107 protein-coding genes, 2 tRNA genes and 7 pseudogenes (1 of these 116 cut by a window edge) are annotated in these 111,795 nt (G+C 59.0%); 56 read left to right on the top strand and 60 right to left on the bottom strand.

The window, feature by feature from the left end; genetic code table 11:
* Together NKL04_RS11105 and NKL04_RS11100 are read left to right on the top strand one after the other, a co-directional pair.
* Nucleotides 1-339 carry the 3' portion of a phage holin family protein gene (locus NKL04_RS11105; protein ID WP_023702904.1) on the top strand. It extends 54 nt beyond the left edge of the window, so only the last 339 of its 393 coding nucleotides appear in the window; the start codon falls outside the window, past its left edge; its stop codon occupies nt 337-339.
* The gene (locus tag NKL04_RS11100; RefSeq protein ID WP_352723713.1) at nt 336-1,178 is read left to right on the top strand and encodes a hypothetical protein; all 843 of its coding nucleotides are present in this window, start codon (nt 336-338) and stop codon (nt 1,176-1,178) included. Before NKL04_RS11105 ends, NKL04_RS11100 begins: the two co-directional genes overlap by 4 nt.
* A gap of 147 nt (nt 1,179-1,325) precedes the next feature.
* Here NKL04_RS11100 and NKL04_RS11095 read toward each other — a convergent pair whose 3' ends face one another.
* From NKL04_RS11095 to NKL04_RS11070, 6 genes are all read right to left on the bottom strand, one after another.
* On the bottom strand, nt 1,326-2,957 hold the full coding sequence (locus NKL04_RS11095; RefSeq protein ID WP_023686074.1) for an ABC transporter ATP-binding protein: 1,632 nt from the start codon (nt 2,955-2,957) through the stop codon (nt 1,326-1,328).
* Nucleotides 2,947-3,831, bottom strand: coding sequence for an ABC transporter permease (locus NKL04_RS11090; RefSeq protein ID WP_023673827.1), 885 nt, complete (start codon nt 3,829-3,831; stop codon nt 2,947-2,949). Before NKL04_RS11090 ends, NKL04_RS11095 begins: the two co-directional genes overlap by 11 nt.
* The gene (locus tag NKL04_RS11085; protein ID WP_023673826.1) at nt 3,828-4,874 is read right to left on the bottom strand and encodes an ABC transporter permease; all 1,047 of its coding nucleotides are present in this window, start codon (nt 4,872-4,874) and stop codon (nt 3,828-3,830) included. Before NKL04_RS11085 ends, NKL04_RS11090 begins: the two co-directional genes overlap by 4 nt.
* Before the next feature lie 87 nt (nt 4,875-4,961).
* Complete coding sequence (locus NKL04_RS11080) at nt 4,962-6,569, bottom strand: ABC transporter substrate-binding protein (protein ID WP_023673825.1); 1,608 nt, start codon at nt 6,567-6,569, stop codon at nt 4,962-4,964.
* 121 nt (nt 6,570-6,690) lie between these two features.
* Nucleotides 6,691-7,044 (bottom strand): Rieske (2Fe-2S) protein, encoded by a 354-nt coding sequence (locus NKL04_RS11075; RefSeq protein ID WP_023673824.1) that lies wholly within the window; start codon nt 7,042-7,044, stop codon nt 6,691-6,693.
* A gap of 11 nt (nt 7,045-7,055) precedes the next feature.
* A complete protein-coding gene (locus NKL04_RS11070) occupies nt 7,056-8,138 on the bottom strand; it encodes an amidohydrolase family protein (RefSeq protein ID WP_031194312.1) in 1,083 nt (360 codons plus the stop codon).
* A gap of 129 nt (nt 8,139-8,267) precedes the next feature.
* Here NKL04_RS11070 and NKL04_RS11065 point away from each other — a divergent pair, with 129 nt between their 5' ends.
* The 3 genes from NKL04_RS11065 to NKL04_RS11055 all read left to right on the top strand — a co-directional run bounded on the left by NKL04_RS11065 (nt 8,268) and on the right by NKL04_RS11055 (nt 12,127).
* Nucleotides 8,268-9,125, top strand: coding sequence for a LysR family transcriptional regulator (locus tag NKL04_RS11065; RefSeq protein ID WP_023673822.1), 858 nt, complete (start codon nt 8,268-8,270; stop codon nt 9,123-9,125).
* A 210-nt stretch (nt 9,126-9,335) separates the two neighbouring features.
* On the top strand, nt 9,336-10,292 hold the full coding sequence (locus tag NKL04_RS11060) for an FAD-binding oxidoreductase (RefSeq protein WP_196813903.1): 957 nt from the start codon (nt 9,336-9,338) through the stop codon (nt 10,290-10,292).
* 1,121 nt (nt 10,293-11,413) lie between these two features.
* Nucleotides 11,414-12,127, top strand: coding sequence for a hypothetical protein (locus NKL04_RS11055; protein ID WP_023748225.1), 714 nt, complete (start codon nt 11,414-11,416; stop codon nt 12,125-12,127).
* 698 nt (nt 12,128-12,825) lie between these two features.
* Here NKL04_RS11055 and NKL04_RS11050 read toward each other — a convergent pair.
* Nucleotides 12,826-13,125, bottom strand: coding sequence for a hypothetical protein (locus tag NKL04_RS11050; protein ID WP_156932429.1), 300 nt, complete (start codon nt 13,123-13,125; stop codon nt 12,826-12,828).
* A 627-nt stretch (nt 13,126-13,752) separates the two neighbouring features.
* Between NKL04_RS11050 and NKL04_RS11045 the strand changes: the two genes are divergently transcribed.
* Nucleotides 13,753-13,890 (top strand): SOS response-associated peptidase family protein, encoded by a 138-nt coding sequence (locus NKL04_RS11045; protein WP_023702897.1) that lies wholly within the window; start codon nt 13,753-13,755, stop codon nt 13,888-13,890.
* A 58-nt stretch (nt 13,891-13,948) separates the two neighbouring features.
* Here the strand turns inward: NKL04_RS11045 and NKL04_RS11040 are convergent, their stop codons facing one another.
* The 3 genes from NKL04_RS11040 to NKL04_RS11030 all read right to left on the bottom strand — a co-directional run bounded on the left by NKL04_RS11040 (nt 13,949) and on the right by NKL04_RS11030 (nt 15,835).
* On the bottom strand, nt 13,949-14,251 hold the full coding sequence (locus NKL04_RS11040; protein WP_023670645.1) for a DUF1330 domain-containing protein: 303 nt from the start codon (nt 14,249-14,251) through the stop codon (nt 13,949-13,951).
* A gap of 195 nt (nt 14,252-14,446) precedes the next feature.
* The gene (locus NKL04_RS11035; RefSeq protein ID WP_023702895.1) at nt 14,447-14,713 is read right to left on the bottom strand and encodes an exopolysaccharide production repressor protein; all 267 of its coding nucleotides are present in this window, start codon (nt 14,711-14,713) and stop codon (nt 14,447-14,449) included.
* A 585-nt stretch (nt 14,714-15,298) separates the two neighbouring features.
* Nucleotides 15,299-15,835: a VOC family protein gene (locus NKL04_RS11030; RefSeq protein ID WP_050588805.1), complete on the bottom strand. Its 537-nt coding sequence runs from the start codon at nt 15,833-15,835 to the stop codon at nt 15,299-15,301.
* A 101-nt stretch (nt 15,836-15,936) separates the two neighbouring features.
* Between NKL04_RS11030 and NKL04_RS11025 the strand changes: the two genes are divergently transcribed.
* Nucleotides 15,937-16,323, top strand: a complete 387-nt coding sequence (locus NKL04_RS11025; protein WP_084568543.1) for a LysR substrate-binding domain-containing protein — start codon at nt 15,937-15,939, stop codon at nt 16,321-16,323.
* Nucleotides 16,287-16,436, top strand: coding sequence for a hypothetical protein (locus tag NKL04_RS11020; protein WP_352723709.1), 150 nt, complete (start codon nt 16,287-16,289; stop codon nt 16,434-16,436). Before NKL04_RS11025 ends, NKL04_RS11020 begins: the two co-directional genes overlap by 37 nt.
* Nucleotides 16,437-16,873: 437 nt before the next feature.
* Here NKL04_RS11020 and NKL04_RS11015 read toward each other — a convergent pair whose 3' ends face one another.
* The 3 genes from NKL04_RS11015 to NKL04_RS11005 form a co-directional block, all read right to left on the bottom strand.
* On the bottom strand, nt 16,874-17,062 hold the full coding sequence (locus NKL04_RS11015; RefSeq protein WP_031243249.1) for a hypothetical protein: 189 nt from the start codon (nt 17,060-17,062) through the stop codon (nt 16,874-16,876).
* Nucleotides 17,052-17,276 carry a hypothetical protein gene (locus tag NKL04_RS11010; RefSeq protein ID WP_023670653.1) on the bottom strand — a complete coding sequence of 75 codons (225 nt, stop codon included), beginning with the start codon at nt 17,274-17,276 and terminating at the stop codon, nt 17,052-17,054. The genes NKL04_RS11015 and NKL04_RS11010 overlap by 11 nt, the downstream gene beginning before the upstream one ends.
* Before the next feature lie 516 nt (nt 17,277-17,792).
* Entirely contained in the window at nt 17,793-18,239 is a 447-nt protein-coding gene (locus NKL04_RS11005; RefSeq protein ID WP_023701260.1) for a class I SAM-dependent methyltransferase, read from the bottom strand.
* A gap of 960 nt (nt 18,240-19,199) precedes the next feature.
* Here NKL04_RS11005 and NKL04_RS11000 point away from each other — a divergent pair.
* The 8 genes from NKL04_RS11000 (at nt 19,200) to NKL04_RS10965 (ending at nt 24,718) form a co-directional block, all read left to right on the top strand.
* Nucleotides 19,200-19,391, top strand: a complete 192-nt coding sequence (locus tag NKL04_RS11000; RefSeq protein WP_023740327.1) for a hypothetical protein — start codon at nt 19,200-19,202, stop codon at nt 19,389-19,391.
* A 513-nt stretch (nt 19,392-19,904) separates the two neighbouring features.
* Nucleotides 19,905-20,567 carry a pilus assembly protein TadG-related protein gene (locus NKL04_RS10995; protein WP_245271414.1) on the top strand — a complete coding sequence of 221 codons (663 nt, stop codon included), beginning with the start codon at nt 19,905-19,907 and terminating at the stop codon, nt 20,565-20,567.
* Between the two features lie 97 nt (nt 20,568-20,664).
* Nucleotides 20,665-21,111: a hypothetical protein gene (locus tag NKL04_RS10990; RefSeq protein ID WP_352723706.1), complete on the top strand. Its 447-nt coding sequence runs from the start codon at nt 20,665-20,667 to the stop codon at nt 21,109-21,111.
* Between the two features lie 4 nt (nt 21,112-21,115).
* Nucleotides 21,116-21,568 (top strand): TadE/TadG family type IV pilus assembly protein, encoded by a 453-nt coding sequence (locus NKL04_RS10985; RefSeq protein ID WP_031209425.1) that lies wholly within the window; start codon nt 21,116-21,118, stop codon nt 21,566-21,568.
* Nucleotides 21,558-21,968, top strand: coding sequence for a TadE/TadG family type IV pilus assembly protein (locus tag NKL04_RS10980; protein ID WP_023716265.1), 411 nt, complete (start codon nt 21,558-21,560; stop codon nt 21,966-21,968). The genes NKL04_RS10985 and NKL04_RS10980 overlap by 11 nt, the downstream gene beginning before the upstream one ends.
* Before the next feature lie 381 nt (nt 21,969-22,349).
* Nucleotides 22,350-22,730 carry a hypothetical protein gene (locus NKL04_RS10975; protein ID WP_023701264.1) on the top strand — a complete coding sequence of 127 codons (381 nt, stop codon included), beginning with the start codon at nt 22,350-22,352 and terminating at the stop codon, nt 22,728-22,730.
* Nucleotides 22,731-23,396: 666 nt separating this feature from the next.
* Nucleotides 23,397-23,639 carry a hypothetical protein gene (locus NKL04_RS10970; RefSeq protein ID WP_156940639.1) on the top strand — a complete coding sequence of 81 codons (243 nt, stop codon included), beginning with the start codon at nt 23,397-23,399 and terminating at the stop codon, nt 23,637-23,639.
* A gap of 704 nt (nt 23,640-24,343) precedes the next feature.
* Entirely contained in the window at nt 24,344-24,718 is a 375-nt protein-coding gene (locus NKL04_RS10965) for a VanZ family protein (RefSeq protein ID WP_245271416.1), read from the top strand.
* A 660-nt stretch (nt 24,719-25,378) separates the two neighbouring features.
* On the opposite strand, the gene NKL04_RS10960 is transcribed toward NKL04_RS10965, so the two are convergent.
* Nucleotides 25,379-25,651, bottom strand: a complete 273-nt coding sequence (locus NKL04_RS10960; RefSeq protein WP_156951481.1) for a hypothetical protein — start codon at nt 25,649-25,651, stop codon at nt 25,379-25,381.
* A 56-nt stretch (nt 25,652-25,707) separates the two neighbouring features.
* Here NKL04_RS10960 and NKL04_RS10955 point away from each other — a divergent pair, with 56 nt between their 5' ends.
* Nucleotides 25,708-25,917, top strand: coding sequence for a hypothetical protein (locus tag NKL04_RS10955; protein WP_245271417.1), 210 nt, complete (start codon nt 25,708-25,710; stop codon nt 25,915-25,917).
* Entirely contained in the window at nt 25,842-26,162 is a 321-nt protein-coding gene (locus tag NKL04_RS10950) for a universal stress protein (RefSeq protein ID WP_352724068.1), read from the top strand. Before NKL04_RS10955 ends, NKL04_RS10950 begins: the two co-directional genes overlap by 76 nt.
* Before the next feature lie 323 nt (nt 26,163-26,485).
* Here NKL04_RS10950 and NKL04_RS10945 read toward each other — a convergent pair whose 3' ends face one another.
* The 6 genes from NKL04_RS10945 to NKL04_RS10920 form a co-directional block, all read right to left on the bottom strand.
* Entirely contained in the window at nt 26,486-26,935 is a 450-nt protein-coding gene (locus NKL04_RS10945; protein ID WP_352724065.1) for a DoxX family protein, read from the bottom strand.
* Between the two features lie 107 nt (nt 26,936-27,042).
* On the bottom strand, nt 27,043-27,522 hold the full coding sequence (locus NKL04_RS10940; RefSeq protein ID WP_352724062.1) for a tetratricopeptide repeat protein: 480 nt from the start codon (nt 27,520-27,522) through the stop codon (nt 27,043-27,045).
* 31 nt (nt 27,523-27,553) lie between these two features.
* On the bottom strand, nt 27,554-28,525 hold the full coding sequence (locus tag NKL04_RS10935; protein ID WP_352723703.1) for an MBL fold metallo-hydrolase: 972 nt from the start codon (nt 28,523-28,525) through the stop codon (nt 27,554-27,556).
* A gap of 95 nt (nt 28,526-28,620) precedes the next feature.
* Complete coding sequence (locus NKL04_RS10930; protein WP_023701273.1) at nt 28,621-28,866, bottom strand: DUF680 domain-containing protein; 246 nt, start codon at nt 28,864-28,866, stop codon at nt 28,621-28,623.
* 277 nt (nt 28,867-29,143) lie between these two features.
* Nucleotides 29,144-29,983: an anti-sigma factor family protein gene (locus tag NKL04_RS10925; protein ID WP_352723701.1), complete on the bottom strand. Its 840-nt coding sequence runs from the start codon at nt 29,981-29,983 to the stop codon at nt 29,144-29,146.
* A complete protein-coding gene (locus tag NKL04_RS10920) occupies nt 29,980-30,522 on the bottom strand; it encodes a sigma-70 family RNA polymerase sigma factor (protein WP_352537393.1) in 543 nt (180 codons plus the stop codon). Before NKL04_RS10920 ends, NKL04_RS10925 begins: the two co-directional genes overlap by 4 nt.
* A 1,082-nt stretch (nt 30,523-31,604) precedes the next feature.
* Between NKL04_RS10920 and NKL04_RS10915 the strand changes: the two genes are divergently transcribed.
* Nucleotides 31,605-31,817, top strand: coding sequence for a hypothetical protein (locus tag NKL04_RS10915; protein WP_352723699.1), 213 nt, complete (start codon nt 31,605-31,607; stop codon nt 31,815-31,817).
* Between the two features lie 317 nt (nt 31,818-32,134).
* Nucleotides 32,135-32,386 (top strand): GlsB/YeaQ/YmgE family stress response membrane protein, encoded by a 252-nt coding sequence (locus NKL04_RS10910; protein ID WP_023699916.1) that lies wholly within the window; start codon nt 32,135-32,137, stop codon nt 32,384-32,386.
* A 242-nt stretch (nt 32,387-32,628) separates the two neighbouring features.
* Here NKL04_RS10910 and NKL04_RS10905 read toward each other — a convergent pair.
* Nucleotides 32,629-33,462 (bottom strand): annotated as a pseudogene (locus tag NKL04_RS10905) (SDR family NAD(P)-dependent oxidoreductase); the annotation flags it as partial.
* Between the two features lie 80 nt (nt 33,463-33,542).
* Nucleotides 33,543-33,860, bottom strand: coding sequence for a DUF2231 domain-containing protein (locus tag NKL04_RS10900; protein WP_156951420.1), 318 nt, complete (start codon nt 33,858-33,860; stop codon nt 33,543-33,545).
* A gap of 239 nt (nt 33,861-34,099) precedes the next feature.
* Here NKL04_RS10900 and NKL04_RS10895 point away from each other — a divergent pair, with 239 nt between their 5' ends.
* From NKL04_RS10895 to NKL04_RS10885, 3 genes are all read left to right on the top strand, one after another.
* On the top strand, nt 34,100-34,642 hold the full coding sequence (locus tag NKL04_RS10895; protein ID WP_198029283.1) for an outer membrane protein: 543 nt from the start codon (nt 34,100-34,102) through the stop codon (nt 34,640-34,642).
* Complete coding sequence (locus NKL04_RS10890; RefSeq protein ID WP_023699920.1) at nt 34,600-34,890, top strand: outer membrane protein; 291 nt, start codon at nt 34,600-34,602, stop codon at nt 34,888-34,890. The genes NKL04_RS10895 and NKL04_RS10890 overlap by 43 nt, the downstream gene beginning before the upstream one ends.
* Before the next feature lie 478 nt (nt 34,891-35,368).
* Nucleotides 35,369-35,641, top strand: coding sequence for a hypothetical protein (locus NKL04_RS10885; protein WP_156951421.1), 273 nt, complete (start codon nt 35,369-35,371; stop codon nt 35,639-35,641).
* Between the two features lie 301 nt (nt 35,642-35,942).
* Here the strand turns inward: NKL04_RS10885 and NKL04_RS10880 are convergent, their stop codons facing one another.
* From NKL04_RS10880 to NKL04_RS10870, 3 genes are all read right to left on the bottom strand, one after another.
* Nucleotides 35,943-36,212, bottom strand: a complete 270-nt coding sequence (locus NKL04_RS10880) for a DUF982 domain-containing protein (RefSeq protein ID WP_352723696.1) — start codon at nt 36,210-36,212, stop codon at nt 35,943-35,945.
* 860 nt (nt 36,213-37,072) lie between these two features.
* Complete coding sequence (locus tag NKL04_RS10875; protein WP_023699923.1) at nt 37,073-37,264, bottom strand: hypothetical protein; 192 nt, start codon at nt 37,262-37,264, stop codon at nt 37,073-37,075.
* 450 nt (nt 37,265-37,714) lie between these two features.
* Nucleotides 37,715-38,455, bottom strand: coding sequence for an SDR family NAD(P)-dependent oxidoreductase (locus tag NKL04_RS10870; protein ID WP_023699925.1), 741 nt, complete (start codon nt 38,453-38,455; stop codon nt 37,715-37,717).
* 369 nt (nt 38,456-38,824) lie between these two features.
* Here NKL04_RS10870 and NKL04_RS10865 point away from each other — a divergent pair, with 369 nt between their 5' ends.
* The 5 genes and pseudogenes from NKL04_RS10865 to NKL04_RS10845 form a co-directional block, all read left to right on the top strand.
* Nucleotides 38,825-39,424 (top strand): autotransporter outer membrane beta-barrel domain-containing protein, encoded by a 600-nt coding sequence (locus tag NKL04_RS10865; RefSeq protein WP_352724059.1) that lies wholly within the window; start codon nt 38,825-38,827, stop codon nt 39,422-39,424.
* Nucleotides 39,425-39,902: 478 nt separating this feature from the next.
* A complete protein-coding gene (locus NKL04_RS10860) occupies nt 39,903-40,070 on the top strand; it encodes a hypothetical protein (protein WP_023699928.1) in 168 nt (55 codons plus the stop codon).
* Between the two features lie 133 nt (nt 40,071-40,203).
* Nucleotides 40,204-40,623, top strand: a complete 420-nt coding sequence (locus NKL04_RS10855) for a hypothetical protein (RefSeq protein ID WP_023699929.1) — start codon at nt 40,204-40,206, stop codon at nt 40,621-40,623.
* A 615-nt stretch (nt 40,624-41,238) separates the two neighbouring features.
* Nucleotides 41,239-41,583 (top strand): DUF736 domain-containing protein, encoded by a 345-nt coding sequence (locus NKL04_RS10850; protein WP_023699930.1) that lies wholly within the window; start codon nt 41,239-41,241, stop codon nt 41,581-41,583.
* A 7-nt stretch (nt 41,584-41,590) separates the two neighbouring features.
* Nucleotides 41,591-41,854 (top strand): annotated as a pseudogene (locus NKL04_RS10845) (M20/M25/M40 family metallo-hydrolase); the annotation flags it as partial.
* A gap of 425 nt (nt 41,855-42,279) precedes the next feature.
* Here the strand turns inward: NKL04_RS10845 and NKL04_RS10840 are convergent.
* Nucleotides 42,280-43,056: an OmpA family protein gene (locus NKL04_RS10840; protein WP_084567736.1), complete on the bottom strand. Its 777-nt coding sequence runs from the start codon at nt 43,054-43,056 to the stop codon at nt 42,280-42,282.
* 84 nt (nt 43,057-43,140) lie between these two features.
* Nucleotides 43,141-46,443: a DUF6212 domain-containing protein gene (locus NKL04_RS10835; protein ID WP_023699932.1), complete on the bottom strand. Its 3,303-nt coding sequence runs from the start codon at nt 46,441-46,443 to the stop codon at nt 43,141-43,143.
* Nucleotides 46,444-46,571: 128 nt separating this feature from the next.
* Between NKL04_RS10835 and NKL04_RS10830 the strand changes: the two genes are divergently transcribed.
* Nucleotides 46,572-47,585 (top strand): glycosyltransferase family 2 protein, encoded by a 1,014-nt coding sequence (locus NKL04_RS10830; RefSeq protein WP_084568487.1) that lies wholly within the window; start codon nt 46,572-46,574, stop codon nt 47,583-47,585.
* Nucleotides 47,586-47,621: 36 nt separating this feature from the next.
* Here NKL04_RS10830 and NKL04_RS10825 read toward each other — a convergent pair whose 3' ends face one another.
* Both NKL04_RS10825 and NKL04_RS10820 read right to left on the bottom strand, forming a co-directional pair.
* The gene (locus NKL04_RS10825; protein ID WP_023707299.1) at nt 47,622-47,909 is read right to left on the bottom strand and encodes a hypothetical protein; all 288 of its coding nucleotides are present in this window, start codon (nt 47,907-47,909) and stop codon (nt 47,622-47,624) included.
* Nucleotides 47,910-48,062: 153 nt separating this feature from the next.
* Nucleotides 48,063-50,729, bottom strand: a complete 2,667-nt coding sequence (locus NKL04_RS10820; RefSeq protein WP_023670632.1) for a DUF6212 domain-containing protein — start codon at nt 50,727-50,729, stop codon at nt 48,063-48,065.
* A 234-nt stretch (nt 50,730-50,963) separates the two neighbouring features.
* Between NKL04_RS10820 and NKL04_RS10815 the strand changes: the two genes are divergently transcribed.
* The 3 genes from NKL04_RS10815 to NKL04_RS10805 all read left to right on the top strand — a co-directional run bounded on the left by NKL04_RS10815 (nt 50,964) and on the right by NKL04_RS10805 (nt 55,043).
* Nucleotides 50,964-51,482, top strand: a complete 519-nt coding sequence (locus tag NKL04_RS10815) for a hypothetical protein (RefSeq protein WP_023746383.1) — start codon at nt 50,964-50,966, stop codon at nt 51,480-51,482.
* Between the two features lie 746 nt (nt 51,483-52,228).
* Nucleotides 52,229-54,244, top strand: coding sequence for a sulfatase-like hydrolase/transferase (locus tag NKL04_RS10810; RefSeq protein WP_196814112.1), 2,016 nt, complete (start codon nt 52,229-52,231; stop codon nt 54,242-54,244).
* 229 nt (nt 54,245-54,473) lie between these two features.
* Entirely contained in the window at nt 54,474-55,043 is a 570-nt protein-coding gene (locus NKL04_RS10805) for a DUF995 domain-containing protein (protein WP_245271349.1), read from the top strand.
* A gap of 64 nt (nt 55,044-55,107) precedes the next feature.
* Here NKL04_RS10805 and galE read toward each other — a convergent pair whose 3' ends face one another.
* Both galE and NKL04_RS10795 read right to left on the bottom strand, forming a co-directional pair.
* Complete coding sequence (gene galE / locus NKL04_RS10800) at nt 55,108-56,187, bottom strand: UDP-glucose 4-epimerase GalE (RefSeq protein WP_023670637.1); 1,080 nt, start codon at nt 56,185-56,187, stop codon at nt 55,108-55,110.
* The gene (locus NKL04_RS10795) at nt 56,187-57,224 is read right to left on the bottom strand and encodes a UDP-glucuronic acid decarboxylase family protein (RefSeq protein WP_023670638.1); all 1,038 of its coding nucleotides are present in this window, start codon (nt 57,222-57,224) and stop codon (nt 56,187-56,189) included. Before NKL04_RS10795 ends, galE begins: the two co-directional genes overlap by 1 nt.
* A gap of 1,516 nt (nt 57,225-58,740) precedes the next feature.
* Between NKL04_RS10795 and NKL04_RS10790 the strand changes: the two genes are divergently transcribed.
* A complete protein-coding gene (locus NKL04_RS10790) occupies nt 58,741-59,022 on the top strand; it encodes a DNA ligase-like domain-containing protein (protein ID WP_352723691.1) in 282 nt (93 codons plus the stop codon).
* Between the two features lie 103 nt (nt 59,023-59,125).
* Here NKL04_RS10790 and NKL04_RS10785 read toward each other — a convergent pair whose 3' ends face one another.
* Complete coding sequence (locus NKL04_RS10785) at nt 59,126-59,563, bottom strand: hypothetical protein (RefSeq protein ID WP_023822760.1); 438 nt, start codon at nt 59,561-59,563, stop codon at nt 59,126-59,128.
* A gap of 542 nt (nt 59,564-60,105) precedes the next feature.
* Here NKL04_RS10785 and NKL04_RS10780 point away from each other — a divergent pair.
* The 3 genes from NKL04_RS10780 (at nt 60,106) to NKL04_RS10770 (ending at nt 63,569) form a co-directional block, all read left to right on the top strand.
* On the top strand, nt 60,106-60,801 hold the full coding sequence (locus NKL04_RS10780; RefSeq protein ID WP_352723689.1) for a hypothetical protein: 696 nt from the start codon (nt 60,106-60,108) through the stop codon (nt 60,799-60,801).
* 1,381 nt (nt 60,802-62,182) lie between these two features.
* Nucleotides 62,183-62,392, top strand: coding sequence for a hypothetical protein (locus NKL04_RS10775; RefSeq protein WP_023669236.1), 210 nt, complete (start codon nt 62,183-62,185; stop codon nt 62,390-62,392).
* A 277-nt stretch (nt 62,393-62,669) separates the two neighbouring features.
* Entirely contained in the window at nt 62,670-63,569 is a 900-nt protein-coding gene (locus NKL04_RS10770) for a YihY/virulence factor BrkB family protein (protein ID WP_502903338.1), read from the top strand.
* A gap of 898 nt (nt 63,570-64,467) precedes the next feature.
* Here NKL04_RS10770 and NKL04_RS10760 read toward each other — a convergent pair.
* Both NKL04_RS10760 and NKL04_RS10755 read right to left on the bottom strand, forming a co-directional pair.
* Nucleotides 64,468-64,785 carry a YMGG-like glycine zipper-containing protein gene (locus NKL04_RS10760; protein ID WP_023690487.1) on the bottom strand — a complete coding sequence of 106 codons (318 nt, stop codon included), beginning with the start codon at nt 64,783-64,785 and terminating at the stop codon, nt 64,468-64,470.
* 184 nt (nt 64,786-64,969) lie between these two features.
* A pseudogene (locus NKL04_RS10755) lies at nt 64,970-65,295 on the bottom strand (type II toxin-antitoxin system HicB family antitoxin); the annotation flags it as partial.
* A gap of 225 nt (nt 65,296-65,520) precedes the next feature.
* Here NKL04_RS10755 and NKL04_RS10750 point away from each other — a divergent pair.
* The 3 genes from NKL04_RS10750 to NKL04_RS10740 are packed head-to-tail and all read left to right on the top strand — an operon-like array spanning nt 65,521 to nt 67,849.
* Nucleotides 65,521-66,237 carry a recombinase family protein gene (locus tag NKL04_RS10750; RefSeq protein WP_245271350.1) on the top strand — a complete coding sequence of 239 codons (717 nt, stop codon included), beginning with the start codon at nt 65,521-65,523 and terminating at the stop codon, nt 66,235-66,237.
* Nucleotides 66,156-67,013: a recombinase family protein gene (locus tag NKL04_RS10745; RefSeq protein ID WP_245271351.1), complete on the top strand. Its 858-nt coding sequence runs from the start codon at nt 66,156-66,158 to the stop codon at nt 67,011-67,013. Before NKL04_RS10750 ends, NKL04_RS10745 begins: the two co-directional genes overlap by 82 nt.
* On the top strand, nt 67,007-67,849 hold the full coding sequence (locus NKL04_RS10740; protein WP_245271352.1) for a plasmid partitioning protein RepB C-terminal domain-containing protein: 843 nt from the start codon (nt 67,007-67,009) through the stop codon (nt 67,847-67,849). The genes NKL04_RS10745 and NKL04_RS10740 overlap by 7 nt, the downstream gene beginning before the upstream one ends.
* Nucleotides 67,850-68,051: 202 nt before the next feature.
* On the opposite strand, the pseudogene NKL04_RS10735 reads toward NKL04_RS10740, so the two are convergent.
* From NKL04_RS10735 to NKL04_RS10715, 5 genes and pseudogenes are all read right to left on the bottom strand, one after another.
* Nucleotides 68,052-68,744 (bottom strand): annotated as a pseudogene (locus NKL04_RS10735) (SOS response-associated peptidase).
* 234 nt (nt 68,745-68,978) lie between these two features.
* The gene (locus tag NKL04_RS10730; RefSeq protein WP_352723686.1) at nt 68,979-69,140 is read right to left on the bottom strand and encodes an excalibur calcium-binding domain-containing protein; all 162 of its coding nucleotides are present in this window, start codon (nt 69,138-69,140) and stop codon (nt 68,979-68,981) included.
* Entirely contained in the window at nt 69,064-69,813 is a 750-nt protein-coding gene (locus NKL04_RS10725; protein WP_280938705.1) for a thermonuclease family protein, read from the bottom strand. The genes NKL04_RS10730 and NKL04_RS10725 overlap by 77 nt, the downstream gene beginning before the upstream one ends.
* Nucleotides 69,814-70,000: 187 nt before the next feature.
* Nucleotides 70,001-71,503, bottom strand: a complete 1,503-nt coding sequence (locus tag NKL04_RS10720; protein ID WP_023699943.1) for a winged helix-turn-helix domain-containing tetratricopeptide repeat protein — start codon at nt 71,501-71,503, stop codon at nt 70,001-70,003.
* Nucleotides 71,504-72,501: 998 nt separating this feature from the next.
* Nucleotides 72,502-72,738: a helix-turn-helix domain-containing protein gene (locus NKL04_RS10715; RefSeq protein WP_023694075.1), complete on the bottom strand. Its 237-nt coding sequence runs from the start codon at nt 72,736-72,738 to the stop codon at nt 72,502-72,504.
* Nucleotides 72,739-72,883: 145 nt separating this feature from the next.
* On the opposite strand from NKL04_RS10715, the gene NKL04_RS10710 reads away from it, so the two are divergent.
* Nucleotides 72,884-73,393 (top strand): helix-turn-helix domain-containing protein, encoded by a 510-nt coding sequence (locus NKL04_RS10710; RefSeq protein WP_198024412.1) that lies wholly within the window; start codon nt 72,884-72,886, stop codon nt 73,391-73,393.
* A gap of 16 nt (nt 73,394-73,409) precedes the next feature.
* Here NKL04_RS10710 and NKL04_RS10705 read toward each other — a convergent pair whose 3' ends face one another.
* The 4 genes and pseudogenes from NKL04_RS10705 to NKL04_RS10690 all read right to left on the bottom strand — a co-directional run bounded on the left by NKL04_RS10705 (nt 73,410) and on the right by NKL04_RS10690 (nt 77,059).
* Complete coding sequence (locus NKL04_RS10705) at nt 73,410-74,663, bottom strand: CapA family protein (RefSeq protein ID WP_023699947.1); 1,254 nt, start codon at nt 74,661-74,663, stop codon at nt 73,410-73,412.
* A gap of 79 nt (nt 74,664-74,742) precedes the next feature.
* Nucleotides 74,743-75,587, bottom strand: a pseudogene (locus NKL04_RS10700) (transporter substrate-binding domain-containing protein).
* 50 nt (nt 75,588-75,637) lie between these two features.
* Nucleotides 75,638-76,387 (bottom strand): ABC transporter permease, encoded by a 750-nt coding sequence (locus NKL04_RS10695; RefSeq protein WP_023694078.1) that lies wholly within the window; start codon nt 76,385-76,387, stop codon nt 75,638-75,640.
* Nucleotides 76,388-76,399: 12 nt separating this feature from the next.
* On the bottom strand, nt 76,400-77,059 hold the full coding sequence (locus NKL04_RS10690) for an ABC transporter permease (RefSeq protein WP_023683618.1): 660 nt from the start codon (nt 77,057-77,059) through the stop codon (nt 76,400-76,402).
* 269 nt (nt 77,060-77,328) lie between these two features.
* On the opposite strand from NKL04_RS10690, the gene NKL04_RS10685 reads away from it, so the two are divergent.
* The 6 genes from NKL04_RS10685 to NKL04_RS10660 all read left to right on the top strand — a co-directional run bounded on the left by NKL04_RS10685 (nt 77,329) and on the right by NKL04_RS10660 (nt 81,939).
* Complete coding sequence (locus NKL04_RS10685) at nt 77,329-78,267, top strand: LysR family transcriptional regulator (RefSeq protein WP_023699950.1); 939 nt, start codon at nt 77,329-77,331, stop codon at nt 78,265-78,267.
* Nucleotides 78,268-79,231: 964 nt separating this feature from the next.
* Nucleotides 79,232-79,492 (top strand): metal-sensing transcriptional repressor, encoded by a 261-nt coding sequence (locus NKL04_RS10680; protein ID WP_023684828.1) that lies wholly within the window; start codon nt 79,232-79,234, stop codon nt 79,490-79,492.
* Entirely contained in the window at nt 79,489-80,520 is a 1,032-nt protein-coding gene (locus tag NKL04_RS10675) for a cation diffusion facilitator family transporter (protein ID WP_023694080.1), read from the top strand. The genes NKL04_RS10680 and NKL04_RS10675 overlap by 4 nt, the downstream gene beginning before the upstream one ends.
* Before the next feature lie 39 nt (nt 80,521-80,559).
* A complete protein-coding gene (locus NKL04_RS10670) occupies nt 80,560-81,273 on the top strand; it encodes a HoxN/HupN/NixA family nickel/cobalt transporter (protein ID WP_023684830.1) in 714 nt (237 codons plus the stop codon).
* A 134-nt stretch (nt 81,274-81,407) separates the two neighbouring features.
* The gene (locus NKL04_RS10665) at nt 81,408-81,596 is read left to right on the top strand and encodes a hypothetical protein (RefSeq protein ID WP_023699951.1); all 189 of its coding nucleotides are present in this window, start codon (nt 81,408-81,410) and stop codon (nt 81,594-81,596) included.
* A gap of 97 nt (nt 81,597-81,693) precedes the next feature.
* Nucleotides 81,694-81,939, top strand: coding sequence for a hypothetical protein (locus tag NKL04_RS10660; RefSeq protein ID WP_023723634.1), 246 nt, complete (start codon nt 81,694-81,696; stop codon nt 81,937-81,939).
* A 1,231-nt stretch (nt 81,940-83,170) separates the two neighbouring features.
* Here NKL04_RS10660 and NKL04_RS10655 read toward each other — a convergent pair.
* The 4 genes from NKL04_RS10655 to NKL04_RS10640 form a co-directional block, all read right to left on the bottom strand.
* Entirely contained in the window at nt 83,171-83,464 is a 294-nt protein-coding gene (locus NKL04_RS10655; protein ID WP_081725558.1) for a helix-turn-helix domain-containing protein, read from the bottom strand.
* 323 nt (nt 83,465-83,787) lie between these two features.
* Nucleotides 83,788-84,087, bottom strand: a complete 300-nt coding sequence (locus tag NKL04_RS10650; protein ID WP_023701097.1) for a DUF1236 domain-containing protein — start codon at nt 84,085-84,087, stop codon at nt 83,788-83,790.
* A 383-nt stretch (nt 84,088-84,470) separates the two neighbouring features.
* Nucleotides 84,471-84,737 (bottom strand): hypothetical protein, encoded by a 267-nt coding sequence (locus tag NKL04_RS10645; RefSeq protein ID WP_156933455.1) that lies wholly within the window; start codon nt 84,735-84,737, stop codon nt 84,471-84,473.
* Between the two features lie 604 nt (nt 84,738-85,341).
* Nucleotides 85,342-85,626, bottom strand: a complete 285-nt coding sequence (locus tag NKL04_RS10640) for a hypothetical protein (protein ID WP_023701095.1) — start codon at nt 85,624-85,626, stop codon at nt 85,342-85,344.
* Nucleotides 85,627-86,093: 467 nt separating this feature from the next.
* On the opposite strand from NKL04_RS10640, the pseudogene NKL04_RS10635 reads away from it, so the two are divergent.
* The 3 genes and pseudogenes from NKL04_RS10635 to NKL04_RS10625 form a co-directional block, all read left to right on the top strand.
* A pseudogene (locus NKL04_RS10635) lies at nt 86,094-86,287 on the top strand (adenylate/guanylate cyclase domain-containing protein); the annotation flags it as partial.
* A 262-nt stretch (nt 86,288-86,549) separates the two neighbouring features.
* Entirely contained in the window at nt 86,550-86,840 is a 291-nt protein-coding gene (locus tag NKL04_RS10630) for a hypothetical protein (RefSeq protein WP_023690232.1), read from the top strand.
* Nucleotides 86,833-88,020: a site-specific integrase gene (locus tag NKL04_RS10625; protein ID WP_050593561.1), complete on the top strand. Its 1,188-nt coding sequence runs from the start codon at nt 86,833-86,835 to the stop codon at nt 88,018-88,020. Before NKL04_RS10630 ends, NKL04_RS10625 begins: the two co-directional genes overlap by 8 nt.
* Before the next feature lie 45 nt (nt 88,021-88,065).
* Here the strand turns inward: NKL04_RS10625 and NKL04_RS10620 are convergent.
* Nucleotides 88,066-88,142, bottom strand: a tRNA-Asp gene (locus NKL04_RS10620).
* 218 nt (nt 88,143-88,360) lie between these two features.
* On the opposite strand from NKL04_RS10620, the gene NKL04_RS10615 reads away from it, so the two are divergent.
* Nucleotides 88,361-88,436 (top strand) — tRNA-Val (locus NKL04_RS10615).
* 146 nt (nt 88,437-88,582) lie between these two features.
* Here the strand turns inward: NKL04_RS10615 and NKL04_RS10610 are convergent.
* A pseudogene (locus tag NKL04_RS10610) lies at nt 88,583-88,815 on the bottom strand (DUF2130 domain-containing protein); the annotation flags it as partial.
* On the opposite strand from NKL04_RS10610, the gene NKL04_RS10605 reads away from it, so the two are divergent.
* The 4 genes from NKL04_RS10605 (at nt 88,802) to NKL04_RS10590 (ending at nt 91,501) form a co-directional block, all read left to right on the top strand.
* Nucleotides 88,802-89,032 (top strand): helix-turn-helix domain-containing protein, encoded by a 231-nt coding sequence (locus NKL04_RS10605; RefSeq protein ID WP_023701091.1) that lies wholly within the window; start codon nt 88,802-88,804, stop codon nt 89,030-89,032. The pseudogene NKL04_RS10610 and the gene NKL04_RS10605 sit on opposite strands and share 14 nt — an antisense overlap.
* 103 nt (nt 89,033-89,135) lie before the next feature.
* A complete protein-coding gene (locus tag NKL04_RS10600; protein WP_031209387.1) occupies nt 89,136-89,711 on the top strand; it encodes a tyrosine-type recombinase/integrase in 576 nt (191 codons plus the stop codon).
* Nucleotides 89,712-90,415: 704 nt separating this feature from the next.
* A complete protein-coding gene (locus NKL04_RS10595) occupies nt 90,416-91,009 on the top strand; it encodes a hypothetical protein (protein WP_023701088.1) in 594 nt (197 codons plus the stop codon).
* Between the two features lie 105 nt (nt 91,010-91,114).
* On the top strand, nt 91,115-91,501 hold the full coding sequence (locus NKL04_RS10590; protein ID WP_245271398.1) for a DUF3768 domain-containing protein: 387 nt from the start codon (nt 91,115-91,117) through the stop codon (nt 91,499-91,501).
* 214 nt (nt 91,502-91,715) lie between these two features.
* Here the strand turns inward: NKL04_RS10590 and NKL04_RS10585 are convergent, their stop codons facing one another.
* The 5 genes from NKL04_RS10585 to NKL04_RS10565 form a co-directional block, all read right to left on the bottom strand.
* On the bottom strand, nt 91,716-92,258 hold the full coding sequence (locus tag NKL04_RS10585; protein ID WP_352723680.1) for a hypothetical protein: 543 nt from the start codon (nt 92,256-92,258) through the stop codon (nt 91,716-91,718).
* Between the two features lie 464 nt (nt 92,259-92,722).
* Nucleotides 92,723-94,012, bottom strand: a complete 1,290-nt coding sequence (locus NKL04_RS10580) for a hypothetical protein (protein WP_023701084.1) — start codon at nt 94,010-94,012, stop codon at nt 92,723-92,725.
* 464 nt (nt 94,013-94,476) lie between these two features.
* Entirely contained in the window at nt 94,477-95,511 is a 1,035-nt protein-coding gene (locus NKL04_RS10575; RefSeq protein ID WP_023701083.1) for a hypothetical protein, read from the bottom strand.
* Between the two features lie 298 nt (nt 95,512-95,809).
* The gene (locus tag NKL04_RS10570; RefSeq protein WP_352723679.1) at nt 95,810-97,099 is read right to left on the bottom strand and encodes an McrC family protein; all 1,290 of its coding nucleotides are present in this window, start codon (nt 97,097-97,099) and stop codon (nt 95,810-95,812) included.
* Entirely contained in the window at nt 97,096-99,348 is a 2,253-nt protein-coding gene (locus NKL04_RS10565; protein WP_031209382.1) for an AAA family ATPase, read from the bottom strand. The genes NKL04_RS10570 and NKL04_RS10565 overlap by 4 nt, the downstream gene beginning before the upstream one ends.
* 938 nt (nt 99,349-100,286) lie before the next feature.
* Here NKL04_RS10565 and NKL04_RS10560 point away from each other — a divergent pair.
* Complete coding sequence (locus NKL04_RS10560) at nt 100,287-103,982, top strand: SNF2-related protein (protein ID WP_352723678.1); 3,696 nt, start codon at nt 100,287-100,289, stop codon at nt 103,980-103,982.
* A gap of 29 nt (nt 103,983-104,011) precedes the next feature.
* On the opposite strand, the gene NKL04_RS10555 is transcribed toward NKL04_RS10560, so the two are convergent.
* The 6 genes from NKL04_RS10555 to NKL04_RS10530 form a co-directional block, all read right to left on the bottom strand.
* Nucleotides 104,012-104,821, bottom strand: coding sequence for a DEAD/DEAH box helicase (locus NKL04_RS10555; protein WP_245271395.1), 810 nt, complete (start codon nt 104,819-104,821; stop codon nt 104,012-104,014).
* On the bottom strand, nt 104,808-106,676 hold the full coding sequence (locus NKL04_RS10550; RefSeq protein WP_245271405.1) for a TM0106 family RecB-like putative nuclease: 1,869 nt from the start codon (nt 106,674-106,676) through the stop codon (nt 104,808-104,810). Before NKL04_RS10550 ends, NKL04_RS10555 begins: the two co-directional genes overlap by 14 nt.
* 131 nt (nt 106,677-106,807) lie before the next feature.
* On the bottom strand, nt 106,808-108,379 hold the full coding sequence (gene tnpC, locus NKL04_RS10545) for an IS66 family transposase (RefSeq protein WP_023700918.1): 1,572 nt from the start codon (nt 108,377-108,379) through the stop codon (nt 106,808-106,810).
* 54 nt (nt 108,380-108,433) lie between these two features.
* The gene (tnpB, locus tag NKL04_RS10540) at nt 108,434-108,787 is read right to left on the bottom strand and encodes an IS66 family insertion sequence element accessory protein TnpB (protein WP_023700917.1); all 354 of its coding nucleotides are present in this window, start codon (nt 108,785-108,787) and stop codon (nt 108,434-108,436) included.
* Nucleotides 108,768-109,241, bottom strand: a complete 474-nt coding sequence (gene tnpA, locus NKL04_RS10535) for an IS66-like element accessory protein TnpA (protein ID WP_023700916.1) — start codon at nt 109,239-109,241, stop codon at nt 108,768-108,770. Before tnpA ends, tnpB begins: the two co-directional genes overlap by 20 nt.
* A gap of 48 nt (nt 109,242-109,289) precedes the next feature.
* Nucleotides 109,290-110,006 carry a PD-(D/E)XK nuclease family protein gene (locus NKL04_RS10530; protein WP_023700915.1) on the bottom strand — a complete coding sequence of 239 codons (717 nt, stop codon included), beginning with the start codon at nt 110,004-110,006 and terminating at the stop codon, nt 109,290-109,292.
* A gap of 575 nt (nt 110,007-110,581) precedes the next feature.
* Here NKL04_RS10530 and NKL04_RS10525 point away from each other — a divergent pair.
* On the top strand, nt 110,582-111,607 hold the full coding sequence (locus tag NKL04_RS10525; RefSeq protein ID WP_023700914.1) for a J domain-containing protein: 1,026 nt from the start codon (nt 110,582-110,584) through the stop codon (nt 111,605-111,607).
* Nucleotides 111,608-111,795: the final 188 nt, after the last annotated feature.

Below are 111,795 nucleotides of genomic sequence, written 5' to 3'. Positions count from 1 at the left end.
AATGTCACCACTCTGGTGCAAACCGAGGCGAGGCTGTTTCGGGCCGAGCTCTCTGAAAAGCTTACCAAAGCCGGAGCAGGTGCCGCGGAAGTGCTGGGCGGCGCGATTTGCCTGCTCGCCGCGCTCTTGGTGTTGCTGCAGGCGCTCATTATCGCACTGACGCGGGCAGGGCTTGGCGCGGGGTGGTCTTCCCTGCTGGTCGGTGTCGTCGTGGCGGTCCTCGGCGTCATCCTGCTGCGGACGGGGACGGCCAGCATGGCGCCTTCGGAACTTACCCCCGACCGGACCCAGGGACAGCTCAAGCGCGACGCGAGCGCGATTAAGGAGCAGGTGAGATGAACGAGAAATCCGCAGCCGAACTTGAACGCGAGGCCGAGGCGGCTCGCGCTCGGGTGATGGAGACCGCCGAATCCATTCGAGGCAAGATGACGCCCGGACAATTGCTGGATGAGTTCACCGGGCTGTTCTCGGGAGGGGAGAGCGCGGCCATGCTCAGCAATCTCAGAACGCAGGTCCGAGACAATCCTTTGCCGGTCACCATGGTGGGCGCAGGTCTGGCCTGGCTGATGTTCGGCAGCGGTACCTCAAACGCCGCCCACCGTTCGGCTGGCTATCCATTGCCTTCAGCGCCGGGACGACATGATGCAGTAGGGGAGCGCGGCGGCTTGGGCGGCACGCTCTCCGATGCCGCGGAATCGATCTCCTCGAGCGCTACCAGCGTCGGCGACACCATATCGAGCACCGCAAGAGCCGCTGCGGCGGGTCTGACGGGAAGCGCTGCCAATGCAAGCTCGACGACTGGGGACATGGCGGCGAAAGCCAGCCGCTCCGCGCAAGATCTGTTGGAGGATCAACCCTTGGCCGTTGCGGCCGTCGGTCTCGCCATCGGCGCCGCTATAGGTGCAATTCTGCCCCATACCGCAACGGAGGACGAGCAACTAGGCGCCTATGGCGACAAGCTTCGCGATTCCGCCGAAACTTTGCTCGACAGGGGCCTCGATGAGGCCAAGCAGGTCGCCGCCGACGCCTATGAGACCATCAAGCAGGAAGCTGGCCGGCAAGATATGGAAGCAGACACGATAGCCGATCAGCTCGGCGAGATCGTGAAGTCCACAGCAGACAAGACCGAGCATGCCGTGCGCGAACGTATTTCCGATACGCCTCAGCGTCAAACCTAGCCTGATGGTCCTGGATCAGCGATAGACGGTTCCAGAAGGCGTGCATAATAGTCGCGCTGATCGCTGCGCGTGGAGCTCGATCATGCCCTTCAAAGCACGTGGAAGATGGGCGGACGGGGACTTAATTCCTGACCACCTTGCAACCTGTCAGATTTTCCGACTGGCCAGCAATCTTGTCAGCCAGTCAGGATCCATTTCGGGAACAGAGGACAAAAGCCGTTCGGTGTAAGCGGCATGCGGAGGTGTGAGAACCACGCTCTTCAATCCCTGCTCGACGACTTTGCCGCCGTGCATGACGACAATCTCGTCTGCTATCGCGCGCACCGTGGCAATGTCATGGGTAATGAAGATGTAGCTCATCCCGAGTTCACGCTGTAGGCGCATCAGAAGCTTGAGGATCTCCTCCTGCACAATTTGGTCGAGCGCGGATGTGATCTCGTCGCAGATGATAAGCTCCGGTTCGGCAGCCAATGCCCGCGCAATGCAGACGCGTTGTTTTTGGCCACCTGATAGCTCGCCAGGTAGACGTTCCAGAAAATCCTCGCTCATCTCGACCATGTGCATAAGTTCGCTTATCCGGCGATCTCTCTGCGCGCCTTTGAGGCCGAGGTAGAATTCGAGTGGCCGCTCTAAGACTTCTTCGACCGTTTGGCGCGGATTAAGGGCGTTGTCGGGCATTTGATAAATCATCTGGACGCGACGCAGGACCTCCTTGGGCCGCGCCTTCAGGCTCTTGGAAAGGAGCTGGCCTGCGAAAGAAATCGAACCCGAACTTGGCGGCAAGAGTCCGGTAACGACTCGAGCGAGCGTCGATTTCCCAGAACCGGATTCGCCGACCACAGCGACTGTTCTTCCGCGCGGAACCTTGATGGAGACATCCTGGAGCACCTTGACCCCTCCGGCATAAGCCGCGGTGACGTTGTCTATCGTCAAGAGATAGTCATCGGCTGGAACTTCGGGCTTGGCGAGCTTGCGGACTGCCCAGAGCGTCCTCGTATATTCCTGGCTGGGGGAGGCCAGCATCTGGCGTGTGTCAGCCACCTCCACGGTAACTCCGTGTCGCAGAACCATGATGCGATCCGCCATTTGCGCCACCACCGCCAGGTCATGCGTTACGTAGATTGCAGCAGTACTGAATTCCTCAACGATGTTGCGAATGGAGGCAAGGACTTCAACCTGCGTGGTCACATCGAGCGCCGTTGTTGGCTCGTCGAATATTATGAGGTCCGGTCGACAAGCCATTGCCATCGCTGTCATGGCCCGTTGCAACTGCCCGCCTGAGACCTGATGAGGATAGCGAAAGCCTATGCTCTCGGGTTCTGGGAGCTGAAGACGCCGATAAAGATCCACGGCGCTCCGGTTCGCCTCTTCCCGGCTGACGATTCCATGCGCCACCGCGGTTTCGATGGTTTGTTCCAAAAGTCGATGTGCCGGATTGAAGGAGGCCGCCGCGCTTTGCGCGACATAGGCAATGCGGGAGCCCCGGAGACGACGGCGCCCCTTTTCATTGACTGCCAGGAGATCAATCCCGTCGAACAGGACCGAGCCCTGTGTGATCCGGCAGCCCGGTTTGGCATAGCCCATTGCGGCAAGGCCAATGGTGGACTTGCCGGCGCCTGACTCGCCGATTAGGCCAAGAACCTCCCCCCGCTTCAGCGTAAGATCGATCCCGCGGACGATGGGATGCCACTGTTCGTCCGAGGATCCCTCCACATGCAGATTGCGGATTTGCAGTAGATCCTTTCCTTTTTCGCGTGAGCCTGGATCGCTACTTTTCATCCCGCAACCCGCTTGTTGCGTGCAGGTACCAGTCCACAACGAAATTTACGGATACGGTAAGAAGAGCTATCGCGCCGGCCGGAAGCAGCGGCGTGACATCGCCGTAAGTGATCAGGGTTGCGTTCTCGCGCACCATTGATCCCCAATCGGCCGTCGGCGGCTGAATACCGACTCCGAGGAACGACAGCGCCGCGACTGTCAGGAACACGAAGCAGAATCGCAAGCCGAACTCGGCGACCAGTGGAGGCATGACATTGGGAAGGATTTCATTGGCGATGATCCATCTCGGTCCCTCGCCGCGCAATCGCGCCACCTCGACATATTCCATCACGGCCACGTTAAGCCCAACGGCGCGAGAAAGCCGAAAGACACGGGTGGAATCGAGAAGCGCAATGATAACAATCAGGCTGGTGATCGACGAGCCGAAGATCGACAGAAGCACCAGCGCGAAGATCAGACTCGGGATCGACATCAGCACGTCCACCGCACGCGACAAGATCTGGTCGAGCCACCCCCTATACAATGCGGCAAGGAGGCCGAGCGACACGCCTACCGCGAAGGAGAGCAATGTAGTCGCGACCGCGATAGCGATGGTGTTGCGCGCACCGTAGATCAAGCGGGTGAGCATGTCGCGGCCGAGCTGGTCGGTTCCCAATTTGAATTCCTGATTCCACGGCGCGAAGGCTTCGCTGAAGACCTGCGTCTCGCCATATGGGGCTATCCAGTGCGCGAAGACCGCAACAAGGACGTAGCCAACGATCACCACGATGCCGAACCATGCACTAAGCGGTGCCTTCTTCAGCGCTGTTGTCGCCCGGCTGGCACGCGAGCGCCTCAGCCTCTGAACCGCCGCGATAGATTGGGATCTGGTCATCGTGGGTGCAAGAGCCTGGGGTTGGTGGCGATGGAAATAATGTCGGCCAGCAGGTTGAGAAGGATGTAGGTCGCGGCGAAAATCAGGGCACAGGCCTGGACAACCGGAACATCCCTGGATTTTACCGCATCAACCATCAGTTGGCCGATCCCGGGATAGACGAAAACGACCTCGACCACGACCACTCCGACGATGAGATATGCCATATTGAACGCCACGACAGTGACGATGGGAGCCCAGGCATTGGGCAGGGCATGCCTCAGCACGATCACCATCGGGGACATTCCCTTGAGGCGCGCCATATCGATGTAGGGGCTTGCGAGCATGTTGATGATGGCCGCTCGGGTCATGCGCATCATGTGGGCCACGATCACGAGTGTAAGGGTGATTGCCGGCAGCGCCACTTTCCAGAGGTGCTCCCAAAATGGGGTCTGATCGTTCACATTCGACAATGTCGGAAATTTGGGAACCGCATTGAGTGCCCAGGTCAGTGAGATACTGAGCCAATGGGGCAGGGATTGAGCGAAATCGGATGCAATGAACGTGTCGCGCGAGATCACCAGGTAGGCGAGCATATAGGCGACGAAAAACTCCGGGAACGAAATAGTTGTCAGTGTCACGGCATTCACCAGCCGGTCGAACCAGCCGTTGCGGTACAGCGCGGCGAGAATGCCAAGCCCAAGCGCCAGCGGAACCGCTATCAGCGCGGTCACCGCTGCAAGAAACATCGTATTGTAGAGGCGTGGCGCGATGATCTCGGCCACGGTACGCCGATATCCGGTGCGGCTCGCGAACGAAGAGCCGAAGTCGCCGTGAAGCATTTGCGCGACCCAGACGAAATAGCGCTCGACAGGCGGACGATCGATGCCGATTTCCCGCTGAAAGGCGGCGACCGTTTCGGGCGTCGCCGACTGCCCGAGCGTGGCCTTGGCGAAGTCGCCCGGAAGCATCGCGATGGCAGAGAAGATGATGATGGACACGATGAACAAAGTGACCAGGCCGAGGCCAAGGCGCTGCAGAACCGTTCTTGCGACGGGGTTCATGTGAGTGCCGTCTCCCTTTGGGCGGCAGTCCTGCACTCGGAGCAAGCCGACCGGAGCCTCACAACCATCGTGGCCCCGGCCGCCTTTTCATGCCGTGGCGATCCACCAGCGTTCGGCCATTTTCAGTCCATCGTTCTCCCAGTTGGGCGCCACTTCGCCATGTGCGAGCTTTTTGGATTGGGCGCTGACGAAATTGTTGAAGACCAGCACGATGCTGCCGCCATCGTCGTGGGTTAGTTGCTGCATCTCGGCATACATCGCCGCTCGCTTGGCCTCGTCCGTCTCGGCCCGCGCCTTAACAAGCAATTCGTTGAAATGGGGATTTTTCCAGAACGACTCATTCCAGCTGGAGTCCGCGGCGAAGGCTTGCGTGAACATCCAGTCGGCCGTCGCTCGACCGCTCCAATAGGATGCGCACCAGGGTTTCTTGAGCCAGATATTGTCCCAATAAGCGTCCTCGGCCTCCCGCACGACATTGACGTCGATGCCGCATTGGGCTGCCGTCTCGCGAATGAGCGAAGCCGCATCCACCGCGCCTGCAAAAGCGGCATCGGCGACCGAGAGATCCACCTTCAGGTTCTCCATTCCGGCCTTTTTCAGGTAGTGCTTGGCTTTTTCCGGATCGAAGTTGTGTTGCGGTTGCGGATCCTTGGCGAATTTGATCGCTGGCGCGATCGGGTTGTCGTTAGCCACGGTGGCGTGGCCGAGAAAGATCTTGTCGACGATTTCTTGGCGATTGATCGCCCATTTCAATGCCGTTCGCACGTCTGGATTATCAAACGGCGCCATCGCGGCATTCATCGGCAAGGTATAATGTCCGTAGCCGGTGACCTCGACGATTTCCACCTTCGGATTGCGTTTCAACATGCCGAGGGTCTTGAGGTCGGCGCGGCCGATATAGTCCACCTCGCCCGTCGACAAGGCCGCCATGCGAGCGGCAAGATCAGTGATGGCGATGAATTCCACCTCGTCGAGATAGGGCTTGCCGTTTTTGAAGTAGTTTGGATTGCGCTTGAGTTTCGCCGAAACGCCGGGCTGGAAATTCTCAAGGAGGAAAGCGCCGGTGCGAACCCCTGAAGCCCAGTCCGCCTTGCCGTCCTTGGCTGGCATGATGACCAGATGGTAGTCACTCATGATGTAAGGGAAATCGGCGTTGCCGCTCTTGAGCGTGAAGACCACCGTTTCCGGGCCGTCGGCCTTGATCCCGGCGACGGACTCCAACAGCGACTTCGCCGCCGATTTTGTGTCCTTGCCCATGTGATATTGCAATGACGTCACGACGTCATCCGCCGTCACAGTCTTGCCGTTGTGGAAGGTTGCGCCTTTGCGCAGCTTGAAGGCCCAGGTCTTGGCCCCATCCGAAGATTCGAAGCTCTCGGCGAGGTCCGGTTGGACATTGCCTTTGGCGTCGACCTCAGTGAGGCTGTTGGATAGCGAGCCCGAAAACGCGGTTTGTGTGAACGTATCGGGGTAGCCGGCCGGATCGATTGAATCCGTCGTCGCGCCATGAGCCATGCCGAGCTTGGCGAAGCCGCCGTGCATCGGTTCGGCACGCGCCCTGGCGACGAAGAGCGTGTCGGCGGCGGCGACCGTCAGGCCTGCGGCTATCCCAAGATGAATGAAGTCGCGGCGGGAAACTTTGCCGCCACCGACCAGGCTTTGCGCGAGACCAAGCTTGTATTCAGATTCTGACATTTGACTCTCCCATTGCGGAGTTCTCCGCGTTATTTCTTTCAAGCACCTGCGAACAAATCTGCTAGTTGGCTTCGGCCATCTTTCTTCGAATTTTTCCAATCCCAATCGGCTTTTGGGCCAATCAGGCCGTCACATAGATGCTGCCGGCTTCGACGGTGACTGGAAATGTGCGAGCGCGAATGGACGGATCGACCAAGGCTTCACCTGACTTGATGTCGAATTCCCAGCCATGCCAGGCGCATCGAACGATCTCGTTTTCGCGATGATAGATGAATTGCGCTTGTTCAACGGGCGCGGTTGTCCCGCATTGCGGTCCCTCGCAAAGTGGAGCGCCGCGGTGCGGACAGACATTCAGCAGCGCGTGGAATGAATCTCCGATGCGGAAAATCCCGACCGAAAGGCTGCGGATCTTGGCGATAAACGGAGATCCTGTTTCGATCTCGTCGACGCGGCAGATATATGTCTTCTCGGGCATCGTATGCTTCCTCAGGCAGCATTCGCGGCTTGCGCACGGGGGATGCGTTTGTAGACTTCCAACGCATTCAGTCCCATGATCTTGCTCTTCCAGGCAGGAGGGATTTGCAGCGTGTTGGCATCGTCGTAATCCCAGTGCGGATAGTCCGACGCAAACATCAGCGTGTTTTCCCCGTCCATCGCTTCGAGCGTGGACCAGAGATGTTGGATGTTTGCAGGTTGCTCCAGCGGCTGCGTGGAAAAGCGGATGTTGCGCCGGCAATATTCCGATGGCAGCATCTTCAGCCATGGCGTCTCTTTACGCAGCGCTTTGTAGTCGGCATCCAGGCGCCACAGGACCGACGGAACCCAGGCGACACCGCACTCGATGATCACGAAGTAGAGGTCCGGCCACTTCTCGAAGACGCCATGGGCGATCATGCTTGCCACGTGCGACATCGCGGACATGTGCAAAATGGCATGCGTTTCCCAGAAGAATGTCGTGGGCGCAGGCGCAATGGCAGTTGAATTCACGCCGCCATGCCCGCCCAGATGTATGGCGAACGGCAACCCTACTTCAGCGCAAGCTTCGTAGATCGGATGGTAGAACGGGTCTCCATACGGCTTGACGGACCCTTGGGAAGCGAGAACCTGGACCATACGCGGATGACTGCCCAGACGGCGTATCTCGGCGGCAGCGAGCTTCGGATCCTGTGGTGCGATGATGATCGAACCCATGAAACGATCGTCTTTCGGCAGCCATTGGTTGATCTGATAGTCATTGTAGGCGCTGACCAGGGCGCTGGCATAGTAAGGATTGGCGAGGGTCGACGCCTCGATCGGCTCATCGCCGGTGAGGATCGCCACGTCGACTTTGTACTTGTCGAGGTGCTTCTCTTTCATGATGAGATAATTGTCGGCTTCCGTCTTCGGACGGACGTCCTTGCGGGAGAAGTCCTGCGGATGAAACCAGGGGCGATGGCCATGCGGAAATGCGCCGACTGGACCTGTTTTCTCGCCCTCGGTGAACATGTCTTTCCACAAGCCGGAAAGGTATGGCGTCAACACGGTGGCGCTTGACCAGTAATTGTGACAGTCGCAATCAACTATGAACACTTTGTTCCGCTCCGTGGCCCGTCCCGGCGGTGCGCCGGCCGATGATCTGGTGCAGCTTCCCCCTTGAGTATTGTTTGATCAAGCTTATGGTAGGCAGGAACATGATCGAATTTTTCGATTGGGATTTCCATGCAGCTTGATCACATCGAAACCTTTCTCGACATCATCGAATCGAGAAATTTCAATCGCACCGCAGATCGGTTGGGCTTAACCCAATCGACAATCAGCACCCGCATCAAGAACCTGGAGAGCGCAATCGGATCTGAACTGTTCCAACGCGGACGCGCCGGGGCAGAGCCGACTGCCGCAGGGCGCCGGTTCGAAGCCTACGCAAGATCTCTGGTATCCACTTGGTCGCAGGCTCGCCACGATGTCCGGGCCTTCAACCGTTTCGAAGGCACCTTGCGCGTTGCCGCCCAAGTGGGCATGACCCGCTCAGTCCTGCCCGGGTGGGTCGAAACCCTGTGCCAAGCACTTCCGAAGTCCTCAATCCATGTCGAGTCGGATTATTCGAACCAGATGGTCAGCGACCTCAGCATGGGAAACCTGGATATCGCGGTGCTTTATGCCCCCCGCTACTTGCCTGAGATCGCATACGAGCACCTGATGGTCGAGGAATATGTAATGGTTTCGACTGCCGCCAGAAACCTGTCGGACGTCGATCCCGACACCTACATCCGCCCAGGCTACACCGTCGTGCTGGAGAAAACGCACGCAGAGATGCTGGCTCAATTGGCGATCTGCCGACTTTCGACTGGATCGGAAGCTCTGGCGGAGATCATGCTCCGGCGAACGGGCGGCACTTGCTACATGCGCAGCGATGATGCGCGCAGGTTTACCGGTGAGCTTCCATCGTTCCTGGTCGAAGGAGCGCCGACCTTGCACCAGCCAGTCCATACGGCGATACTGGCACGCCGCAAACACGAACCGATCATTCGCAAAGGCATCCGTGCTCTCCATCTCGCCGTTATGTCGCTGGAGGTTTAATCGATATTCCCGATCATAACGCTGGAATAATATTGCTGTTCAGCGGGGTAAGAACTGGCATGTTCGCTCGACCTAACGCCGAGCCGCACGATGAATGCATACGCCTCCATCCAAGCCTCAGATGTCGTGCCCACCATGCGTCAGCGGCGATGGGCACAAAAGACGCGAGATATAGTGCTCTGCCGTCGCGTGATAGACGAGACGCACGATGTGAAAACATTTGTTCTCACATCTGCCGCTGGTCGGATGTTCTGCTTCAGCGCGGGCCAGTATGTTCTCGTGCACCTCAGGATCAACGGCGCCACAATAACGCGCGCCTACTCGGTATCGTCACCGCCGACGCGACCGCTTGATCTTCAGATCACCGTGAAGCGAACGCAGGGCGGGCTCACGTCCAACTGGATCCATGACCATTTGACGCCGGGCAGCGAGATCGAGATCGAAGGGCCGCTCGGTTCGTTCAATCTGGATAAATTGCGGTCGGAGAAACCTGTTTTCCTTTCGGGCGGGAGCGGCGTGACTCCGACCATGTCAATGCTGCGTGCGCTTACAGACCGCGCAGACGACAGGGAGATCCGCTTCATTCACAGCGCGAAAACCCCAGGCGACATCATCTTCCGAGCGGAACTGGAAGCACTTGCCGCTCGCTTTCCCAATGTTCAAGTGACTTTGGTTTGCGGCCAGGGAGGTCCCGCTTGGACGGGTTCAACCGGCCGAATTGATGGTCGGATGCTGCTGAGCCTGGTTCCCGATCTTCACAAGCGCACTGTTTTTGCCTGTGGGCCCGAAGGGTACATGAAGACGGCACGCGCCTGCCTTGATGCAATAGGCTTCCCGCCGGCGCAGTATCACGAGGAGAGTTTCGGAGGCAGCAATGGTTCTCGGTCGGAATTGGGCTTGGCGATTTCGTCTTCGGTCCGTTTTGTCCGCTCGGGTGTGGAGCATCGCTGCGCGCCCGGAGAGACCCTGCTGGACGCGGCGCGGAACTGTGGCATCTACATCCCAACCGCCTGCCAGCAGGGCGTTTGCGGAACGTGCCGAATAGCCAAACTATCCGGCGAGGTTACCATGGACGATTTAGGCGGACTGAATGCTAAAGAGAAATCTGCCGGCTATGTCCTGGCATGTTGCAGCCGCCCGCGAGGGACGGTTTTGCTCGACGCTTAGCTCGGCGTTGTTGACTGTTGGAACATTCCGTCGGCGCACGCATCGGCGTCAGGGTCTAACCCAACGGCTCGACGCTCGAAGCTGTCAGTCCGTTATCGGCCCCCAAATGAGACGTTGGAAGCATTGAGGGCAGGGGACAGTTCGTGGCGCAAACGAGATAGCAGCTCCGAGTAGTCATCGCTGTTCGCGAAACGGTCGATTTCTGGACATCGCAATGTCGGGTATGGACTAACGCGCTATCTCGGCTCGAGGACCAATTCAGGTACGCGCCTGACATTAGGTATTGAGCATAGATCCGTGCGTCCCGGAAAGCGGACGCGGCACGATCCGGGTTAGGCGAGTAAGATACGCTCGATGACGGCGGCGCGCGCGGAACCGTCGCAACCAAGGATGAAGCTGTTGCTGGAGCCGAGCGGGCATTCACGCGGCCATTGCCGGAGCAGATCGGCGCTAGGACGGCCCAGCAGACCTTGTCGCGGGGGGACACTTTGCCGCTGGCGGGCCGCTGGGCTCGACCGGTGAGACTCAGCGCCGTCCGGCAAACAATATGCGCAGGACTGCCAATGCCAACAAATCGTACAAACGGAGGAAGGAAGCGATCTAACCAGCTATCGCCATTTCCGATGCGAACGCCTAAGCCTTTTATGAGACCTAAGCGCAGCTTGCAGGCCGCAGCATGGTCCCAATTTGGGACGAATAGTTTGGCACCCATATTGCACCCACATCTTTCGCCGGCTGATCCCCGGTCGTGATCGCGTACTCTGATCAGGTGTAAGGCTCGCCGGGCTCGAGGTAGTTGGGGTCTTCGCCCGGCGAGTTGTCTACCAATGCGCAGTCACAGCCACACGGTGACGCCATACTCCGAAATGCCGCAAGCATTCCGCGGTTGTGCATCGCCGGACCAAGGTCCGATCGGTATGGGACTTCAGTCGCGCAAAAGGCCGATACGGTCTGCGACTCCGAATTTTTTGCTAGATTTCAGAGGGTTACAAAGCGCTTCGCAGTCGTCAGTCGCTCATTGCAACAAGCATTTATCTAAAGTTCATTCAGTCGAATTAGGAAACTTTTATAAGCCGCTCTATAACGAATCGGCGAGGTGGCTATTCGCCTGAGGAGGTACCATGACATCCCGAAAAACCCTTTTGGCAGCGCTTGCCGCGCTTGCGCTAGTGACCGCTCCTGCTTTCGCTGGCGCGGGTGGAAACGGTGGTGGTCACGGCAATGGCGGTGGTCACGGCAATGGCGGTGGTCACGGTAATGGCGGTGGTCAGGGCAACGGTGGCGGCAAGTCCGGCAACAGCGCTTCGCACGGCAAGTCGGCATCGGCTCACGCCGGAAAGAAGGCCTCGGGCGAAGACCAGGTCGCCGTCGACGACATTGAGGTCGCCGCGACGCCTAAGGACAAGAACATTCACGCCAAGCTTGGCCGGCTGAACTCGCTGCAGCGCAACATCAACGCATATATGAACTCCAAGAGCAAGAAATTCGCCGGCATTCAGGCTTATGTGACAGCGTCGGCGGCCGCCAAGGGCGCCCAAGCCGCGGTGGATGCCGCCCAAGCCGAAGTCGACGCGTTGAACGCCAAATTGAACGACCCGAATACTCCGGCCGACCAAGTCCCGACCCAGGAGCAGATCGATGCAGCGCAGGCGGCGCTCGATGCCGCCAATATAGCGGCGGCCGATGCTGCTGCCGCCGTCCCATCGCTGGATGACGCGCTCGCCGATATGGCCAACAAGCCGGTCGACGCCAAGGTCACCGAATGGGCCAACGGCGTGCTTGCCGAGAAGATCGACGAGATGGCTGCCAAGCAGACTCCCGGGGCAACGCCGTAAGGCGGTCACAGCCGAGCGATCCTAGCCGAACGTCCAAGCCGCCGGGTCACACCCCCGGCGGCAGGGCGACGACGAGCTTGCCACCTTATTCTCCTCTTTGAGGGCGACCCTAAACAAGCGGAGTCGCTACCGACGCGGAGGAACAAAAGTGCCGAAATACCGTGTTGAGGAGATCGCAGCCGATGCCGTGACGGCCACCCACACCGTCAACGCGAAAACTCCGATCAGGGCGGCGCGCGAAGCGGCGGAAGGCGACGTCATTCTACGCCCGGCCACATCTTCGAATACAGCTCAGCCTGTAGGGCGGTCCATACCCGGCTGGCCGCGGCTCACGCTGGTTTCTTGAAACGCACCATGCCGTCGACCTCGATGAGTTCGACTATTGACCCGGACCAGGGTTCTCTCGGTCTGGTTTTGAGCGAGGGGGGAAGCAATACGATTTCCTGGACGTGCCGCTTCAGGCGTTTGTCGCGTTCAAATCTGCCTTCACCAAGGGCCGCTATTCAACAATCACATCCGCAACCAACTATGCATTCCGGCTTGCCCAAGAAAAGGCTGCAGGCTCCTTGGACGATTAAGGGAGGTGCTTTCAGAAAAAGGGCCCGCGCTGATCGAAGGGCGCGGGCCGGTCCGTTGCCGCCGGTCGGCAGCGGGAGGCATCCATTCCGGCCGGTGCAAACCGGCCCCTCCCGCCACAATTAGCAACCTTCGGCAGTCGTTTTCATCTGTCCAGGGGCTGCGGACTTGGCACTGGTGTCATCCTGTTGACCAGGAGCGGCCTGCTTGGCACTGCCACTCTGCTGGCCCGGCGCACAGTCCTTCGCTGAGTTCGAATTGATCGACTTCGTTGTGGTCGAATCCGTGTTGTTATCTGTCGTCGGCATCGTTGTGGTAGTGGAGGAGCCACTCGACGTCGTCCCTGTTGTCCCTGTCGTCCCCGCCAACGCAAGCCCGCTGGAAAGAGCCATCATGGCAGTGGCAAAAAGAAGCCGTTTCATTCTTCATCTCCTAATGGCAAGTAATGTCCCTTCCATTCGATAACGGGGGATGCGAAGGATCGGTTCCAACGCGACCTTGTCTTGACCGGCAGCTTTGGGGCGGCCGTTAGCGGACTGGCAGCCTTCACGCGGCGGATCTTCGGTAGCTGACATTCCGGCTAGCGCGGACATCGCCTTCCCATGGGCAGAAATTAGTCTCCTGGGGCCCGCCCACGTTTCTCTCAAGCCTCCGATTTCATGGCCGACAGGTTATCACGATGTGTCTGAAGGTGCAGAAGCTGATCGTGCCCCTTGGTTGTGCAGCCCTTCAGCCGTGGGCCAACCTCCCAACACCCTTGAAAAGGACTTGAAGTCGTCCCGCACCGGAGCGAACGTCTTCGCATGATCGGGATAACACGGCGGTCACGAGACACCTGACGAGTTGAAGGAATGGGAGCGACGCTCCCTGGAAGGCGACTTCTCGCAAATGCCGCGTCCCTTCCGTTGGCGTCAGTCAGCGCGCTTTGCGCATTTCATGAATGGCTATAAGGAGGCGGGCGGTTTGATCAATTCGCTCGTCTGCACCGCAGAATTGCCAGAGATGTCCTGGACGGCCGTTCGCCGTGGTACGGAAGCGCGCGGGACTTTATGGCTCTGGCTGAGGGCGTCCTTGACGGCCTGTGCGAAGACAACGCGAGGATGGAGGGCATCAATACAGCACCCGCGTTCCGCGACGCCTTCATGTCCAAACGCTGCCTGATCCCTGCCGACGGCATCTCGCCGTGAGGAAGAAATGACGCTGAGGACGCCAACTGTCGTCGGGTCCGCTGGCCGCGCTTATGGGTCACGCCGCAGGCGTTGCAATCCCTTCTAAAGCGATGATCCTGGTGTTAGCGGAACGTTTGCGGATCTCGATCAGCCGGGCGTATTCCGGCGAATTATACCAGCCCATCAATGACGCCATGTCGGGGAATTCGACAATGACCAGTCGGTGTGGATCCCAATCACCTTCCAAAACCTTGGTGGCGCCACCGCGGCCCAGGTACCGCCCACCGTACCGCTCTTCGGTAGCGGGAACGTCCCGCCGATATTCCTCGAACAAAGCAGCGTCTTTTACGTCTACATCCGCTATCAGATAGGCAGCCATCTGTGTTTCCTCCTTAGACCTAGCTCGCCCTCCTCGGCTTCGGCGTCGTCGGTCCGCACCCTAACGACGATCTCCGTGGCGACATCCAGCGCCAGCGCGCTTTTCGATGATTGTTGGCGCTGCCACGGCTTTCCTTCTTTCGCATGGTTCGCAAAGATTAGCATGATCGCATGCTCTCGTGTCTGGCGGTCTCCCTCAAAGCGTCATCGAGCGCCCTTCAGATGAGACACCGCCGTCTCGACAGGTAGGCTCGGCAGGGTTCGGTATTTCTTCGGTTCTTTTCAACCAAAGCTTGTCGAAAAGCGCGAGTGAAAATAGGAAATATGCAACCTGAAAGATGATAAAAATCAGCAAGGTCCATGCAAGGGACTTCCAGAACGAATCGGTTGCTAGGTAAATCCAGGTCGCTACCACGGTCGACGTGGCAAACATCCCAATCAGCAATCCCGGAAAAAACATCATGTTCAATGCCGCCCCATAGCTGGACCGACCGGTCTCACGTCTACTCCCCAGAAGAACGTAAGATTTCACTAAATTAGTAATTGCGCAAGCACCAATGGCCAGAACCAAACCTTCCGAACAGCTTTCCCGGGCTGAAATCGAGCGCTTCCTGGCGGCAGCCGAAGCGCTGCACAAGAGCATATTCGGGTCGCTGTGCGTACCACAGCGAGCATGCCAAGCTCTGTGAGGTCCATCGACCCCTTTTGAAGGCGATCGAGAACATCACCGGCCACAAGGCGCAGTTCATCCAAAGGAACGGGACAGGGCCGTCTCAGCCGCGCGGGAGCCGTCTGGCTAGCCGCCGGTCAAGTCCTATAAGCTCGGATGCGAAGCTTCGCTTCTCTTCCCGCAGGGTATTGCGATGCATTTTAAGCGCTTGAGTTTGCCGACGGTCTTCTCGAAGCGTACACTTTGATACCTGGGGTGGCGAAGCCCGCCAGCCGAACGGTTGCCCTCCGCTCGCAGCCAACCGGCTCCGTGGCTCGGTGAATGGCTAGCACTGTCGCAGCAGTCCTCCGAACGCAGCCCGCCATGGCGGTGGCCGGCTTAGCAGTCTGATGCCCCCTCGCGGGCGAGATTGTCCACGTCGAGCGGATTGCTGACCAGTTTCAGCGCGCCGTCCGGGTTGCGCGGCCATTCCGCTTCCGGGCGATCCCAATAGAGTTCTACCCGTTGCCGGGGATCGCGCACATAGATCGCCTCCGAGCCGCCATGGTCATTCGCGCCGGTGAGCGTCACCCCTGCTGCTCGCAGGCGGCGCAGCGCAGCCGCCAACGCCGCCCGTGTCGGATAGAGAAAGGCGACATGGTGTAGGCCCGTCGTGCCAATCGGGGGCGCGGCGCCGCCGCGGCTTTTCCAGTTAGTGAGCGCCAGATGATGGTGATATCCGCCCGCCGCGAGAAAGGCAGCCTCCTCGCTTAGCGACATGGTGACGCCGAACCCGAGGGCACCGCAATAAAAGGCTAGCGATCGCTCGATGTCGGCCACGTTGAGATGGACGTGACCGACCCGAACGCGCGGGTTGATGGCATATTTTTCGACGACGCTGGCGGCGTCATTGGGATTGATCGATTGATCGTTCATGGCCTCCGCTCCCCTGCTGGCGATTTCCACAAGCGAAATCATCGCGCAAATGCATTGCCCGGAAAATATGAGATGACTGGAATGAGCATCCCGTTTTCTGCATAATCCGGGAATGCGCATCGACGAGATATGTTCGGCTGACGGCGTCAGTGGATATCGCGCAGACGCTTCTACCGCCTGTTATTGCAGCGTTCCGTAAGGCTTATCCGGCGGTTGCCTTTGATCTCGTCGTCACCGACCGCGTTGCCGATCTCGTCGCCGACGGCATCGACCTCGCCGTGCGCGTCGGCCCGTTGCGCGATTCCAGCCTGATCTCACGCGCTTTCGTGACGGGTCCTTCAGGACTGTTTGCTTCCCAGGCCTACCTCGACCGCCGGGGCACGTCTCACTGGAGCAACTCGAACATCACGATCTCATCGCCCTCAGCAAGGCATGGGCGCGACCGCTGCCGATGCTGGCGGGCGACCGGAAGATCGGTGTTGACCTGACAGGGGGCCTCGCCTGCGATGATCTGCTAACGGTGAGGGCGCTCGTGGCGATGGGATTGGGCATCAGCTTTCTTCCAGGCTATCTCGCCCACGGTAGGGGCAAAAGGGCATAGGCGATAAGATAGGTATTGCCCTGCGGAATCCGGTGGGATTCTAACTGGGATGACACATGAATTGCTTGCAGACGACGGTTGGGCCGAGACGATTGAGCTTCTCGGCGGCGAAGATTTGCTTACGCGGAGCGCCCGCGAGACGAAGGCGTTCCTGCGTCCGCAGGGCGTTCAATCGGCGCCCGATTGTTGCGCCTGACGCGCGGCGGCTTCTCGACCAAAATCCATCTGAAGACACCTAACGCGTTCATTTGGACAGCGACGCATTACTTGGCCCGCCGGCTCACGCTGGCGGGCTTTTTTGCGTCAGTCGGGAACAACCTCGCTCTGAGGCTGTTCGGTCACACCCGGCTCGTTCTTCAGCGATTCCTGCCGGTGACCAAGATGTCCTCTCCACTCGTCATGGTCGGCCCGCGCAGCCTCGGAAGCAGGCGCGGGCCTCATTCGCCGTCATTGCTGTGTTCTCGGTGCGCAACCGCTTCTTTGAATGCGCGTGCTGCTGCATCGCAAGCGACACGTGAGGAGCCGTTCACGGACAGGATGATTTCGGCTGCCTTCACGGTCAAACCGTGTTTTTCGGCGAACTCTGCGGCTGTGTATGCGAGTTTTGTTTTTTCGCTACTCCGCATTTCTGACTCCATAGATCTCTTGCGCCTCGTGCAAGCTCTGTCGGGCCTGTTGCAGTGATCGATGCAAGTTCGCCAGCAATTCGTCGGCGTCGGCCGTCGGACTGCCTTCGTGATCCAGTAAGCCGACGATAATATCCTGCTTGGAAACGATGCTCTCGTTGTGAACGAGTTGGCCCATAAAATACATGAGCCGGCTCTGTGCCGGTGTGGGCATGGGCCTTCTCCCTGGTCGGGCGAAAGCCTGATGATCGCTCCCAAGCGCCTCGTGCCTGTTTGTTTTTGATTTTTCGAGGCGACCGCAGCAGTGTGCGCTCGTTAGCAGGCCATGGCAACCGGCCAGGCAATTGCAGCATCCACGCTGCGCACGCCGCCCTGACCGCGCGTGCCGGCCCCTGGCGTCGCTCGGCCGCTACTTCAGTGTTTCCGGTTGACAATCGTGGTCGGCGCACCGCATTTTCGCATTGAGGGACAAACGTGGGGAACCCTGCATGAAGAAGCCTTATCAGAAGCCGGAACTAGAGAAGCGCGAGAAGCTCTCGGCCGTAACGGCTGTGTGCACGCCATCAACCTGCACCGATGAGTGAGAACCTTTAGGCCCAAGGCGCTTTGCCGAAATTCGCTAGAGAGGGACTTCAGTGAAGAAAGAATACAGCAAGCCAGTACTGACCAAACGTGGGCGTCTCAGCGCAGTGACGGCGCAATTGGCACCCAGTGTTGAACCCAGAGGAGCCTAGGCAAACCCCTGCAACAAAGCCAGTTGGCTTCGGCGGCGGGCTTTTCCGCTTCCAGGCGCCGAAACTTGTCTTCGCGTGCCTGTCACAACGAGCCATGCGGTTTCCGTGCTCGGTCTCCGCACTTCAGGGTCGCTGAACCCTGCATCTCGCAAGGCAGCAATGACCTCATCCGGCTCGCGAGGTGTAAAAATGTCGGCCGGCATGTTCATCCTGCCCATATGCGCCTTCGGGAGGAAGCCAAGCACGACGCGACCGCCTGGTTTGAGGACGCGAGCGAGCTCTGCGGATCCAGCTCTAAGGCTCTGCCAGAAGTACACTGTGTGGACGCTGAGAGCCTTGTCGAATGTGCTATCCGGCAAGGGCAAGTCCTCGACTAGCCCGACTCGGAACTCGGCTCGTCCGGCGCGCACTGCATCGGCGAACCGGCGGCAGGCAGCGTTCACGACATCTGCGAGCGGTCAACCCCGCAAACGAATGCTGCCTCACGGAGAAATTGCGGCGGTAAAACTGCGCCGCCGAAACCGACCTCCACGGCGCGATCTTCCGGGACCAGTTGCACTTGATCGAGAGCGTAGCCGCTGAGCCGGGCATTGCCCCGGTTCATTCCGGCCCGGGCCAGCCAGCCGCCGGTTCGGTCGGCCAGGACAGTGGTTTAGCTATAAATCGTGGCGCCATCCGATCCCACCCGTATTCGGGTCATCTAGGCACCATGCGCCTAGAAGCGGCCGCCCCGCAAACGCTGCTTCGATAGCGATGACCAGTTGGGTTGTGCTGCGCTCTTAGGCGTCGAATTCCAGCGGCTGGTGGTCCGGTTGCTCGTGCCACATCACCTGGCGGAAGTCGCGACGGTCTACCTTTTGCGCGCAAATGTGGCGCGCATAGAAATGCTCTTCCCAGTCAGGTCATGTGGCTTGCCGGGGATGGGCCGAGGTCGGCTATTCTGGTCATGCCCGACCGAACCCGTCGCAGCGGCAACAGTTCCGGAAAGGCGTGCCTGTTGCCCGATCGCCCGCTAGCATTTTTTGTACCATATATTCGCAGCCTCCATTAGCATCCTCTCATGGCAACTCTGCGGTACGGGGTAAGGCGGGAACCGGATGGGACGTGGACGGTATTCGACGTGTTCACCGGGCTGCCGGCTATTGTAGCGGGCCACCCATCTGTCGACCTTCCCGACATGGAGTATGCCGAAGAGCTGGCGGCCATCCTGAATGCCAACGACCTAAAGCAGAGGCTATCTCACGGAAGGTTCCCGGGAGGGTTCGCCTGACTGAGGTGTGATTCGCCCGCCTTCGTACTGCCATCCAGGGTGGTTCGTCCGATCCGAACAAGCATTTGTTATTGAAGTACCGACTACCAGGGTCTTAAATCGACTTGCCATTGCTTTTCGTAGGGAGGATGTGATGAGCAACGTGGTGCCAATCCGCAAGGCGTTGCCTCGCGTGGAGGTGGTCGGAGCCAGTGGCGAATGGGTCGTGCGCATCATAGAGACCGACCAGGAAATTACACGCTCATTCGGCCTGGAATCGTTTGCGCTGTCCTTCGCTGAAGGCCAGCGGATACGGCTACATCTCGACAAGGTTGTGCGGCTTTAGGACTTGCTACGGTGGGATAACCTCAGTGCCGGGAGCACGGAGCCTTCACCGCAGACCATGCCGAGCAGCGGGATCAATACGAAGCTGTCTCGGTGGTGATCGTGAAATCTTGTGCTTCACAAACCACGCCCATGAGGAGAATGCTTCCGCTGTCCGAACTCACGACCTGGCAATTTGGCGCATTGCGCGAAGCGCGATCGACCCAAGATACGCGTGTGTGCGGATCTAGGACTCCTGTCGAGTTTCAATAGCGGAACAGCCGCGCAGCCATGTGGCTCCCAATCACGGACGGTCAGGTTGCGGCCCAAAGCTGCCGGTCAGCAATGCGCCCCCATCGGCCGTAGAGATGACGCTGCATAAGCACATGCGTAGGTGATGAGGAATTGCAGCACACCTATTTCGTCTGGCCGTCCGACTTCATCGAATCGGAATGGATGTTTTAGACATTCGTTTATCTATTCGTGGTTTCTAATACATATGGCATCCAACGCGTTCACCCGGATTTGGTTTGCTTTGGGCCGCCTAAGGCGCCTCACGAACGGTAACGTTGCCGTCATCTTCGCCTTCACCTTGCCGGTCGTGGTCGGCGGCGCCGGCCTAGGTATCGAGACGTCCTTATGGTACTACAGCAGCCTTAAGCTGCAGGCCGTTGCCGATGCCGCGGCCTATGCCGGTGCGCTCGAGAAAGTCGCGGGTTCCGACAACCCGACCATCATCGCCGCCGCCACGCAGTCCGCAACTTCGAACAATTTCGCCACGCCGGGCACGATCCAGGTCAACACGCCGCCATTGTCTGGCCCGAACACCGCAAAGAAGGCGGTGGAGGTCATCGTCAAGCAGAACCTCGATCGCTACTTCACGGCGATTTTCAACAGCACGCCGGTTCCGGAACAGGCGAGGGCGGTGGCACTGATCACCGATGGCGCCTATGCCTGCAACACGGCGCTCAATCCGTCGGCCTCGCAGGCGGTGAGCATTTCTGGCAACACCAGCCTCAAGCAGATCGGCTGCGTCATCAATACGAATTCGATCGCCGCCGATGCCATCAAGCTTCAAGGCTCGGCGACCCTCCAGACTGACTGCCTGATAGCGGTCGGCGGCGTTTCGCTTAGCAGCACACCCACGATGGTTTGCAAGGCCCCGATCACGCATGCTCTGCCGGTGGCCGATCCGTAGGCCCGATCTGCCGACGCCCACCGGCGGCAACCCGTGCAAGAATGTCAACGGCAACAAAACCTCGCAAACGCTCCAGCCTGGCACCTATTGCAGCGGCATGAGCCTCAACGGCAACGTCACGCTTTCTCCCGGCGTCTATGTCGTGCAGGGCAGTATGAAGGTCAACGCCAACGCGGTCGTCGCGGGCAGCGGGGTAACCATCTTCATGGCCGGCAGCAACACCGTCAGCATGAATGGCAACGCCACGGTGACGTTAAGCGCGCCGACATCCGGAGCCTATTCCGGCGTGCTGTTCTACGGCGACAGGACTGGGACCGCAGCGCAGAGCACCTTCAACGGCACGGCGAACTCGCTTCTGACCGGCGCCATCTATTTCCCCAGGCAGCAGGTCAACTACCTTGGCAACTTCTCGGGGAACGGCGGCTGCACCCAGGTCGTCGCCGACACCATCCAGTGGTCTGGCAGTACGACCATCAAGCAGGACTGCACCAGCCTCGGGATGAAGAACATCCCGGCGGCGCTGTCCGTTCAGCTCGTCGAGTAGCGGGATGGGTAAGCGGGCCTTGCGCATTGTCCGGGACAAAGCCGGGTTGGCCGCCGTGGAATTTGCCATGTTGCTGCCCATCCTGTGCTTGGTCTGCCTCGGCATCGCCGATGGCTGGTCCTACGTGACGAGTTACCTGCAGATGCGGGCCGGCGTCAAAACCGCGGCCAATCTGGTGATGGCCGGCGCGGGCAGTGACGCGGCCAAAGACACGGGAACGCAGGCGGTCGCGCTTTCGAGCTGGGACAACAAGCCCGATGACGCCGCGGTCGTGCTGGTCCGCTCCTATTTGTGCGGCACCACGGTCGTGGATGAGACCACCATCTGCGGCGGAAAGAAGCTGCCGACCGTCTTCATCCAGATAACGGCGACGGGCACCTGGGTGCCCCCGTTCAACTTCGGTGTCTTCCCGGACCCGCGCGCGATCAGTCATCAGCAGGTGATCCGTGTCCGCTGAAAGGATCGGATCCAGATGGCGCCGTGACTGCTCCGGCGCAGCCGGGCTGGAATTCGCCTTGATCGCGCCTTTCCTGGTTATGCTTTTGTTCGGAATCTTCGCCTTCGGCTGGGCCATGAATGCCGTGTCGACCGTCCGCTATACACTGGAGACCTCTTCTCGGGCGCTGCAGCTGAACAACACGCTTTCGCAGAGCGACATCCAGGCCATCGCCACGCAGAAATTGGTGAACCTGGGTCTGCAGAACGTCATTGTGACGATCGCGATCGACCCTGCCAGCGGCGGCTTCAAGATGGCGCATCTGACCGCCAGCTATGCCTTCGTCATCGCTTTCCCGTATTTCGACCAGTATCCGATAAATTACGCCACGACCGTCACGGTGCCCCTGGTTGCCAGCTAGGGAGACGCCCGGATTTCGTTGAGTTGGCGGCCCTGTATTCAGCTTCCCAAGGCAATGCGTCGAAGTCGGGCTTGTGCCCCGCTTCACGGTAGGCGGCCTGAGTGAGGAAACCTGCTTTGTCCCGCTCCACAACGCAAACAAATGGCGGAGTGCCCGGGCACCTATAAACGCCTACAGCTTTTTCCATGCAACAGGTGTGCTACGGGTGCTCGGAGATGTCGTCCTTCATTACGATGACAGAACAAGAGCGAGGACAGCAGCGGCCCGGCATCACTGAAAGGGTGCGGGTTGGTAAAATTCGTACAACTCTTTTCATTGCGGAGAGAGTTTCGGCGAGCTTATTAATGTGTCGTTTGCCATTGCCTTTTCTGGGAGGCTGCGATGGTTGCAACGCCCATAGATATCGCTCGAGCGGCCACTACGGCCACCTTGCTGATGCGCCAGAAGTCCATGGCGGAACCCGCCACATTTCGCTGGGACATGGATCAATCGCGCAGGGCCATCCGAGCCTCACGCGACCTTCTGAAGCGCCTTGGTCAACGTCGTCACGACGTGGCGCTAGGCTGGGAAGATGGCGACCCGTCTACTGTTGCCGTCTCCGCGTTTCAAGCCGACGTTCTCCGCTCTGCATTCCGAGCCCTAGTAGGGGAAACGGGTACGCCTGAGTGTCAATGGCGCGATTTAGCCAAGGCCCTGGTGCGCGATTTCACTGGGTGCGAGCTGATCGAAACTGGCTTGGTGGATTGGATCGTCAGCAAGTAGCCGCTGCCCGCCAGCGGCCCAGCAGCGGTCTGCGGGGACTTTGCAGCGGACGCGCTGGGCCTGACCGGTGGGGCGGTGTGGTATCCGCCGGCTGGCGAACATATGCGCCTCCTGCCAACGCCAGCGAAACATCCAAACGAACGAGGCGATCTAACCGCGATCTCGCCATCCAAGGCCAACACATAGGCCGATGGCAAAGGCCTATAATCGCTGAGAGAACGAAAATGGCCGACGCCATGGTTGGGGACCCGGGTGGGTAGGCGCCGGCCACAAGCGGAACAAGCCCGCCGCGCCACACACATGGCTGATTTGTCATCACGTGGTTATGGTGTGATCGCGCAGGGCTGCACCAGCGGAACTTAGTAAACGCCGCTTGGTAAGCGATCCTCGACGCGATCGTTCATCGCCACGACGACTTGGGAAACTTGACGGTTGCAGCCTTCTGCCATGTCAAGCTCAAGTCATTAACAGCGGCCGCCCGGTCATGAGCAGGCATGCGCCCATCCTAGCATATCGCGCTGCCGGTATCGCAAGGCGCCGGCAGCAAGGGGAGGCGACCAGAGCCGATGTGAAGGGACTAGGCAGCCAATATTCGCTTGCGCTAATTTAAAAGTGCCGTAACGTCATGCTCAGCCTTTTGCGGAGGCGCAACGGTGGGGAAGTATGATGAGAGTTGCTGCGTTGTGTGCGGTGATCGTGATCGCTGGGACTGGTGTCGCTGTTGCCAAGGAGAAGAAGGTGGTGGTGAGTCACGCCACGGACCTTTGCTCTACGAAGCACTCGGCCAAGAAGCAGGTGCTCGAGCTGGACTGCAGGCCGACCGGAACCGCCAAATTGCCGGCCGGTGGAACGCCGGAAAAGCCGCGCCTTGGATACGACACCGATCCGTGGCTGGTTAAAGGCCTTTAGACACCAGGCGACGGCAACACAGCGCGGCTAAGGGGAATGTGCGCTGGCGGTGAAGCCTTCTTTGTTCTCTCATCGGTGGAACATTGTCGCCTGGAAACGCTTCGGACGGTGCACTGCCCCATCAGTGCAACGTTCCCTTCCTTGTTTGCACTGGCCGGCTGCCGAAAGGTGGCCGGCTTTTTTGTATATAACCGCGACCTGATGTTTGGGGCTTGTTGATTGGACAGCAGCGAGTGACCGCTGCTGGCCTAGCGTCTAGGATTGGAATATGTAGAGGCGAGATCACCAAGGCAGGAATGACCAGACTAAACAGCGGTTTCGTCTGTTAGCCGCGACGCCGGCGATAATTGAATTCAGAAGGGCGTCGGCCCGGCTGCACAGCCGGGCCAAGGCTGGAAGAGTTCCGCTCCCGCCCAGCACGATACGCATCGCACCTGGGCGCAAGCGGTACCAATGGCTCGCCTATTCCGCCGCGCCTTTTCGGCAGGAAACCCTCGGCCTCATCACAATGGAGGGCGACATTCGCAGCGCCCTATGGAACCATCCAGAGTGACATAGGCTGTTTCATGGAACTTCCTGATGACATCAGGAGGCCTGTTAAGCATGCCAGTTGTTCGCGCTCGTAGCTCAGATGCAGGTTGGAGCTCTGCCTAGTGCACCAGTATCGGAAGCGAGAACTAGGAACCGGGAGTGCTGCGGATAGATTGCCGCAGTCGAGCTTTTATCAGAGCATGGCAAGGGCTGCCTTTCTCTCCACGTTGGCGGTCGTCCTGTTGCTCGCGCTATTGCCAGACCACTTGCTGCACGCCCTTGGATTGGCCTTTACGTCTCATCACGACAAGCTCAACCACGCCGCCGCGTTCGCCACCTTGTCGGCTTTGGGTAGCCTCGGCTGGCCCCAACAGGTGGTCCGGCTGGCGGTTCTACTTGCTTTAACGGGCGCAGCGATCGAAATCCTTCAATGCGTCACAGGGCGTGACATGAGTGTCTTCGACTGGTTTGCCGACTGCGCCGGAATGGCATACGGGCTGAGAACTATGACCTGGGTGAACGAGATTCTGGGCGAACCGGTTATTTGATCGCCATAGGCTCCGCTTTACCGCCGCCGTCTTGGCCCCACTTGCCAGCCTCACGCCCGGGGCCGCCTTCGATCACCCTCGCTATTTCAATTTCCGACGCAAAGGCCGATAGCAAGGCGAATGGGTTTCAGGCCGCTCACCATTTAGACTTAGGTCCGATTCTTTCGCGCAAATGGCCGAAGCCGGAAACATTTCTCCTTCTACTTTGTTGCAGTGGCCGTGCCGCTGAGGAGAACATGCACAGTGCCTCTATCAAATGAACTGCGCGACGTACCTTTAGAATTCCAATGCCCCTCCTGTTCACGCCCTATGGTGAGAAGGGGATCCTGGCTGAAAACGATTGCCGGTTTCAAATGCGATAGCTGCAGGTCCAGAGTGCGGCTCGGCTACGAAGAGAAGCTGGCCATATTCGACCGGCACCTTAAGCGAGGCGCGCCGGATCTGGGCCGACGACCAATGGAGTGCGATCCCGGCAACGGTTCCTGAGAGTGTGTCGGCAATTCAAGCTCCAACTGCTTGCGGTCTGCCGCAAGTCCAAGCTTTCATCTGGTCGCAGGGTCAGGCGGCTCTTCCGTCCGTACGGAACCGATGATGGCGAGAGGTTTCGATGCGTCGGAGCACCGAGCAGGTCTACACGTTTTTCGTAGCCACCACCAATCTCTAGCTGACCACTTCAACGCTTTGACGAGGTGCGAGCAACTTGATTTTCAATAGTCTTTTTTGGGCCAAGATGCGCGCCGCCTCTGCGATGCGGCCTCCGTAAGCATCGGCGACGAATGATAGCGTCGACAGGTCAATAATGAGGTCACCGACCGCGCCCGCCAAGACATTGGACCCGGGCCCAAATTGATGCACCAGCGCCCGCACTTCCTTAAGTGCCGTCGAGACTTCACCCGCATCCAGCAGCGCCTCGATGTGATCGAAAATCTGCATCCCGACCTCCCGCTTGCGCCTCACACGCTGAGCCCCCTCGAATGGAAAGGAAAACGATGGCAATATCGCGCGAAAAGAAAGCGCCTGCCAAGGTGCTCGCGGACGAGGCGGCCCGCGACTTCATATCGCATCGCAGCAGGGAGGCGGTGCTGAAGGATATCGTAGCACTTGCCGACCGCTTGGCGTCGAAATCGAGACCGCCATCCGCAGCCGCGTCGCCGCCGCCGATGCCATTCCCCGCCAGGCGGGCAGGGGAGCGGCACTGATCGTCATGGGCGTGGCGCGGCGCACCGGCGAGGAGCTCTTCTTCGGCGAGACGGCCACCGGCCTGCTGCAGCGCTGCCCGTGCCCGGTGGTGCTGATCTCCGATTCAGGCTGCGCCGTGATGACGAGGGCAGGGAAGAGCTGCGGTCGGGAACGGGTGGAGCTTGATCTCCCCCTTGAGGGGCCCTTGAGGGGGTTGAGGAGTGGTCCGCGTAGCGGACAGAAAGCCAATTGCTCGGCTTTCTGAATGACGAAAGCCGGCAGGCCAGAGGGAGTCGCCGCGTGTCAAGCGCTGGCCTCTTCTCGGCAATAAACTCTCGATATGTGACCGATCTCGTGATGCGACAAAGCCCCCCCTGGGGAGGAAAGAGACGAAGCCTTCTGTCCGCCTTGGGAAGCCAACCGGAAGGTCTGCTTTGCGCCTCATATCGGCCGATAGGGCGTTCCCATCCGCGCCGATAAGCGGACGTAAAATGGAGGACACGCCAGGAACGGCTTGCGTCACCCCCCGAGGCAGTTTGCGGGCGCCGACCGGGCGGCGGGTTGTATGATGCCGGCGTGTTGGCCGGTTTAGAATGGAAGCTTGATTTCGCCCACCGAGAGAGGCCTACCGGCCGCTATGAGCGCCGCAACCGTCTCTCTGTCCTGTTGCCGGCGCTTCACGAGGCCGTTCAGCACCCTGTCGAGAGATATCGCCCCGGCGCCGGCTACGGCCAGGACGAACATGCCGCCCGCTATGGCGAGATCCTTTTCGAAATGCAGCAATTCGTTCTGGTTGGCGAAATTGGTGTGGAACAAAGCTGCCGTTGCCAAACAGAACAGTCCGAGCGCCACCGCGCCCAGACGCGTCAGCAGACCAAGGCCGACCGAAAGGCCAGCTCCCAGCTGCAGCGCTATGGTGGCTATCAAAAGCGGCAGGCTGACGCCGAGCGCCGTCATCGCCTTGGCTGCACCGGCGAAATGCGTCGCCAGCTCCAGGCCTTCATGCACGAAGAGCAATGAGAGCAGCAGGCGACCCATCAGCAGGGTCAAGTCGGTGAGATGAAGTTTCGAAGCGGTTTGTGTCGTTGTCACGATGGACTCCAGGCGATGGGAAAGGGGCAGGCGCCTTGCAGCACCTGCCTGGTTTACTTGGTCACCTTGGTGTCGATGGCCTTGTGGAGGTCTTCGAGTTCTTCACAGCCGGCGGGACACAGCTTCTGCAGCGACGCCAACTGCTCGTTGGCCTTGGCCATGTCGCCGGTCTCTACATAGAGTTCGCCCAGATATTCGCGGGCGGCCTTGTGGTCGGGCTTCAGCTCGAGCGCCTTGTTGTAGTAGGTCAGCGCGGTGGTGAAATCGCCCGTCTTGCGCAGCGTGAAGCCGAGCAGGTTGTAGACGTCGGCCTGCTGGTTGTCCTGCGCGAGATCACGCAGATCGGCCAGCGCGCCCTTGTAGTCCTTGACGGCGATCTTGGCCTGGACGGCGGTGAGGTCGGGTGCATCGGTGCCTTCGAGTTCGTCGACCGCATAGGCCGGCATGATAGTGGCCACGGGAACGACGGTCAGCACGGCAATGGCGCCGAGCAGGCCAAACAGGGCGTGCTTGCCCAGATAGGATTGCTTCATCATCTTTCTCGCTTGGGTTGGGAGCTCGCGCTCAAATCTGAACTGGGGTGAAACCATAGGCATTGCCGTCTTTCACGAAGACGCCGGTGCCGGGGAACGGGAAATGCGAACCCGAGATCCGGATGTTGTCGGCGATCACGCGATCGATCAGCTTGTGCCGCGTGGTGATCGCCATCGGCCCGTCCTGGTCGTAACTGCCCTGCCACTCCGGATGCGGCGCCAGAAGGGCGGGCACATACATGGTGTCGGCCGAGATCATCAGCTGTTCCTTGCCGGAGTTGGCGAGGTAGACCGAATGTCCCGGCGTGTGGCCGGGCGCAGCGATGATCTGGATGCCGGGTGCGACTTCGGCGCCGTCATTGACCAGCTTCCAGTTCTTCCATTTCGGAAAATTTTCGGCGATGCGCTTGCCCGCCGGCTTGCGGCCTTCCGGCAGCTTGGCCAGCCGGCTGGGGTCGGTCCACCACTTGTATTCCGTGGCGTTGACGATCAGCTCGGCATTGGGGAACACCGGTGCATCGGTCCCCTTTTCCATCAGGCCCCAGACATGGTCGGGGTGGAAATGCGAGATCATGATGGTGTCGATCGTCTTATAGTCGATGCCGGCGGCGGCCATGTTGGCCGGCAGATGGGTGGCATTGGTCTGCCATTGGCCGACGCCCGATCCGGCATCCATCATGATCAGCCTGCCGTTCATCTTGAGGACGATGACGGTGAGCGGGATGGGCATGAAGTCTGTCGTCAGGCCGGCCTTGGCAAGCGCTGCCTTGGTGTCCTCGACGGAAACATCCTTGATGAAGGCCGGGTCGTGCGGCTTGCGCCAGATGCCGTCATAGATGGCGGTGACCTCGATATCACCGACCTTGTATTTGTAGAAGCCGACGGTCGGCTCGACCGACGTTTCGGCGAAGGCGGGACGGGTGAATTCCAGCTTGCCGGCCAGACCGAAGGCGGTCGCGGCGAGCGTGGTTCCAAGCAACGTGCGACGTGTCATCATGAACATAGGTGATCTCCTGCAGCCTTATGGGGTGATGATGGAGAGCCAAAGGTTTGGCTCTCCATCGTGAGTGGTAAGAGAAGATGTTCGGAAGGGTGCCTTCAGCGGCCCCAGATGCCGTCGTTGTTGTGCCTGGTGATGATGTCCTGAACCGACCCCTGGCGCGGCCCGGTCGTCACCATGGTGTCGACGCCGGCTTGGCGCGGGGAGGTGGAAATGGAAGCAGTGGCATTGGTGTCAACGGTAGCGACCGGCTGATTGGAGTTGTTGCCGCCATGGTCGCTGCCGGCAAAGGCAGCGGTTGAGGCAAGCAGCATGGCAGCCACGCTGAGAGCGAGCTTGGTCATTTCGGTAGATCCTTTTTTCGTTTCTTGGGTGCGTGCCGGGAAATTGGCCCCGCTAACAAGAAGACCCATCAGGACGTCCCTTTATTCCCGGGCGGCGCGAAATTCTTTTGGAGGTCCCGAAATCAGGGGCGGCGCCCGCCCGGAACTGGGGCCGACGCTGCATGCGCACGTCCAAGGTCGGCACCATGCTGCTGCCGTAGTCTCAGCCCGTGTAAGGAGCTGAGCCAACAGTGATATCGCACTTGATATCGGCTGAAGAGGCTTCGACAGACGGTTATCAGCCCGTCACGATGGCGACGCGGAAGTGCGCCACGAAGTCGTCGATCTCCGGCCGCTCCATGTCGGAAATCGCCCAGTATGAGAAGGCGCCGTCGCTCCAATGCACAAGCGAAAAACCGCCCTCCGAGAGATCGACCGGGTTGGTAACCACCCCGGCATTTTGCGGCTCGGCGACAAGGGTGATCAGATGTTCGCGGTGGCGATAGACCAGCGCTGGCACCGCCCGGCCGCCGATGACCTCGACCCTGCCACCGATGAGTGCAAATCCGTCCTTGGCCATGTCCGGCGCCGGCGGCGAAAGGCCGAGCCTTGCATCGAGCCATGGCTTTACCGTGTGCCGGTCCGACGAGACGACATCGACGGGGCTGGTCGCCAGCAGGCTGCGTTGGTGGCCGCTGGCTACCCCTGCGGCAAAGCTGTCGGCTACGCTAGGCTGCATCGCCCATTGCGTCGCGCCGCTGGCCAGAACTGCGCTGATCATGATCGAGGCCGCCATGGCGCGCCAGTCGAATGATCCGAAGTTGCGCGCCGACCACCACGTTCGAGCGGACTTCGCCTGTGTCGGCGCTCTGGGCCGCAGCACCTCGACGCGGCTGGACGCGGCCATGGCTGCAATGCGCGCGCTGAACTCGTCGCTCACCTGGGGCTTCGGAAGCCTGGCCACAGCCCCTTGCAAGACCACGATGCGGGCATGTTCGGCCGCCAGCTTGGGATCGGCGGCGATGCGCCGCTCGACAGCCATGGCCGCGGCGGCGTCAAGCTCGCCATCTATCAGCGCGTGCAGCATCAGGTTCATGCCTGCGGCGTCCTCGGGCAATCCATCGTTGTGCGCACTCATTGCGCCCTCCCAAGGTCAGAGATCAGCAGGCCACGCGCCCGCGCCAGCCGCGACATCACCGTGCCCATCGGCACGCCCAGCATGGCTGCGATATCGCGGTAGGCGAGGCCATTCACGTCGCGCAGCACGAGCGTTTCTCGAAAGGGTTGCGGCAGAGCGGCGATCGCCGCCTCAAGGGCCGCCACGTCTGTCTTGGCGATCAGGCTCGCCTCCGGGCTTTCGCTCTCACTCAGATCGACTGCGTGAGCGGCGCTCACCTCGTCGAGATCACCGAGGTCGCCCACCGAGACGATGCTGCGCGGGCGATTGCGCGCCAGCCATGTGTAGCACGAGTTGCGAACGATGGTGAGAAGCCAGGCACGTGCATTGCCGCCGGCATAGCTTGCGATGTTGGCATGTGCCTTCATGCAGGCGTCCTGCACGACATCCTCGGCGTCGGTGGCATTGCCGGTCAGCCAGCGGGCCAGCGAAAGCGCGTCGGCGAGATGGGGCATTACCACTTCGCCGAAGCGGTCGGCCCGCGCATTGCTGCTCAGCATCGGTACACCGTCATATGCGCCTCGCCTTGAGCTCGTGTATGTGGCGAGAATGGTCTGCCTTGCGATCGAACCCAGAGGAAACATCCCGGGTCGCCAACTGCGTTGAATGTGAGGGCAAACGTCGCATCGGTGTCAATCACACACTGGACCGCAAACATGCATCCAGATGGATGCTTCTCGAGCACAAGCATTGCCGAATTCACGACCCATTTCGCATCCGCGGCACCTGAGCTTTCCCGATCCCGACCGCGGCAGCACCTTCGGCAGACAGGTGAGCCAGCCGGCCGCAGGCGGCCGACCTATCGCCTTCCAGAGGTCCTGGAACGCGTCGACCGATACCGTCGTGCTCGGCAATGTGTGGGTTTGCAGTGCGGCGTTCCTTCAAGGTCAATCAGCAGCGTATGCATGGAAGACCAGGGCGGGCGGCGTTTTATTCCCGGACAGCGAAAAAAGATGACTGGAGGCCATGCGACAGACGGCACCAGCGGCGCACAGACATTGTCCATCTGGCGTTAGCCGAGAGGGAAGGGAACTCGCAGCTAACCTTCTCCAAGTTCGGAAGGCAATTCCAGAGTCTCGGCATTACTCCTAGCGAGGGCGTTCAGGCACTTGTCGCCCGGCTAACGCGAAGTTCTGACACCGATCACCGACCGACTTCAGCGCCGAAATTGCTACCAAGCCAAAGCGATGTCCGGGCCTTCAAGGCCTCTTCTTATTTCGGCCAAGCCGGCCCGGAGCCCGCATTCAGTCACATCCCTTGGACTTGGGTGCAGAGCTGCTGCATCGAAGCCATTTGAGCAGCCGAGTTCGCGCCCGAACCAGTGCTGTTGCTGGCCGTGGTGTTACTGCCGGTCGAACCAGAGCTGCTGAAGTGCCGGTGGCTGTGCCAGAGCCGGTGCCGATACTCGCCGTTGTATCACTGCTGGTCGAAGCCGAGCTACCTGACGTGCCGGTCATTGTGCCAGAGCCAGTGGTTACTGGCCGTCATTCTCGAGCAGTCGGAGCGAACCTGTGCCTGCTGTTCAGAGCTCAGGGACGACCAGTTCTTGCGGATCTCATCCTGCGACAGAAGTCTTCCCGAATTGGCGTCGCTGAAGAATGAGCCCGAGAGCTTGCTGTCCCAGCCGCTCGGGATACCGCTTTGGCCTGAGCTGGACGTAGAGCTCATACCCGACCCGGCCGATGAGCCGGACCTTCCGTTCGTGCCGCTGGATGTTCCCGACGACTGCGCGAAGGCCGCGGTGGCGAGACAGAGAGAGATCGCTGTAGCTGTCAAAATCTTACGTTTCATGTGAGTCTCCTTTGGGGTTCGACGCCGTTGCGGCCTCGAATCCTAATCTCGAGGAAAGGCACTTCTTCCTGTAGAGAGCGGAATTGAATGTCATGATCCATGCGCACCAGTCTTGGGTCTCGAATGCGAGGCCGGGGCAATGACCACGGAACCGATGCAAGAGCTGCCGTCTGCTGGGGCGGTAGTGGCGATAGCCCGCAAATCGCGCGCAGCGGCCCGGCGACGCGACTGCTGAGTCTAGCTCAGACAGTCGCGGAACTTTATTGACTTATGGGACGTTTCCCCTCCGAACCAATTTAGGTTCAAGGAAAAGGGGGAACTATGGAAAATCCAGGTGTCGGTTGGATAGCTGCGATCGTCATCGGCGGTATCGCCGGCTGGCTCGCCGAGATGTTCATGAAAAGCAATATGGGCGTGCTCATGAACATCATTTTGGGGATCGTCGGCGCCATCCTCGCCAACGTCCTTCTCGGACTTGTGGGGATATCGTTGACCGGCTGGCTTGGCTATCTTGCCGCCGGCTTCATCGGTGCATGTATTTTGATTGCCGTGGGCCGAATGGTTAGACGCTAGCGACCACTCGACCTTGAAACATTCTGGTTCAGGCGCCTGAGCCTTGCGCTCACGCGCCTTTCTGGTGCTGCACCTGTCGCGGTCTTCACATCAGCGAGTTCGGCTACGTTTAGGCGACCTTTCCGCTTCGCGGCCGTCGTCGGGTGTCCTTGCCCGGCGCAGGGTAGGTTTCCCGCCCGCTCAACTGCTTGACACTATGCGTTGCAGCCCAAGGTGGCCGGGTAACCCGGCAACCCATCTACTCAAATCCGACGCATCACACGCTGTGCCCAGTACCGGCGCCATCCCCCAGAAACTTCCTGTTGGCATCCACTGGCAGCCAAATTGCCCTCGTGGGGCTGCTCCGGATCTGGCCCGAACTGCAGGCGGGGCCCCACACGAGCGATGAGCCGCTCGACCAGCGATGGCGCGATCCGCCAGCCTAGCTCCAGCGCGAATGCAAAGCCCCCGACCCGGATCTCGCGACGAGGATAAGTTGCCGCGCCGATAATTGCCGATGCCGCTCGCTCGGCCCGATAAACAGGCATGAGCGACCGCGCTTTGCGCCCGTACATATTTGCCGCTTTCTGATAAATCGGCGTGTCTATGGCGGCCGGAAGGATCGAGCAGACATGAATGTGGGGCGTGGCACGCAGCTCCTGCCGGATGCTGGCCGTAAGCCCGCGTATGGCGAACTTGCTGGCGACATAGACGCTGACGAAAGGCTCCGGGATTACACCGAGCATGGAGCTGACATTGATCAAGGTGCCGCTGTTTCCCTGCAACCGGAATTGCCTGAGCGCGGCTTGCGATCCATTGATATAGCCAAACAGATTGGTTTCCATCAGGCGGCGAAACATCGGCGCCGGGATTTCCTCGAACCGGCCGAAATGCAGGACTGCCGCGCAGTTCACCCATACGTCGATCCTGCCGAAACGGGCGACGGCGACGCTGCGCATTCTCTCGACCGCCGTTTCGTCCGCCATATCGACGGCAAAGGTGAGCGTCTGCCCTCCCAAGCCTCCGCATTCGTTCGCGACCTCCCCGAGTGCATCCGCGCTTCTTGACACCAGCACTACCCGTGCGCCTTGCCTGCAAAACCCAGAGCAGCCGCCCTGCCGATGCCGCTAGAGGCACCGGTGACCACGACTACGGCGCCCAGCAGGTCGGCCATTCATCAAACCTGTTGGGATCGGCCCAGGTGGGATTTTACCTCCTCGACCGCGGCAACGCTCATTAACAGCGCAAAGCTGAGTAGCCAGACGGACGCTTCGGCCCAGAATGCATTGCGGGTCGACCAAAACATCAAATCCGATAAGAATACCGGCACGAGCAATGCGATCGGGAAAGGGATCAGCATTGGGTGAATCGGATGCCCGCTGATCTTCGCCGTGGTTGCAACGCCCAGCAGATAATGTGCGTTTTGGTCAGCCATGCCCGATAATGTTGAACGCGGCCCAAGGTTCCAAACCGCCGTGACAGCATCTTTCAGCACTATCGAGAGTTGTCCCGAGCGGGCGCGATGGCTAGTCGATCACGCCTGTTCACCCCCGGACGGGCGCAACCGGCAAGGGCGATCGGCAAGATTGCCGCCAGCCTGATCAGCACCAAGCCGACAACTGCGAGGAACACGATTGCCAAACTGCCCCTCCAGGATCGTTGCAGTCAAGCGTGACGCCCGGCTTTGCGTCACACGCCCACCATGATACACATACCGCATCATCTGGGGGCTCGATGAAAACTCACCTGCTTGCGGCTGCATTGGTTTTCGGGGCGGTATCTCCAGCAATTGCCGCGGATGACGCCGCTGAGATCGTCGTCAACAACAGCGTCCACAACTGGTCAGGCGTCTATGTCGGCGCTCAGGGAGGGTACTATCGAGGATTGAACAGCAACGTCGATGTCGCGATCTGTGAAGAGATCGGATGCGGGCTCGGCGTCCTGATAGCAAACAGCGCATTAACTGATCTCAACTGGGTGGCCGAATCCGACCCAAGTGGCTTCATTGGTGGAGGCCAGATCGGGTACAATTTCCAGTCCGGTACTTTAGTGGTTGGTGCGGAGCTTGATTTCCAGATCGGATCGGGTGGAGGAACCGACGCTACCTGTATTAGCGTACTTGGCTGCGAACTTCCTGTCACCGCAAACGCATCGTCCGAAATCGAATGGCTGGGTACCGCAAGAGGGCGCATCGGAGCCACATTCGACCGCACGCTGATCTACGCGACGGGAGAATGGCCTTTGGAAAAGTCCGCAATTATCTCGATGTTAATTTAGGCGTAGACCCTTACGTCTTCAGCAACGAGGAACGTTCGACGCGGTTCGGCTGGACGGTCGGCGGCGGTGCAGAATACGCCCTGACGGACGATCTCTCGGTGAAAGGCGAATACCTCTATTACAACCTCGCCGACTCCACGATGACCACCTTGTCTTATGGCGTCGGTAACCCGCAAGGCCGAATTGGGACCTACAAGTTCAGCAATGATGGGCAACTTGTCCGCGTCGGTCTGAACTACCGTTTCTAATCACTCCGAGTTTTATCCGAAGTCTGCTCATCCGCACCGGGCTTTTGCTTTGCACCTTGCCGACGCAGAAACATCCACATCCCAGGCGCCGCCGCAAGCTTGCGGAATGCGCGAGAGGACCGCCAGCTCGGCAGCTTATAACTCGGCATCCGCTCATATTGGAGACGCGGCTTTGGCAACTTTCCTATAAATTGCGGTCTCGGGAGTCAGTGCACATGCGTGAAGTTCATTCCTCCGATGGAGCCGATTTTGGCGGCACAAGCCTCCCGAGGGCATTGGACAGCGTCACGTACCGGCCGCCGTCTTCGTCTTCCCTCTTCCTAGAGATCGGCCATTCATTGGGCGAGTGGGTTGTTCGCATCATAGGGAGGAACGGTGAAACGTATTCGCGAGCATTCGAATATGAAGCAGATGCCGTCGCTTTCGCCGGCGATCAGTCTTCTCGTCTAGGATTGGAAGCTCCCCCGAAGCGAGCAACTTGACGAAATCAGCGAGCGACGCGCTGAAGCAGAGCGACTTTCTGTTTCGCGGTCTCGTCGGTCTCGTCTTCGAGCATTCCGACCATGGATTTCGCGCCGATCACTGGGGATTGGCGTGCATCATCTTTCAGATGATCGATGACGCCTGTTCGGGAGTGGTATCATCCTCCAGGCAAAACTCATGGACTCCGATGGGGGTTCTCCACCATTTCTTTGCAAGATCCGATAGCGTTGACGGCCCTTCGCTGAACATCGAAAGCGCGAATCTGTGATTCCCCTGGAACACCGTCGCCTCGAAACACTTCCGGTGGTCGCACTGTTCCCATATCAGTGTCTCCCAAAACTGCCCACTACCCCAACGCTTGGTGGGCTTTTTTGTACATTAGCGGAACCTGAAATTTGGGGGCTTGTTGATAGGACGGCAGCGAGTGGGTGTTCGCTGCTGGTCGAGGTCCCGCAAGACTCGGCCGGGCTCGCATCACCTGCCCCGGTCGGTGCGAGCCCACGGCCGCGCGACCAAGCGAGCTCCCCTGTGTCAGTCCCTATTTGAACTAGGGGACGTCGGCTTCATCATCACGATGGTTTTATGTCACGTTGTCGAGCGCCGGGCTCCGGCTGCAGCAAGTGCTGGTCGATAGCGGCGGCCTTGAACGCCGCAAATGCTACGGCCGGACTGCAGCTTCCATCCTTGGCCTCCGCGATCAATCGGCACGCATCCCTATAGGCCGCCGCACCCTTATTTGGCCACTGCCCCTGGAGCGCTTCTTCGGCCTCACAAATAGAGGAAACCGTCATTGATTTCCGGTCTACCAGCTTAACGAACACCGGTAAAAAGGTGCCCATGGCACAAACTCCCGGCCTTTAGTGCGCCGAACGCAACAAGAGCTTTTTGGTTTCCATGCGCTATTTGATTTTTGACCCCATTTCAGCACAAGCCAATTGAACCGACGGATTGGGACGACCCAGTCATAGGGAACGGCTTTCTAAAATTGTATGGAACCGTGGCGACAATCACACATTTCCTAATCTAACCGGTCGATTCTTCCGATGTAGCCGTGACTATGGAACCCCGCTGTTGCGCGCGGATGGCGGGGTTTCTTGGCGTTGATGTGCTACCGGTAAGAGAGGCTAAGTCCCATGAAACACCGATGGGAACCTGACCACCAGTTCGTCGAAGGCGCCCGCCGTAGCCAGCGATGGGCGGAGAGCCAACTGGAATCCCTACAATCGACCATCCAAGAGACACGCCGCATCGTAGAGGCCTCACGGAAGCTCTTGGAAAGATTGCCGAGCGCGAACACCCTACCCAGCCGTAGGAATGGCCGGTGCAGTTGGGCAGCTTGTGGGCTTAACCGCACCGGCCACCGCGGGAAGACAGCAGGCCCCCCGCGCTGCCCCGTGAGCATCTTTGGGCTTTGGACCTTGCCGACCTGCGCAAGGAGTTTGCAAAGGTCGTTCAAGAGCGCGGGACAACACATCTTGAGTGGGACGAGCACACCAAGCTTTTCCTTGAAGAACGAAGGGAACGCTGCCAGGAACCGGATTCCTGTCAATCAGCCCGCGTGTTGTAAAATCAAAAGGTGCGCCGTCGCACTTGCGTCCGCCGGCGGACGACAGAGACGTCACACCGCAAGCCTCACCAGCCATGGAACAATCGACGCCAACACCGTCCAGGCCTTGAGGTTACCCAGCCGCATGGGGGCCTAAAGCCGCACCACCTTGTCGAGATGCAGGCGCAACCGCTGGCCTTCCGCGAAGGACAGCGCAAAAGATTCCAGGCCAAATGATCGTGTAATTTCCTGGTCGGTTTCTATGATGCGGACGACCCATTCGGCACTGGCTCCGACTACTTCCACGCAAGGCGTGGCCTTGCGAATTCGCACCACGTTGCCCATCACATCCTCCCTACGAAACGCAATGGGAAGTCGATTTAAGACCGTCGTAGTCGGGAGTTCAATAACTAATGCTTGCTCGGAATCGGACGAGCCATCCTGGATGGGCAGTACGAAGGCTGGTTGAATGGCTAACTTGTCATGCCACCTCGGTCAGGCGAACCTCCGGGGGACCTCCCGTGATATAGCCTATGCTTCAGGTTGTTGGCATTCAGGATGGCTGCCAGCTCTTCAGCATACTCCATGTCGGGAAGGTCGACAGAAGGGTGGCCCACTACAATAGCCGGCTGCCCGGTGAACACGTCGAACACCGTCCACGTCCCATCCGGTTCCCGCCTTACCTCGTACCGCAGAGTTGCCATGAGGGGATCACATAGGTCGCCGTTTAGGGGTGGGAGTATTTGGTCCACGGTGACGCCGGGCCGCCTGAAAGCACCGAGACACAGTCGGCGCTCAGTAACGCGCCCGCCCACCCGACATGTCGAATACCGCGCCGGTATTGAAGTTGCTGGCGTCCGAGCACAGCCAGGCGACCATGTGGGCAACTTCTTCGACCCGGCCGAGCCGGTTCATTGGACTATCGGCGATCATTGTCTCGACAGCTGCGACCCCGAGGTTTCGGATCATGTCCGTATCGATTGGCCCAGGAGCGACGCAGTTCACGCGTATGTTTGTATTGGCGACCTCACGCCCAAGCGCCTTTGTGAAGACTACGATACCTGCGCTGGAGGCTGAATAGGCGGCAAGGTTGGCAAGACCTTCCTTGCCCGCCAAAGAGCCCATATTGACAATGCGGCCAACACCCCATTTTCGCATGTGGGGCAAAACCAATTGCGTCACTTGCATCGTGCCGATCAGATTGGTTTCGATGATGCTTCGCCAGTCTGCAGGTTCGTGTTGGTCAAACGGGTGAAGGGTTCCTAGATAACCGGCGTTGTTAACCAGAACGTCTATACGCTGGCCACGACCGACGATCATGTTGATCGCATGGGTTACCTGATCGCGGCTGGTAATATCGACCTTCGTAGACACCACACCCTTCAGTTCGATCTGATCTCGATCCCACACGTGCACTGCAGCACCCGACGCTACAAGGCGCTCTACGATTGCCTTGCCGATACTCTTTGCTCCGCCGGTTACGACGGCTGTCTTGCCAATGAGGTCATAAGATACCGGCACAAAGCCCCCATTCATGTGTGTTCACACGGGGATAAGTTTAGCAGGATCGCATATTTTCGCCAGCGGCCAGACCGATGTCACCAGGTCTGGGGGGCGCCGGAGCCAGCTATGACCTGATCGGCAGCGAGCTCCAGATCGTACACAGCTTCGCCTTGCGGCGCCGCCTGGCGCTTTTTTACCACCTTTTCCTGTTCAGATGCCTCTTGGCAGGTCAAGGGGGCTAGACGATGTTGTTCTTTGTCCCGCTCTCCTGCGGCGACACGCCATTGCCCCTCCGGATTTTTTCCTAGATTTCAGAGGCTTACAAAGCGCTTCGCAGTCGTCAGTCGCTGCATTGCAGCAAGCATTTATCTAAAGTTCATTCAGTCGAATTAGGAAACTCTTATAAGCCGCTCTATAACGAATCGGCGAGGTGGCTTCTACCTCGACGGCCAGGCGCAGGTGGTCTGGTACGACAGCAATCTCGACTCGGCGACCGCCGGACAGCGGCTCGTCGACGGCAACAACGGTGTCGGCTACGCGCTCGGTGTTGAAGCGGGCAAACGCATCATGCTCGATCCCAATTGGTCGCTGACGCCGCAAGCGCAGCTTGCCTGGTCGTCGGTCGATCTCGACGCCTTCACCGACGCCTTCGGCGCTAGGGCCACCCCAGGCACCAGCGACAGCCTGCTCGGCCGCGTAGGCCTCTCGCTGGACCACCAGACGCAGTGGCAGGACCGAACGGGCCTCGCCGGCCACACGAACCTCTACGGCATCGCCAACCTCTACTATGATTTTGGGGATGGCTCGTCGATTGATCTGGCCGGCACCAACCTTTCTAGCCGGGACGAGCAGCTCTGGGGTGGTCTCGGCGTCGGTGGCACGATCAACTGGGCCGACGACAGGTTCTCAGTGTTCGGCGAAGCCGTCGCCCGGACAGGTCTCAAAAACTTCGGTGATAGTCACGCGCTGACCGGCTCACTGGGGTTGCGGGTCAAGTGGTGAGTTGCTTGGCAGCTTACCAGCTGATGTAGATCATCGAACGTCGGCTTTTTGAAGTTGCAGAGTGTTAAGCTGCCATTCAGCTTCCGGCCCCACTGCGGTCATTCGAGAACCGGCGACGGCTGACCGCTCGGGCGCAAAGCGGACGACTTCCCGTCGAACTGGGAACTCGGTCTTCGGTAGACTTCGAGCCAAGTGCGGTGTCCGGGCACGAGAAGCGATACAGGCGGCTTGGGAGATCGCTTGTATCTCGGTCGGCATTATCCGTCCGTCAGTTCCAGGAACGAAGCACCACCCGTGCTATGCGACGCTGATCCTTGGTCCAGCCGATGGCCTAATGCCATCAACCCGCAAGGGGTCGGACTACGCGAAGCGTGCCGCCGCTCCGGCTTCGCCTTCGCGGTGATTGCGGCCAGCGGCCGAACACATCGGGCGCCTGTGAGCGGGGGAGGGTCCTCCGCTTCAAACAGGAGCCGGATCGATGTCCTTCGCCGACGCACATGCCTTCGCCTTCAGCCTCGCCGCCACCCTCATGGTCGCCATCGTCATCTTTCGTGCCGGCGATGGCACTCTCTCGGTCGTACCGGCGAGCGAGTATGACGGCGACGACGCCGCCATCATCGGCGAAATCGACCCGTTCGCCCCATGACGGGGCGGACATCGCGCCTGGCGATGCAAGAACACCGGCGGGTTTCGCCGGCGTTTTCCTTTGCTATGCTGTGCACTGCGCCAGTGGTGGTGGAAGGCGCAACCGCCAAAGCTATTCTCTCAGAGACACCACCATGATCATCGTCGGCATTCTCATTTGCATCGCGGCCATCGGCATCTTGTGCTGGTTGCTCTTCACGCTTGCTATCGTCTTCCTCCCGTTGTTCGTCGGCGTCAACGCAAGTACATGGGCATTCAACACCGGTGCCGGCTGGCTTGGGGCGATCCTTGTCGGCATCCTCGCAGCCGGGTTGACGCTCGGCGTCGGCCAAATCCTCCTCGGCGTCGTTCGCCCCATGTGGGCGAAGCTGGCTCCCGCGATCGTTGCCGGCTATCATCCCACTCATGGCATCGCGCAGCACATGATGCCTTCGGAAACCTGGCAAATCGTCTTTTCCGTCGTTGGCGCGATCGCCGTCGGCGTCGCGTCATATCTCCGGGTCGCGGGCATGACAGCCGCCGACCAATCCGGCAGGGACTTGGTTCGAGCCTAGACCGCGCGGGGCGACGCGGGTGGACCAGACTGACGAAGGCCTAGCCACCTCATTATTGGTGGTTGGAGCAATCGGGTTCCATGCCAGGACGAGCAACGGCCACGTGCCGGCGCGGCCCCGTCTGTGGACTTGGACTTTCTTCGGTCGATGCCGCAAGGCAGGCCGACCAGTCGGTGGCAGGACGGCAGCGCGGCCGGTGGCTGCCGCGTTGGAGGTGCGTGGGGCTCCCGGCGCCTCGAATGCGTGGACGACGCAGTGAACTCGTAGCGATCTGCTGGAGGCGCATTGCACGCCAACGTCTGCGTTGCCAATCTGTCCCAAGAGCGCTCCAAACGGCCTCTTCAATGGGCTGATCTGGCCGAAGGACGGCTGAAGCCTCGACCGCCTAAGCCGCAACGGCGCGTCTCGACTTTCTTCCCCTGCCGGCTCCCACCCCATGCCGCAAGTGCATGGGGACCCCGAGCGCCGCCATTCCTCGCGAGACAAGAAAGCCGTTCCTGCGCCGTCCTCCGCGTTGCTCCGGTCGCAAGCGATGCGTCGTCGGTCGCCTCCGGCCAAGTGATCGCCACCGAGGCCGCATGGTGCGGGCTCGGAAACAGAAAATGGAGACTTACAATGGCTACCATCGGCATCTTCAAGAAGTCCGCCTCGAACGAATTCACCGGTGAGATCGTCACCCTCAGCGTCCAGGCCAAGAACGTGCGCATCGTCCCAGACACACGCGCCATTGGCGAGAACGCTCCCAGCCACCGGGTGCTGGTCGGCCGCGCCGAGATCGGCGCCGCCTGGTCGAAGACCTCCAACGAGGGCCGCGACTACCTGGGTCTCAAGCTCGATGATCCGAGCTTCAACGCCCCGATCTACGCCAACCTCTTCGACGACGAGGAAGGTGAGGGCTTCTCGCTCATCTGGTCCCGCCCGAACACGCGGCGGATGCGGTCGGAGACGACGGACATATAGGCTGAAGTTCGACATGCCGGGGGCGGCATTCTCTCCCGATATGGTCAAAACCGTCGAGGAGGCCGCCAATACCCTACAGCTGCCGCACAAACAGATGATCTCGGGTGCATTCCATGACGCGCTGTTCCTCGCCCGGGTGGCGCCTGCCGTGATGATCTTTGTGCCGTGCCGTGACGGGCTGAGCCACAACGAGGCGGAATATGTGGAGCCTGCCTACGCGGTTACCGGCGCGCGGGTTCTGCTTCAAGCGGCCACCGTCGCCGCCTCTTAGGCAGCGACGGTGGCACAGGCGTGCTGGCGTGAAGAGGCAACCTGTGGAGGTGCCCGTCCGTCATTTCGTTACGTCGGCGGGCTGCAACGGGTGGACAAGGCCGCCGAGCTGCGGCGGATTGATCGCGGACGTATGATCGGCCCACATTCAACACCTGCCCCAGCAGAAAAGCCCACCAGATCCCTGGGCCGTCATTGACGCCGTGGTTGATAAGGCGGTGACGATCTCGTCGGCTTGTCGACATAGCGATCTGCTGGGCCGCCTCGGCCACCGGCAGGGAATCCCCACGCCCGCCATGGACCTTGCCCGTGCCGATCGCGAGTAACTGGTCGAGGTGTGCCTTCCAGCCGTCCAGCGTCAGGTGTGGTGCGCCGTAGCCCCACATCGTTGCGGGTCCGTCGCGGGTCAGCCAATCTGGCAAGCTGTTACATCAGGGACGCGGTCGCCAGACGACTGCGAACGCCGTTCGGCTTCTGGTCGCCAACGTACTCGACTTTCGTGTCTACCAGACGATCGCTGTCGATCCCGGCTGCGGTCAAGATATCCTCGACCGCCTTCAGGCGCTGCTTGGCCAGTTCCTTGTTTGTCTTTGCAGCGTCGGCGCCGGTGAGTTCCATGGCCGCGAGAGCCGTCAGTTCGACATTGCAACGTGAGTCTCGGATGCTGGCGGCGAACTTCTCGAGGTCGGCCTTGACCCGCGGTGAAATCACATAGGACTGGCTATAGAAAAACAGGTCGACCTGCACAGGGCTGCGCTTCTCATATTGCCGGCAAGATATGCCTTGCTTTGGCAGCGTGTACAGTATCGCGCTCCGCGCCGTATTGGTGTCGGCGGCGCCGTCGTCAACCCAATGCGAAAGCACCAGCACCATTTCGGGCTTGACGCCTTGCGCCTTGAGAAAATCGCCGGTTGCATCGAGCCTGAGACCAGCGATGTCGTAGGCTTTGTTGTAGTTGCCTTCCTTGCTCGCCGTTGCGTAGAGCCGGTAGCCGCAATCATGCCCAGCATCCTTGACGAAAGCTGCCAGGGCCTTCGCGGATTCCTCGGATATCTTGCCTTCACCTTTTTTGAAGAGGACGCGATGTGCATTCCACTGCGTGCATTTAGACCCCACGTCGCGTTCCTGGGCGGCCGCGCCGAAAGACATTGCGCATCCGGTAATGACAATAAATGCCAGAACAAGGCCGAGTGATTTCTTCATTGTCTTGGCGCCTCCACGCGGACTTAATCTACTACCGCACTTAAAAGTCGACAAGGCGCGACGCGTCCCGACAACCCGCGCCCCTCAGTCCCACACCAGCAACAGCTTGCGCCAGAAAGCATTGGACGGCATCGGCTTCGAGCCGAATGGCAGCCGGATTGCCAGATAGATCGTCAGCCACTTGCGATCGACCTCCCGGGTCGAAACTTTCAGGTCATGCAGTTCGAACGGTCTCGAGACGCGCGTCCATCCCGAGAATGACAGCGCGCCGACAGGTGCATCGTGTTTCCACACGAGTTTTTCTTCCTGCCTGCCGAGCGCCATGGCGAACTCGAATGGGGATGCTTCATCGTGGGCGATCTCCACTGTCGCGATGACACTTCTGGCAAAGGCCGGGAAGGCCGAATTGAGGGCGGCAACAACCGGACCGTGCGTATTCGGCCGCAGGAATATACCGCCATTGTCGCCGGCGATGAGCAGCGTCGGCAGCTCGGAGGGATAATCCGTCACAAGCGCCGCACGCTTCAGGTCATCATTGGTCATTCGGCGGGTGCGTTGGCGCTGTTGGGGTGCGTTGAGGCGCGGGCGCCTGGCATCGTTCGAAACGACATGGCGGATATGGACGCTTGAAAAGCCGCCGAGGACGCGCGCCTCCGGGCGGCTGCCGCCGCATTTGACTGCCAACAACAAATCGCGTCGGCCGGTAGCCGGCGAACTGACCATCGCCCCTATCTCACGCGCTTCGTGCCGTCGGCTGACATCAGCCCAACCGCTCCCGCTGCCATCCTCAAGCAGCCGGGCGAAATTGCTGAAGGTCTGGTTTTCTGCGTCTACGATCGCGAGCTGAAACTGCGCAGAGCCCGTCAGTTCCTCGTCGAGGTAAACCCAACACGTCGCGCCTACGGTGCCCGGCGGGCAGACTCCCTTCAGCAAAGCCATGGTGACATTGCTGCCCCTGGCTTCGAGGAACAACTGGTCTGGAGACAGTTCGACATAGCTCAGCAGGTCCGGATCGGCATCCGGATACGAACCGACATGAGCTAGGCGCATGGGCTCGGCGGAAAGATACTGCTCGCTGTACAGCGAGGAATTCAACTCGGGCACCGTCTCTCCGGTCGCCGCGTTGAGTATTTCAACCACACCCACAGCAAAGTCGCTTCGTCCTGCACGGGCGAGAAGCGAAATTGCGGTATCCGCCCTGCCTTCGCGTGCCGCGATCTCGGCCAGCAACTGCATGGCGTCCGCGGTATTGGCGGGACCTGTACTCAACCTGAGATACCGCTCGTCGTTAACCCGCAGCTCCAGATTCCAGAGGTTGAGCTCCTTCTCATGATTATCGGTGTTCGAGCTGATGGCGAGTTGCACGAACATTTCCGTTTTCGCGAATCGATGCTTTCGAAAGACAGCGATGATCGGCTTGCGATTCCTCAGCCACTCGGCATTTCGGTTCATGCCCGTCGGTGCCGACCGGTACCAATAGAGCGGCTCCGGGACGGGGACGATCTCCAGGCCTGCCAGATCCGCGCGAAGGAAAAACTCCCAGTCGCTTGCGGAAAACCCCCGCTCTTCGTTGAGGTAACCTATCTTGTCGAACACCTCACGCCGGAACATCGCATTGGCATCGCCATACGGATTGTTGAGCATGGCGATGTCCGTCGGCCCGCCGACCGGGAAGTAGAGCACATAGCCGCTCCTGGTGTCCGGCGGCACGAAGGGCTCGTTGAGCCACTTGGCGAAGGTCGTGCAGATATCGGCGCCGGAATTTTGCATGCCGGCGACGAACGTACTGACGGCGTTTGGGAACAGCACGTTGTCGTCGTCCAGGAACAGGATCAGCGAACCCCTGGCGGCGCGGATACCGGTGTTGCGCGCCTTGCCGAGGAAGCCGTTCTTCTGCTGGATGATCCGCCATCCTCGCTGCTCGAACTCCGGTTCGAGTTCCGCCAACAGGTTGATTGCATCGGGATCGGTGCTGCCGTCATCGACGACAATCAATTCGATGTTGGGATAGTCCTGGCGTCGAACCGAGGCAATCGCCTGCGGCAACAGGTGCACCCGGTTGTAGTGCGCAGTGATGATCGAAACGAGCGGCCGTTGGCTCCGCCTGCGACTGGAGACCTTGCCGGGTTCGCGGGAGAATTTCGCGTGCAGCCCGCTCCAGGCTTTCTCGAGCGCTTCCCGCTTTTGCAGGGGCTTTGCCGGACGAAACGATCGGCTTTCCAGCACAGACGCAATTTTGGCCGCGATGGCGGAGGCCGACGCATCCATCAGGACGGCATCGGCCGACTTCGGATGGAGCACGTCACGAATGCTGCCGACATCTGTCGCAATGAACGGGATCTCTTCGTTAAGGCACGTCATCACTTCCAGCGGCAGCTGAGCCGCTGAGTGCGTCATCGCCACCAGAGCATGACTCTGCCGCAGGTATCTATAGATGTCAGGCTCATCTCGAATGGGCAGGAGCTTCAATTTGAACGGCCATTGCCGCGCACGCCGAACGATCATGCCACCCGAATGCTCGCCCAGGACATGACCAAACGCGCCGACTACCGTCACTGTCAGATCGGTGACGCCGCTGTCGGCCAGACGATCGAGCGCATCGCAGAACAGCGTCAGCCCATCGCGCGCCTCTGTGCCTGAAAAATGAATCACTTCGGCGGTTGGCCGATCCCGCGGCCTGTAGTGATCGACAGCGAAGTTGGAACGCCACTCCTCCGGCTCGAGGGGCGCAGCAATGTGATGGCTGGTGGGCAACTTCCATCCCGCCTTGGCCATCCAGTCGAGCAGCGACTGGCCAGCGATGACAAGATGGTCGCACGTCTCGGCCGACCTCTTTTCCATGTGCGCGACGGTCATCTGCTCCTTGCGTTCGACCGCCCGTGAATTGGCTTCCAGCTTCCACACAAGGGGCTCATGTGCGAGCACGATGATCGTAGGAGGATCGGGAAAGACACCTGTGCGCTTCGCAAGGGTGGAGAAATGCGCCAGTCCGCCTTCAAGCGCAAAATAGACGACGTCGAATGTATTCTGCTTGAGGTAGTGGTAGGCGGCCAATGAGTTCTTATCGCCAGACTCCGTGCCGCGCAGCAACTCGGGCGAGGGCGGCAACAATTCGAGCCGCACCAGGAAATTGTCGAAGCACCATTTGCCCAGCCTGACTATTTCCTGATCATCGGGCTGGCTGCCGAGCGGGCCCGGCGCCCAAAGCAGCGTCACGGTATCGCCAGTTCCGGCCAGATGCTGCGCCAGCGCGTAGGTTACCGACCCGTGATCGCCAGTCGCCGTCGAGCCGAACTCAACCTCCGAAACGACACACACATTGCGAGGCTTCTGGCTTGCCTGTCGCTTGCCCGTGGGCATGGCGCCTGCCTTGGAACCAATGCTCAATGACCCCCCCTTGTCAGCCCGCTTCGTTCGAAACAGTCTTGCCAACAGTTGGATAACACTTTGATAATCGTTTCGCGGGACTCTCAGCAGCGTACCTGCCTTTCGCGTAAACTGGTTGATGACCTCGGATGGTTGAACTTCGATCCCCAAAACATCTCGCGCGACTGGACGACCGGCCCATTGACGTGACCGATGGCGAGATCTTGTGCTTTGTCGGACTGCGCAACGAAGCCCAATTGCTGCGGCAACTTCTCGACCACTACCGCGGCCTGGGCGTCGATCGGTTCTTCTTCCTGGACAATGGCTCCACGGATGGGACCCGCGAATTGATCCTGGAGCAGCCGGACAGCCACTGCTTCCACACGGAAGGATCGCATTTCGCTGAAAACATCGATCCGCCGCGATGGATCAACACGCTCATGAATGTGTTCGGCACCGGCCATTGGTGCCTTTCGATCGACGCCGACGAACTTCTCGTCTATCCCGATTTTGAGCGGGCAAATCTCCAGCAGCTTTGCAGCTACCTCGATTCGACCGGCGTCGACGCTGTCATAGGCTCCATGATCGACATGTACGCCGATGGCCCGTTGGCCGAATACAGCTATGATGGCAAGATCCCGCTTGTTGAAGCTTCACCCTACTTCGACCCGGAGCCGGGATGGCTGCGCCCGCGCGACGGTATGTACCCACCCGAGCAGATGTTCGGTGGCGTGAGGGAACGGGTCTTCTGGCACGGCCGGTTCAAGCAAACTTTTCCCCCGTGCCTGACAAAGGTGCCGATCGTGAAATGGGGGCGCGGCACGCGTTATCACGTCGCACAGCACACGATCAGCAAGGTCCGATTCAGCGAACTGCGCGTCGCATTGCTGCACTTCAAATTCGTCTGGGGATTCCGCCAGAAATCAGCGTCGTCTCTGAGTGAAAATGCGCAGCTCAAGGAAAAGACGCTTGAGGAGCGCGCTGCCTACATGGAGGCCTTGGAGCGCAATCCGAAACTCGCGCTTCGGAACCAAAGCTCCGTCTGCTATCGGGGTGACGGCGCGCAACTCGTCGAACTCGGCTGGATGACGACCTCGGAGCCCTTCGCCGGTTTCGTTTCGACCCTGGCCATGCAACACCAGCGCAGCGACTACGCCACCTGATGTGCTCGAAATACTGAGGGAAAATCCGGCTGATGCTTATCCGCCGTAGCGGCCGCCACCTTCACCGTGGCCTTTGCCCTCTTCACCGCCCGCAAACTGGCCCAAACTGTTGAGAGCAAGCGCCTTGCAGGCTGTCGGAGCGTTCGGGTACCGGTGCAGATAATCCTCAAGTGCCTCGATGGTGCCGGTTTTAAGGGCCTGCTCGCAGGCAAGCTCGGCTTCCTTGACGCCAACTTCGGTCTTCGCCTGCGCCGCGTCAGAAAAAGCGACGCTCAACCCCAGCAGACTAAGTCCACCCAACAGTAGAGAATGAATCCTACGCATAACGCACCCCACCTACTCAACCCACTGAAACATTAGCGTCTGTTAACGTTTTGTCAACCATTCTTGGAAGGTTCCACCAACGTGGTTAACGCGCACGACCGATGAACGGGCCTGGCTTGCGCTCGGATCTCCCTTGCCTGGTTGGATCGACGTTTAGTCGCTGAACAGTGTCAGCGTGCGGAAGAACGCATTCGTGGGAAAACCGTTGGACGTTGCGGTGAAACGAACGGCGAGAACGATTGAAAGCAGCATCTTCCTTCGTGTGCGAAGCGTTGCCACCAAGTGATGACGCACAAATCTGTCTTCGATGCTCATCCAGCCTGAGAAGGCGATCGTTTGCTTGCCGATGTCCTGTTGCCAATCTATGGGCTGGTCGGGTCGAGCAAGGGCGAGAGCAAAATCCATCGCCGGCGCATCGGCATGAGCGATTTCGACGGATGCTTCAACCTTCCGGAAGAAGGCTGGAAAATGATGATCAAGCGATGCAGCGACCGGGCCGTCCGCATGCGGACGCAAGAACACCCCGCCGTCGTCCGGTGCGACAAGCAGCAGCGGGAGAGCCGAGACGCGGGGTGTAAGCAACCGCGCACTCCGCAGCATGTCGTAATCGAGAATGATAGAACCGCCGCCGACATCAGGACGGTCGGCGGCATTGTGGTCTGTGGCGGGGCGCCCAAGCAGAGTGGCAGCCGTATCGGGGCGGCCGATCGACCCAGCAATGCTGGCAAGCTTCTCTATGGCCGCATCGCTGTTCGGCTCGATGCCGCAAAGCTCCAGATATTTCCGATTGCCGGGGGTATATTTCAGGTTTTCACGGGCACTTTCAATTTCAGACCGGTGCGCGTTCTGGGCAATGGCCAAATGATGCAGCAGGCGGGCGCCATCGGGCAGGCTCGACCTGAACGCCTCCAGGATGGGAAGCCGGTTGTCGTACCAGTTCGACGTCCGAAACATGCCATCCGGTTTCGAGCGATACCAGTATAGCGGCTTTGGAATCGTCCTGATCTTGAGACCGGCGAGAGAGGCTCGGGCAAAGAATTCCCAGTCGTGCATGGCGTAGCCCGGCTTTTCGATCAAGAACCCGATCCGCGAGAAGACAGACCGGCGCATAATCGCATTCGCGTCACCGTAGACGTTATGGATCAGGCCGAGCGCGTCGGGACCACCCAGAGGCAGGTACTGGATCAGCCCGTCGGCGCGATGTTCGGGCACGAAATCCTCGTAGAAGATCAGTTGGAACGCAGTGCAGATGTCGGCATCCGATGTAGCCATCGCACGCACGAAATGATCGACGGCCTCCGCAAACAGCGCGTTGTCGTCGTCGACGAACAGGATCAGCTCGCCATGCGAAGCGCGGATGCCGGCATTTCGCGCCGCACCGAGGTGCTTGTGCGGTCGGCGCAGAATCTTCCACCCGCGCTGACGGAAGGTAGGTTCCAGCGTATCCAGCAATCGCCTGACTTCATCCAGGTCGCTTCCGTCGTCGACCAGAACCAGTTCCAGGTGATCATAGGTTTGCGCTTCGATCGCAGCGATTGCCTGTTTCAGATAGAGCGGCCGGTTGCGATGGGCCATGACAATAGAGACCAGGGGTGACGACCCGGCACTTTTGTCGACGCGCCAGCGCCTAGTTGGCGTCGGCAAGTTGCGCGTATCCAGCCAGGACTGCCGACATTGGCTCAGGCTGTCGACAGGCAGTGGGCGAGGCGGGTCATCGAGCGCCGCCGAAATGGCCTGCGCCAACGTGGCGGCATCAGGATCGACCAGCCGCGGCTGCCTCGCCTGCGCACACCAGCGCTCGGCGTTCGCGTCCACATTGGTCGCAACGAAAGGCAATCCCGCCTCGATGCATGCGGCAACGGTGCCGCCCGTCGATGCGGCGCGGGCGGGGATGACGGCAATCGCGCCGGCCCGCGCGACGTAGTCGAGCTTTGCGGCGGGGCTTGCGTGCGCCAACAGGTTGACCTTGAACGGCCACCGCTCGGCGCGTCTCAGCAGCAGTCCACCGCTGTGCTCGCCCATGATCTTTCCAAATGGACCGAATGCGGTGACCGTCAGCCCTTTTGGCGCCATTGGCGCTATGATGTCGAGCGCGTCGCAAAGCAGCGTCAGGCCATCGCGGAAGCGCCATCCGGCCAAGACGGCAAGTTCTCCGCCCGTCGACGATCGCGCACCGGCTGGAGCGAGACGATCCTGCAACGGCAACATCGGCGTCACGATCGCCTTCTTCACCTTCCAACCCTTCGACAACATCCAGTGTCGCAAGGCTGCGGACACACAGATCGTCCGGTTCGCCATCTCGGCGCAGTATTTCTCCATAAAGGCGACGGCAATCACCTCGGTGCTGTCGAAGAACGCCTTGTCGGCTTCATGTTCCCATTCTTCCGGAGCGTGAGCGACGACCACGATCGGCGGCGCGGCAAAAGCCGCAGTCTCGACAGCCAGCAGCGTGTAGTAAAGCAGCCCGCCCTCAAGGGGCGCGTAGACCAAATCGTGGCCGGACCGTTCGAGATAATGCAGCACAGCGGCGGACCGGCTCTCGGGTGTCGTCAGCGAAGGAAGCAGCTGATCGGACTTGTCGAGAATCACCAGCCGCACCGATGCCGCCTCCAGCTCGCGGTGGCGCGCGGCCTCCTCCGTTGGAGCATCCCTGCCTGGAACCCATAGCAGGGTGACGTCGTCCCCCTCTTCGGCAAAAAGCCTGGCCAACTCGACCATGGCGCCATCTTCGCCGCCATGGTCGATTGCATTCGTCACGACGCAGACCCGGCGAGGCTTGCCTTCCTTTGACCTCCTCTGCTCCTTGCCACCAACGGCCATCCGACTTCCTCTGATCCAAATCCGCCGATTGCGCTACGCAGCACAGTCATCTGCAATGATGCCTGCGACAGGTTTACTTTTCAGTGATCATGCTTGTGCGTCATTGGTAAACCAAATCGTCAATCAAGTTCTAAAACGACTGCATAATCGATCGACTGATTCAAATTTAGCGACACAGAATATTCAATTTTTACGCCTCCCAGCTAGTCATTGACGGAATAGCAGGAGGCGCAAATGAAAACGACAATGAAGTTTCTCGGTGCGCTCGGTTTGATCGGCGCACTGGTCTCGGCAAGCTCCGCAGGAGAATTGCTGCGTCCGCGCATCAGCCTTGGTACGGCCAACGTCAAGACCATCAGTGGCGATCGCGGCGGCTATGTGATCGACTATGCCATTCGTGCGCTAAAAATGCGTCGCAGTGGCACTTTTGTGCGGTTCAACGGTTCGTGCGACTCGGCCTGCACGCTTTATCTGTCGATGCCCAAGAGCAAGGTGTGCATTACGCAGAGCGCGTCGTTCGGCTTTCACCTGCCGTATGGCGTTTCTGCGCGCGGCAATCAGGTGGCCGCGAATTTCATGATGAAAAACTACCCTGGCTGGGTTCGCGGCTGGATCGCCAAGCGTGGGGGGCTAAAGAGCTCCATCGCGACCATGACATACGCGGATGCGAGCCGCTTTCTGCCGACGTGTCCTTCCCAACAGCAGGGCATGACCGTCGCGAGCCTGAGCCCAACGCGTCTGCGCGGCGGCTGATTGCCTGCGCAGTACTGAAACGTCATGACGGCGGGTGGTCGACGGCACCCGCCGTTCGTCAATTCATATGGCGGGTGCCCAGTTGATGGAACAGCTCACCTGGGAACAACGCCTCGCCGATTATCGCGTGGATTAACCAGTTCTCAAGAGGCGTGGTTAACGCAAGCTCCATTTCATTGACTCTTTTTTAGCGCAAGCCGATTCTGCGGGTGGGGGTTTGAAGGCTGTCGGCCATTATTTGGGGCCGAAGCGCAAACTGGCGGCGGGTAGTTTGTATGAGCATCGGCGGCAGTAGGGGGTCGGCGAGCCGACCTGAGAGCGGCCTTACGCAGTCGAAGGCGGGGACCGCTTCGGCGAAGAATGTGCGCTTCCGGCGCAGGAGCCTGCGGGTCATCTGCACGGGCCTGTTGTCGTGGCTGCTTTTGGGTGTCTACCGCGGCGCAATCATTGATCCGCAAACCACGGTTTCAGGCCTTGTGGCGGCCGTCCCCAAGGGATTGGCATCGAGCTACTATGACCTGATTGTCGTTACGTCCCTGACTGTGACGACTTTGGTCCTGCTGTTCCTGGCAAAGGCGAGCCGTCTCGGCTCAGCAATCGTCGTCTTGCTCTTCTATGTTGCTATCGTGGTCTCTCTGGGCTGGGGATTTGCCAACATCAATCTCGTCAAAATGCTGGGCGAACCGTTCACGTTCCAGTGGCTGGTCTATGGCGACTTCCTGCAGAATGCCGATGCCAGGAACGCGATGGGCGACGCGCTCAACATCAAGGACTTCGCTACCCTTTCCGGGTCCGTCATCCTGGTGCTCATTCTTGGCTATGCCGCGGCCAGTTTGTGCCAGCGGCTGAGCGCCGCTGGCTACGGGGCCTTCCTGGGCGTGCTCGTTGTGTGTGTCGGCGCTGCCATCGCCGGTAGTGGACACCACGTACGTGCGGAAGCGCTGCCGGCGGCCGAGATCGACAATCCGATCCTGTATTTTGTTAAATCGGCCCTGCTCAATCCAACGCCGGTCGTGCTGACGATGAATGCCAGCACCAATGACCCGGATGTCGCCAGCGTCGGCGAGCGACCGCCGGAAACGTCGACCTTCAAGGCGCCGACGCCGAACCCGATCAAGAACGTGCTGATTTTCATGATGGAGTCGGTGCCATCCAAATACATCGAGACGTTTGGCGGCAAGTATCCGGTCACGCCGAATATGAAGAGGTATGCAAAGGACTCGATACGATTCGACAACATATATGCGCACGCACCGTCCACGCATTACTCGATATTTTCTCTGCTCACCTCGATGTACAACGACATTTCATATTACGGCATGACGGCAAGGTACCCCTATCTGCCGCTGGACTCGATCTCCAACACCTTGTCCAAGAACAATTTCCGCACAGGGTTTTTCTGGAGCGCGGATTCCCGATTCCAACGGGTCGATGAGTTTTTCCTCAACAAGGGACTGGATGTGATCCAGGACTACCGGGGGCAGAAATGCGGCACCCCGACCTTCAAGCTCAGCTCCGAGCAGTGGAAAAACATGGACTACAACAGTGACCTTTGCACGGCGCAGTCGATCATCGACTGGATGAACAAGGACGAGGCAAAACCTTTCTTCGGCATCATGTTCACGGCGATGACCCATTATCCCTACATCACCGACAGCCCGATGTTTTCGAAGATGGCGCCTTCCTCCGATGGCAACACGCTGGTCCACTACTCGGACGACCAGAAATTCAATGCCTATCTCAACGCCCTGAAGGTCGGCGATACGGCCCTTGGCGAGATCCTTGAATCGCTCAAGCAGTCTGGCAAGCTCGATTCGACGCTGGTGGTCATATTGGGCGATCACGGCGAAGCGTTCGGGGAGCATGGCGACTACATTCATGCCAGCGCCATCTACGAGGAAAACATCCACATCCCGCTCATCATGATCAACAAGCATCTCTTTCATGATGAAGTTGCTCACCCGGTCGGCGGCATCGTCGATATCGCCCCGACGATCTTCGACATACTCGGACTTGCGCTGCCCAAGCAGTGGCAGGGGCGCACTTTGTTCAGCGAGCAACGGCCAAACAAGACCTTCTTCTTCAATCCCTGGGCCGGTTTCCTGTTCGGCTATCGCGAAAACGATCGAAAGGTCATCTTCAACGCGACCACCGGCAAGGTGGAGGAATACGACCTCAAGGCCGATTCCGATGAGCGAACCAACCTCTTCACTGATACCGGGGATCGAAACGCGCTGCTGCAGCCCATCGCCGGATGGGTGCAATCGCAGAGAGAGCGCGTGGCCGACCTGGTGGCCGCCGCGGCGAAAGAGACAGGACGTTGCGCCATCACCAGTCTGGAGGTCGACGCTGCCGGCATTAATCTCCGGGGCGCGCCTCGGTTCGATGTCGTGGTCGACGGAAAGACCACAGCCGAGATCGACGTCCCGGGCAAGGAAAGCGTCGCATCGACGCCGGAAGCCGCCATGGCGGAGCTGATGCAGGCGTCAACCCTGGCCAAGCCGTTCCACATCGATCTCAGCAGCGTGCCTAACCCGAAGACGATCGAGCTTCGCTACACCAACGACCTGTGGGGCGGAGACGGCAAGGCAGGTGATCGCAATCTGTTCATCAAGAGCGTCAAGGTGAACGGTCAGTTGGTGCCAAACACCAGACTGCGTGTCGACGAGCAATCGCACGGCTACACCGACGACAACGGGACCGCCATGTACAGCAACGGCTCGCTATGGGTTAGCGGCCCGTTCGTCGAGGGATGTCTATAGCGTGCCGCGTGGCAGACCGTCGTCCTCGATTTGCAGCCCGTGCGCGCCGCGGCAGACACTGACCGTCCTACCGGTTGACATCTTCGAGGGGTACTCACTAGCATGCGAAACACTGACGGTTGCAGCGTGGAGCCACTTGTCAGCGCAGGACGGACCGGGCCCGTTCTTGCGGTATGCTCGGCTGGTCGACGCCCGCTTGGGAAGCGAACATTGAATGCGACCGCTCAGCATGACGAACAGGACCGGATTGCCATTTGAGTCAGCGAGCCGGGCGAGGCGACATCGACTTGCCATCTCGTTTGCGCGCGTCCTGGCCATTTGGTGCCAGATGGCGCTTTGCGGAGCCGCGCACGCAGCTGGTCCCAAAGACAGCGGCCCTGCAGATGCCGTTGCCGTTCCCACGGCTTTCCAACTTCAGCTTGTTTATGCTGACCGCACGTGGATATGGGATAACGGAGCGGCCTATTTCGGACAGAAGGATCGACCGGTCCGGGCCTGGACCTCCGAGCAAGACACGGCTTCTGTCGGCGAAGGCAGATGGCATCTGAGCAACGATGGCAAGATGTGCATGGATCTCGTCTGGCGGTCCAAGACCTACGCCGCAGCGCCGATCCGCACGTGTTTCAGCCACCGCTTCCGGAGTGGGACCCTCGAACAGCGCAAGGATCCGGACGGTGTCTGGTACAGTTTCCGGCACTCTCCGGGAGACCCTTCCGACGAGCAACGAAAGTTCGAGGAAGGCGATACAAAGGGCGCGCAGTTCGACAAGATCCGTACCTCGATCGATTCCAAAAGTTGAGGCTCGCCGAGAAGCTCACCCACCTCAATGAGCCCACGTCCCCGACAACGACAAACAGGGACGACTACAAGCTTTGCGAGCTGGTGATGTCCTCCGATGCATTTGGTATTCCTGGCGAAGTTGACCGGCGGCGCCTCGCTGTCGGCATCGGAATTGTGAACGCGGTGGCCTCCAGCCCGAAGAACGGGGCGGCTGTCCTGACGATGGTATCGATGTCGGAAAGTTCCGGCACGAAGCCCAGGTGTTCGCGCGCTTTGATCGGGTCCGCATAGAGCTCCGCCGGGTCTCCCGGGCGCCCGGGCCGGAAGACAACCGGAACCGATTTGGACGTCATCCGGGTGACCGCCTGGAGAATCTCCTTGATCGAAACCCCGCGCCCGGTGCCGAGATTGACCGACAGGTTTTCGCCACCCGCCTCCAGATGCATGAGAGCCCTCAGATGCGCGCGGGCCAGATCGCTGACATGGATGTAATCGCGCACGCAGGTGCCATCCGACGTGTCGTAGTCTGTGCCGAAAACCTCGATCTCGTCGATTGTGCCTGATGCGGCCATGAGCACGCGCGGGATCAGGTGCGTTTCAGGCGAGTGCCACTCACCGAGCTCGCCGTCGGGATCGGCGCCGCAGGCGTTGAAATAACGCAGGATCGCATATTTCATTCCGTAGGCGCTGGCATAGTCGCTGATGATCTGCTCGCCCATCAGCTTGGTTCGCCCATAGGGGCTGATTGGATTTTGCGCCAAGGTCTCTCGAATGGGCAGTGTTTCGGGAACGCCGTATGTCGCGCAGCTGCTTGAAAAGATAATGTTTTCGATAGAACTCGAGCGTGCCGCGTCAAGCACCGCGATGGTACCCGACACATTGGTCGAATAATACTCTGCGGGCTCGTGAACAGACTCGCCCACATAGGCCAGCGCAGCAAAGTGGATGATCGCTTGCGGCTGGTAGGTGCTGATCGCCTGCTGTAGCGCCTCCCGGTCCCGGATATCGCCGACAACAAGCGGCCCCCAGGCAACGGATCTCTCGTTGCCACGGCTCAGATTGTCAAAAACGACGGGCAGGTAGCCGGCAGCTGACAACAGCTTGCAGGTGTGGCTGCCGATGTAACCGGCCCCACCCGTCACCAGGATTGCCGGGCGGCTCATTACATCGCAGCTTCTTTGACGCGCCGGTTCGGGTAGAGAAGGGCGTCAAAATACGCCGTGGTATGCGCGAGCCCCTGGCTCAGGCTGATCTTTGGCTCCCAGCCAAGATTTTCCCGGGCAAATGAGATGTCCGGCCGACGCTGCTTGGGATCGTCGACTGGCAGCGGCCGATGCACGATCTTCGAACGTGAGTTGGTGTATTCGAGCACCTGTGTCGCCAGTTCCAGAATGGTGAATTCGGCAGGGTTGCCGAGATTGACCGGGTGCTGCGGTGCGCTCGGTGCGTTCATCAACTGGATAAAACCTTCGATGAGGTCGTCCGCGTAGCAGAATGAACGGGTCTGCCGGCCGCTGCCGTAGACGGTCAGGTCGTCACCGTGCAATGCCTGGACGATGAAGTTCGAGACGACGCGGCCATCGTCTGGTTGCATGCGGCGGCCATAGGTGTTGAAGATCCGTGCGACGCGGACATCGAGGCTATACGTTCTCGAATAGTCGAAGAACAGCGTCTCGGCCGAACGCTTGCCCTCATCATAGCAGGATCGCGGACCGTGCGGGTTGACGTTGCCGAAGTAGCCTTCCGGCTGCGGATGTACCAGGGGGTCGCCGTAGACTTCGGACGTCGAAGCCTGAAATATCTTCGCATTGTTCCGCCGCGCGAGTTCGAGCAGGTTCAGCGAACCAAGCACGCTTGTCTTGAACGTATGGATCGGATTCGCCTGGTAATGCGGCGGGGACGCCGGACAGGCGAGATTGTAGATTTCATCGACCTGGAGATCCACGGGCAGAGGGTCGACAATGTCGTGCTCGATGCACGTAAATCGCGGATCGCGCACGAGGGGATTGAGATTGTATCTTTTGCCGGTGTGGAAATTGTCCAGCGCGAGAACGTCGTATCCATCCCGCAAAAGACGCTCGCACAGATGCGAACCCAGAAATCCTGCCCCACCGGCAACCAGCGCGCGACCCTGATTGGAATTCGCGCCCCTTCGGCTGTTCCCGGCCCCGAGTTTCAGAACATTGACAGTTCTACCCATACTCCACCCCTTCGCCCTTACGCTCTGCGCACACTACTGCCGGCCATAGCATTGCCGGGCGACGTTCCTGAGAACGTCACAAACCTTCCGCTCCCGCGGAATCGTCCACTCCTGATGTCTGTCGATTGCTTTTGAGTTGCTGGGCGGTGCTACTCGGCTATTAGCTGCCGTTCAGCATCCGATACGCCCCGAAACCGCGGTCACGCGCCTGATGCCACCATCGCCCATTGCTCGCCCAAATTGCACATCCCAACGTTTCGAAAATATACCTGTGCAAAACATAGTCAACTAAATTAGCGAATCGTTAACCGTGTTCATTCGGGAGTGGTTAATCGCGGGGCGGCAGCGCAGCCACATAAATCTGAGGATTGGGCTATAAACTTGAAAGTACCACAGTAATATAAAGACCATTTTTCTGATCTTTCGAGGGGCGATCGCCGGAAAGTTGATAATCAAGACACTCTCACCTCTGCAAAAAATAGGCAGATGTAAGACTAATACTTACGTTAGCAAACTTTATACTAAGATAGGTGTAGCATTTGAAAATATCGAAAATATTCGTAGATGCGACCTTGTCAATAAAATCTTACAAGCCAATGCGGTTGGTTCCCGAAGCGTGCCGAAATCCCCGCCAGTTCAGCCCTCAACTGCCCGACGAGATCTTGCGCGACGAGCGGGGGTGATCGCGACCGATAGCCCCGGACGCCTACCTCTTTCACCGTCGGCCCGGGATTGACGCACACAACCGCTCTCCGCAGTCGTAGCCTTCGTTGGCAGATGCAGCATACCCCAATAACCCGGTCCATTCTGAAGCGATCCGCGTATGGTTTGCGGATGTCGGAAGCAGAGATCCAGTCGAAGCCGCGCGAAAACGGTCGTCGTCCCTTCTGTCGAACGGCTGTCTCAGGATGACTGTGGCCGGCAGCGAGCGTGGAGATGCCAGGATATGTGCTCTGCCGAGCTTACCGCGGCTGATCCCTATTGATCGCGGCAGCTTGCGGCCCCAAAAGCTGCCTGGCGGGAATGCGCCTCATATCGGCCGATAGGGCGTTCCTATCCGTGCCGATAAGCGGACGTCGATAAACAACCCGCCATGAACGGCTTTCGTCATCAGGGGTCGCCCGAGGCGTTTGTAGCGTTCGGATCGGGCGGGCGGGTTGATATGAGACCCGGCGTCTTGGCGATTTAGAATGGAATCGGCCGCTATGAGCGCCGCAACCGTCTCCCTGTCCTGTTGCCGGCGCTCGCGGGAGTGTAACCCTGTGCCGGGTGTCCTTGCCCGGCGCAGGGTAGGTTTCCACGCCCGCTCAACTGCTTGACGCCGGATTGTTTCAGAGGCCGGCTGGAAACGTGCCGTGCCCACTTTCGATCGTTGCCAATTGACCACTAAGGACTGCACCATTCTTAAGGTCGTGCAGGAGCGCCACCACGCCCGCAGTGACACATTCTCGGATTTACTTGACCGGAAGATTACGAGCGCGATTGTGATGTTTTCGGGAAGACATCCCCGAACGTGGTGACCCTCAGCACCCGCGTCGCCTCTCGGGTATATGACGGCCCTGCTGAAACCCGTATCGTGGCACATGACGAGATGCGCGGTCTTGTTGGCATGCTTTTCTCGAAGCGCCGCGACAGCAAATACCGCAGCGGCCGGTCGACCGCCTGGCTGAAGATCAAGAGCTATATGGTTGAAGAATACGATTTGCTCGGCGTCGAGCGTGAAGCTGGCAGGCCGGCTTTCGCTCTGATGGCTGAGCGCCGCACCGGCGTTATGTCGGAAGCGCATTCGTCACCTTGAACCGGGAAATGCGCGAGAGGCTATGGAAACGCGTCCAGGAGCACTCAGGCGGCGCCCAAGGGCATCATGAAGCGGCCGGCGACGCAATGGGTAAAGCCGGGCCTCATTGGACGCGTGAAGCACCTGCGCGGCGAGGATGGCCTGCGTCATGCCTCACTGCAGGATTTCCGCGAGGAAGATTGAACGCTATATCGGAGCCATGCCAGCAGCAGATCGCCCTACCGTCCGCTTCGCCTATCAACGCGGCTTTCAGGTCCTCGACGGAAGCGCGATCCTCCAGACGTTCGAGAAACAGGACGAGGCGTTCAAGTTCGTGCTCGGCCGAGGTGCTCGCGTTTGGCTGGCATGGTCGCGGACCATCATAGGAGGGCAGACGGCGCCCTTCGATTTCGCCGCAGCGTTCCAGCAGGAAAAGGTCGGCCGCATCATGAAGACGATGCACGGCCCAGCCGCAGGCACTTGGTTCTGGACCTGCCATGACGGCGGCGCGCACGGAACAGTCGAAACGAAAGATGAGGCTGTTGTTGGAGTCGAGCGGCATTCACGCGGCGCATCGCCGGGGCGCAGATCTACGCTAACCGGCCAGCGCGATCCAAAGCCAAAGCCTAGGCCGCTGGTGAGGCCTAGGAACAGCTTGCCGGCCCCAGCATGGTCCCAATTTGGGACGAATATGTTTGGCACCCATATTGCATCCACATCTTTCGCCGGCTGATCCCCGGTCCTGATCGCGTACTCTGATCAGGTGTAGGCTCGCCGGGCTCGAGGTAGTTGGGGTCTTCGCCCGGCGAGTTGTCTAGCAATGTTCAGTCATGTGATGCCATACTCCGAAATGGCGCAGGCACTCCGCAGGTTGTGCATCGCCCGACCAAGGTCCGATCGGTATAGGACTTCAGTCGCGAAGAGGGCCGATACGCTGTACGATTCCGAATAGTTGTTACATTTCACACTGTTACAACGAGCCTCGCGGTCGTTAGTCGCCCATTGCAATGAGCATTTATCTAAAGTTCATTCATTCGAATTAGGAAACACTTATAAGCCGCTCTATAACGAATCGGCGAGGTGGCTATTCGCCGAGGAGGTACCATGACGTCCCGAAAAACGCTGTTGGCAGCGCTTGCCGCGCTTGCGCTAGTGACCGCTCCTGCTTTCGCTGGCGCGGGTGGAAACGGTGGTGGTCACGGCAATGGCGGTGGTCACGGTAATGGCGGTGGTCAGGGCAACGGTGGCGGCAAGTCCGGCAACAGCGCTTCGCACGGCAAGTCGGCATCGGCTCACGCCGGAAAGAAGGCCTCGGGCGAAGACCAGGTCGCCGTCGACGACATTGAGGTCGCCGCGACGCCTAAGGACAAGAACATTCACGCCAAGCTTGGCCGGCTGAACTCGCTGCAGCGCAACATCAACGCCTATATGAACTCCAAGAGCAAAAAATTCGCCGGCATTCAGGCTTATGTGACAGGGTCGGCGGCCGCCAAGGGCGCCCAAGCCGCGGTAGATGCCGCCCAAGCCGAAGTCGACGCGTTGAACGCCAAATTGAACGACCCGAATACTCCGGCCGACCAAGTCCCGACCCAGGAGCAGATCGATGCAGCGCAGGCGGCGCTCGATGCCGCCAATATAGCGGCTGCCGATGCTGCTGCCGCCGTCCCATCGCTGGATGACGCGCTCGCCGATATGGCCAACAAGCCGGTAGACGCCGAGGTCACCGAATGGGCCAACGGCGTGCTTGCCGAGAAGATCGACGAGATGGCTGCCAAACAGGCTCCTGAGCCAACACCGTAAGCCGAACGTTCAAGCCGCCGGGTCACACCCCCCCCGGCGGCTTTTGGTGGCTCTACGGAACCACTCAGGGAAAGCGTTACGCAGCGATGAGCCAAGCTCCGTTCACCGGCTTTTTTGTACATAAGCGAAACCTGAAATTTGGGGGCTTGTTGATAGAACGGCAGCGAGTGGGTGTTCGCTGCTGGTCGAGGTCCCGCAAGACTCGGCCGGGCTCGCATCACACCTGCCCCGGTACGGTGCGAGCCCATCGTCGCGCGACCAAGCGAGATCCCATGTGTCGGTCCATATTTGATACTAGGGGACGGCGGTTCATCATCACGATGGTTTATGGCACGTTGTCCGCCATGCCGAGCGCCAGACTCTGTCTTGGCCGTCTGCAGCAAGCGCTGGTCGATAGCGGCGGCCTTGAACGCCGCAAATGCTACGGCCGGACTGCAGCTTCCATCCTTGGCCTCCGCAATTAATCGGCACGCATTTCTATAGGCCGCCGCTTCCTTATTTGGCCACTGCGGGTTGGGACCCAGCCGTAGGGGAATGGCTTCCAAAAATTGTATGGAACCGTGGCGACGACCACACATTTCTACCTAAGCGATCGATTCCTCGGATGTAGCCGTGACGACGGAAACATGCGGCACCTGGAAGAGAGGCTAAGTCGCATGAAAGACCAGTGGAATCCGACCACCAGTTCATCGAAGGCGCCCGCCGTAGCCAGCGCTGGGCGGAGAGAGAACTGGAATCCCTACAATCGACCATCCAAGAGACACGCCGCATCCTAGAGGCCTCACGGAAGCTCTTGGAAAAGATTGCCGAGCGCGAACACCCTACCCAGCCGTAGGAATGGCCGGTGCAGTTGGGCAGCTTGTGGGGGCTTAACCGCACCGGCCACTGCGGGAAGATATGAGGCCCCCCGCGCTGCTTAAGGTATAGGCATATTAGCAACCGAGCAAATTATCTCGCATTGCCATCTTGAAGGCTCAACCGCGAAGCCAACTTAGTTCGAGAGAATGGGCGGATTGGTGAACGCGATGTCGCACCCCGGTAGCAGTGAGCATCTTTGGGCTTTGGACCTTGCCGACCTGCGCAAGCAGTTTGGAAAGTTCGTTCAAGAGCGCGGAACAGCGCCTCTTGAGTGGGACGAGCACACCAAGCTGTTCCATGAAGAACGAAGGGAGCGCTGCTAGGAAACGGACCCTACCGGGCAGTAGGGGAATCACTCAGACCGTCAACGACGAGATGGAAGCCGAGGTCGACGAAGCCGCCGTCGAGCGCCCCCACGAATAGCCATTTTGCCGTACGAATCCGTACGGTCGTTTTGATTGAAGAAAGGGTCTCGGCGGGCCTATAAAGATGGTGTTTACCATTGCCTTTTTGGGAGGATGCGATGGTTGCAACGCCCATAGATATCGCTCAAGCGGCCACTGCGAATACGGCCACCTTGCTGAAGTGGCAGAAGTCCATGGAGGAACGCGCCACATTTCGCCAGAACATGGATCAATCGCGCAGGGCGATTCAAGTTTCACGCGAACTGCTAGAGCGCCTTCGTCAACGTCATCGCGACGACAATAGCGTCGCGGATGCGCAAAAGGATTAGCCGCCAGGGCAGACGGTGAGACAGGTCCGGGAACCTTATTGCCGCAAACCGGTTCGGGCTGCTCGCCTACGCTCAGATCGAGGTCCCCGGCTAGAAGGCCGCTCGCTTCGTAGCCCAGCGATTTGACCGGAAAAAGAGTGCTGGTGCTCGAGAGCATCAACCGCGGCGCATAACCACTGACGTTGCCTGCTCCCCCTGAGGGCGTTAGTAGCCCGCAACCGGAACATCACATGTGCTGGTGCATTGCTAGTGAACGCCAATTCGACTGGGGCGCAAAATGCATCGCGCGATCACAAATGCATGGGCAATGGTGCGAGAAGCCATCGTTGGGTTCGTCAACGACAATGCTCTCAGCCATGGCGCGGCAATCGCTTTTTATGCCACAACATCGTTGGCGCCAATTCTGCTCATCGTGGTTGCAATTGCGGGTCTCGCATTCGGTCACGAGGCAGCCCAAGCGGCATTGTCCGCCCAAATCACAGGGATGATGGGTACAGAAAGCGCAAATATCCTGCAAACCGCATTGAAGAGCGCATCCGAAAAGCCATCCGGCGGCACCTGGGCGGCGGTGATTGGCATCATCACCTTGCTTGTGAGCGCTTCCGGGGTCTTCGGCGAAATACAGCAGTCTTTGAACATGATATGGAAGGTCGAAGCGCAGGGCAGTTCGTTGTCGCGCCTGGTGCGCGCACGTGCGGTAAGTCTGGGACTGGTCACCGCACTTGGCTTCATGTTGCTCGTCTCTCTAGTCGCGAGCGCGGCGATTTCGGCCCTAGGCAACCTCATCAACGCACAGTTGCCGTTCGGGACACTTGTACTGGCCGTTATCAACGCGATCGTTTCTTTTGTCCTCCTCGCAGCTATTTTCGCCGCTATCTTCAAGATCTTGCCTGATCGAACCCTGGAATGGCGGGATGTCTGGATTGGTGCTGTTGTAACCGCTGCCCTGTTCACGCTCGGGAAATCGCTTATCGGTTGGTATATAGGCTCCAGAGCGGTCGCGGCCTGGATATGGGGCCGCCGGTGGGCTGCTCGTCATCCTGCTGTGGGCTTACTACTCGGCGGAAATTTTTCTTTTTGGTGCGGAAATCACTCGCGCCTATTCCATTCGACACGGCAGCAGGTCCGATCTGGACGCTGTGCTTCACAGTGCTTGACTTGCAACATACGCCACTAACGATGAAATCGACTAGGCGCGCGGCGCGCCGGCTGACTGCCTTCGCGACGCCACCCGCATCATCACCCGTCGGCGCCGACCGCATCACCGAGCAGGGCACGCGAGCTGGATACGGTCGACGCCATATGATGAGTGCACGGGTCGCTGGTGGGTCAAACCATCGCGGTCACAGTTTGAGTTGGTTGGGAAGACGCGGTTCAGCGGCGACGCGGACGGCGCTTGCGTATCGGCTTTGATCTCGCGCGCCTGCCGTCCGGCGCCTTCTTGGCGGCAGCGGAGCGGTATAGGTTCATGAGGTCAATCAGGAGCCGAACAATGGCAATTGCAGTTGCAGCATCGAGCCAGCCCGCAATGCTGTTGAGCATCGGGATTGTTCTCCAAGCTTACGACGTGAAAGCGGTCGAAGGACCTTGGCGGCAGTGCAACTCTTCGCCTAGGCAGGGAGTGCCACCTAATCGTTGTGGCACTCAGTTGCCAGCCACCATGACATGAAAAAGGCCTCCGAAGGAGGCCTTTGGATGGTGTGAGCGAGAATCTCCACCAAACAAATTATCCCACATTTTATGCATGCAGCGCAAGCCATTCGGCTTGGCCAAGGCGCGCTTGGCGACCTTGATGCTTGGCACCGTGACCGTCACCCCCGCTCTTCAGCCGCAGCCGATGGTCGCTGTCGGCACTTTCAGCTGCGGCAATGCGATGTCATTGTTGGCGCCATGAAACCAGCGCTTCACGTCGCTTCCGCGAAATGGGATCCTTGCAAGCACCAAGCGCAAGCTCATCAGCCAGAGGGTGTAATGGACTGAGCGGGCGTTCTCATATTGTGAAACGCCGAACAGATCCCGGGTCCCTGGAAGAGCGGCAGCAAACGTCAGAGAGCCGCACTTCCAGGGAGGCTGGATCAATAGTCGTTGTTGTAATAGCGATCATCGCAAGGCGCCGTGTAGATCCGGCCGCGGCGGTCCTGGTAACGGCAAAGCTGTTCGCCGCGGCGCTGCGGCGTGGTCGACTGGCCGATGACGGCGCCGAGCAAGGCGCCGCCGGCGGCACCCACGACCGTGCTTTCGGTGTTGCCGCCCAGTGCCTGGCCGGCGAGGGCGCCGACACCGCCGCCAATGAGTGCGCCTGTGGTTGCCCTCTGCTGCTGTTCGGTCTGGGTCGCGCAGCCTGCAAGTGCTGCAGTCATGAGCACGGCGGCAATGGTTTGTCTGATGATCATCTTGGAACTCCTTTGGAGCCCCAAACGCGGATCGGGGCGAATGGTTGCCAGTTGCTGGCGCATTGCGGCCAAACGGCGGCACGCCCGCTCACGAAATGAGACGTGGTTTCTCGGGCCTTGAAGACAATGGTTGCCAAAGCGGAAACGGCTTTCGCGAACAGGTCGGTAGCGCCTCGGTTTGAATCGCATACCGATCTATCTGGTCGAGGACATCTTCGGGAATGGTGACGTTGACGCGCACCACCTTTGTGGTTCGGCTTTGAGCGCTACCAGGACGGCGACCCGGCTGAGATTGTCATTGTTCGACATGACATCTTCCAGGGATGATGGCTCGGGAATGGCTTCGCCATCCTCGACAAGGCCTTCGAGATGGAAGGCCAGGGCCTCTTCGGCCATGGCGCGGGCGTCGTCGAGGCTGGTGCCGGCGGTGACCACGCCCGGAAAGTCGGGAAAGGATACGCCGAAGTCGCTGTCCGCTTGCTTGTGGATCAATCCGATATAGTGACGCACGGGTCGGTTCCCCCAAGGAGCGGCTTCGAGGCTCGATCAGACTATCGAGCCATTCGACACAAACTGTCGAGGTATTCCTAATGGGACCGTAGGAAGCTGCCTAGTAGGTTGGGCATGCCCCAGGCAGACATTGCCTGGGCAACGGTCGAGAGTGTGGGGAAAGTGCCAAAGTTAGATGGCGGGCACCAGACTGTGCCTAGAGTTCGCGCCGCGCAGTACGTGCGCATGTCGACGGAACACCAGACCTACTCGATCGACAACCAAGCGGATGCCATTCGCGACTATGCCGATATCATGGCTTACGACATTGTCGCCACTTACGAGGACCTCGGTCGCAGCGGTTTAAACCTTGGAGGGCGCCCCGGTCTTCAGAAGCTGTTGGCCGATGTCGAAAGTGGGCGAGCCGATTTTGAGACGGTTGTGGTCTATGATGTAAGCCGGTGGGGGCGTTTTCAGAACATTGATGAAAGCGCAGCCTACGAATACCGATGCCAGATGGCCGGCGTGCGTATCGAATTTTGCGCCGAGCAATTCGCAAACGACGGCAGCATCGGGTCAGACGTCCTCAAAGCAATCAAACGGAGCATGGCTGCCGAGCAGAGCAGAATGCTCTCGCAAAAAGTCTTCATCGGCCAGGCAAGGTTGATCCGGCTGGGCTTCCGGCAGGGCGGGAAGGCCGGCTTTGGCCTGCGGCGCCTGCTTGTCGATCAACACGGCCGCTCAAAATGCATCCTTTCATCCCACGAATACAAGAGCCAGCAGACGGATCGAATAGTTCTGGTGCTCGGCCCGCCTGACGAGATTGCGACAGTGAAGTGGATCTTCAGTCACTTTGTCAAGCACGCAAGACAGAGCTGGAGATGGCAAGACTGCTCAACAAACGCGGCGTGCTCAGCGATTTGGGGCGACCATGGACGCGGGAATCCGTGCACTCGGTGCTGACCAACGAAAATTACATTGGCAACAGCGTCTGGAACAAGCATTCGGCCCGGCTGAGAAGCCATCAAGTCCGTAATCCCCCCGAACAGTGGGTGCGGGTGGAAAACGTCCTGGAGCCGATCGTCGACCGCAAACTGTTCGACCGGGCGCAGATCGTGCTCAAGACCATCTATCGCCACATGACCAACGACGAGATGCTGGCTGCTCTTAGGGCACTTCTGGCTCGCCGTGGCGCCTTGTCGTTGGCCATGATCGACGCCGATCCGGGGTGCCCGCCGGCCCAACGCTACCAGTGGCGTTTTGGAACCATTGTCAAAGCCTATGAACTGATCGGATACGAGCCATCCAAAAACTACCGCTTCATCGGCGTGAACCGGCACCTGGAATCAATGAGGCTGCAGATTATCCGGGATCTTGTGGGCGCGATTGATAAGCAGGGCGGGGTTGCTGCCCATGACATGGCGATGGACCTCCTGCGGATAAACGAGGAGATCACGGTGGCGATTACAATGGGCCGATGCAGGGTTTCCGGCTTCGGCTATCCACGCTGGTTTTCCAAGGCCGATAAACGGCCACTACCCGACATTTTCGTCCTGATCCGTATGAATCCCGGCGACCTGACCGTCCGGGATTATTTGATTGCGCCTGCGCATGAGATCGCTGGCAAATCGGAACTGCATGCCATCAATGGGATACCGCTGGACAGCTATATTTTTCCCACGCTCAATCCCATTCTCAGGCTGGCAGAGCGAGAGCCTGTGGGGGGCGTGGCTTGGTAGTCAAGCGCTTACCCAAGGACGCCGCCTACCGTGCGTTGGAAAAGGGTGGCGACAGACATGCGAGCAATATTGTTGCTGGCGCATTAGGGTCCAAGAAGAGGCTTCGTTCACACGAATTTTTGGCGACCTACGATACGGAATGCAAACGCATGCGCGATTTCGGCACGCAAGCGGCTAAGTCTGAACAGAGCCTAGACCGGATAGTAGCGGCGCTCCACCTGATGATGCGCGACAAGCAATTCTGCGCCACGCTGGTGTCCGAGGGCTTCAGGACAATGCCAAGCCTACTGGCACATAGGTTGCGTGGCGCGACCCGCGAGCCGCAAATGTTCTGCTCTCCCGGAAAACCCGCTCCCGAGACAGGCGAGAACCGGAAAGCCGTTAACGGAATTTGCCCTGATGTCCTCGACCTGCTTCGGGACGCGCCGGTGAAAACAAAAATCTTCGGGTTGCTCCAGAAGGTGCTGCCAGCCAGGCAATTGGAGATTGCCCGGCTGACGGTGGCGATGGACCGGGTCAGGATCACCTACGCGAGACTACTCGTCGCTCTGACACCGCAAGCCCTGCTGGTCGAGGGTTTTAATCTCTCAACGATCACCACACAGGCGGAAGACCAGCGCGGCGCGATGGTGCTCGATGTCGGCGCGCTAAGCCTTGCGGTTCTCAGCGCCGCGGAACGTCATGGCCAGGTGGGCCTGGAGCTTGTCGCAGCCAACCGCTTTTTCGACCGGTTGATGGATAATTCCAGAGTGGTGCGGTATCTCGCCCGGACCTTTCCGGGGCATTTTGAAGAGTTTCACAGCTTCTCGATGCCATGCCTCGAACAGGGGCGCTAGATGGTCGGACGTCAACTCCTATACAAACCGATCGCCGTCGCCGGGATGCAAACAACAGAACCAATCTGACTTCTGTCCAGGCCTCGAAAACCCAAACCCGCCGAGCTTGCCGCAGCCAGAATGCTCGCAAAGCGATTTTCGATCGGCTCTCGGCCGCGCGGAATCGCTGTCATCCCTTCGGCAAGCCGGCTCGGTTCGTCGCTCATAACGGGTTGATCGGCCCGACCAGGCCGGGATGGTCGTTGGGCAACTTGTTGACGGCGCTCGTGTTCACCTCACGTCCAACGCGGTTGAACTGCAGCTGACCGTCGATGTCGTGGCTGAGAATGTCCTTGAGGCTGTCCTTGGGCGTCGCCGGGTCCAGCCAGGCGTCATAGTAGGCCGCGTCGAGAATGAGAGGCTGCCGATCATGCAACTGCTTCATCGGTTCTGCGGCAGGCTCGGTGATGATGGTGCAGCTGGTTATGTCGAGATTGGAATTGTAAGCCCAAAGCCCGGCGAACGAGAAAGGCGCGTGGCCTGGCTGGTAGATGTGCCAAGGGTCTTACTTGCCGTCGGCAGGCGATATCGTCCACTCGTAGAAGCCATCGGCAGGGATCAGGCAGCGCTTGGACTTGTAGGCGTCGCGGAAGGCGGGCGCTGTATCGATGCCCTCAATCCTGGCATTGAACATAGCCGCCTTGGGCATTTCCTTTGCCCAGAAAGGGACCAGCCACCAGCGCCCTTCACGCAGCCTGTGGTTGCCATCCTCACCGGCAGTGACGAATGGGACATCCTGAGTCGGCGCGATGTTGTACCGGGGCTCGTCGTTGCGGCCCGTCTCCGCCGGCGCAGTCAGGCGGTAGAGCCGGTGGATTTCCGACCACGACAGATATTTGGTGTAACGTCCGCACATCGCTCTGCCTCAGTTGCGCAGGAGTTCAGGCACGCTGAGCGGGCCAAGGTCGGAATTCTCCTATACTCGTCGCTGCGGCGCCAGACGCTGCGTTTCTCGGCGGCGGTGGCCGATTGATTGCCTTAGTAGCCTTGCGGAAGGCTCTGGGCGACCGCAGAGTTCGCCTTGGTGTGCGCTGTGGAGGCAAAAAGGCAAAGCCGACAACGATCATGCCATGTCCCTCTCACTGCCGACTTAGCAAAGGCTCTCGCAAGGAACGCCGTCCTTGTCGCGGTCGAGCTTGCCGCCCCAAGAGCAGTTGGCCAAGTACCAATTAGCCTCATCGCACGAACTGATCTGGGGACAAGTTCGCCGCGGCTGACAAGAATAGCTCTGCGCCACCTGCCCATTGCTCATCATGCCGAGTGGTTGTTTTGCAGACGGCTTGGTGGTGCCGTTCGCATGCTCTGCGCGCCAATCCCATGGCGCCTGAAACGCCCCAGCCCACAGACCGACCTTTCGCTGCCTGGGCCTTCGCCTGCTGTCCTGCGTAGGCTCCGTGGCTGTAGCGCGGCCAATCTAGTGCCAAGCCCCGCTCGACAAGCCAGCTCTGGACGTTGCGACCGTCGGCGCGATCGCAATCCCCAACAAGCCGGCCGTACCGGTCTCGGTTAACAAAGCTGCAGTGCAACGGACGCGATGCAGCCAGGAACTCGTGCAAGGCTTGGGCAGCATGGCGCCCGCAGGCGTATTCGAAGCCCTTACCGTCGTCGCAATATTGCTTACTCTCGGGCGCATCGATGCCGTTCAAGCGGATGCGCTGTCCGTGGATCTCGATCGTGTCGCCGTCGATCACAGACGCGACACCGGCGATCGGCGCCGGCTTCGAGCCGAACCAGTTCGATGCATTGATCTCTGGCAAACTTTCGCTGTGCTGGATGGCGGTTTGCGCGACCAGAGCGCCAGCCGCTACCGCAGTCACCAAAATCAGGCGCCGCGGCACATTCGCCCATCGGTGCGCACGGCTATGCTTGGCACCGGCTCGCTTTCGCCAGCGATCAGATCGATTGTCGTATCGGTATTTGTCCACGCCCTCTTCCCCGCAGGGAGGATGCGACTGTTTCAACAAAGAGTCCAGAAGACGAGACGCGCGGAATGCTAGCGCGGAAGCCGATGCGTGCCGACGCCCTCGACTTCGATCTCGGTTAAGCGGGTTCGATGGCCTGTTGGGGTGCATTCGGCTGTCGGGCCTGACCGGCGCGCTCCCGAAGGTGCATTCACGCGGGAAAACCCGCCTTTCTGAAGCCTGACATAAAAAGCTCGAGGGCAACCTGGTCGGCGAACGGGAAACCTGAAAACAACCGGACAGTCAGGTCGTGTTTCCTCGTCAGTGCTTCCTCGACTTCAACGCGCGCCTTCTGCGTCTCGCCCAAATGTGCGTACGCCGCTGCGAGGAACGCATGAATGAAGAATTGGTCGCCGGCCTTCTGGTACGAACTGATGGCCTCCACGTACCTTCCAAGCAGGAAGAGGGAGCTGCCCTTCACCTCCCAGAACCAAATTGGAGGTAACGGGTCGCGCAGGAGCGCAGTTTCGAGCACGTTCAGCGCCATCTCGGCCCGTCCGCCGTAGTTGAGCCAGCTTGCATAGTCCCCCGCTATGTTCATGTCTAGCGGGTTCAACGAGCGCGCTTGCTCGAAATGCACTCCCGCATCGCTGTGCTGGCGCATGTGCGTAAGCACCAGCCCCATGCTCTGGTGACAGACGCCATCGCTCCTGTCGAGAGCGAGCGCCGTTCGTGCCGACTCCCAGGCCTTCTGTAGCGTCCGCGGATCGTTGTCGTACCAAAATCTGCCGACGAGGGCCTGCGCGAGGAAGCCGTGGCCTTGAGCGAACGTCGAATCGAGCTCGACACACCGGACGAATAGGGGCTCGGCCATGTCCAGTTCATACCGGTAGAACTGCGCGCGCCCCTGCAGGTAATAGTCGTATGCATCCCAATCGGCGGGAGGCTTGCGTCTTGTCCGGCTCGTCGAATCGGCCTCCGCCCGGCCTTCGACCATCGAGGCGATGAGAGCCGCAACCTCGTCTTGCAATGCGAAGATGTCGTCGAGGGCCCTGTCGTACCGTTGGGCCCACAGGTGGGTGCCGGTGGCGGCGTCAATCAATTGTGTGGTGATCCGAATGCGATCACCGAGCTTTCGCATGCTGCCTTCGACGAGGTAGCGAACTCCGAGTTTGCGATGGGCTTCGGCAATGTCCAATGCCGGATGGCGAAACTGAAAAGATGAATTGCGCGCGATGACAAGGAGGGAGCGGAACCTGGCCAGCTCCGTAATTATGTCCTCGGTTATGCCATCGCTGAGATACTGCTGGTCCTGATCGCCGCTCAAATTGGCAAAAGGCAGGACCGCAATCGACGGCTTGCCGGACTCTGGTATCGCTCTGCGGGATGCGCTCGCCACCGGCTCGACAGTCCCGGTGAAGCGGTAGCCGACGCGAGGCACCGTGGCGATCCACTCGCCGCCGTTGTCAGCCGGACCGAGTGCCTTTCTCAGTGTCGCTATTTGGACCGTAAGGTTGCCTTCCTCAACGGCGGTTCCCGGCCAGGCAGCGTCCATCAGTTCGGCCTTGGTCAGGATCTCGCCGGGCCGGGCCGTGAGCGCAGCAACCAGCGTCAGCCCACGATGCCCAACAACGATCGGGATCTGCTCTTTCAGGAGCGTCCCGATGTCGGGATCGAGTACGAACGGACCAAAAGCGATGCGTGTCCCCTGCATCTGGGCATATTAGACGTTCCGGCGGATTTCGGAACAGTGTCGGCACCGCTTTAATCCCCGGGGCGCTTTCGAGGCCTATGCCCAGAACGCGGCCACCTGTCCATCGATCAGAAGATAGCGATCGGGCGCTGGCCGCTGCGCAACAAGGCGGCATTGCCGCGCGGCCATTTCGGGCCATGGGTGGAGAAGCAAGGGTGCCTTTTAAGCAGCATGCCCGAGCTATGCATGCGGCTGGGTGCCAGGCGCCAGTACGCGAGACGGCCAGGACAGCGGGCGGCGAAGCGACTGGACGACGAAATATCGCGACCTGGTTCGGTCATGACTCCGCCCCGTTTTCGGTAGTTTCACTCGTCGCAGGTGCCGTTTGGCCACCGCACCCGCGTTCAACGGGTACTAGCTTAGCAAAATGGCCAGGCGAGTTATATTCTGCTCGCCAAGCGCACTCGAGATGATTTCTACCAAGCCGCAACCTATTTCAAAGCTAGACCAGCCTCCACCAATCGCCGGAACGCTTCCGATCTGGTGGGAAGATCTGGCTGAGTGCGACGCCATTCGTCTACGCGAGCAAGTAGGTCGGTCGAGAGCCGCAACTCGAAGCGTTCAGTTTTGTTGTCGACAGGATCAGGAACGTTTGACAATAGCGGTGTCCGTAATGTACGGTATGTACGTAATGTGGTTCACTCTTCGTGACCGAACGTCGTGCAACAACACGTCGTTCGGCCTAGCCACAACCCAAGCTGTGTGGAGTTCGGATCGTGGCTGACTCCGACAATACCACGACTTTGTCTCTCGTCACCCGCAGGAGAGCAATTGTGGGAACGACAAATGCAGCTGCGAGACTCAGCCTAAGCGCATTTGCTTACAGCGATCCGGGCGCGAGCCGATCAATTAGTCCTGCACTAGCGCGCGGTGCGGATGTCGGCAGGCTCATGAACAGACTGAATGGGTGTGCCTTCAGCAGCAGGACCTGAACAGAAACCAGACCGCCAAACTCACTATCAAGCCCGAGGATTTAAGAGCCGGACACCTTCACCTCTCTGCCCTACAGACAAGAATTCGACCCCCGCTTTTGTCAGGGCCGCTTCAATGGCCTGCAAAGTGCTAATCCGGGAATCCACCTTGCCGTTTTCCAACCGGACCAGCGCGTTAAGCGAAACAATAGCCTTGTCAGCGAGTTCCTGCTGAGACCAACCCAGCAAAGCTCGTGCGGCTCGAATCTGTCGTGGACTGACCATGGGTCCACAATTGGCAGGCAGATTTTCTTTGCTACCGATAGGGTTCTTTTACACCCTATAAGGTATACGAAATGGCGATTCGGCTTTCAGATAACGTACCGACAGACTCTCTGTCGGCTGGCTAATGGAGCATCGAAAAGCCTTGTTGAAACCGCAGCGCTTCGTCCTCCTTCGGACGGAGCCGAAGCCAAAGATCGACAGTGACCCTCATCCCGCCGATCAGCATGTCGGCAGGCAGATTGCGACCGTCCGCGTCCAGTCGGACGTATCGCAGGCCCAACTTGCCCGATCCATAGGCATCAGCTTCCAGCAGCTCCAGAAATACGAGAACGCGCGGAATCGCGTGAGCGCTTCGATGCTCTACGAAATCGCCAGGTCGCTCGGCGTTCCTGTCAGCCGCTTCTTCGAAGGTCTGCCGGGAAACGATGAGACCCGCGTCGAGGCGCGGCCCCTGCCGGTCGATGAGCGCCTGGATTTCATCGCCAGCGCGGAGGGTCGGCGCCTGATTGAGGGGCTAGTGAACCTTCCACCGCGTCTGCGTGGTCGCATCTCGTCCCTGGTCTCAGCGCTAGGGGAAGAACTGGTCCTGCTAGACACGAAGGCAGAGAGCGGGACGGCCGGCGAGTCCGCGCCGGCCGAATGCAAGACCGTCTGACGGTCGATCGCGGTAGTCAGCCGAATTTTCGGGCAGCGGGCACGGTGATGCGGCCGCAAGCCGAGGATACTTTGATCTCGACGCCGAACGCCCGAGAGCGCGTCGCGAATTCCTCAAGCATGTCTCGCGCCTCGCTTCCAGTGATGGCGACGGGCACCAGTCTGCCCGTTGCGGATCCGGGAGACTGAGTTTCCGCCCCGATCGCGACGGGCAGGAGGTCTATTTCTGTGAGGCTTCCGCCGGCGTCATAGCGGCAAGCGGCGACGATGCTTTGCCAGACTTCCGGTGGATCCCATTCGGTTTCGTCGGCGTGGACGTGGAAGAGAAAATTTCCGAGGCCATAGAAGATCGGCGCGCCATTGTAGATTTCCACCGCCTGCAGCACCGGAGCGCCGTGGCTGACGAAGAGGTTGGCGCCGGCGTCAATGCACATCCTAGCAAAGGTCTGCACCCAGCGCGGCACGTCCTGCCAGCCTGGTTCCCAATGATGGTGGTGCAGATAGGCAATGACGAAATCGCCCTGTGCCGCCGCGTGCCGGATGGCGGCCAGATGGACACTTGCACTCTGCTGATCGACTTCGATCATACGGCCGAAGTCTGCGGCTTGCGTGAACACGGTGCCGTAGAAATTGATCTCCGTGCCGGCCGACACCTCTACCGGGTCCTCCGGTTGCGCATAGTTGGCCAGTTCAAAGGGGGAGCTTTGCAAATGAGCGCCCAGCCTTGCCAGTCTGCTGAAATGTCCGTCCGGTACCCCGATCTTGCGACAGGTGTTCAGACGATTGACGCCGGGCCGAGCCGGCCGGAAGGCCGTGCGGTCTTCGGCATACATGTTGGTCGGGCCGGGGCCTGCATCCATCGCAAGAAGCGCGACCTCGCGCGCGCCCAGCCGGCGGCGGCCCGGTTTCCTCGCGTCAGTCTCGTCGGCCCCGATGCCGGCATGCAGGAGACCGCGCGCTTCCACTTCCTCCAGGGTCGAGAGGATGCCGCCAGCGCCGAGATCGAAGGCGTGGTTGTTTGCCAGAGCAAGCGCGTTGAAACCGATGGCCTGCAATGCGTCGAGCACTTCAGCCCTGGAATATCCGAAGTATTTGCCCTTGGTCGGCCACCCGCCGTGCTTACCCAGGATCGTCGACTCGAAGTTGGTGAAGACGACGTCGCCTTGGCGCAGGAAATCCGTAACCGCGATGAAGCGTTCGTTTTTGACGTCACGTATGTCGTGCTTGATCAGGGATTGGCCGGTGACGACCGCGCAGAACTGGTCTTTCATGGAACTCGCCTTGAAGGAGGGTAGGGCGCAGGCGCCGGCGTTCCGGCCAGCGCCACGTCAATGTCGAAGTCGGTTGCCTCTATTGCGAGATGGCTGGCGAGATATCGCTCTTGAACCATTTCAGGCTCAGCGCCTCGTCCCATCCTTGGTGGCCGCGTCGATGGCCGCGTTGAACCTGGCGAGCAACTCCGTATCGTCTTTGCGCAGACCTGCGCCGACGCCCGGCCCCCAGAGCCCGCCATTCAGTTCAGGGCCGAAAAACACCACATCCGAGCCGGAAGGCGTCTCCAGAAAATCGCGCCAGGTGAAATAGTCGGCGAGGCCGCCGTCGATGCGACCCGCGGCAAGATCGAGCTTCATGTTGTCCTGGCTGTCATAACTGCGAATGGTCACGACATCGCCCAGCATTTCCTTCACGACTGCTTCCGAATTGGACGAGCGCAAGGCTCCGATCGCCTTGCCGGCGAGTGTCGATCTGAGGCGCTCGATGGTTGCCTTCTCTTTGTCGCCGATGGTCGAAAGGTTGACCTTTTCCTTGGTGTCGCCGGCGTCGAGACCCAGGTCCTTGCGCACCACGAACTGGTTGAAGCCGGTGGCGTAGGGGATCGAGAACGCGATCGACTGCTTGCGTTTTTCCGTGATCGCCATGCCAGACATGATCACGTCGAACTTGCCGACAAGCAGTGCCGGGATGATCCCGTCCCAATCCTGCGGGACGAAGGTACATTTGATCTCGATCCGACGGCACAGCTCCTGCCCAACATCGATATCGTAGCCATAGAGTTGACCGTTCGCGTCGGTGCCGTCCCAGGGCGGCGAGGCGCCTTCAGCGGCAATCGATATGACGCGCTCGCTTTGCGCGCTCGCCGGGACTGCCGACATCAGGGATACGATAGAAACAGCAATAGCCAGGGGTATGCGCATGATGCACCTCTTCGTTGGTTGGATGGAAAGGGGAGCCCAGAACCTAGGCGTCAGGGCAGGGGCGTCGTGATCTCTGGGTCAGGTAGGGCGGGGCGCAATCGCGCCTTTCGTCGGCGAACCGGATGGCCGTCGGTCGACAGCCATCGCTCCAGCAACTGGATCGCTTTCACCGCGATCGAGGTGAGCGATAGGTAGATCGCTCCGGCGACGATGAAGATTTCGTACGGCGCGAACGTGGTCGACACCATCTGTCTCGCCATGCCGGTGATCTCAAGCAGCGTCACGGTGCTCGCGAGCGACGAGCCCTTGATCATCCCGACGATCTCGTTGCCGTAGGCCGGGAGCGATATCCTGAAAGCGATCGGGAAGGTGACCAGGCGAGCGATCTGGAAGCGTTTCAAGCCGAGAGATGTGGCCGCCTCGGTGACACCCTTCGGCACGGACTGGAGACCGCGGCACAGGATCTCGGTGGTGTGTGCCGCGCTGTTCAGCGAAAATGTCAGAAGGGCACACCAGAAGGGGTCGCGCAGGATCACCCAGAAGATGCTTGTTCGCACCGCCTCGATCTGAGCGAGGCCGTAGTAGAGCAGAAAGAGCTGAACCAGCATCGGCGTTCCGCGGATCACATAGGTGTATGCGAGCACCGCGAGCGAGAAGCCGGGACGTCCGAACGCGCGGATGAAGGCCAGCGGCACGGAAAGAAGAAATCCGGCCGTCAGCGACAAGACCGTCAGGGTCAAAGTGAGACCAACGCCCGAAGGCAAGACAACCAGTGCGTCAAATATCAAGCCGAGGTTCATGGGCCTTCCCTCCTACCGGCCGAGAGCCGGATAGCGCCGCTCAGTCAGCCGGATCGACAGCAACGTGACGGTGGTCAGCGAGAGATAGAGAGCGGAGGCCGCAAGGTAGAAAGTCAATGGTGCGCGCAAGGATCCGGCCCCCACATACGCAACGCGCATGATGTCGGTCAGGCCGACGATCGAGACCAGTGCGGTATCCTTGAAGAGCGAAATCCAGAGATTGCCATAGGCAGGCAGCGCCAGCCGCAGCATCTGCGGACCGATGACGAACATCCAGCGCTGCCAGGCGTTCAGCCCAAGCGACTTTGCCGCTTCGGTTTGGCCCGCTGGCACTGCCGCAATCGCGCCGCGAAACACTTCGGTCGCATAACCGCTGAAAATGACCGAGAGCGCGATAACCCCTGCGGTGAATGCGTTCACCTCGACATACCGGCCGGCGATCTTGCTGGCGAGCGTGGTTCCGCCGAAGTAGATGAGCAGGATAACGAGAAGTTCTGGTACACCACGGACGACTGTGGTGTAGGCGGCCACGACCGCGTTGAGGCGCGGCTTTGCCGTGCCCTTCGAAATCGCCAAAAACAGCCCGAATGCCGTACCCAGGCAGCCGCTGACAAGAGCCAGGCTTATGGTCACGGTAAGTGCGACAACAAACTGAGTAGTAAAACCACCCATGGGGCGCTTTCCTCGGCTCGCAATTGCCGCAGGATATGTCGGTCTTTATTGCCGAGACCAAACCATATAACCCAAGGTTGCGAGTTGTTATATTTCTAATGTGGAGTTAACTTGAGATACTGGCCAATTCTAACGCTTGAAATTACACACTCAATCTATAACTTTTATTATTTTATCTATAACGCGTCGTTATATACTGAGGCAGTTCGTTGCTCCCCAGGTTGGCGTTGTCTGCCGCCGGGTGGTTATCAGGGAAAGGCGCGCAGGGAATGGAGTTGTTGCAGAGCGACCTCAAGCTCCGTCAACTGAAGGTCTTCCGGGAAGTGTTGCGGGCCGGTTCGACAAGGCAGGCGGCGGCAGCGCTCGGGATAAGCCAGCCGGCCGTCAGTCAACATGTGAAGCAACTCGAGACCACGCTCGGCATCACACTGTTCAAGCGATCAGCCAACCGCATCGTCCCCTTGCAGGAAGCTTGGGAGCTTCTGCGAAACGTAGAACTTGCCCTGACGTCCCTGGATCGGCTGGAAGCGTCGATCTTCGCGATGAAGAACGAGGAAAAGCAGCGGATCGCGATTGCCGCGCCTTCTGTTTTCGGTTTCGTGACCTTGCCCAAGGTCGTGGCGATTATCCGCTCACAGACCGCTTCGAATGTCCGGTCGATTTCTGGAAGCTACGAGCAGATCGGCGAACACATCCTGGCCGGCCGCGCCGATCTTGGAATTTCGAGACTGCCTCTGGATCCAGGCTTGTTTGAATGGGCGCCGCTTGGGTCGGCACGAAACGTATGCATTTTTCATCCCGACCACCGCTTTTCAAAACAGACCTGTATCGAGGCGCAAGACCTGGCAGGCGAAACGATCGTCGATATCGATCCCCAGTTTGCCGCCCACCAGATGAACTTCAATGCCTTGCGCTTCGCCGGCGTTGAGCCGGACATACTGGTGGAATTCGATTGCAACGGTCACGAAGCCGGATACGTTTCGGCTGGCCTGGGCATTTCGATCACAAACGAGATCATCGCACGTGAGTACGCGGCGTTTCAGCTGGGAGTAAGGCCAGTGGAACCGTCCGCGCTCTATCACTACGTAGCGATTTGGCAGAGGGGCAGGACCTTTTCCAACGCCTTGAATGTATCGCTCGAGGCGATAATCACAGCGTTTTCGAAGACGCCGACGAGAGAGCAACAGTTTCTCCAGACGTCGTCCTAGCCGGCCATGGTCTATTTCGGTTGGGACGTGCCGCATAAGGCCCAACCGGGAGGCTTTCTGCGAAGTGACGCGAATGGCTAGCCTGAACGGCCAAACCGATAGCGAGCGCTCCGCGAACGGCTGGATCGACGGCCCCTATCCGGCGCAGATGGTGCCGTTGGCCGTTCCCGAAGCGGTGCAGGAATTGGTGGCTTCCAGTCTAGAAGTCCAGTCTCGCCCAATGGGCGGCCCTACGCCGCCTTCAGCGCAGGCAATTGCGGGATTACGCTCACCAGGCAGGGTGCTGGTCTGGACTGGCACTGGCAATCCGAAAAGCGGACAGACCTCCCAGAGCGCCGGCAGCTTGTTGCAGAGCTTGCGCGCTCCACGCCGTCCTTTCATGGCGCGGCGAAGTTTCTGTGTCGCGCTCGCAGGGCAACAACTCGCCGCTCCCTGGATCCTTGGGGAGCGACGAGCGCGGGTTGCTACCGAACCTTCCGCCGTCGTTGAACTATGCTGGATGAGTCCAGCTACTCCAGATCGATTGCCCGCCGGCTCATGCTGGCGGGCTTTTTGCGTCAGCCGGGAACATTCCCGCTCCAAGGCAGTTCGGTCACACCCGGCTCGTTCTTCAGCGGTCCGGCCGGTGACCAAGATGCGTCCATGGTCGGCCCGCGCAGCCTCGGAAGCAGGCGCGGGCCATCCTCATCACAAAGCCCGCTGATCGGACCGACGGGCTTCTTCAGTTTCACCACGCAAAGAAAGGCCCGGTCGTGAACTGACCCCATAAAGTTGGACGGTTCATTGAGTTGGTAGGATTAATGGCTGGTTCCTGTATTGCACAGGGGCCAGCCCTTTCAAGCCCAGATTCCAATTTCCGGAACCATTCAGCGCCATGGATACACGCTCTGCGGGGTGGCTGATCAAGAGCCGATCTGCGCTCACATCATACTTGACGCATCCTCCCTGGGGGATACCGGTGGGCATGTCCGAAGGCATCCATAGTTCTCATCCGGCTATCGTGAAGCGCTTAAAGCGCGCACAGGGGCATCTTGCATCCGTGCTTGGCATGTTCGAGGCGCAGCGATCCTGCCTAGACCTGGCGCAGCAACTCCATGCAGTGGAGAGCGCCATCAGCAGCGCAAAGCGAGAACTGATCCACGATCATATCGAACATTGTCTGATCGACACGGAAGCGGGAGGCAACTCGCTGGCAGAGCTCAAGCAACTGGCGAAATACCTATGACCAGTATCGGCGCACGCGTCTTGGATTGGTTCGGCTTCGGGTCACATGATCATGACGCGCATGCTCATGACGATGGCTCGCACGGCCATACGCACGGGGTCATCGACGCAACGATTGCAACCACTGACCGCGGCATCTGGGCCATCAAATGGTCGTTCGTCATCTTGGCCATGACGGCGGCATTGCAGATGGCCGTGGTGTTGGTGTCACGCAGCGTGGCGCTGTTGGCCGATACGATCCACAACATAGGCGACGCCACAACCGCCATTCCGCTCTGGATCGCATTCATGCTGGCACGACGCAAGCCGTCACGGACCTTCAGCTACGGCCTTGGCAGGGTAGAGGATCTGGCCGGTATCATTATCGTGCTGATCATTCTGTTCAGCGCCATCGTCGCCGGGTACCAGGCTATCGAGCGCCTGGTCAGTCCGCAGGCAGTGACTCATCTCGGTTGGCTGACCGCGGCGGGCATTGTCGGCTTCCTCGGGAATGAGGCCGTCGCGGTGTTTCGCATCCGTATCGGCAGGGAAATCAACAGTGCGGCGCTCGTCGCCGACGGCTACCATGCCCGCACCGACGGGCTTACCAGCCTTGCAGTGGTCATCGGCGCCATGGGCGTCTGGCTCGGATTTCCACTGGCCGACCCGATCATCGGGCTTCTCATCACGGTCGCTATATTCGGTATCGTCTGGCAATCGGCGCGCTCAGTGCTCACCCGCATGCTCGACGGCGTCGAGCCGGGCGTGATGGCCGAAATTCAGCATGCCGCTGCGCATGTGCAGGGTGCTCGCGTTGTCGACGCCAAGGCCCGCTGGATTGGCCACAAGTTGCATGCCGACATCGCTATTGCAGCCGACGGAACCTTGCCTCTCTCAGAGGCAAACAAGATCACGGCGGCGCTGGAGAACGAACTGTTCGAACACATGCCGGCGCTCGCAGCTGCCAACATCCGGTTTTCGACCGACCAAGGTGAGCACGAGCATCCGCACTCTCATGATCAGGGCGAACATCACGGCCACCAGCACTGACAACTGCCGGAAACCACTCGCTTTTGCCGGTCTCGGCTGATGTTCCAGGCGCTTGTCGAATTTCAGCGCTCCATATACCTGGCGCTCGCAGATCAGATAAAGCTGCTGTCAGTTGGCGGTGATTGGCTTGCGTTCCTTGCCTTTCTGCCGATGGGCCTCCTGTTCGGTGCGGCACATGCTCTGACGCCCGGCCACAGTAAGGCTGTCTTGGCGACTTACCTTGCAGGTTCGGATGCGAAGGTTTCGCGCGGCCTCCTGGTGTCGATTACGCTGTCCTTCACTCACGTGGCGACAGCGGTGCTGATCGCCGTATTCTCCCTGCCGCTCGTCTCGATTGCATTGGGCAGCGTTGGACGCGCACCACTGCTTGAGGGTGTGAGTCGCGGTCTGCTCGGGCTGATCGGCGTCTGGATGCTTTGGCGTTCGGTGAGCCACGGCCACCATCACAAGCATGAGGGCGAGGCCGTTGGAGTCATGGCCGGTTTGATTCCGTGCCCGCTGACCCTTTTTGTCATGACCTTCGCGATTTCCAGAGGGGTGCCGGGAGCTGGAATTCTGTTCGCAATCACCATGATGGTGGGCGTGGCCCTAACGCTGTCCAGCGTGGCGGTACTGTCGATCTTGTTTCGGGAGCGCCTGGTGCATTTTTTCGACAGCAGGCCACGGCTGTTCGATACCATATCGCGAGCAATCGAAGGCGCAGCGGGCCTTGCCCTCGCCAGCGTAGCGGTCTGGCAACTTACAGCCGGATAGAGCCACAGCTGTCCACAGACCCTCTCCTTTCTTAGGAAAAGGCGATGAGAAGCTGCGGCACGCAAGGCTGCTGGATTTCTGGGAGGATGATGGAAATGGCCGTGCCTAAGAAATAGCGCGCCACCTACGCCTGGATGTACGGCGCCCAAGCGCGCAAGGATGGCAAGGAGCGTGAGGCGCCAGCTTACTGGCAGGAACATGCCGATGCGTGGCTGCAGGGCTTTGACGGTGTGGCGATGGCTGGTTTTGGTAAGACCAAGACCGTCAAAGACGAGATGGAAGCCGAGGTCGACGAAGCCGCCGTCGAGCGGCCCGCCGAATAGCCATTTGGCGTATGCCGTATGGTCGTTTTTGATTGAAGAAAGGGCTTCGTTGGGCCTATAGAGATTGCGTTTACCATTGCCTTTTTGGGAGGATGCGATGGTTGCAACGCCCATAGAAATCGCTCAAGCGGCTACTGCGACTACGGCTACCTTGCTGAAGTGGCAGAAGTCCATGGAGGAACGCGCCACGTTTCGCCAGAACATGGATCAATCGCGCAGGGCGATCCAAGCCTCACGCGATCTGCTGAAGCGCCTTCGCCAACGTCATCGCGACGACATGGCGGAAAGTTCGGAAAATGCCAACCCGTCTACTGCGCCGATATCGCAACGCGCCGGCAGCTAGCGGGAGGTGATGGGTAAAGTTTCACTGGCCGTTCCTTGGGTGGGCAGGCAAGTTAAACTTTGTCAACGAGCGGCCTTTTTCGCGCTCGCGGAAGCGCCACGTGGCTTTCGACCAGGCGCACGTGCTCGGCCTCGACAGTCACCAATGGCCGGAGGCTGACGGTTACCTTGTCCCCGTCGATGCGTGTGACAGGGCCGATCAATTTCATATGCTGGCCAATCACAGCCTTCGAAGTCGAATCGACAACAGAATGCGGGAAGTCGTAGGAGGGGATCGTCACGCTTATGCGATCGGGCGTCACGCGGCCGCGCACAATCGCCGTGACTGCGACCTCGTCGCCAACTTTGATACTTCCCCGAGCCATGCCCAAGACTTTGGAGCAGCCGGCGCCAGCGTCAAGATGAGGGGGAGCTAATAAAACCCCTCCGCGCCGCGATGCAACATCCAGCGCTAATGCGGATTCCACCTGAAAGATCGATTCCCCAGGTCTTATAATCCGTAATTAGCCTGTTGGAGGTGGAGGGAACTGCGATGGGCGGCACAGTTCAGAACACAAACTCAGACAGTGTGGAGTGGCCGAAGCCTGCTGAGAACGGCTGGTCCGCGTTATAGAGAAGGGCAAAGAAGACAGCCGATCGAGCTCGAATCTTATGCCATGGCCTCTGAGGAAGGCCAACGGATCCGTCTAATCTCGAGAAGTTCGGTCGCGAGGCTTTGCCGGTCCTGTCCCATTCCACTGGATGAACTGCGCGTTCTGGCCGGTGATACGAGCCTTTGAGCTACGGCCGAGTATGGTGAGGCCACGGAGACGATCCGGATCGAAGGGCAAGGAACAGCTTGCCTGCCCCCTTCAGCATTTGGACTTAGGTCTGATTGCTCCGCGTAAATGGCCGAAGCGGAAACATTTCTCCTTCTACTTTGTTGCAGTGGCCGTGCCGCTGAGGAGAACATGCACAGCGCCTCTATCAAATGAACTGCGCGACGTACCTTTAGAATTCCAATGCCCCTCCTGTTCACGCCGTATGGTGAGAAGGGGATCCTGGCTGAAAACGATTGCCGGTTTCAAATGCGATAGTTGCAGGTCCAGAGTGCGGATCGGCTACGAAGAGAAGCTGGCCATATTCGAGCGGCACCTTAGAAAGGTGAGCGCCAGCACAAAGTCAGTGAACAACCGCCCTTGTTAGCGGCCGCTTTAGAGATCGGGTGCAGTGGGTACACGGGCTTTTCCCCGCTATCCTTTTTTCTCCCGGCCCCGCCACCGTCTATTATCGGCGGCTAGGCCGCTATCACCTTCTGAGCGGGCTAGCGATGGAGTGCCTTGGACGGTGAAAACGATTCCGGCATCCTCAAACGCTTTGCGGATGGCGGCGATGTTGTGGGGCCGCGGTTTCCTGTATCCGTTCTCAAGATCGCTGATCACCATCTCGCTAAGATTGGCCTTGGCGGCAAGTCGCACACGCGGCCAGTTCAGTAGGGCTCGTGCTGCTCTGACTTGATCTGCTGAGAGTACGGTTCGGCTGTCCATAGCCAGTCGAACATTTAGTATCGCTAAACTGTTCCCCTTGACCTTCTGCGATTTCTAACGGTGTGAGGCCGGCCTGTCGCAAGCCGTCATCGATTGTGGCTGCAACCTTTCGGACGGTTGTTACCTCGGCACCAACAAGACGTGCTGCCTGCATTCTTGCTTGGAGATCAGCCAAGCGGGCAACCAGGGCTTGCGTCCTCTCGAGTTCAGGGTTCGTCATGTTCATTGTCCAGCTGAGTGGCAATTTGAGTTGTCCGGCTGAGTAGCGTTTGAATGCACACACTCGCCACCCAAGGGTGGCGAGCGTGGGTTCGTTCGAAATCTCAGTCGTAAACTTTCACGATCTTGCGGGTGCCCGGATCTACCAGGACCGTGCGGTTGTCGACCACCACGTAACGGTATTTGACGTTCGGGACCTCGTGGATCTCCACAGTTTCCGGCAGAGCTGTCCCGACGTTCAATTCCACGCCGGGAAGGTTCACCGAAGCCAAGGGCTGCTTGTTGACATACTCACGGATGACCGTGTCCTGTTCCGGCTGGATGATAATGTCGTCAGCGGCGGCGGAGCCGATCCCCGCCAAGAGCAACATGGCTGCGGCGGTGTTCACAAAGTGCATCTTCATATCTTCTCTCCTGCAAGGACCGGCACACGACGACCATCGTCCCGCACTGCCCGGCAACCAACTTTGAACCGGGGTAAACGTTCCCGCCTACGCACCTTTGTCTAATCCGATTGGTCTAAAGTCCGACCGTACAACGCAATGGTCTTACCTTTGGACTAGGCGGAACGGATTAGGGCTTCAGCCTGTTGGTTCTCCACAACGGGAGAGAACAAATGGATCAAAGTGTTGGCCAGGCGCGATGGTTGCTCGCACCGATTTTTGCAACAGCCGTTACCTTTCTGGTAATGGCGGTCGTCCTTAGCTGACATGTCTTGGATCGGCGCAGCCAGGTCCCTTCCTGCGCTGATAGGATTCGCGAGTTGCTTGAGCGGCTGGCGAATCCCCTATTTTACCGTGCGCTGGGCCTGCTCCTTCAGCAGGCGGGGCGCTTCGTTCAGCTCATGTAACTTGGGAGGTTTACTATGGATCGGCGATCCTTTTTGACAGCGATATTTGGCGTTGCAGGGGCAGCAGCCTTTGCAAGCGCGGTCCGGCCTATCAACGCATTGGCCGGTGTTCCAGCGGCAAAAAGCGGCATTCTCGAAGAACTCGACGCGCCAGACGCCTTCGACAACGAAGGTACTCACGCGGAAGTGGAGCCGGTCAACCATCGGCGCTACTACGACCAAGATTACGACCAAGATTACGACCCAGACTACGACCCAGATTACTACCACCGGCGCCGCCGCCGCCGGCGCGGCTGGAGAAGAGTCTGCCGTAGTTACTGGCGACACGGGCGCCGTCGGGTCCGGTGCTATCGCCGACGTGGTCCTTCGGTCGTCTTGCGATTTTAGCAGTTGGCTGCTTCTGCCCATGGCCCGTTCCGGCTGACGTGCTGAGAACGGGCCGGTACGATTCCTTTTTCGTGGCAAACGCAATCCATCTGTCCAAGGGCACTCATCAGCAGGGCCGATGGACCTGACTTACAGCTTGGTGGTGTCGCTGTGGTGCGCCAGGAGCGGTCTGACGATCCCTCTTCTGCAGCCCTTCGGCTGCCGCCAGCCTGGGAAAGCTTTTCGGAACGTTTGGTTCTGGCCGTTAGGCCACGGGGCCAAGCTCAGTCATCAGGACACCCCGCAAGCGATGAGCAGCGGGGCCTGGCAAGGCCCGGCGACCTCCTTTTGACATACGGGGAGAAACCAAGAAGGGCGCCGAGCCTTACCGGCGCTGCTTTCAGGGAGACGACGTCGGACGAGATTAGAGTAGGCGATAATGCTAATCTCTGCGAACCATGCGAATGAAGGAAAGCCGTGTGCGATTCTTCGCTATCCAGCCACGAACCTCTGCCTTTCGGACATGGCGGTCCGTCGCTCGATCGAAGATGAAGAACGCCTGATGTAGCTGCTCGACTTCGTAGAGCCCGACCCGGATCTCGAACCCTGTCTGGCCGGTGGCATCGAAGTCAACGGGACCGATGACAGGGAAGGCGACGACGATGGCGAAGCGGACGACGAGCGCGAAGCCAACGATGCCGAGTATGGCTTCATAGAGGGAGGGCAAGGCCTATAATTGTCCGGTCGAGAATGAATAGCCCGCTGCCTCACGGTGGCTGGCTTCAGTTTTTGTGTGGCACGATGTAGCGACTGCTCACCGCACCCGCCCCTGTGCCCCGCGTGACGACAATCGTGCTATACCCGGCTGGAACGGAACCTGTAGCGGAGGGATCAATCGAACTGCATCGCCCCACGATCTCCCCGTTGGGAGCGCCCTCGAGCCTCACGGCTAACGCCAACTCGCATGTCTCAAGGGATCCGAACATGGACGGTGATGTATCGAGTGGCTTGCAGACTCCCTGGGCGGGACTGCAAGAAAGCAAAATCATCACAGCTGCAGTTGCCGGATCCATTCGTGAAGCTCCGTTGTTCGACGAGCCTCAACGCGGAATAGCGAGCTTTGTTTCGCAGGTGCTAAAATATGAGTTTTCTGGTCTGGCTCACGGTGGCGGACTTTTCATTGTCACAGCTTTCGAGTTCAGCAGCGTTGTGGAAGCAGTCCGCTGCGCGCGTCAAAACGCTATTGCTAAGCACAGTGCCGGGGTGCCCGGTATCGTCGCATTGAGTTCCGGATTGGCATTCACCTGGGTGACGTCGTGCAGGAGCACGATGGCGACCTGATGGGTAGTGGCGTCAACATCGCCGAGGGTATCCGGGTTGCCCGGGCGTAGCGGCTTTGAAGCCGCCGATTATAAGTATTCTCGCCCTGTGGCCGCCGATTCTGCGAATTAAGGATTGGACGAATAGGCATGGGGGAAAAAGGCCGTTATTCTAAGTTCTCATTCACCCTCGATGCAGGAATAACGAGATCACGGAGTAGGAAAATCGCATGCTGTGCGGCGGAGGTGCTGACACGGGCGAAATTCACACCCGCTCAACGACAAGCGCCCATCCGCTGTCCCGATGGACGGTGGATAGAGTTTTGGTGCCATGAGCCAAACCCACACATTACAACCGTCATCTATCCGCTTCCCGGTACAGCCGCGGCTCGTGCCGGCGGTCAAGGCGGCGCGTTATCTCCACCTGACGCTGCGGGAATTCATGGAATTGCTGCCCGCGTTGCAGGATCAAGGCTTTCCCAAGGCCTGCCCAATCACCGGCAACTACGACATGGTTGCGATCGACTCCTGGCTCGATCGACGCTCGGGTCTTGCAGGATCGGGATCCGGCGGGCAGTCTAGCATTGACATTGCAAGAGCGAGGCTGGCGACGCTTGGGTAAGATCAAGTTGAAGCACTACGTCATCCGTAAGGGCAGGTACGGCTACTGGCTGCCGACGCCGAAGATGGTCGAAGCTGGCTTCAGATGCATTTCCTGTGGAATCGACGGGCCTGAGGCTTGGACGATAGCCAGGGAGTGGGAAGACCGCTGGCAGGAACTCCGCAAGGGCAGGGAGCCGTCGCGCCTGCATGTATGGCCAAAGGATTCCATCGGAGACGCCTTTGCACGCTATCGCCGCATGGATGCATGGAAGCGCAAGCCACCGCGCACCCGCGAGGATTGGGAACGCGGCTGGACCTTCATCGAGCCGTACTTCGCCGACCCGCCGCCAGCCGACATCACCCTCGAGCTGCTCGACGACTGGTATGGCCGTCTGCTCCGGGTCAAAGGTGTCGACATCGCCTACCGTGCCGTAAAGACGTGGCGTTCGCTCTATAATGTCATGGCCGGCATGAAGCTATGCCCGCCCGGCTCCGACCCATCGCAGGCGATCCGCCGCCAGACGCCACCACCGCGCCACCAGACCTGGACGGCAGGCGAGGCGGTGCGCATGGTCAAGGGCGCCTGGCGCGCCGGCTACCGCGGACTGGCCTGCGTCATCGCCGTTGCGTGGGACACGAGCTTCTCACCCGTCGACGTGCGCACGCTCACACCGGCGCAGGCAATGCAGACAGCACAGGAATGGGGTTTTCTGATTGCACGCAGCAAGAGTGGCGAGGCGGCTTTCGGCACGCTGTCGTCACGCACGCAGCGCCTGGTGCTGGCCTATGTCGAATCACTAGGCGTCACCCTGCTTGACGATGCGCCGATCTTTCGCTCGCGCGGTTTCGCGCCGGGCCCGAAGGGCGGCCGGCCGCGCGCCGGCGTGCCTTACACCAAGGATTCTCTGGTCGACGACTTTGCCGATCTGCGCACGCTGGTGTTCGGGACATCGGAGAAGCGGCGGCTGATGGACATGCGGCGTTCCGGCGCGGTCGAGGCAAATGCCGGAGGCGCGTCGGTCGAGGCAATCTCGGCCAAGATGGGCAATTCGATCGACGGGAACAAGGCGCTGCAGAAGACCTATATGCCGGTCAATCTGGCCGCCGTCCGCTCAGCTGACGCCAGCCGCCGCAAGGGCAGAAAGCTGCTTGGCCTGGAACGGAACGAATACAGAAAGTTGAAACTCTCCGCAGAATGAGAGTTGAAACTTTTCAAGGGGCGGTAGCTAACCCCTTGAAATTAATGGCGCGAGTGACGGGGCTCGAACCCGCGACCTCCGGCGTGACAGGCCGGCACTCTAACCAACTGAGCTACACCCGCGCATTGGACGAGCACGTGTCAGCCGTGTTCGTCGTTGGGGCGGTGGATAAGGGGTTCGCCACCGGGTGTCAAGCGCAGCTGGACAGCATAAACGCAAACAGGAGAAGGTTTTTTGACGGGCGGCACTTTGCCCGCGAAAACCACTGTGCGGCTAAGCTAGCAGCTGCTCATTTGGCCTTGCGAAGCCGGTTGCGACCGCTTAAAGGTCCGGCCGGAGCGGGCGATTAGCTCAGTTGGTAGAGCGCTTCGTTTACACCGAAGATGTCGGCGGTTCGAGCCCGTCATCGCCCACCATATAACCTGCTGAATTAAAACGTTTATTGTTCGATTGGGATTGGCCTCTCGTCGCCAGGATGGTGCTCCTAGCTACAAACTAGCAACTCGGCGCATCTGTCCAACTGCCCTTTGGCTTGGTCGATGATCCCCCGTTGTGGTAGGAATCACCCCTCATCGGATGCGCCCTTCAAGGCCAAAACCTGCAGGCTGTCCCTCCAGCATCGCCTTTCCCGCGATGCCTTTGAGGTCTCCATACATGCCCACCCGTGGATTCGATTACGCCCTTAATTTGGGCTTCACGTTTCGCCCACAACCGCGTTGCTGCCTTGCGCTCTCTTGCTAGATCGTCCTGCATGTCTGATAACCTTTCGACGCTTGCCGGAATGGTCATTCGGAAGCTGGTCGGCCGGAATTTCTCGCGGATCCGCGGTGCAGTGGGTCTCACCCAGGAGGCCGTCGCTGAACGGGCGAACCTGAGTCAGCAGTACATCAGCGAAATTGAGAACGGGAAGCGAAAACCAACTGTGGCGACCCTGTTGGCTCTGGCCCAGGCGTTGGGGGTTAGTCATGTGGAACTCGTCAAACCGGACGATCAATTCGACCAAAAATCCTAAGACTTCCCCCGTTGGACACGGGTCAAGAAATCTCGCTTCTCGGCTTGAAAATAGGAATTAATGCCCATAATCTGGAGTTGTCCTCATTTTGGAGCGCAACCATATGTCTGGTCGTCAGGCCAAATTCGTCACCGATTCAATGCTGCGCAAAATGCTCACGCACTCGCGCGAATCGTCAACCCCCGTCCGAGACCAGGTGATCATTCTGCTCTCTTGTAAGGCCGGATTGCGAGCCTGTGAGATTGCGGGCTTGGAATGGTCGATGCTCCTCGATCCCAGGGGAAAAATTGGGAATTCGCTTGTTATCGAGGATCGGATCGCGAAACGGCAATCCGGGCGTCGAATTCCCCTCCATCATGACCTCAGGAACGCGTTGTCTCGATTGGGGAAGATTGGACCGGGCGATGGTCCCGTCATTCGTTCAACTCGCGGTGGTGCAATGAAGCCTAACAGCATCGTCAATTGGTTTGTCGAGCTCTATCGCGATCTGAACTTCGAAGGCTGTTCGTCCCATTCAGGACGCCGAACCTTTATAACGACGGCGGCGCGATCCGCGCACCGCGCGGGAGGATGTCTTCGTGACGTCCAGCTTCTCGCCGGCCACCGATCACTCTCGATGACGCAAGCCTACATCGATGGCGATTCCGATGCCCAACGCCGCATCGTGTCGATGATTTGATATGTCGGTCCCTGAACGCAACGAACATGTCAGTCGAATGATATCGCGCGCGCGGGTTTTGGCGCCTTTCAATCAAGGGGATCTCGATAGCCTCTGTGGTGTCTATTGCGTGATGAACGCCGTCCGGTTTCTTTTCCCGGAATTGCGATCTCAGCGATCCGTTGCCCTCTTTCAGGCACTTTCTGAGAATCTGACGACAAACCGTGTGACCGCCCACGAGACCGTCGGACTCGGGATCGAAATTCCGATCCTTCATGCCCTCGTCGAAGCTGCATGTAAATATCTTCGGGATGTCCTGGACGTTTCCGTTAGCGCGACGATCTTCACTCCTAAGATTCGTAGGTTCGATGATTTGTGGACGGCGTTGCGGCGGGTCCTCGATGAGAGGCAAGTTGCCATCATCGGTCTCTCTGGTCGGCACGACCATTGGACGGTCGCCTATCAGATAACGGAGAGGACCATTCGACTGTTCGACTCCGACTCTATGAAGTTACTCCAACGGGCGAGGTGTTCACTCCGCAATCCCCAAACGCCCCATCAGATTGATCCAGACGAGATCATTTTAGTCCGCAGGGGAGAGGTCTGATGAGTATGAATTCTAGTAGAAAATGGGACGGCTACCTCTTTAGCGTGAAATGTCACTTTCACACCGAAACCGTCGCCGTGAAAGAGCGGTCTGAGGTTGCCAGAGCGGAACCTTTTCGATGACGCGGGACGAGTACCTTGCCTACCGCGAAATGGTCGCAAAACTCGATCCGGACGCGATGGAAAGGGTCAAGACGAAAGCCCCACCCGTGGATGAAACTGATTTCGCCCTAAGGGTCTCATACGTCATTCTTAACAGTGGGATGAAGTGGACAGTCGCAAAGGATATCTGGAACAGGATGAGGCCGTCTTTGGTGGAGACAGGGGAGGTAGGAGACACTTTCGGTCATCCGGGAAAGACAAAGTCCATCGACTTAGTGATGTCGAACAGGTCGGAATTTTTCGAGGGTTTTAGGTCGGCGTGGAAAGAAGGACCGGAGAAGGTGATCAATTTCTGCGGGGCTCTTCCTCACATCGGTGGGATCACGAAATATCACCTCGCGAAGAACGTCGGTGTCGATGTGGCGAAGCCCGATATCTGGCTTGAAAGGGTTGCGAGCCAATCGGCTGAAACGGTCCAGGAGTTATGCGCACGACTGTCGAGACAATCGGGAGACAGTGTCTCGACCGTGGATTACGTGATTTGGAAGACGTGTCAGCAAGGATGGTGGCGTGCGGGCGCATTCCCGTCTGACAAGCTCGAGCCTGACTGATCGTGCCTGACACGCGCTGACAACACCAAAAAAGAACTTAAAGCGGACCTGACCGGCGATGGGGCCGGCCGGAAACGATCACCTGTGTCCAATGAAGGAGTGACCATGACAAACCAAAAATCGGACATGCTCTTCGGAAAGACCCATGACATCAGCCTGGCGCTTGATGGGACCACCCTCAAAACCAGATCACTGAATGACGACCTGAGAATCCATCGCCTCGGCGGGACCATCGTCATCACATCGGGCATAGCCGCGCTTGGTCCATCGACGGTTAGGGAAATAATCTCGGCCATCACCGCGTTCGACGGTTTCACTGCCGAAAACGACCCCTATGGCGAGCACGATTGCGCGGTCATGACAGCCAACGATATCAAGATCATTTGGAAGATCGATTACTACGATCTGACCCGCCGCTACCATTCCCTCGACCCGTCTGATCGAAACGTTACGTCGAGGGTAATGACGGTCATGCGGGCCGACGAGTACTAACCCCATCCTCGCGGTGAATGGTGTTCGGATCGGCCTTCTTCTCTGGCCATACGGGCGCCAGGTCGGCCATCCAGACTGACGCAGATGGCTTCGGCGAACCAACCGGACTTTCGGAAGCCTCGATTGAATAGCCGCTTGGCGCCTCATACCGGTCATTCCGAACCGACGTTCGATCTCCTAAAAGCGGACGTTGCCATGAGATCTCTGGCTTCGATCACCGAATGTCCCTTGCGACGAGAGCCTGGAATTCGCCCCGCATACGGATATGACGGCCTGGGTCCCTGCGAAGTGCTTTCGGTACTTCATTTCCATGACGGAATGCTGTCCGGGTAGCGCCGCCATCTGCATTTCGCCACTCAAGATGAGGGTCAGGAATGAACTCAAACCTGTTCGGCGCAGCCACTAACTGCGGCGTCAGACAGATCCACTGATTTCCAATAATGGCGACCGAGTGGAGGATCAGGTCTTCACCATGAGGCAACCATCCAGTGATCTGTCTGCTTGTGCCATCCGGGTCATTGGCAGCTTGCTCAGCGCAATTTCGGTGACAATCATAGTGCACGAAGCCAGTCGCCAAAAGCTCTTCCGCGGACGGCCGACAAACAACTACGCGTGGCAACGCGCTCACCTCCTCATAGGTGGCCGCCTCCATTTCCGATGGCGGGAAGGCCATGGAATCTACGTTTCGTTGGATCAGATCCGCAAGTTCGATGTTCGCGGCGGTTCCCGCTGCCACAGTAGTCGCTTCCTGTTCCATAAGGGGACACGCTTCGGTTTAGGGCGTCACACTGATCGTTCGACGCCCTATGCTGCTGCTACTTCAATAATGGTACGAGATATTGATGCGAGAGTTCAAAGCAGTCGTCATACAGTCGCAAAAAGGCACGTCAGGCGATGTAGCCGCACCGTTCGCCAAAGATATCGGCCACCGGTAGTGTGCGCGCTGCTTCAACGACAGAAAGTAGGGACCAAACGCCCGCTCACACGAAAGAAATTTCGGCTGTTAGCTTCTTTCTTGATAGCGAGAGTCGCGTCCGAACACAAAATGACTCCGGCCGACTACCGCGCGAAATTTGGGACTGCCGCAGTACTACCCAATGACCGCCTCAAACTATTCGGACAGGCGATCGGCTTTGGCGAAGGCTGCAGGAATAGATCAGAGGCCAGAATCACAGAAGAAGACGCCAGCCAAGCGCAAAGCGAAGGTCTAGAAAAATCTCATTAGGGAGCGTCACTGCCGAACCTTGGACGGTGCCTCTGCTCAGGGGCTAACCAGCTTTCTAGGAAAACCAGCGGATCTACATTTCCCATCACTTCCTTTGCGAGTGTCAGGCGCTCCTCTAGCCGCTGCCGACGCTCCTCGTTCGTGCAATTCAAGCGCTCTACCGCATCCGTGAAAAAGCGCTCCACCGTCATAGCTTTTCCCCACCTCTCGATAATTTCCGCAAGCTGCTGCCGGCTATCTGCAAGAGCTTGAGCTGTCTTGCGGGCATCCTCTCGCCTCTCATAGCGCGCCCACTCCTCCTCTCTCTCTTTTTTCCTCTTCGCCGCGGCCACATCCTCGGCGTCCATAACGCGCCGCACATTGTCCTTAGCCGCTTTCAAGCTCTCGACGATGTTTGGGATCAGCGTCCCAAGCTTGTCGTGTTCGGTCTCCTGCCAGCTGACGGACCAGTTGACGCCCTTTTTCGGGGAATATGCAATCAATCGAAAACGTCCGCAGGGAATATCCTGTTCTGTTGTCCAGGAGTGCGTCAGTTGCCAAGGCTTGGCCGATCTTATGAGCCTGCTGTCCTCACGAAGATAGTCGCCGTTGAGATATCGCATCGTCACTCGTTCCGTCATCTCGGTAAGGGCGAGCCCTAACGGCACCGTATCAAGGTAGAAGACAGTTGGTCGGTCTGGAGCCCAGATGCTTGCTGAGTGGTAGCGTCCGTAGTTTCGCTCCTTTTGCTCCACTTCCTGTTCCTTGACGTGGATGCGATGAAGGTCAGAGCCGGCCTCGGCGATGTGAACCCGGTATCCTTGTTCGTCCAGCGCGAGGTATAGGTCATTAGCGATCAAAAGCGCGCGCACCAGCGCGGCTTCCGAAGAAATCAGGTCTGGCAGGATCCGCTTGTAGGGTCTCAGGAACTCGCCCTGTTTCACATCCCGCGTTTTTCGAAAACGTTCTTCGACACCAAATAGTAGCGGGTGAGGCGCGGGGCGACGGGGTTTGGACAATGACCTGGTCTTGCGTGCGGAGCTCTCTGTCGACGTTCTCTTCTGTCGTGGTGGCTTTGGGGCAGACGGCGTTATTTCGATCGCCTCTTCAGGTGCTTCGGGCAGCGTTGGCAGCTCTGCCGGAAGCCCGAGGGACTTGCGGGTCCAGTACCCTGAGCCGGGGTAGGGAACCTGGAATTGTTTGCAGATAACGGCTAGCGCCGTGCCAGAAATTCCCAGCTCCGGGCCGATCTTGCTGAGCGGCCTGTCGCAGACCCGTTTATAAAGCTCAAGACGCGTCAGATGCATTATGGAGTGGTCTCAAATCAATCGTGTTTGATCGCGTACTGCCGGGACATGGCAGGCAATGTCCTTCGACGGCAACACCTGATTTATCGCCCGATTGGAAACTTTTTAAGACACGGTCGGCGGTCAATCGCATCCGAGTCTATGAGTAGCTATCCGACTGGAAGCGTCCCCGCGGCAGAAGACTGCTTTGCGCCTGATTTCGGCCTTTCGCGTCCCGGTGGTGCGTACCAAAAGCAAACGTCGCGGATGCTCACGGCCAAGTATGAGGTTGATCAATAAACGAGCAAGGCGGCCTCGTTCAGAAGCCCTACTCCTACTATCCAGGCGTCCGTTGGCTGGTCGGCGGCGTCGCAGAGTGCCTAACCTTCGACCGCCTTCACCTGCCGGACGATCCAGTCAAACGCGGAGATCAACTTTGTGGCTCCGGTTGGATCTTTGGCCGCTTGCGCCAACGACACAGAAGCCTAGCGGTCCAACGAAGACTCGTCGATGGTCACTCCATCCACCTCGGCGAAGCGAAGCATCATCTCCCGACGCTGGTCCATGTCGCCGAAAACCGGCTTGCCTTCCAACGACTTGAACTGCAGCCACACCTTACCCTCTGTAGAGAGGTAAGCTGGATTGATAGCTACCCCTTGAGGCTTCAGGAGCGGATAGACCGAGCCGTTTTCCCGGCCAGTACCGAAGACGAGCGGCAGACCCGTTCCCTTCATCCATTCGAATAAGGCCTTCGCGACAGCAACTTCTTCGACCGAATACTTGTCCTCGAATGCAGCGATCAGGCGATCCTCGGTCCAGCGAGTACCCTTTACGACCTCCTTCCTGCCGACAGCTTCTCTGGTCTGTCCGAAGACCATGGGCACGATGGTGCGAAGGCCCTCGCCGGCGAATTGCCTAAGTTCCAGCGCTAGCACTTCCGCCGGATTCATTTGTACGTTCAGGAACTCGACGATTCGGCGGAGCTCTGTGGGTATGTGGTCCGCCACGAATAAGAGCCGCAACTTTCCTGCGTGTATATTCGTGCCGACCGCGCTCCAGAACCCTTCAGAAGTAGCCTGCGGACCAAGGAACTCACTCAGCGCCGCTTCTGTGTCAGTTCCGGCCTGTACACACGTTGTCTCGAAAGCGGCGGCAATCCGTTCGGCACTCCAAAAAGACTGGAAGTTAGCGGCGTAGTCGAGCATCTGCCCAACCACCTCGCGACGCAGTCGACTATCGGATTGCCGCTTGACCTCCACCAGCGTGGGGACGCCGTCCTGATCCAGAAACAGGTGATCGAGAGACCGTCGCGACGCCTCGTCCTCATGTCCGATGGACAACTCCTGGCGAACCAGAACGAAGCGCCTAGGATTATCGGGGTCGATTTGGTCGCCGACCAGTAGTGAAGGAAACTTCGAGAGCAGCTTCTGAAAATCGAGCTCGGCCGCGAAATGCGCTGGCTGCATCGGAACGAGAGCCTGGTCGGCCTGTAATACGAATACCCCAGATTGCGCCGCCATTGATCCTCCCATGCGTTCGGACCCGATCAAGTCGGTCCAACCCCCTTAGGATCACGCCTTCTGGAGCCGGATGTCTAGGCCGAAATTCTGCGTCGACGGTCGGGCGCGGATCCTTGCCTTAACTTCTGTGGCATCCAAATCTTGCTGGCCACTTCACGGTCAAGAAACTTTGTATGACTGGGCCGAACCCGCATGACAGCTCTCTACTCAAAGATCCTCACACCGGACTGTCCGGAGACGGCCCAAACGTTGCAGGCACCTACCCATAGAGGCAAAGTGGAGGAAAAAGGTGCGGTTTCTATGCTGCGGCGAGGAACGTTGACGCGGGTGTTCGCATTCTCTCGTACGCACTTGAGAGGACCGCTTCGAAGCCTGCCGGCATGCCGCTACCGAAGGCCATCTCTCGGACGTCGATGGCGAGTACTTCAAGTGTCGGACGAACCTCAGTCATTAGCACGAAGTTTGTCACGCATCCTGGCGGACATTCCGCGGTAGCGGGATAGATCAATGCCAGGCGCTTGCACCGGTAGCGGTCCGCATAGGTGTTGATTTGATAGGCGTCCGAACTAGTGACGCCGGAGTTCGGTTTATCGGTATCAAGGCGCTTCCACTTGGCGTCTAGGATCGCCACAATGTCGTCCCCGTCCGTAACCGTGATGTCCGGCCGCAAGTGAAACCCTGAGATGGCAAGGCTTGCTGTCGGACCCTGCAGTTCGACAGAGAGGTGACGCCCAAAGATGGCCCGGCATTCGCGTCGGATGCGCAGACCGAGGACGGTCTCGAAGAGCCGTTCCATGTTGAAGAGCAGCGCGGAGCCGGAAGTATCGCCGGTCCTCACATCAGGGAACAGCCCGGCGAACAGTCGCAAAGCTTTTCGGAAGGCAAGTTGCCAGTGCCTGATTGTGCGGTCGAGCGGGAGCGCACTGATGTCGTCGATTCTGATGCGGACGTCGGCGACTTCATCGAAGCGGTGGAGAAACGATGCCACGATTGCCCGCGTCCTTGCGCTCATGGCTCGGCTGTGAAGCATCCGCAGAACCGCCTTCAGCGCGCGATTGTGCGCGTTGTCGATGCTCCGTTCATCGAAGCGGCAAAGAAGGTGGGAGCGATCGAAGGCGTTCGTCCGTAGATGCTGCGTCAACTCCAGACGTCCGCGGATCGCGCTAAGGTTCTCCATCCTCTCCGAATAGCGTGCGATGGCTCCACCACGCAGCGCGGCCTTCACCTGATCGCAGAAGTCCTCGATGAACGCGTCCAGCAGGTGACTGCGCTGCTGCCCCAGACCGGCTTGGCCCACCCGCTTGGGTTCCAGTTCACCCGCCCTAGCGAGCATCGCGACGAGCAAGCCGCGCATGTCCTCTGGGGCCTGGGAGCCACGCTCGATCTTCGGAAGCAGCTCGATCGCAACCTGGGGCGTTTGGATGACCCCGCAGAAGGGACCGAACCTCAGCGCCCTGTGTCCCCAGCTGACCGCATCGCTTGGCAAGCGCGTTTCGATGCGGGCGATGCTCTCGGCCTCGGCGTCGGTCAGATCGCCGGCCGATCCGATGCTTGCGGTACCCCTCTCACGGAAGGTCAGGGACCTCATTCCGGTGGCTCATAGATCTTGCGGATCGCGTCGGTCGTGATGTCGTCCTCGCGGACCGCTTCGAACGTGTCACGGCCACCGATCTCGTTGCCATCGGCTTGGGGAAAGAGCTGATGGGCGGGTTGCGTATTTACCCTCACCAGCTGGAATTCCTGCCCCACTGTCTGGTCGGCCAGGACAAGCCGGATTTGTCGCCAGTCGTCGTAGAAGGCCTCCTGGAGGAAGGGCAGGATTTCCCGCGCGAAGACTCGGCGAAGCTCGTCGAACGACTTCACCTTGTAGAAGTAGCTGTGCCCCAGTGTCTGGTCCCGGTGCAGTAGCATGGAAAGGCGCGAGTTCATGGCTGCCAGCAGCTGCCGCAAATCGATCGTGCCTCCGGCGCCGTCTTCCACCGCGCCCAGAAGCTCGGGCTTCGGTGTCATTTCCTCGAACCAGAAACGCCGCCGCAGCGCGCTGTCGAGGAGCGCGATCGATCGGTCGGCGGTGTTCATCGTGCCGATCACGTCGACATTCGCCGGCACGCCGAAACGCTCGCCTGAGTAGGGCAGCGTCACCTCCAGACCCTTACAGCTCGGCATTCGTTTGCCAGAACCGTCGGTAATGATGCGCTTATCGACCTCTACCAGCGAGATCAGCTCGCCGAAGATCTTAGCGATGTTCCCGCGATTGATCTCGTCGATGAAAAGGGCGAAGCGCTTGTCGGGCGACCGGCGCGCCCGATCGCAGAGCCGCTTCAGTACCCCGGCCCTCACTTCGTAGGTGACGGTGCCGTTCGTGGTCACCGGCCGGATACCCTCGACGAAGTCCTCGTATGCGTAGCTCTGATGGAAGGTGATGAACTCGAACCGGTCTCCCGCCTCGTCGCGATAATCCGGCAGATAGTCCGTCATCAACCGGTATGTCTTGCCCGTTCCGGGCGGGCCGTAGAGGATCACGTTCCGCGGAGTCGCTACTGGGTGTGCGGGTCTGACAGTGACGGTTGCTGGATGATCGGATTCACCCGATCCGGAAAGGGCGGGCAGCGCCTTCCAGAGTCTCTCAAGCGTCCGTGCCGGCTTGCTCTTGATCTCGATTCCAGACGATTGCGGGTTCCACTCTTGGCCGGGCTCCTTTCGTTCCAGATCTTCAAGCATCACGATGGAGTCGGCCGCTGCGTCTCGGACGGCGTCGAACGCAACGTCAATGAAGTGCGTCGTCTCGCCGGCTTCTGCGCGCGTCGCGTCCCAGTGCGCGGCCTCATATGGCGCACGGGTTACCTTGCCGACAGCAACGATACCCTTCGGCGCTGTGCCGGTCCGCATCAGGAAGACGCGGTCTCCCTCCAAAGGTTTCGTCGATCCACAACGCCAGCGATTGTCGGCTCTTTCGCCGCTGATCGTAGCGGCGCGGTCCGCCGCAAGGCTGTCCCAAGCCCACCTGGAGGGATTCCAACTAAGCAACCAGTTTCTGGTCTCAGTCTTCCATTGAGCCGCGAATTCTTCCTGATAGAAGTCGATGTCAGCCCCGTGCTCCTGTTCCAGACGATGCCGCAGGTCTAGAAGTGCGCGGTCGATCTCGTTGGTGCTCCACTTCCGGATCTCCTTCTCCGGCGTGTCGCCGAACCCGGCAAGGATAGATCGCTTGTCGCCTTCCGAGCTGATCCGTTCGAAGCTGTCGGGAAAAAGAAGGTGCGGCAGGATGTGGATTAGTTGCCGGTGGCGCGCCTCGGGCAGGCCGCTCAGCCACCCGGAGAAAGCCCATGGATCACGGAGGACCTCCTCGCGTTCGGCGGCCTCACGGCGCTTGAAGTCGCGCAACGCGCCGATCAGGAAGACCAGCTCGCGCCAGCGGTGGGTGTTGTAGGCGGTCCCGGCTGAACCAATACCCTGGAGAACCTTGTCGTCGAGAAGAGGGTGGTGTTGGTCCAGGTCGTCGCCCGACCACGACCAGACTTCGCGTGCATTCTCCCGCTTCTTGGCAGCGCCGACATTCGACGGGAAGAGCAGCAGCAACCACAGGCTCTCGGCCATCAACTGCCGGCATTCGGACGAGCCCGCCGAGAGCTGTGCTCGCAGCTTGGAGAGAAAATCGCCTTCGCCCTCATCGAGATTCTTCACGAACCGCTGATCAAGCTCGTCAAGAAGTTGGCTCGTCCACAGAGCCCCGGCGACTGAGAGTACGGAGCCATCTGCCAAAAGGCACCGGTCTCGCCATTTGTCAGCAGCGTCGTAGATCGAGCCGGTGTTATGGGTGGGATTGAACCTAGACATCACCTTCCTATGGAACCAAAGCTTACTGAAGTCCTGTTCTAATCGAAGGTGCGCAGCGGCCATGGCGCGCTGAAGGTGTAACCATGGCTAGTGATTGGCAAGCCATCTGCGCCCGGGTCTCACGATCTACCACATTCCATGCGAGACATATGCCCATCCTTCCGAGCCGGGCGAAATGTGTGCTCAGGTTAGGGAAAGGGCCGCTTATCAGAATATCATGCTGAAACCTGTCTGGCACCTCTCGGCCCAAAACTGACGCCAAAATCCTTGGACAGTCCGACAGTGTAAAATGGGACTTTCACACTGAGACCATCGACGCGTGGATCGGAGTCTGGCAGGTGACCCTGGAGTAATGTTTCCACGACCGGAGGCTGGTCATGGAACTCGATCCGGACGCGACGTAAAAGGTCGCGGCGAAGTCGCCTCAAACGAGATCGAGCGAGGGGAGGTGCGAGACACGTTTGATCATCTCTGAAAAAATCGATCGACCAGGTGATGGCGAGCCGATCGGGACATTTCGATGAAATTCGATTGGCGTGGGAATACGGAGTGGACGAGGTTGTTGGGTTTTGTGAGACACTTCCCAACATCGGCGGCCAGCCTCATTTGGCAAAGAACCTCGTAGTCCACGTGGCGAAACCCGATATCTGGTTGGAAATCGTCGCGGAAAACTCCGGCGAGACCGGTCAAAAAATGTGCTCAGTTGTCGAAAGGGTCGGGGGACAATGTGTCGACCACTGACTATGTGGTCTGGAGAACCCTCCATTCGGCTTTGACGCTGCCCTAGTCTTTCAGTACAGGCACCCCACTCCCCCCGACTGACGGCGGTCTGGAAGTGACATCAATATATGCCGGGGTGGATACGCAAATCTTGGCGCTTGCACGGGCACCCTCTGACAGGGCATGATTCCCTGGGTTAGGCATCGCCTAATAGAAGCATGGCAACTGTGTCACAGATAAAGTCAAAAATACTGCGCCGTGAGATAGCTCCGGGCGACTACGAACTCTACAAAGCCGCTCTGGAGTGGGATCTAACCGATCCCATTGTGATCGAAAATCGCGACGATCTAAAATCTGCATACCGTTGGCGCGACCGCATAGAGCCGTTTCATCATCAGGTAACAAACCTGATGACATTTTGCCGTCGCCTGCCGGTCACGCTGCTTGCTGATGACGTTGGGCTAGGGAAGACCATCAGCGCCGGACTTGTAATGTCCGAGCTCGCTGCGCGTGGTCGCCTTTCAAAGGTGCTAGTGGTTTGCCCGAAGCTTCTAGGGCCTCAATGGAAGGAAGAACTCGAAACCAAATTCGACATTCCGGCCCAGGTGGTGACGGGCCGTGATCTGACCAGAGCGAATCCCAAGGAGTTTGGCGCCATCATAACAACCTATAATTCTGCGCGTCTTTATCTGAAGGACATACCGGCCGACCGCTTTCAAATGCTGATCCTCGACGAGGCGCACAAGCTTCGCAATCTTTATGGCGTTGGCAGTCCTCCAAAAGTTGCCCTCACATTTCAGAAGGCGCTTCTGGAGCGGCGCTTTCGATATGTCCTCATGCTCACTGCCACGCCAATTCAAAATCGCCTGTGGGACCTGTATTCCTTGGTTGACCTACTCAGTGTCGCTCGGGGCCATCAAAATCCGTTTGGCAGCGAAGGTATTTTCGCCCGAAAATTCATTGCAGATGATCGCGACAAGGCACGCAGGCTAAAGCCTGAATCAAAAGAGGAATTCCGTTCGATCATCTATGGCTACATGTCCCGGGTCCGCCGCGGCGACGCAAAACTGTATTTTCCTGATCGCGTCGTGCAAATGCATAAAGTTACGCCCACACAAGGGGAATTGGATCTCATCGAAGCCATTTCGAAACCCATTCAATCCCTTAATCGCCTTGCCCAAATTTCGATCCTGCAAGCGCTCACGAGCAGCCCCGACGCCTTGTTGGCCCAGCTCGTAAACATGGGAAGGAATGGCACAGTCCCGGCCGATCTCGTAACGACGGTGAAAGGCATCGTCGGGCGCATGACGCGTTCTGCGAAACTCGATGGCTTGGGGAATTTAATTGAGCGGCTGAAGGAACAGAACCCTGAGAAATGGAGACTTGTCGTGTTTACAACGCGGCGGGAAACCCAGACGACGATCGAGGCCTTCTTGTCAGGACTGGGCTTAAAAGTAGGGCTCATCAATGGGAGCACGGGCGGAAGAAATCAGGAAATGCTTAAGGCCTTTCGCGCCAATCCGCCCGGGCTCAACGTTATCGTCTCTACGGAGGCCGGCTCTGAAGGTGTAAACCTTCAGGTTGCGAATGTGCTCGTCAATTTCGACCTCCCGTGGAATCCCATGATCGTCGAACAGCGCATTGGCCGCATCCAACGTTTGGCTTCTGAGCATGCAAGCGTCGGGATCTTCAACATGGTTCTGACAAGCACTTTCGAGGAGTACATTGTCGGGCGGCTGATGGAGAAACTGCAGCTCGCATCACATGCCATAGGAGACATTGAATCGCTTCTCGAAGCCTCTGGCGTTGGAGGAGACGATGATGAAAATGGCATGGACGAAAAAATCCGTGCCCTTGTTGTCGCCGCGTTGGCCGGGAAGGACACGGAAGCCGCGGTTCGACTTGCCGACCAAAGCATTGAGAACGCAAAGTCAGAACTGGAACGAGAACGTTCTAATATCGATTCCATGCTTGGCAGCCTCGATGGTGCGGAACATATCGGGCCGCGTACTCCTTCGTTGCCTGACGTCAAACGCTCGATGGGGGCCAAGGAGTTTGTGCGCGCCGCCTTCATAGCTTTGGGCGGTAAGATTACCGAAGTGGGGCCGGACATCGTGCTGGTGGACCATGACGGACACCGCGAACGCGTCCTGTTTGATGGTCAGGCTGAAGAGGACTCGAAGGGTACCAAATATGTTCCCGGCAGCGCAGCGTTTGCCCGATTGGTGACCCGATTGGCCTCCACTGGCGTGCACAAAGTCAATGACCAGTTGCCTGACGCTGAACGCGCGACGATGGAAGTCGGACGAAATTGGATTCAGGAGTTTGGGGGGGTCCCTAAATTTCTGGCGGTGACTGAAGGGCGTCGCTCTTTTATCGGCAATGCGCTTGTCAGGGTTCGTGCGACGGTTCAGCACGACAGCTATGAGCGACTGGTGGATGTGGAATGTACCCGCGATCAGCATATCACTATCGGTGGCAGATCTGCGCTAGCACCGGTCGCTCCGATACTCGAGAACGCAAGTGACCTCGGAGTAGACAGCGACATAGTGATGGCATTGGCCAAAGATGACGCCGGGATTGCAGAGTTCTGCCGATTCTACCTTGAACGACGCGATGCGGAGGTACATGCAGCTGGTGGCGATGAACGAAAGAGTCACAAGCTATATGAGGAATTCACGCCGCGACTTGAAATGAGCTTTGCTGGTCTCGAAGGGGATCTATCAAAAACTGCGACGATCCGTGTTACCTTTCGTCTCGATGGCGAAAACGAATATTCAAGCATTCTATCGATCGAACCCACTACGCGCGACGTCGTCGAGGCGCCTGAGATGCGAATGTGCGCTACATCAAGGCGTAGGGTTCCCGCGGATTGTCTCGGGCGATGCGCCATCAGCGGCGCCGAAACCATAAAGCATCTGCTTGCCACGTCAGAGATGTCGGCAAGGCAAGCCCTACCAGCCCACACTATCCACTGTAGCGTCAGCGGCAGACTCCTACTTTCCGATGAAGTAGAACAATCGGCCATCAGTGGCTCGTTTGTGGCTCGCGACCTTCTCAAGAGTTCGGAGGTGAGCGGGAAACGGGCTGAGGCTGTTCACTTCGCAAAATGTGATATTACCGGCGCGGATGTTCTTGGCACTGAGCTGATTGTCAGTGACATATCTGGCAAGCGCTATCGCCTCGACGAAACCGCAAGATCGGCGCTGTCTGGTCGTACTGGCCACCGTCGGGAGTTCCTCACCTGCCATGAGACACGGCAGGTGATTTCAAAGGACGAGGCGGAACAATGCGATCTTACGCTTCAGTACGTTCGCCGGGGCGTTCTCGCGACGTGCGCCGTTTCGGGCAGACGCGCTCTTCCGAGTCTAATGGGCCGTTGCAGTCAAACCGGACAGATCGTCCTAACCGCGCTCTTAGTTTCGAGCTCGGTCTCGGCTACCAAGCTGCTCAAAAGCATAGCCGTGGAGTCTGTCGGTGGTACCTATTGCGCACCAAAAGAAACAAAAATTTGTACCTGGAGTGGGGCAAAGGCACATCCTGACGACATCTTGCCTTGCAGCTTAACGGGACAACCAGTCCATGTACGTCACCTGACAGAGACACCTCCCCGTGCGTTAGTGCCTTTGAAAGAAATGCTTGAAGGTGCCCGCCATAATAGCGATGGGATGCAGGCATGGGATGCGCTCACGAAACAACTTGCCGCCGCTATGGGCGGCGGTCGCTGCAAGATCATCGCTGCGACATTATCTGGGACAACAGAAATACTGGCCGCGCGGGCCGAGCAAAGAACCTATCTTGGCCTGAAAACCACGCATGTCGGTGTCCTCTTTGATCTACGCCAGGGCGCGATCGTCGGGCGAATAGCGACCGGAAAGCCAACTGCCAAAGGGTGGCTGCAGGATGCGGCGTAGTTTCGATGCCGATGCAGAGAGGTGCTACGCTACAACGTCATTTCTATGTATCGGCAAAATGCGTTCGCCAACTGCATCTGCCGGGGCGTCTTGCATTCCGCTTCGAATATCTCGGGTGATGCGACAAGGATCGCGAGGCATTTTGCGCGGGAGATCGCGACATTGAAACGGTTCGCGCTGTATAGGAATTCCATGCCGCGCGGGGCATCGGCATGGGTCGACGTCGCCATCGAATAGATCGCGATCGGCGCTTCCTGACCCTGAAATTTGTCGACAGTGCCCACGCGGACGCCGGGATGGCGCTGCTGGATCTCGAAGACCTGCGCGTTGTAAGGCGTGATGATCACGATATCTTCGAGCCTGACTGGCTTCTCGGTCCCATCACGGTCGATCCAACGTGTATTGCTGCTCAGGATCGTCATAACGATCTGCGTTACCACTCCAGCTTCTTCAACCGAATAGCTCTTGTTCCCCACGTGCTCGACAGGGATGTAGCGAAGGCCGGAGCCTTTAATCGGCCCCTCTGACAAGATGACCTGCTTCTCGCAGCCTGCCACCGGGTGGAGCTTGCTTTCGTAAAAGAGCTCAGAATCGAAATCGCAAATGGGTGGATTCATGCGCCAGGTTTCAGCGAGGAACAGTCCGCGATCCGGGTCGATCGTCTGTTTACCACCCAGCACATGCTCCAGCGAGGACACGCCGGTGCCGTCAGGATGCGTTCCCTGCGTCGGCTGATCGAGCTGCTGCGGATCGCCGAGCAGAATGAGCCTCTTTGCCGCGTGCGATACGGCCAGCACGTTCGCCAGGGACATCTGGGCCGCTTCATCAACCACAAGCACGTCGAGAACATCGTGGGCATCGGCCGCGGACCATAGAAAACCTGTTGCGCCCGCGACGTGGCATTGCCCCGACGCCAACTTCGCAAACAAATCGTTGTTGTTTTTTTGCGAACTTCAGATGCGGCTGATCGTCCTCTTTTTCCTTGCCCTTCTGGACGCAGCAAAGGTCCACCTTCATTTCATCCGCCGCCTCTTGAACTTTTTCGAGCAGATTGCGGATCACCTTGTGGCTGTTGGCTGTAATTCCGACTTTCATTCCTCTCTGCACGAAAGCGCAGATCATACGCGCGCCGGTATAGGATTTTCCGGTGCCGGGCGGGCCCTGAATTGGCAGGACGCCGCCTTCGAAATGGGTCGCCAGACGCAATGCGGCGTCGAGCGTATACTCACCTTCATTCTGAATAGGTTGACCATTGACCCGGGGTGGGATGCGCAAAAGAAGATCCCTTGCCGCGAGATACGGGCCGGCTCCGGTAAGGCCGTGGTCGGCGACATGGTCGGCGATGCGGAGCAGACACGCGGCCTGTTCCTTTGATGGAACGATCTCGTGAACATAAATGGCCGCGGGATGAATGTTTGCAGCCGCACCTGCCTTCTTAATGTCGAGCGTTCGCATCTCCGTTGAGATAGAGACGGCCTCACCGAATGGATCGCCGCCGATCGAACGCAGCTTTTTACCCGCCCGAATATCTGTATCCTGCTGCGGGAAGGCATATCGCTGCGTCGGTACACTCACTCTTCCTGTCTTTGGCAGCTCCACGATGTACTCCAAACCAGACAGTGCAGCCCGCTCGTCGAGCAATTCATCGGCGCTTAGTGCTTTGAGCCTGAAATGCTCCCACCATGTCGCCTTGTCCTCACGTCGATGCCAGTCCAGAACATTGGCGAGGATCCACTGGGCATGTTGATCTTCGTTGCGCTCGGCAGGATCGACCGGGATGCCGTCGGTGAGACGCTCTATCAGTCGGTTGACCCGCTCCTGTCTTTCCGAAATCTCTTCGCTCGGTTCGTCCTGTCCAGGTGTCGGGCGCGGGACGACTGTCCCGTTGGATTCAAGGTCGGACCGCAGTGTTTCCAGCCAGTTGCGCAACGCTTCGGTTGAAACGCAGTCATCCTGATTGTAGCCTTGGACGATGTCCCTGTCCTTGGGCGAGATCGAGTCCTTGTCAGCGAGCTCAAGCCCCGCTTGAAGACTGGCGAGTGCGACGTTTGCATCACTGAGTGGTACAACCCGTTCATAGCTATAAAAGGCTTCGAGCCGCTTTATCGAATAGCTCTCCACACTGGCCCGAAGCGCGTTGCGCACGACGCTGTAAAGGTCGACGAACACGAGGCCCCGCAGGAGATCGTCGATCTCATTTTCACGCGACGCGTAGCGGCCCATCAGGCGTTTCAATGCCGCGGGTTCGTACGGCGCAAAGTGGTAAATGTGCAAGTCAGGATAAGTGCTCCTGCGATCCGTAGCGAAATCCACGAAATGCTCGAAGGCCTTTTTCTCCTCCGTCCGATTGAACGCCCAGTCGGCCTGGTAGAGCGGATTGCCGTTCTCATCGCGGAAGTGATATCCAAACAGATATTCGAGGCCGTGCTCGCCAACAAAGGGATCTCCTTCTAGATCGAAGAAGATATCACCGGGAGAAGGCTCAGGAAGCGCGCAAAGGCCAAAACCTGGATGCACGCCCAAGAGCTCATAACGGCGCTCACCTAATTTCCTAGCTTCGAATTGGAGAAGCGCCTGGCTCTTCACCTTCTCATAGGATTGTAACGCGCCACGTTTCGGCTTCCAGGTCATCGGGTTTGGTAGGCCAGCAAGCCCCGCCAGTGTGTCGATGCCGTTTTCGCGCAGCTCTGTGATCTGATTGCGTGATATGCCAGCTACGTAGGAGAGATGATCGTCTGCTCGGCGTTGTTTGTCGGTAAGCGCTCATTTCCCCGCACATTGACGGCCCTTGCAACAACTGATCGCTTTCAGACGGACGCGTCGGGTCAGGCTGCGGCGGCTTTGAGGAAGTTGAAGGGCAGGAGATCGTCGATAGCCACGTTCTCGGGGCGCTGAGGCAGTTCAGTGAGGACGTGGCGCAACCACGCTAACGGCTCGACGCCACAGGCGCGGCAGGTCAACGTCAGGCTGTAGATGACGGCGCTGGCCTTGGCTCCGTCGACGGTATCGCTGAACAACCAACTCTTCCTGCCAGTTGCAAAAATCCTGATGTCACGCTCGAGAAGATTGTTGTCGATCGGCATGCTGCCGTCCTCGGTGTAACGCGTCAGATATCCCCATTGGTTCAGGGTGTAGGACACGGCGTCGCCGAGCTTGCTGTCCGGCAAGACTTTTGGGGCGATGTCGTCGAGCCATGCCTTGAGAGCCTGGAGGATGGGGACACTATGTTGCTGGCGGAAGCGGCGAATGCAGTGATCTCGCGTTTCGCCGTCATCGGGGATTTCGTTCCGCGCCTGCCTTTCAACCCGATAGAGCTGTTCGAAGAACCGGAGTGCCTGTTCCGGCGGGCCGCCGCCTTTCTTCCTCGCCTTTAGGGCATCGACGAAGCGCCGCCTCGAATGGGCCATGCAGCCAAGATGCGTTGCCCCTTCCAGCGTGCGCCAAGCGGAATAGCCGTCGCTCATGACGATGCCGCGGTAATCGCCCAAGAAAGTCTGCGGGTGTATCTGGCCGCGACCCGGTTGATAATCGAGCAGCACGATCGGCTCGTCACTGTCGTGGCCGCTCCGGTATGCCCACATGTACGAGGTGCTGGCGGCCGCTCTGTCCATTTCCTTCAGCACCTGGACCGTGGTCTCGTCGCCATGGATGAGGGGCTGCGATCTGAGCCGCAGCTTCAGGGCGTCATAGATGCGGGAGAGATGCTTTTCGCTCGAGCCGATCACCCAGTGGCCCAGAGCGCCACGGCTGACAGGAACACCCGCGCGCTCGAAGGCCTGCGCCAGGCGGTAGAGCGGTGTGCCGTCGACGTACTTATGAACGAGCGCGAAGGCCAGCGTCGAAGCCGTGGCGATGCTGCCCGGCAAAGGTTGCGCGGGCATCGGCGCGGTCACGACCGGCGTGTTGATGCCGGTACGCTCACAATGGCGGCAAGCATATTTGAACCGCACATTCTGCAGAACCTTCGCCTTCACCTCGATATGAAGCTGCTCGGTAACGGCCTCGCCCATGCGATGCATCTGATGACGGCAGCAAGGACAAGCCTTCTGGTCGTCGGGAAGGTCGTACTCGACACGCTCGCGCGGCAGGTTTTCCGGCAAGGCCTTGCGGCCGCGCTTCTTTCCCGTCGCCCCTTCGGTCGCCGGCAAGCCCGTGTCCGGCAGGACAACGACATCGCCATCTTCGCTGTCGGCGTCATCCTCATCCGCGGCCTGTTCGGCTTCATTGAAGAGGCGGTCAATGTGCTTTTCGCTCTTCGGCGCAAAACGATGCAGTCGTGCAAGCGCCAGCTCTTCCTCGAGTTTGACGACCCGTTCGGCGAGTTGACGGTTCTGCGCCTGCAGCGCAGCAATGCGCGCCATCAACTCTTCAACAGTCGGTTCGCCGGGTCGATTCATCAGATTCTTGAATCGAAAGCATGCCGCCGCGTCAATCGCTCAATTCGAGAGCCCTCAACCGGCAACCTGATATTGCCGCACCGGATGGCGGACCATCGCATCGATATCGATGCCATCGAGGATCCAGTGCAATTGCTCGGTCGTAAGCGTGATCACCGCTGCCTCCCGGCGCGGCCACCTGAACCTGTCCTCGGTCAGCCGCTTCAGGACCAGCACAAAGCCCGACCGATCGAAGAACAGGAGCTTCATCCGGTCGCGACGGCGATTGCAGAACGCAAAAACTGCCGGAGCAAACGGATCGAGCGCCATCGTCTCTTGGACCAGAACCGCGAGGCTGTTGATGCCGGCCCGGAAGTCGATCGGCTCGCGGTGCAGGTAGACTTTCAGGTCAGCGCCCAGTCTGAACATGACCCAGTGCTCCGATGGTCGCCGTCAATGCATCCAGATCACCGCATTCCAGCGTCAACGTCACGCCGTTCGGCAGCGACGCGCTCACCTTGGCTGGAGAGGACAAATGCGCTGTCCTTTTCGATGCCGACCAACGCACCCCATCGCAAGTCTCCGGCAAATCCACCGCAGCCATGCTGCTCTGTCGCAGCAAGGCCCGATCGGAAGTGCTTTCAATCTGAACCGGGATGAACGCAGGTGGCGGGGACGGCGGGAGGGACTGGGTCTCCGCGCGCTTCTTTATCCACTTCCGAAGAAGGTTCGCATTGACCCCATGTTCGAGCGCGAGCCTCGATACCGACACGCCAGGCTCAAGGCAGGCCGAGACAAGACGCTCCTTCGATGCGGCCTCGTATCGGCGTCGCCCGTCCCGACCGACAAGCCTCACCCGCAGTTTCTGCTCATCTTCTTCCATCACAAGGTGTCCACCTATTTCGGTGGACACCTGCATGCATCAGAGCACTCAACAGCAAAAGGTGCGGGGAAATTCGCGCTTACGTTTGTCGCAGCTGTCACTCCAGCGGCAGACATCGCAATGATCGTTGGGTTCCGGATAAGTGTCCCGTCCAGGCTGGCCTTCGGTGACGCGCTCCACTGCAGCTTTCGCCTTACGGAAATAGGCGGCAAAGTCCGCCATTCGATAGGAATGCGGGACGAATTTGGTCCAAGGCGCGACGACATGGGCGAAGTCAGGTTGGTGCTGCTGCATCGCAGCCAGCATCTCGGAATAGAGGCAAAGCTGAAGGACCGTGCCGCCCTTTGTCTCACGCGCGAGCTTCGTGTCGGTAACCTCATACGACCAGCCGCCGAAGACGCTTGGGGTACTGACCCGGCGCAGAATATCTGCGCGGCCGGCCCAGCGGCCGCTGCGCAGCGATCCCTGGACGATGATCTCCCGGCCAGCTTTCATGGCATCAAGGGTCTCTTTGACACTTGCTCCCGCATTATCGACGCCTTCAATTGCGATTACGTCTAGTCCACTGGACCGTAGGTAATCGATGAAGGCCTGCTCATGCCGGAACCCCCGCTCTCTCAGGATTTCAAGAAGCGGATCCCAACGAGACGGTTTAGCGAGCGTGCCATTGATGACCTGAATATCTAGATTGGTTAGATGTCCACAGTTTATGTGGCCGATCAAATCGGTAGCGCTCAACAGTACTTGGTCGTGGATTTTCCTCATCGGATCGAATTCTATCAATCAAACCCGGCGTAATCTATCAACAATCGATGACATAAAGTAATTTTGGCAGATCAAGACACCGCGGTCGAACACAAGGTCGCCCCCGGCGGCGCATACCCGAAGGCAGGTGTGTGTAGGGTCTCCTTGCTAGGTGTGCCAGATTGTCAGCGTCGTCACATCACCTGTCTGCCAGTTGAGCTATCTTGGGCAGCGAACAAGCGCTTGTGAATGTGGAACTCGTTGTAGCCCTCTGCTATAGGCAACCTGTTCAGACGGGGACGAGTGCGCAATGAGACGAAACAAGTTTCTTGACAGGTTGGGCATCGCTGCGCTTCCGAAAACTGACGAAACACAGTTGAGTGCGCGGTCGTTCTGGTGGTGGATTTTACTCGGCCCAGGAAAATTCATTCTTTGGATTCAGTACATGTGGCCCGAACGCGGATCGGGCCCGTTCGGCAGCGCGCGGCGCCGCAATGTACCTCTGGTACAAGTGTTATACAGTCTATCCTTCTACGGTGGCGCTGTGCTTCTGCTCGGGTTTTTATTGTTCTCAAAACATTGAATGAGCAACGGTGATGGCGAGACGGAGCAAAAATCAGGACGGAGGTATAACCTTCGTTTTCTTCGCGATCGTTGTGGTAGGCATCGTTGTCCTCACCATTTTGCTCACTGCGGCGGTATATATGCCGGTGTTGTTGCTGGTTGGTCTCGCGATCTATCAAATCAAGGCAAGTAGCCGGCGGATGGTCAACGAACCAGACGAGCCCACGCTCGCACGTTTGGGCGCAATCGAACGCGAACTTGCCGCATATCTGGGCCGTTGGCACCAGATCAAACATGAGGCCGATGTCGCCGATCTTGCCGTTAACGTCGACGGTACCTTTCATCGGGGCACCAGGTTGGGCAAGCAGTTGAACGCTGAGAAAGAGCAGCTCGGTCCACGCATCGACGAATTAGAAATGGCGGCCGCTGAACTCCGTGCCGCACCGCTTATCAGCTTCCATAAATGGGCTGAAGTCAATGCAATGCGATCGGCAGTTTTGCGAACACTCTTAGTTTACGCGGTGCTGCTAGCCGGATTCTATTTTGTCGTTGCAGGTCCATGGAAAGACCTCGGGTCTTTCACTGCCGGCCACGTACTTTTTCGCACTCGCGACATAAGTGACGCGATCTATGGCAGCGCGATGCTGTCGGGAGCTTCGAGTGCCGCAATTCTTTTTTTCATGCTGCGAAGCCGGAAGGCCAGCATCTTGGCCGCGCGAAGTGACGTTCATCAATGCTGGTCTGATTTCGCTGAGTTTACGGTTGATCCAATTCTCGAATACCAGCATGCCGACGAAAATGTTGGCTATAGGACTGAACGAAGCGAGCGTGGACGGAAATCCACAGTCGATGACCGCGCCTGGCATGAGATACTAGGTGTATCGTCTCGCGCATCAACCTCCGAGATCAACGCTGCGTATCGCGCGAAGATGATGAAGAATCATCCCGACAAAGTCGCTGAGCTCGACGACGAATTTCGCGAACTGGCGGAATCTCGGGCAAAACTTCTTAATCGAGCCAGAGCAGAAGCCCTGCGGGCGAGGGCTGGAACGCCCTAATCCATCGTTTCGTTCTCGACGCACTATTCCCTCAGTGTGAAAGGTTAATTTCACACTGAGACCGATGTCGTGAACGCACTGAGTGTGCGTGGAACGACCGGTGCAGCGGATCGGCACACAAAGAGGCAGCAGGGCGACGGATGCCGTATGGACAAGGCCCCTCGACGTGTAGGCTTTCTGGCTCATAG

The organism is Mesorhizobium sp. C264A (genome assembly GCF_040324515.1).
GTDB lineage: Bacteria > Pseudomonadota > Alphaproteobacteria > Rhizobiales > Rhizobiaceae > Mesorhizobium.
Note: the sequence above shows the minus strand (reverse complement) of the source record. Positions and strands in the feature narration are given on the sequence as shown.

Excerpts from the sequence above, each read along its gene's own strand:
- NKL04_RS11100 (WP_352723713.1), top strand. The coding sequence starts at position 336 with ATGAACGAGAAATCCGCAGCCGAACTTGAACGCGAGGCCGAGGCGGCT.
- NKL04_RS11095 (WP_023686074.1), bottom strand. The coding sequence starts at position 2,957 with ATGAAAAGTAGCGATCCAGGCTCACGCGAAAAAGGAAAGGATCTACTG.
- NKL04_RS11090 (WP_023673827.1), bottom strand. The coding sequence starts at position 3,831 with ATGACCAGATCCCAATCTATCGCGGCGGTTCAGAGGCTGAGGCGCTCG.
- NKL04_RS11085 (WP_023673826.1), bottom strand. The coding sequence starts at position 4,874 with ATGAACCCCGTCGCAAGAACGGTTCTGCAGCGCCTTGGCCTCGGCCTG.
- NKL04_RS11080 (WP_023673825.1), bottom strand. The coding sequence starts at position 6,569 with ATGTCAGAATCTGAATACAAGCTTGGTCTCGCGCAAAGCCTGGTCGGT.
- NKL04_RS11075 (WP_023673824.1), bottom strand. The coding sequence starts at position 7,044 with ATGCCCGAGAAGACATATATCTGCCGCGTCGACGAGATCGAAACAGGA.
- NKL04_RS11065 (WP_023673822.1), top strand. The coding sequence starts at position 8,268 with ATGCAGCTTGATCACATCGAAACCTTTCTCGACATCATCGAATCGAGA.
- NKL04_RS11055 (WP_023748225.1), top strand. The coding sequence starts at position 11,414 with ATGACATCCCGAAAAACCCTTTTGGCAGCGCTTGCCGCGCTTGCGCTA.
- NKL04_RS11050 (WP_156932429.1), bottom strand. The coding sequence starts at position 13,125 with ATGAAACGGCTTCTTTTTGCCACTGCCATGATGGCTCTTTCCAGCGGG.
- NKL04_RS11045 (WP_023702897.1), top strand. The coding sequence starts at position 13,753 with ATGGCTCTGGCTGAGGGCGTCCTTGACGGCCTGTGCGAAGACAACGCG.
- NKL04_RS11040 (WP_023670645.1), bottom strand. The coding sequence starts at position 14,251 with ATGGCTGCCTATCTGATAGCGGATGTAGACGTAAAAGACGCTGCTTTG.
- NKL04_RS11035 (WP_023702895.1), bottom strand. The coding sequence starts at position 14,713 with ATGATGTTTTTTCCGGGATTGCTGATTGGGATGTTTGCCACGTCGACC.
- NKL04_RS11030 (WP_050588805.1), bottom strand. The coding sequence starts at position 15,835 with ATGAACGATCAATCGATCAATCCCAATGACGCCGCCAGCGTCGTCGAA.
- NKL04_RS11020 (WP_352723709.1), top strand. The coding sequence starts at position 16,287 with ATGCTGGCGGGCGACCGGAAGATCGGTGTTGACCTGACAGGGGGCCTC.
- NKL04_RS11015 (WP_031243249.1), bottom strand. The coding sequence starts at position 17,062 with ATGCGGAGTAGCGAAAAAACAAAACTCGCATACACAGCCGCAGAGTTC.
- NKL04_RS11010 (WP_023670653.1), bottom strand. The coding sequence starts at position 17,276 with ATGCCCACACCGGCACAGAGCCGGCTCATGTATTTTATGGGCCAACTC.
- NKL04_RS11000 (WP_023740327.1), top strand. The coding sequence starts at position 19,200 with ATGAGCAACGTGGTGCCAATCCGCAAGGCGTTGCCTCGCGTGGAGGTG.
- NKL04_RS10990 (WP_352723706.1), top strand. The coding sequence starts at position 20,665 with ATGAGCCTCAACGGCAACGTCACGCTTTCTCCCGGCGTCTATGTCGTG.
- NKL04_RS10985 (WP_031209425.1), top strand. The coding sequence starts at position 21,116 with ATGGGTAAGCGGGCCTTGCGCATTGTCCGGGACAAAGCCGGGTTGGCC.
- NKL04_RS10975 (WP_023701264.1), top strand. The coding sequence starts at position 22,350 with ATGGTTGCAACGCCCATAGATATCGCTCGAGCGGCCACTACGGCCACC.
- NKL04_RS10970 (WP_156940639.1), top strand. The coding sequence starts at position 23,397 with ATGAGAGTTGCTGCGTTGTGTGCGGTGATCGTGATCGCTGGGACTGGT.
- NKL04_RS10960 (WP_156951481.1), bottom strand. The coding sequence starts at position 25,651 with ATGCAGATTTTCGATCACATCGAGGCGCTGCTGGATGCGGGTGAAGTC.
- NKL04_RS10955 (WP_245271417.1), top strand. The coding sequence starts at position 25,708 with ATGGCAATATCGCGCGAAAAGAAAGCGCCTGCCAAGGTGCTCGCGGAC.
- NKL04_RS10945 (WP_352724065.1), bottom strand. The coding sequence starts at position 26,935 with ATGGGTCGCCTGCTGCTCTCATTGCTCTTCGTGCATGAAGGCCTGGAG.
- NKL04_RS10940 (WP_352724062.1), bottom strand. The coding sequence starts at position 27,522 with ATGAAGCAATCCTATCTGGGCAAGCACGCCCTGTTTGGCCTGCTCGGC.
- NKL04_RS10935 (WP_352723703.1), bottom strand. The coding sequence starts at position 28,525 with ATGTTCATGATGACACGTCGCACGTTGCTTGGAACCACGCTCGCCGCG.
- NKL04_RS10930 (WP_023701273.1), bottom strand. The coding sequence starts at position 28,866 with ATGACCAAGCTCGCTCTCAGCGTGGCTGCCATGCTGCTTGCCTCAACC.
- NKL04_RS10925 (WP_352723701.1), bottom strand. The coding sequence starts at position 29,983 with ATGAGTGCGCACAACGATGGATTGCCCGAGGACGCCGCAGGCATGAAC.
- NKL04_RS10920 (WP_352537393.1), bottom strand. The coding sequence starts at position 30,522 with ATGCTGAGCAGCAATGCGCGGGCCGACCGCTTCGGCGAAGTGGTAATG.
- NKL04_RS10910 (WP_023699916.1), top strand. The coding sequence starts at position 32,135 with ATGGAAAATCCAGGTGTCGGTTGGATAGCTGCGATCGTCATCGGCGGT.
- NKL04_RS10895 (WP_198029283.1), top strand. The coding sequence starts at position 34,100 with ATGAAAACTCACCTGCTTGCGGCTGCATTGGTTTTCGGGGCGGTATCT.
- NKL04_RS10890 (WP_023699920.1), top strand. The coding sequence starts at position 34,600 with ATGGCCTTTGGAAAAGTCCGCAATTATCTCGATGTTAATTTAGGCGTA.
- NKL04_RS10880 (WP_352723696.1), bottom strand. The coding sequence starts at position 36,212 with ATGGGCACCTTTTTACCGGTGTTCGTTAAGCTGGTAGACCGGAAATCA.
- NKL04_RS10875 (WP_023699923.1), bottom strand. The coding sequence starts at position 37,264 with ATGGGCAACGTGGTGCGAATTCGCAAGGCCACGCCTTGCGTGGAAGTA.
- NKL04_RS10870 (WP_023699925.1), bottom strand. The coding sequence starts at position 38,455 with ATGAATGGGGGCTTTGTGCCGGTATCTTATGACCTCATTGGCAAGACA.
- NKL04_RS10860 (WP_023699928.1), top strand. The coding sequence starts at position 39,903 with ATGTCCTTCGCCGACGCACATGCCTTCGCCTTCAGCCTCGCCGCCACC.
- NKL04_RS10855 (WP_023699929.1), top strand. The coding sequence starts at position 40,204 with ATGATCATCGTCGGCATTCTCATTTGCATCGCGGCCATCGGCATCTTG.
- NKL04_RS10850 (WP_023699930.1), top strand. The coding sequence starts at position 41,239 with ATGGCTACCATCGGCATCTTCAAGAAGTCCGCCTCGAACGAATTCACC.
- NKL04_RS10840 (WP_084567736.1), bottom strand. The coding sequence starts at position 43,056 with ATGAAGAAATCACTCGGCCTTGTTCTGGCATTTATTGTCATTACCGGA.
- NKL04_RS10830 (WP_084568487.1), top strand. The coding sequence starts at position 46,572 with ATGGTTGAACTTCGATCCCCAAAACATCTCGCGCGACTGGACGACCGG.
- NKL04_RS10825 (WP_023707299.1), bottom strand. The coding sequence starts at position 47,909 with ATGCGTAGGATTCATTCTCTACTGTTGGGTGGACTTAGTCTGCTGGGG.
- NKL04_RS10820 (WP_023670632.1), bottom strand. The coding sequence starts at position 50,729 with ATGGCCGTTGGTGGCAAGGAGCAGAGGAGGTCAAAGGAAGGCAAGCCT.
- NKL04_RS10815 (WP_023746383.1), top strand. The coding sequence starts at position 50,964 with ATGAAAACGACAATGAAGTTTCTCGGTGCGCTCGGTTTGATCGGCGCA.
- NKL04_RS10810 (WP_196814112.1), top strand. The coding sequence starts at position 52,229 with ATGGGCGACGCGCTCAACATCAAGGACTTCGCTACCCTTTCCGGGTCC.
- NKL04_RS10805 (WP_245271349.1), top strand. The coding sequence starts at position 54,474 with ATGACGAACAGGACCGGATTGCCATTTGAGTCAGCGAGCCGGGCGAGG.
- galE (WP_023670637.1), bottom strand. The coding sequence starts at position 56,187 with ATGAGCCGCCCGGCAATCCTGGTGACGGGTGGGGCCGGTTACATCGGC.
- NKL04_RS10795 (WP_023670638.1), bottom strand. The coding sequence starts at position 57,224 with ATGGGTAGAACTGTCAATGTTCTGAAACTCGGGGCCGGGAACAGCCGA.
- NKL04_RS10785 (WP_023822760.1), bottom strand. The coding sequence starts at position 59,563 with ATGCCGCTCGACTCCAACAACAGCCTCATCTTTCGTTTCGACTGTTCC.
- NKL04_RS10780 (WP_352723689.1), top strand. The coding sequence starts at position 60,106 with ATGACGTCCCGAAAAACGCTGTTGGCAGCGCTTGCCGCGCTTGCGCTA.
- NKL04_RS10775 (WP_023669236.1), top strand. The coding sequence starts at position 62,183 with ATGGTTGCAACGCCCATAGATATCGCTCAAGCGGCCACTGCGAATACG.
- NKL04_RS10770 (WP_502903338.1), top strand. The coding sequence starts at position 62,670 with ATGCATCGCGCGATCACAAATGCATGGGCAATGGTGCGAGAAGCCATC.
- NKL04_RS10760 (WP_023690487.1), bottom strand. The coding sequence starts at position 64,785 with ATGATCATCAGACAAACCATTGCCGCCGTGCTCATGACTGCAGCACTT.
- NKL04_RS10750 (WP_245271350.1), top strand. The coding sequence starts at position 65,521 with ATGTCGACGGAACACCAGACCTACTCGATCGACAACCAAGCGGATGCC.
- NKL04_RS10745 (WP_245271351.1), top strand. The coding sequence starts at position 66,156 with ATGGCAAGACTGCTCAACAAACGCGGCGTGCTCAGCGATTTGGGGCGA.
- NKL04_RS10730 (WP_352723686.1), bottom strand. The coding sequence starts at position 69,140 with ATGAGCAATGGGCAGGTGGCGCAGAGCTATTCTTGTCAGCCGCGGCGA.
- NKL04_RS10720 (WP_023699943.1), bottom strand. The coding sequence starts at position 71,503 with ATGCAGGGGACACGCATCGCTTTTGGTCCGTTCGTACTCGATCCCGAC.
- NKL04_RS10715 (WP_023694075.1), bottom strand. The coding sequence starts at position 72,738 with ATGGTCAGTCCACGACAGATTCGAGCCGCACGAGCTTTGCTGGGTTGG.
- NKL04_RS10705 (WP_023699947.1), bottom strand. The coding sequence starts at position 74,663 with ATGAAAGACCAGTTCTGCGCGGTCGTCACCGGCCAATCCCTGATCAAG.
- NKL04_RS10695 (WP_023694078.1), bottom strand. The coding sequence starts at position 76,387 with ATGAACCTCGGCTTGATATTTGACGCACTGGTTGTCTTGCCTTCGGGC.
- NKL04_RS10690 (WP_023683618.1), bottom strand. The coding sequence starts at position 77,059 with ATGGGTGGTTTTACTACTCAGTTTGTTGTCGCACTTACCGTGACCATA.
- NKL04_RS10685 (WP_023699950.1), top strand. The coding sequence starts at position 77,329 with ATGGAGTTGTTGCAGAGCGACCTCAAGCTCCGTCAACTGAAGGTCTTC.
- NKL04_RS10680 (WP_023684828.1), top strand. The coding sequence starts at position 79,232 with ATGTCCGAAGGCATCCATAGTTCTCATCCGGCTATCGTGAAGCGCTTA.
- NKL04_RS10675 (WP_023694080.1), top strand. The coding sequence starts at position 79,489 with ATGACCAGTATCGGCGCACGCGTCTTGGATTGGTTCGGCTTCGGGTCA.
- NKL04_RS10670 (WP_023684830.1), top strand. The coding sequence starts at position 80,560 with ATGTTCCAGGCGCTTGTCGAATTTCAGCGCTCCATATACCTGGCGCTC.
- NKL04_RS10665 (WP_023699951.1), top strand. The coding sequence starts at position 81,408 with ATGTACGGCGCCCAAGCGCGCAAGGATGGCAAGGAGCGTGAGGCGCCA.
- NKL04_RS10660 (WP_023723634.1), top strand. The coding sequence starts at position 81,694 with ATGGTTGCAACGCCCATAGAAATCGCTCAAGCGGCTACTGCGACTACG.
- NKL04_RS10655 (WP_081725558.1), bottom strand. The coding sequence starts at position 83,464 with ATGGACAGCCGAACCGTACTCTCAGCAGATCAAGTCAGAGCAGCACGA.
- NKL04_RS10650 (WP_023701097.1), bottom strand. The coding sequence starts at position 84,087 with ATGAAGATGCACTTTGTGAACACCGCCGCAGCCATGTTGCTCTTGGCG.
- NKL04_RS10645 (WP_156933455.1), bottom strand. The coding sequence starts at position 84,737 with ATGGTTGACCGGCTCCACTTCCGCGTGAGTACCTTCGTTGTCGAAGGC.
- NKL04_RS10630 (WP_023690232.1), top strand. The coding sequence starts at position 86,550 with ATGAGCCAAACCCACACATTACAACCGTCATCTATCCGCTTCCCGGTA.
- NKL04_RS10605 (WP_023701091.1), top strand. The coding sequence starts at position 88,802 with ATGGTCATTCGGAAGCTGGTCGGCCGGAATTTCTCGCGGATCCGCGGT.
- NKL04_RS10600 (WP_031209387.1), top strand. The coding sequence starts at position 89,136 with ATGTCTGGTCGTCAGGCCAAATTCGTCACCGATTCAATGCTGCGCAAA.
- NKL04_RS10595 (WP_023701088.1), top strand. The coding sequence starts at position 90,416 with ATGACGCGGGACGAGTACCTTGCCTACCGCGAAATGGTCGCAAAACTC.
- NKL04_RS10590 (WP_245271398.1), top strand. The coding sequence starts at position 91,115 with ATGACAAACCAAAAATCGGACATGCTCTTCGGAAAGACCCATGACATC.
- NKL04_RS10585 (WP_352723680.1), bottom strand. The coding sequence starts at position 92,258 with ATGGAACAGGAAGCGACTACTGTGGCAGCGGGAACCGCCGCGAACATC.
- NKL04_RS10580 (WP_023701084.1), bottom strand. The coding sequence starts at position 94,012 with ATGCATCTGACGCGTCTTGAGCTTTATAAACGGGTCTGCGACAGGCCG.
- NKL04_RS10575 (WP_023701083.1), bottom strand. The coding sequence starts at position 95,511 with ATGGCGGCGCAATCTGGGGTATTCGTATTACAGGCCGACCAGGCTCTC.
- NKL04_RS10570 (WP_352723679.1), bottom strand. The coding sequence starts at position 97,099 with ATGAGGTCCCTGACCTTCCGTGAGAGGGGTACCGCAAGCATCGGATCG.
- NKL04_RS10565 (WP_031209382.1), bottom strand. The coding sequence starts at position 99,348 with ATGTCTAGGTTCAATCCCACCCATAACACCGGCTCGATCTACGACGCT.
- NKL04_RS10560 (WP_352723678.1), top strand. The coding sequence starts at position 100,287 with ATGGCAACTGTGTCACAGATAAAGTCAAAAATACTGCGCCGTGAGATA.
- tnpC (WP_023700918.1), bottom strand. The coding sequence starts at position 108,379 with ATGAATCGACCCGGCGAACCGACTGTTGAAGAGTTGATGGCGCGCATT.
- tnpB (WP_023700917.1), bottom strand. The coding sequence starts at position 108,787 with ATGTTCAGACTGGGCGCTGACCTGAAAGTCTACCTGCACCGCGAGCCG.
- tnpA (WP_023700916.1), bottom strand. The coding sequence starts at position 109,241 with ATGGAAGAAGATGAGCAGAAACTGCGGGTGAGGCTTGTCGGTCGGGAC.
- NKL04_RS10530 (WP_023700915.1), bottom strand. The coding sequence starts at position 110,006 with ATGAGGAAAATCCACGACCAAGTACTGTTGAGCGCTACCGATTTGATC.
- NKL04_RS10525 (WP_023700914.1), top strand. The coding sequence starts at position 110,582 with ATGGCGAGACGGAGCAAAAATCAGGACGGAGGTATAACCTTCGTTTTC.